Origin of the sequence: Oceanobacillus sojae, assembly GCF_007991515.1 — a bacterium.
Taxonomy (GTDB): Bacteria; Bacillota; Bacilli; order Bacillales; family Amphibacillaceae; genus Oceanobacillus; species Oceanobacillus sojae.
Map to the genome: position 1 here is coordinate 57,672 of NZ_BJYM01000015.1, position 89,261 is coordinate 146,932.

Sequence of the window (89,261 nt, forward strand, 5' to 3'; positions counted from 1 at the left end):
GTATTTAATTATAGAAAGATAAAAATCACATAAAAAAGCACCTAGTACAAAAGCTTATGCAGAAATATTGTATGACAATAGAAGATATTCAAAAAGCTTGGAATACTAAAATGTATTCCAAGCCCTTCGTTAAGATGCCTTCTTTTTTCTCTGAATAAATAATATCTGTGTAAACCAGACAATCCCTATCAAGAGAATAACCGTCAAAGCTAAAGCAACCCAGGTTGAATGGGTAAGTCCGACAGCAAAGAAGCCGATTAAAGCTGTAAATGCTGCAATGAAAGCATACGGCAGCTGCGTAAGAACATGATCAATATGATGTGCACCTGCTCCAGTTGCAGATAAAACTGTTGTATCGGAAATCGGTGAACAATGATCTCCAAATACTGCTCCAGCAAGCACAGCCGCTAAGGCAGGTAAAAATAATTCCATATCTGTATTCGCCATAATTTCTGCCGCGATCGGAAGCATAATACCAAAAGTTCCCCATGATGATCCAGTCGCTAAAGCCATTAATCCGGCAATAATAAATAAGATTGCCGGCAGATAATCTGCTGAAATAGACGAGTTATTTACTAGGCCTGCTAAATAACTTCCTGTCCCTAATTCACCAATAATAGAACCGATCATCCAGGCAAGAATAAGAATATTAATTGCTGGAATCATTGTTTTAAAGCCTTCTACAAAAATTCTTCTCATATCTGAGCGAGGTTTTCTCTGCTTCATATGAAAAATAACTGAAGTAAGAACTGCTGTGACACCGCCAATAATTAAGGAAAGATTGACATCTGTATTTGCAAAAGCGTCTATGATGGATGCACTGCCTTCTGTTTCCCTTACCCCTGTTCCAATCATAGCAATCACCGTAACAATAAATAATACAATAATAGGAATAATTAGATGAAAAACTTTCCCGTCCCTATGCGGATCAAATACATCGCCTAAATCTCCCGATACTTGATTTCTTTTCGGATCAAGCAATTCTCCTTCTTCTCTTGCTCTTTTTTCATGTGTATACATTGGACCTATATCAAAATGAAAATACGCTACAATGAATACTAAAATAATTGAAGCAATAGCATAAAAGTTCAAAGGTATCATTTGTATAAATGCTTCAATCGGCTGAATTGTTGTAATACCATTTACTGCAAATAAACTGCCTAAAATACCAATAATATAAGCTCCCCAGCTTGATATTGGTGCTATTACTGTAACCGGAGCAGAACTGGAATCGATATAGTATGCCAGTTTTGCACGGGAAATATTTTGTCTGTCCGTCACAGGTCTCGCAATTTGTCCAACTGCTAAGCTGTTAAAATAATCGTCTATAAAAATAATCAGTCCAATAACAGCAGTCATCAGCTCTGCACCGGTACGTGTCCTTACACGCTGCAGCATCCAGTCCCCAAAAGCTTTTGCTCCGCCGGATGCCTGCAAAAATGCAGTAAGCACCCCTAAGAAAAGGAGAAAACTAATTAATAATAGGTTCCCGGTTTCTATTGATCCATTTGCATAAAAAATAGTATAGAACACAGTCCATATTTCTTTTAATGTTGCCCCTATATGAAAATTACTTAATAATAATGCCCCTACTACAATCCCTGTTCCTATTGAGATAAGAACCTTTCTTGTTAACACCACTAATATCAGCATGACAATTGCAGGTATCAACGACCAAAATGTACCATCCATATTAAAACCTCCATCTATTTATTTCCCGGCTCAGGATAAATATCCCTGTGCTAGATTGACGACGCGCGGAGAATAAAAACAATTTAATAATCTCCTCCCGCGTTCACAACCGATTCGAAATAAGGAAACCAGACAAGGCAATTTCTGCAAAAAATGATGAAAATCTCCTTGTGAACGCAAAAAAACAATGATAGAAAATAACCTACCATTGTTTCACCAATTCACGTTATCCTCCATTTCGATCAGTAGTTCTCCATGTAAATTATTACATGACAGCATAGTACTTTTTCAGTAATATGCCAGCAATATAAAGTACGACCCCTTTATATACTTCGGCAAACTATCCTTTCTCCGGCAATCACAGTTGTCATTCTCCTGCCGGATACTTATATAATTTGCGCCTCTACCTCACCGATCTGATAAGGTTTTTATTCAACTAAACTGTACTATACTACATCTTTAATCCTTCTGCAAATCATCTTTCGGAATGGCAATATTCGGAACATTCCCATCTCCTCCATAAAAATCGGGTACTTTGCCCATAATTGCTCCTCCGTCCAAATAAAGTTCAGTATGTACTGTTCTTACTTCTGAAGTAAATGGCACAATAATCTGTACATCAGCTTCTACATTAATATACAAAGAGACCCAAGCTCCATTAATACCAAACTCTTCTTTTTTGTCTACAATATTCGTCCGTACAGCTCCGACAACCTCCATATTAATTGGGATTTTTGGGCCTAAATTAGCTAATACAGAATTCCCTGTTATTTGCCCTAAAGGAATCTCAATCAAAGTAGGATCTACTTGAGCCCTTCCTTCTGCACCACCCTCATAGTCATCTGGTTCATGCAGATTATGTTCAAATTCAAGCTGCTCTCCACGATTTACATAAGTAAAAAATTCTTCAACCCGGTCTGTAGCTACTCTGTTAACTTCACCGATGACTGCCGGGTTCCAGTTATATGTTACAAAATTTCCTTCATTATCATATGTGATTGTAACCATATCTTCAAATCCATAATCCTCTACATAATTAACAGCAGAATTAATCGCTCTTGTTGCAAATTCATCTGCTTTTCGTTTAGCAATATCAATAATAATCGGTTCAATTTTAACATTAATCAAGTAAAAGCTGAAACCAACCGCTGCAAAAAACAAGATAAATGTCAGCATCAGAATGGAGCGCCGGGATGGAGGCATTCTTCTTTTTCTTCTTGGCCGATATCGATACCGTTTTTTAAACCTCAACGAAACAACCCCCCTCCTTTATAATTTATGCATCTGTTGAAGTGAATTAGAACAATGTAAAGCGGATTAACATATACGCAATATTTTTTCTCATTCAGAATATTAGAAGAGGACACACAAACACCATTTCATGATATTGAAATATAAAAAACACTTCTTTCATTTCATACTAAAGCAGCATGAATAAAAGAAGTGTTTTCTTTGTCTTTAAACATATTATGATATTTTAAGCAGTGCTTCCTTTCCGGTCATTCCTACTTCCCAGCCATGCTCCTTAGAGGCATCTGTAATCTTTTGTAATGGCGCATTCAACAATTGATCAATGGTTCTTACTCCCATTGCGCGGCCGGCAATGACATTTCTTTCTTTCAGCTTAGGTATTTCATTGAAAATATCAACATCCAGTGCTGCACACATAATGTACCCTATATCATTACTAATCGTTAATAAGGTTGTTTTTGGCAGCTCAACACTTACTGCTGTAAAAATAATTCCATCCACCTCAAGAGGTTCTACCGTAATCATAAAAAAAGCCCCCCTCTGTTATTCTCTCGTGATAAGTGTATGCAGAGAAGGGGGATAACGTCACAAGTGGAAGTGACAGTGTCTAAGACTGCTTTACAGCATAGGCTAATAGATCACGTAAAAACTCTGGTACAAAATATTGTTTTTTCGCAGAACGGGCAATTTCCGGTAGCAGCTGGCCAAGGGTAAATACATCCGCAGTAGCAACATAGTAAGTTTTATCTGGATTAATCGGGTAACCATTTTCTGTATAAACCTGCTTTACATAAATATCACCATTACGATGAAAAGCTGTCTCTACCCTGATCCCAGAGAAAATCATTTTACCTAAAATTTCTCCCCGAAAGCCAAATCCTTTTAATTTCAGTTCTGTAAAAGAGGTAGAAAGCGATGCTCTGACTGTCTCTACAATTTCATCTCCTCTTAAATCAACAAGGACAGGATTAATCGGATGCGGACAAATCCGGTGAAGATCTCCTTTTGTAATTGCTCCAGCCGGCAGTGAATCTAATAATACCCCAGCATTCAGCATTGCGATATCTGCATTGGTCCATCTTTTGAGTACTTTTGTCAAAGATTGGATAATTGGCGTTTCTCCAAACCATTTTACCTCAAGAGGCTCTTCCACAACTGCTACTACCTGATCCAAATAATGATTTGCCTGCTGCAATAATTGCTGCAGATGCTCTTCAGTCTTCAAATCCTTTACGCTGTCTATTAAACTTACTGCATCCGCTTCTTTAGAGATAATCTGCTTCTTTTCATGATCCCAGATAACCTCTACTTCACCCATATAGTAACAATGCTTCCCAGCTGCAGTTATCAGGGTCTGATTTACCACTTCACCTTCTTCTAATAAGTGATGCGTATGTCCGCCAATAATAACATCAATATCCGGATATCTCCTCGAAATTTCCTGGTCCACTGAAATTCCTAAATGTGAAAGCAGAATAATCATATCTGTTTCTCTGGCTAATTCTTCTATATAGCTTTCAATAATGTCAAATTCATTTTCTACATTCCAGTCAAGCAGATTATAAAAAGCATTAAACGGAGCCGTTAAGCCTAATACTCCTATCCGTATACCGCTTTCTGTTGTAAATGTATGCGTACGTTTTAACCAAAATGGTGTAAACTCATCCATACTAAATAAATTACTGCACACAACTTGAAAATCCGCCTTATCATATAATTGATATAATTCTTGATGGGACAATGTGATACCCTCATTATTTCCAATCGTCACGATATCATAGCCTGCTTCATTTAATAACTCTACATTGGCCAGACCACTTGAGGCTTCTGTAATAGGATGGGACCGATCCACATGATCTCCTACATCCATCGTAAAGTAAGCTTCTTTATTTTGCTTTCTTAAGTCTTGCTTCTCTTTTAAAAATGCTGTTACTCTTGGCCACTGTTCAAAATTACTATGCAAATCGTTTGTATAGTAAAAATAAATTTTTTCTTCAGACATACTTCACCCGCCCCTAACCGATACCTTGTAAAATCATCCGAATTCCCATTATAATCAATAAGATTCTTAAAAACAGCTCCAATAACGAGCTTGAAATCTTTTGGTTTGTAAATGCACCCAGCTTACCGCCAATCCATGCTCCAGGAATGAAGAAAAGTACATAGGCCCACTCAATATTGCCGAGGGCAACATGCGTTATGCTTCCAAATAAGCTGACGAAAATAATCATAAACATAGAGGTAGCTGTTGCAATATGTGCAGGAAAACCAAATACAAGCAGCATAACTGGAACCATAATTGCTCCTCCGCCTATACCAAAAAAGCCTGACAGCATCCCGACAAAGAACGCAATGACAATAGCAGGTACTATTTGAATTTTATATGTATATATTTCTGCTCCTATTTTCGTCTGGCGTGATCCTTTTTCAGATTCATCTACTTTTCGCGGCTTAATTCCTTTTAACTGTCTGTAAAAAAGAATTGCGGCAATAATAATGATTAAAATACCAAAATAAATATAAAATGTATTTGCCTGAACAAATTGATTAAACCAGGCTCCGCACATACTCCCTGGAATACTGCCGATTAAAAACAGTCCGCCTGCTTTATAATCAATCCGTTTTGTCTTTGCAAAGGATAAAGCAGAAGATATACCTGTAAAAAACATAACCAGCAGCGACATTGCTACGACTGTTTGAGGTGTCACCCACTCAAAGCCTTCTATATTACCGCTGGCAAGGAATAGTAATGGAATTAATACGACTCCGCCTCCGAGTCCTGCCAGACTTCCAACAAACGCCGCCAGCATAGCGACAGCAAAACAAATAAGAATAACTAATACCACCAAGTACACCTTCTTTCTATATCTTTATAATATCATATTGTAGACTAGTTGAAAGTTAACAAACTTCATACTGGATGTATTGATTTTCATCCTGATAAAATAAACCATTTTTATGTAATTTTGGAAGTACACCTATTGCATCATTTATCTAATTTATGCTTATTCCCTATTGCCAAAGACGCCTTAAAAAGTTAGAATATTATCAATAAGTTAATTAATTAAATTAATTATTTTAGTTATTGTAATAAATTAGCTAAATAAATTGACGTTGCTTGTCGAAAAGAAGGTGAAAGCATGGACATACATGTAAAAGAAGTTGTCAATGGATGGAAAGAATTCACATTAACAAATAACATCATTGAAATCAGCATACTCAATTATGGTGGGATTATCACAAGGCTGTCTACACCAGACCGAAGTGGGAATGCAGAAAATATTGTTTGGACTTTTAAAGATTATCATAACTATGAAAAAAACCCGTTGTATTTAGGAGCTTTAATTGGAAGGGTTGCCGGACGAATACCTGATGGCCAGTTCAAGATAAATCAGCAAGCTTATCAGTTGGAACAAAATGAAGGTACAAGTCATTTACACGGCGGATCAGGCGGCTTTCATCAAATTCTGTGGGATACGCAAATAAAAAAAACAGAATCAACAGCAGTATTACAATTAACAACAAAAGATATAGCAACTGCAGGCAGCTATCCAGGCTGTCTAAATGTATCTATTACCTATCGCCTTACCAGTAAAAATGAATTTTCTATACATTATCATGCTATCCCAGATGCAGCAACCACACTTTCATTAACAAACCACACTTATTTTAATTTAACCGGAAATATGAAAAATTCTATTTACCAGCATCATATCACCATGCCTGGCAGCACCATTTTAGAATTGGATAACAACTTATTACCATCAGGTCATCTCATCGATGTAACTGATACAGCATTTGATTTCCGTTCCGGGGCTTTACTGGGGAAGGGATTAAAATCCTTACCTGACATAAAACAATTAGCTCTGGCTGACGGCTATGATCATTACTTTGTATTTGAAAATAAAAAAAGTTATATCGATGTTTATGAACAATCAAGTGGGAGAACCTTATCTATAGAAACGAACCAGCCGGGCATGGTTATGTACACTGCTAATCAAGGCTCCCAAGGATATGTATTGGAGCATGGATCTTTGCCTGCTCATTATGGTGTTTGTTTTGAAACGGCAAATACACCATTAGCACTTTATCAAGACCGTCTTCCCTCTATGATTCTGCAGGCAGGAGAGCGTTATGATAAAACAACTACCTTCAGATTTGGCACAAGCTAGTCTTCTTATAATATAAGAAACAGGACATCTTATCTATAGAAAGAATGTCCTGTTTTACATCTTCAGTCTATTTAATTGAAAATCTCTACTAAAACAAGAGCTGTTGCCCCTAACAGCGCAGCATCCTTGCCTAATTTACTGACAACTACCTTTGTTTCTTTAGCTTCTGGTGTTAAAGCATGTTGAGCAATGGTTTTATGTACTGTCGGAAGAAGCATTTCCTCAGCATTCATTACACCACCACCAAGCACAATCAGCTTTGGATTAACCACATGAATGAGATTGGTTATTCCTATGCCTATAAGCTTTCCAGTCTCTTCAAAAACCTCTTTTAAAGATGTATTCCCATTCTGTACTGCTTCATATACATCCTTTCCAGAATCATAATACTCTTCACTTAATTTATTTGCTCTTCTTGCTATAGATGATCCAGAAATAAATGTCTGCAGACAGCCTTTATTCCCGCATTCACAAACCTCCCCATGTATATCAATCATCATATGGCCAATCTCACCGGCTATATCCTGCGCTCCATGATAAAGGCTTCCATCAACCACAAGACCAGAGCCGACACCATTTCCGATATTAACAGTCATCATACTGTCCTGCTCCCCGTATTCTCCAAACCATGATTCTCCCAGAGCCATTGCCCTTGCATCATTTTCAACATATACTTCCAGATTAAATTCTTTCTCTAATGTTTCTTTAATTGGTATGTTTTCTAACCCTAACGAAGGGGCAATTAAAGAAGTTCCTGTCTCTACCTGTACAACACCATGCATGGCAACACCGATACCAAGCACCTTTTCAGGCTGATGTATCTTTGATAAAATATCACGGATTCCAGTGGATAGTATATCTAAAAACCGCTCTTTAGACATATCCTTTGGAAATAGCGTGCTGATACGTTCATAGATTGTTCCAGATAAATCTGATAATATTACATCAACTCTGCTTGAACCGGAATCTACACCAATTATATAGAAATGATGATAATTGATTTCCAGCATTGTTGGTTTACGTCCGCCATTAGATTTTCCTAAATCTTTTTCCTTTACCAGACCTTCTTCTAATAATTCCTTTACAAAGCTGCTCACAGTTGGGGGGGTTAATTTTGATTCTTTTGCAATTTGTGCTCTGGAAATAGGACCATCTTTGCGAATTTTATTAAGCACTAATGATTTATTTACGGACTTCATTAATTTAAAGGTTCCTCGCTGCATATAAATTCCTCCACCGTGAAATGAAACTTCTTTTCTTCCTTCTTTTGTAGTTTTTCGTAGAATCTTAATCCGTCTAACTATGATTACGAGATTTTAATTTGTTATATTTTTATTATACTGTAATTACTCCTTCCAGGAATAATCATTTTCATTTATTGTTCAACAAAAAATGTTAATAACATGCTAAGTTTATTTGCATTATAGCATATTGTATCTGTTTTACATCACGAAACGTTTGTTAGTGCTTATACTTTTTCCTAAAAGAGGGTATTTATCAGAAAAGGGAGCACCAAGCCCCCTGGAACGCTATTTATCGATTATTTTTTCTTTTCCCTTCCATATATCCGTAATTTCCGATTGCTGATAGACTGACAGCTTCAGCTTTAATGTAAAAGGTTCAAATGTACAGCGGTATTTTTTTAATTGATTTTGTCCGCAAGAATTAGAGCCCAGCCCATTTTGCTTATAATCCAGATGTAAATGAATATAGTCACTTTTTTGTAAATCAATGGTATGTTTAGCTGTTTCTAAATCTTCTATATCATAAAAGCTTGCTCCAAAATCAAATTTTTCTTCAACTGCTGATGCCATAAAGGCAGTTCCCTGCTTGTCGGATAACCTCATCCAGGTCGTGTCTGTATGATTTCCATTTTCCTGTGGCTTTACGTAATTTGTGAACATGTCGTCTACTGTTGATTGATACACGCCAAATAGATTTGCCTGTTTAGAGTCGACATAGCTTTCCCCTTCACCGCGGCCATACCATTTCACATGCTCCATTTCTTTATTCAGCTGTAATTCCACACCGATTCTCGGAATCATTTCCGGAGCATTTTCTATCATGCCGGCTGGGGTTCCCTGTACTTGGAAGAGAACATCTCCGTTCCCAAATATTTTATAGCTGTATTCACATTGATAATACCAGGCTGAATTGGTTGTACCATTAACCGTTAAAACGCGGATATGAACATAGTTTTCTTCTTTGCTATAAGAGACCTCATCCACCATTTCGTGCCAGAGATGCATAAAATATTTTTCTTTATAATCATGCAGCAGATACATATCATTATCAATCGGTGCCCGCCAAAACTGCAATACCGGTCCCGATTGAATCAGCGATTTATTATCCTTTTTCCAAGACAGCATTTTTCCATTCACACGATCAAAAATGATTTCAAAATCATCACCGCGAACAACGAGTTCAAAGCTCTTTTCTTCCATGGAAATTACTTCTTTCGGTGATTTTGGCTGCACTTCTTTTTTTAATGGCAGCAGAAACTGTGCATTTGCTAATTCATAACCTTCAGCAGCCCAAGATACATTTTTATCCGTTTTATAAGAAATATTTAGATAGTAATCAGAGCCAGGCTCTATATAAAAATCCAGATCATAATCTAATATAATATTTCTCTTCTGTCTGGCAGGAATGTCTGCTAATTGCTTACTTCCAGAGGTAATAATTTCATCTTCTTTTTGAATCGTATAATATAACACCAATTCCTGTAATGAAATAAAATCATATTTGTTTTCTACTTCCAGTATGCCTTTACCCAAATCGAGTGCTTGTGTATGAACGGGTTCAATAATCTTCTTATATTCTTTTAAAGCCGGAGATGGCCTCCGATCAGGCATAACAAGCCCATCGATACAAAAGTTCCCATTTGTCGGATCATCTTTAAAATCTCCGCCATAGCGATAGTAAACCGTTCCATTTTCATCCGTGCTTTCAATTCCATGATCACACCACTCCCAAATAAAGCCCCCTTGCAAATGATCATGTGCATAAATTAAGTCCTGATACTCTTTTAATCCCCCCGGGCCATTTCCCATCGCATGTCCATATTCACAGTGAATATGTGGTTTTTTCGTTGTTTCAATAATGTCTTCCATTGTTTTTCTCTTGCTATTTGGAGCTTCCAGCCAAGTATACATGGTGGAATAAACATCTGTTACTTCTGCTTCACGGTCCCCTTCATAATGAACCAGCCGCGTTGGGTCCTTTTCCCTGCAAACAGCTGCCAGCTTTCTAAAATTTTCACCAAAGCTGGATTCATTGCCAAGTGACCACATCAGGATACAAGGATGGTTTTTATCTCTTTCTATCATTCTGGCAACTCTATCCGCCATTACTTTTTGCCATACCGGGTCCTCAGCAATCCAATTATAACGATTTGTTAATTCAAACCCGTGGCACTCAATATCTGCTTCATCAATAACATACATTCCATACTTATCACATAGATCATAGAAATATGGTGCGTTTGGGTAATGAGCAGTGCGGACGGCATTAATATTGTGCTGCTTCATTAAAAGGATATCCTTTCTCATATCCTCCTCTGTAACAGCTCTGCCAGTTTTCGGGTGAAAGTCATGCCGGTTTACTCCTTTGAGTTTAATAGCCACCCCATTCACAGTAAACACATTCCCTTTTAATTCAATTTCACGAAAGCCTACTTGATTTGGGATAACCTCTATTAATTCTTCCCCTCGATAAACGAATAGAATAAGCTGGTACAGATAAGGATTCTCTGCGCTCCATAGAGTGATACCATCTATCGCTTCAGAAATGGAGAATGATTTCTCTGCCTCTTTTTCTCCCCGCAAAATTTGTTTTTTATTCCTGTCATATAATTCATAAACAAGCCTTAATTGACCTCTGTCTGTTCTTAATTCTCCTGAAAGCTTTAATTTGCCATCCTTATACTGGTTATTAAGATATGTATCTATCTTTATATCCTCTAATCCGCTGCAAGGCTGCGTATAAATTTCCACATCACGAAATATACCGCTCAACCACCACATATCCTGATCTTCTAAATATGTTCCATCAGACCATTGATAGACACGAACTGTAATATCGTTCTCTCCCTTATGCAGATAAGATGTAATATCAAATTCACTCGTTATTCTTGCCCCTTTACTATAGCCAACCTCTTTACCATTAACCCAAACATGAAAAGCCGAATCCACACCGTGAAAACGTAGAATAATATCTTGAGAAAACCATGCTTCCTCTATAATAAATTTCCGCTTATAAATCCCCGTTGGATTATCTGACGGTACATAAGGCGGTCTGATAGGGAAGTTATACCACAAATCAGAATAATGCATACTCCCATATCCGTTCATTTGCCAATTGCCCGGCACAACTAACTTCTCCCAGCTGCTGATATCATAATCTGGCTGCTCTATCCCCGTCTCTGCATATTCTGGTGCATTTAAAAATTGAAAATACCATGAGCCATTTAGACTTTTAAAATGATGGGTCCCTCTATTATTTCCTGCTATTGCAGCTTCCTTTGTCGGAAATGATTTAAAATAAGCTCTCGGCTTCCTGCGATTGATATCGGTTATTGATATATCTTCCCAAGTTTTATAATCGCGCATATTATTCTCTCCCTTACTTGTAATCGTAAGTTTCTTAACTATTTATTTTTAAACATATGCATTTGCTAAAATTAAAAAGACACTGGAGGTCCATGTAAAAGCCCTGTCTCTTAATCCTTCTCCTGTAATAGCATCAAAGTTTTCTGCCATTCCATTTTTATTCGCCATATTACAAAAGCGCTTAGAAAGCTCACTGGCAAAGCCCACTTCTCCAGCTCTATATAAGCCATCAATAATCAGCATCGTAGAAGGGGCCCAAATAGGTCCTCTCCAATAACCATCTGACTCATAATAAGTGCTTGATACACTTTCAGTAGCTAATCCATTATCTGTTAAAAACCTTGATTCATCCTTCAATCCCTCAACAAGGTTGTTTAAAATATCTTTTGGCAGCCGCTTTCCAAGTACAATTGGCATAAATAGCAATAAACTATCTCCAGTTTTCACCTGCTGATCAGCTACATATGCCGTAAAATAGTCTTCTTTCCAGAAGTAATCCAGAAATGCTTCTAACAAGCTTTCTTGTTTTTGCTTCCATACCTCAGCTTCATTATCTTTTTCGAGTCTGACAGCTATTTTTTCTAATGCTTCCATTTGTAAGACTAAGAAAGCACATAGATCCGGACTTTCTATAGGAATACCTTCACTAAAGACTGTACTATTATCCCAACCGCTATCGTTTCCATGATGATACTCAGGAAAACCATTCTTATTATAATCTCTGTATTTAAAATACCAGTTTGTCCATTTCGAAAGCGGGGTATAAATTTCTTCCAAATGATTATTTGATATACTTTCTGACCTATCCAGCATCCATAATACTGTCCAGCCGTGAATAGGCGGCTTTGTGCAATTCCAATAAGCGAATTCATCATTTATAAAATCTGGCAGCATCCCGGTGCTGTCTTGATTTTCAAAGAAAATCATCAGCTGATCCCAGGCTAATTCAGGCTGATGTTTTAACAATGCCATTGCATTAAAGCAATGATCCCAGCTCCAAATATTCGTCATCCAATTTTTCGACATATACATTGCAGGACGAATAAGCTTTCCTTCTTCTCTTACCATACTGGACCAGGTAATATATGCTGCTTGTTTTGTACCTTTCTCATATTCTTTAGGTGTTGACAATACCTTTTCTTGCCAAGATTGAAACGACTCTTTCACCTTTTTATGACAGACTTCAAAATCTTGTTTGAATTCTTTATTTTTATAAGTTATTGTAAATTCCTCTAAAATTCCATTCATTTTATTTGTTTTTGCCGATGGCAGGAAATCAATAATTACTTTTTCACAGCCATTTACATTCCATGGAGCATCAACTGTTAAATCCCCCTCCAAAACAGTCGTCATAAAGTTTATTTTCTTAGAGAAAACATTAATTTGCCAGCTCTTATCTGATCGTGAAAAAGCATTATCATAGGCATGTCTGACTAAAGTAAACCGAATACCTACATTTTCAGAGGAAAGACAAACATTATCTACATCCCCCATAACCAATTTTACCGAACCATGCTCGGAAACGAGCTCTAAGGAAGTTGGCTCCAGCACGCTTTCAAATGGAACAACCTCATTCTCTGCCAATACATCTATTTTAAAAACAGCTCCGTCATTATTGTCTCCACCTCGGATATTCCTTAAATATAATCCTTCCTCTAAACCTTTTCTCTTCTTTAAATATGATACAGATAAAAAAGATCCATATCTGCTAAAGGGAATGTTCTTTATATCAAAGGCCATTACCGTCCTCTCCTCCAATCATTTTGCTGATATCTAAACATTTTTGATTAGTAAGTAATAATAGAAAGACTTCACTTCCGGCTGATATAGGAAAATCAGTATTCTAATTACCGGTGAAAGCTTCTACCACTATTTCACAGAACCAGATATACCTTCAATAAAGTAGCGCTGCATCACAATAAATATTAAAATTACAGGTACTAAGGATATACTTGCTCCTGCTGCCATTCCAGTCCAATCCGTTTGGTATCTTCCCACAAATGAGAGCATTCCCACTGCAAGCGTTCTCAATTCTGGACTATTTAATGTTAGTACAAGCGGGACTAAGAATGAACTCCAAGTCCAGATAAATTGCATGATTGCTGCTGTAGCTATAACCGGCTTGGCAGTCGGCAGAACAATTTTTGCAAAGGTTCTAAAAAATCCAGCTCCATCAATAGCCGCAGAGTCTTCCACTTCTTGAGGCACCCTTGAGAAAAAGGCAGCAAATAATAATATAAATAAAATATGAGCACCACTTGATTCAGCTAATATTACACCTAATAAGGAATCGGATAGCCCAAGCATTTTCATTAATTCATAGAGTGGGATAATCGTATATCCGGATGGGATGAACATTAAAGCTACAACAACTGTAATAATAACTTTTCTTCCTGGGAACTTTACTCTACCAAGAGCATATCCGGTTAAACAGCTAAGCGTGATGACAATTAATACTGTTGATAGTGTGATAATGACTGAGTTCAAAAAGTATCCTGAAAAGTTAGCTACTTCCCAAGCACGGATATAGTTATCCCAATGTATATTCTCTGGAAGCGGGTTGATTCCCGAGGTCAGAAATGTACTATTTGTTTTGAATGACGATGAAATCATCCATATAAACGGATAAATCCAAATAATCCCAAAAACTATTAAAAGGGTATGTGTCATAAACATAGCAGTGCGATTTTTCATTTTATTTAATCCCCCCACCAAGCGGTTTTCTCTTCTGACCACTTACTTTATAAACAACCCATCCCAGAATTAAACTGATGATAAATACAGTCAGTCCTAAAATAACTCCTGCCGCAGATGCGAATCCTACCTGCGATGGGCCATCTGGTGCAAATGCAAAACGGTAAATGTATAATTCAAGTGTCTCCGTCGCAAAATATGGACCACCTTCTGTCAGTGTTTTTACTAAATCAAAAACTCTCATGCTGCTGACAACTGTCAAAAGTAAGATCGTGGCACCAATTGGTTTAAGCAATGGCAGTGTTATGTATCGCAATGTCTGCCAGGATCCGGCACCATCGATTTTTGCCGCTTCATACACTTCTCTTGGTATCATTTGTAAGCCAGTCAGCCAATAAATCATTGTTATTCCAATTTCCTTCCATGAACCAATAATAATCAAAAGAATCATAGCCAAGACTGGATTAGACAACCATGAAATAGATTGATCAATTAGACCAATTGCTTTAAGAAACTCATTAAAGAACCCCTGTGTTCCGAAGATATTCTGCATAACAATCCCGATAATCGCCATTGTAGTAACCACTGGCAGGAAATAAACTGTCCGATATATGCCTCTTCCTTTTAAATTTGGATTATTTAATACTAGTGCCAGTATTAAAGCAATGGAAATCGAAACAACTGTAAATCCAGCTGTATAAACAAAGGTATTTCCAAATGCATTCCAAAAGCTTGATTCAGTAAGTATTCTCGTATAATTCTTCAGCCCAACAAAATTGGTTAATGGGCCAATTCCTGACCAATCATAAAAGGAATACACATAGCTCATAACGATTGGATAAAGTGAGAAACCAAAAAACACTATGATTTGGGGAAGTATAAAAATATAAGCCCAAATATATTTATTTCTATTATATTTACTAATTCCATTACTGCTTTTTATTTTCTTTGCCATGGAAGATTCTCCTATCTCGAAAGATTAAATGAGGTAAGCCTCTACATTGTAATGTCTTTTTTTGTAGAAGCCTCCCTCATTATTTCCATACCTTAAGTTCAAAACCATTATGATAAAATGACAATCAGCTCTGCGCTTTCCTTCCATTCATTTCATCTAATAGAGGATGTTCACGCATTAATATATATCCATAATAGAAATTTGTTCAGAGTAAGGTTTATTTTACTGATGATCTTCCTCTGTATACGGCTCATAAGGTACCCAATCAGGGAATTGGAAAACTTCCCGTGTCACACTTTCATGTGCCTCTAATGCATCATCAAATGCTTTATTATAGGCAGATTCATAGGCCTCCAGCTCTCCTTCTAAATCAGATACCTGTCCTGTTAAATAACCCATTAGAATTTCTCCTGGCGATGAATCCGGTCCATTTTTCAGCACCTCTAATTGCACGTCCAGTGCCTCCGGGTTTACCGCGAGCGGATTAGGAACTTGAATACTCATTGTTGAAAAGATATCCTGAATATCCTCAATCTGTTCAAATGGAGCTTCTCCATCTACTAAATCAAATTCTTTAGCAATCGTTGCCTCTCCTACATTTACTAATTCTTCATACATATTATCCCTTAAAAATATTAAAAACTTCTCTACTTCATCCCAATGCTCGGTGTTATTAGATACAAACATACCATCATTACTGGACACGCCAAATTCACCATATTGCTTGCCGTCTGGATTTTTAGTAGGAAGCTGGACAACACCCCAGTCACTAAATTCATTCTCATCTTCCAGTAATTGACCAGTCCAGTTTCCGTCGATAAGGAATGCTGTTCTTCCTACTGCAAAATATTCTCTGGCAACTGTAGAATTTGTTTCTAATGTGAGCTGTGAGAGTGCATGTTCATCAAGCATTTCTTTAAGAAATTCAATTGTTTCAACATTACCTTCGTTATTAAAACTGTATTCGCCATTCACATAGTCCATTCTGCTCTCAGGAGAAAGCTCTGTAGCCATAAGCTGGACAAAAGCATCTACTAACCAGCCGGAAGTCCCACCGAATATCAAACCTTCTGTATTCCCGTCTGACTTTTCATATACTTCTTTTCCTACAGCAAGCAGTTCATCCCATGTTTCCGGAACAGTATCTATGCCTAAATCATCTAATACTGCTTTGTTGTAATACATCATATATGTTCCGCCTTTGAAAATCGGGAATAAGTAAATATTATCTCCAATTCTTGTATTTCCTTCGTCAAAAACACCTTCTGTATATTCTTCTTGTGCTTCCTCTGGAAATACACTGTTCAGCTCGTGAACCAAATCTAAATCTACCAGTTCATTCATTGAAAATGCATCCGTAATAAACATATCAGGTAAACTATTATCAGATATTGCCGCTTGATACTCTGCATCACTTGATTCTACATTTACATTATTCAATTCGATTTTAATATCTGGATTCTCTGCCTCAAATTCTTCAATTAATTTTGGAAAAAAAGTAGATCCAGACGCAAGATTATTCCATAATTCTAAAGTTACTTCATCGCGATCTCCATCAGCTTCCTCACTTTGACAAGCCGCTAATATCATCAATAAAAGAAAAGCGCTAAGCAGTACAACCAGCTTCCTTTTCATTTAAACCATCCTCTCATAAAATAGTTTCCTAATGAATGTCATACCTTTTTAAGTCTGTTTTTCTTTTGTATTCTTATACTTCTTCAAATAAGCCCTCCAGGTAATTGCCCAATGCTCCGGATCTTCAAAGTATTTATCGGTCGTAATTTTATGAATCGAACTGCAATGGGGTGCTGACTGTATAACCTCAGGAGATGTATACGCTTCATTGGATATATGAGTCAAGCTTCTAATATACTCGTCCAAATCCTCCTTTGAATAAGATTCTGTTGGTTCTAATGTAAATGGCTGCGGAACAACGTATGGATGATGACTTGTCCAATACTGATGGGCAAAGTCTGCCATTCTTCTTGAGATATCCTCTGTCGTAATGCCTGTATCCTGATACAATGGCTCCCAGCTGTAACGAACCTGTTCTAACCTGCCGCCTTCCGCATAAGGCACATCTACACCCTTTATTTCTTTTATTTTGCTGTATAAATAATTGTTATTAAGAACCGCTGTCTCAGAAACTGCTTTTAAACCATCAGGCCCCAGTGCACGAATCCATGCATATGCACGAATAATATTTTGAGCTACACCATAGTAAGAACGGACCTTGCCGATACTATGCTCTAAATTTGTGTTCAAAACATACTTTTCACCATGCTTCTCAATAATCGGCTTTGGTAAATATGGCTTCAACCTTTCGACGACACCGACAGCACCTGAGCCCGGCCCTCCACACGCATGCGGTGTAGAGAAGGTTTTATGAAGATTGAAGAAGCACATATCAAAACCTGCTTCCTTTGCCCGCGTAATCCCAAGCAGCCCATTTGCATTTGCCTGATCATAGTAGCAAATACCACCTGCATCATGGACAACCTTCGTAAATTTCTTGATTTTAGAATTATAGATTCCTGTATCCTCAGGATTTGCAACAACAAATCCGGCTGTTCTTTCAGAGACAGCATCTTTTAATTTTTCTAAATCCGGAAAGCCGTTTTCATCTGGATATAATGTGATTATCTTATATCCTTTTACTGTCGCAGTTGCCGCTTGTGAAGGATGCGAGAATATAGTGGTGATAATCTCATCCCTTTGTTCTCCTTCTCCATTTGCCTCATGGTATGCTCTTACCATGGATGCCATCATAAACAGTGCTTGGGTGCCCGACCCCGGCTGAAATGAAAAATAGTCCATTCCAGAAATTTCACGCAAATATAAATCTAGTTCATACGTTGCTTTCAAAGTGCCTTGAACTGTCTCTTCATCCTGCTTTGGATGAAGAGATCTTAACTTTTCCGAGGCAACAAGCTTTTCATTTACTACCGGGGAATACTTCATCGTACATGTTCCCTGACCAATTTCCACATTAAAAGCCGCTCCTAATGTTTCCTGTGACAGCCTAAGATAATGCCGAAGTACTCTGTTTTGAGAAATCTCCGGAAGCTCTGGTGCCCGGCTTCTCTTCAAATGACCTGGGAGCTTTGATACCCCGTCACCGATTGTAGATGCAATCTTCTCTTCTGTTCTTGGCGGTACAACGCCTCTTTCTCCTTTTTGATGAAGCTCGAATATGACTGGCTCATTCCACTTTGCCTGATGAAAATCTCTAACCTTCTTTTGGCTTTTAATCTCTTGCATATACTCACTTCCTTCCCTTTACAAAAATGAACGTAATTCCTTTGCTAATGCATCAATATCTGCTTTACTATGAACCTCTGTTACACAGAACAAGGCAGATTGCCCTAATTCCGGAAATTCTTCTGATAAATCAATACCTCCATAGATTCCTTTACTTAATAAATATTGATTAATTTCTGCCACTGTTTTTCCTGTCTCATTAAAATCGACAACAAATTCCTTAAAGCTTACATTGTTAAAGTAACTCGAGGTTATCTGTTCTATTTCATTAAGCTTCTTCATAGCATATTGGCTGCGCTGCATAATAGTCTGTCCCAGCTCGGCCATTCCCTCCGGCCCCATTAATGCAAGATAAACCCCAGCTGTAATAGCGCACATAGATGTTTGTGTTCCGACAGATTCTTTTCCTTTTTCCCGTTTTGCAAAAGAAGTTCTATCATAGAAAACATCTCCAAACCCGTATTCCCCTTCTTGACTCGTAGGAGTAATTCCAAATAATCTGGAAGGGAACTCTGAAATGTATTCAATCTCATCTCTTGTTGCAATAAAACCTGACTGTCCTCCGCCATAATTCATAGGGTTTCCTAAAGGCTGGAGCTCCCCGCAGATTATATCTGCACCATATTGAGCAGGCGATTCCAGTACACCTAATGAGATTGGATCAACACCAACAATCGTAATAACATCTGAGCTTTTAGCAATCCTGCTTATTTCTTCTCCTTGAGTTTCTAAAAATCCCAGATAACTTGGGTTTTCAAAATATATTGCTGCTGTCTGTCCTGAAATATTGTTCTTGAGATCGGTTAAATCTAATTCCCCTGTCGCTTCCTGATAGTCAATAAGCTTTATCTCTATATCCGGTGAACAGTAATTCCAAATAATTTTTAATCGCTCTGGTGCAATCGTTTTAGGTACAAGTGCTTCTCTCTTCTTTGTTAATCTGGACGCCATTCTGATAGCAGTTGCTGCTGCCTGTCCCCAGTCAAATGTCGGGACATTTACAACATCTACACAAAGTAATTCCGCCAGCAGGCTCTGGTATTCAAATAGCACCTGGAATCTTCCATGATCTTCATACTCATCTCCAGCGTATGCCGTTACAAATTCTGCTCTGGAAGCTATTTCATCACATACAGCCGGGATAAAATGCTGCCAGCATCCTCCTCCTAAAAAGCTGATTACTTCATTTGTTCCTTTGTTTTCCTGTAGTAAATTTCCGACTTCTCTTTTCAGCTCAAATTCGTTCAGAGCTTCCGGGATGTTTAATTTGCCGGTATATCTTAATTCATCCGGTATCGTCTGATACAATTCTTCAATACTTTCTATGCCAATTTCTTTAAGCATCTGCGTCTTTATTTCCGAGTTTGTATTTGGTAAATAAGGGTGTGTTATTGTTTTAGTCATTGTTTATCATCCTCCTTTATCACGCTAATCCTCCACCATCCACTACTAAAGTTGTTCCAGTAACCCATTCTGATAAATCACTTGCTAAAAATAAAACACCTTTTGCAATATCCTCCGGTGTACCAATTCTGCTCAATGGCCTGTCTTTACCTGAATCCTCTAAAAACTTTCCTTCTTCTTCATTCAGTTGTTTTGCCTCTCCTCTTAAAAGCGGTGTATCTGTATCCCCTGGGCAAATACTGTTTACTCTGATATTGTCACTGCCGTGGTCGATAGCCATTGCTTTTGTCAGGTTAACTACACCTGCCTTTGATGCACAATAAGAAACAGCGTTATCTCCTCCCTTTAGACCCCATCCAGAGCCTGTATTAATAATTGTGCCACCACCGCTCTCTTTCATAATCGGTATGACTTGTTTCGATAAAAGGAATATGCTCTTTAAAGAAACATCCATGACTAAATCCCATTCCTCTTCCGAATGCTCCAGCAAATTTTTACGCTTGATTACACCTGCATTATTAAAGAGAATATCTATTTTATTGAAATCGCTTACAACTTTTTGAATAACTTCTTTTATATTTGTTTCAGAAGTGACATCACAAGTGATAAATACTGCACTTCCTCCACTATGTATAATTTCTTCTTCTGCTGCCTTCCCATTTTGTGCATTAATATCTAACAGAATTACCTTACATCCTAATTGAGCGAATAATTTAGATGTGGCTAAACCAATTCCTGAGGCTGCTCCTGTAATAACTGCAACCTTGCCTTTCATTCCAATCAAGCTCTCGAAATTCATACTCTGTCCTCCTTCTAAAAGTTTCTTAATTAATTAAATTAACAATATAGTAGCATAGTAATTTATTTTATGTCAATAGAATTTCTGTTATTTTTTGAAAATTCCCATTTAATTAAAAACGTACTATTCTTATTAAATTAGTCCTTTTAACGATGGCTAGTGAAATAAAAAAAGATACCATCTAATTAAGATGATACCTCCATTTTCTGATTTTCCAGTTGTTGTTCGTCTTTAAACCAGCTTATACCCACAATTTCCGCAAAAATTCATTCCTTGTGTTTTACTTCCACAGTTCGGACAGAAATTTGGAATGGATCCACTTGATTCATTACCTGAGGATTCCTGTTGATTCTGAGGCTGCTGATTTTGCTGTTGACTCTGATTTTGATTTTGTTGACCGCTTTGATTTTGCTGCTGTTGTTGATTTGGTGTATTTTGTTCGTTAGCACCGCTCATCATTTCTTTCGCCATATTCATACCCATCATCATACCAGCCATGTCCGTTGCGGAATTACCGCCATTGGATTTGCCAGAAGAAATCGCATCTGTCATAGCTACATCTTTATAACGGCCCATATCGCCAATCATACCGTGTGATGCTGTTTTTGTAATCATATCCTGAATTTCTTTCGGATAATTAAAGCTGATTATATTGAAGCCATTAATCTCAAAACCGTCCTTGTTCACCTGCATATCCAAATCTTCTTTGATTCCCTCACCAATTTCAAAGGAATTTGCCTGAAGATTAAACATATCCTTACCTTCTTTGGTAATCCACTTCATCAGTAATTGATCCAGAATCGCTGTGATTCTTAGACGGATATCCTCGACAAGGTAGCTGTCCTTAACTCCTGCAATATTATCAATCAGTTTCACATAATCTTTTACAGTAAATTGAAAGGTTCCGTTGGCTCGGATCGGCATCCCGCCAGGCAGCTGCGGTGAAGGAATATTTATGGCATTTTTTGTACCCCATTTTACAGTAAACTGTTTCGTGTTTACAAACAGCACTTCCACACGCATTCCACTGTTAAATCCAAATTTAAATCCTTTCAATGTAGATAGAAAAGGAATGATATCTGACTCTATTTCGTATTCTCCCTCATCTTTAAAAACACCTTCAATTTTTCCCTGGTTAAAAAAGATAGCATCCTGACCGGGGTGAATAATTAATTTACTCCCTTTTTTAATTTCCCTGTTATTCCATTTCCAGAAAATCATATCATCTCGAAACTCTTCCCATTCTACAACATTTGCTAACTGACCTCTAAAAAAACCCATTATTTAGATCATCCTTTCTATATAGCCTTCTATAAGTTAAAATTTACCGCGTGCTCCAGAATGTGAATGACCTCCTCTTGTCATTCCACCTCCGCCACCTCCGCGGCCACCTCCAGTGTTTTTCTGAATTTTTGTTTTCGTAACGGTTTGACGCAAGTATCTATCTGACTTGTTTTTCACGCGTGAATTATTTGCATCAAGATACGTGCTTGCATTAGTTGTTACACGTCCACCCATATTAAAAATCATTGAGCCGACCACAGCTGCCCCAATTATAACAGCAACCAATAAATGAAACCATGTCTGAAGTAAAAAACCATCTGGATTTACTAATGGACTGACTCCCATATATTTATCTACTTTTTCAAAATATAATAAACTTGCATCATAATAATCATTTGCTGATAAATTTGGAATGATCTGATCTACGATTTGCTGTCCACGATCACTATCTATATATTTTTCCCCTTCATAAAAACCTGCTACATATAGGTCGCGATCTCCTGGCCCCTTAGAAAAATCAAGTCCCAAAATAACAGTATCTCCATGATTTCCATCATATCCGGGTCCCTGTTCATCATAGAAATCCTCAATGTAGGGTTCAATATCTATTCCATCCTGCTCGCCCTTCGTCAAAATAAGAATATCAATCTCATTCTCTTCACTATACTCAGCTGCTCTCTGCTCCAGGTCGGTCCTCTCATTATCGGTAAATATATTTGCATCATCGTAAATATACTGCTTCTCTGCAAAAACTCCAGGAATAATAAATAAAGATATTAGTAAAAGAAAACTGGCTGTGATTATATACTTTCTCATAAAATATCACCGCCCAGCATAATAGCTATTGTTTTGAATAAAACAAATGATCCGCCGGCAATGCCAGAAAACCAGAGTGCAGCCTTTGAATAGCTCAGCGGCGGCTTACCGACAATTTTCCCTGTCTGTCCGTTCATCGCAAATGTATGCTCCTGTTTATCAAAATCATAATAAACCATCCAAACCGGTAAGAGCACATAATAGCTATTTGCTTTCTTTGTACGGATATTCTTCTGTTCATAATTTACAGAGGTGTAGCCCCGTACAGTTGAACCTATATAAGTATCCAAAAATCCTCTGATTTTTGCTTTTACCCGATCAAACAGCTCATCATCGGTATAATTATATTTTTCTGCTAAATAACCAGCTAAATAAGGTGTTTTAAAGCCTTCCAGCTTGTTGTAGTCATAAGGCTCTAATTTATCCATCAGCTCATCATCCATTTTTTCTGATGCATCCACAGGAACCTTTAAATAACTGATATCAATATCCCGGTGTACCCGATAATACTTTGTCTCTGTATAACGGTAATCTCCGCGCCGGTATGTACGCACCTTGGTTCCTGTTGCCTTCACCTCTACATCATTATCCAGGTCATACATCCAAAACGGGACGTACATTCCGGTAATATTTTTGACGCGGTCAGCTGTCATAAAGCCCTTTGGTGTCAGCCTGCCATTTTTACACCATTTTTTAAATGCCTGCATCGCTTCCTCTTTGCTGATGGTAAATGGTATAACTTTAGCAGGGGCCAGCTCACCGGATAATCGATCAGCAAGAACCACTCCTGCACCGCAAAAGCTGCATGATGTCGCTGTTGTATCTGCATCTGTCAAGACAACAGCTCCACAGTTTTCACAATGATATTCTTTCGCCTCATCTTCTTCAAAAGACTGCGTAATATTTACATCATCAAATGTATCAATATGCTCCTCATGACCACAGCTATCGCAAGCCAAGTGACCAGATGCACTGTCAAATCCCATATCCGCCCCACAATTAGGACATTTATAATGTACTAACATCCGTCTTCACCTCATTTTTCTGATCGCAATTCAAGCAGTGCCTCTGCCTCAGCAAGCTCAAACTGAATTTTTTCTTCTTCTTTTGCAGTATATTTTATTATATCCGCTTCATTTTCTTTAGCCGTAGTTTCTCTCTGCATTGCGTCGAGCCGGTCAAAGGTTTCATTAAACGTCTGGCTCATCCGCTCATAGCTTTGCTTGAATGGAACCATCTGAGCTTCTAAATCATAGTTTTGCTTTTGCAATTTTTCAATCTCTTGGAGTGCCGCTTCTCTTTGTATTTGAAAACGGCTTTTTTCATTAGGTTGTTCTGTTCTTTCTTCATACTTTGCAAATTTATCTGCAAGGCTCTGTTTTTCTATAATTTCTTCATTTATTCTTGTTATATTTACTTGAATTGTATCTATTTTGGCACGCATTTCCCGCATTATCCTATCCATTTCTTTTTTACTTTTCTGTAAGTTTTGCCTGCTTTTCTTTGCTTCTCGTTCAGATGAATAAAAGCCTCTAAAAAAACCCATTCTGAATCATCCCTTTCTTCCGAGCTTATGTATTTGTACGTTTGAATATAATAAAAGGTTTCATCGGTATTTTCATTTTGCAGACCAGTTACCAGCAAATAACTCTTGTAATCTGGCTAATTACACCTTAAAGGATACCGTATTTTCTTCAGGATTTCTAATTATCTTTGAAAAAAGAGAGATTTATTTTACAGGATTGTAATAAAAATAGCTTTTCGACATGAAAATGAAATGAAAAAACAGTGAATTTCTCTGAAAATATTGATGTAGACAATATCGAAACGTGTCTAATCCTGTAATATATTTTAATAATTTGTTATCGTTCCTTAAAAATATGGACACCTTCTTGTGATATCTCTATGTTAACTTGTACATAGTGAAAAAAATAAACGCTCACCTAACAGCTTAATGAGCGGTCAAGATGTTCATGTCCATTACTCTAGTTATCAATCAATTCGTATTTCTCTCTGACTAGTAGCAGGAGTTTTACGGACAAGCACATCATGATGGAATGAAATCTTCTACATAGGTTTCTATTTTTCAACAAAATTATAGTAAAAATTTTAAGGAGGAATTCTTTTGGCACCATCGAATCTTAACGCAAAAAAGTATGTAATTTCTACTGCATTTGCAGCAACTCTAGCTCTTACTCCAGTGGTAGGATCCAGCGTATTAGCTAATGCAGGAGAAGGATCTTCTGAGGGAGATATCACCTACGAAGAAAGTAACCTCCCAAATATTAATGCAGAACAATCTTCTGAGACAGAAACTCCGTCTGCAACAGTTAATTCTTCTCTTATTCAACAAGGTGATTCAGGTTCAGGAGTAGAAGAATTACAAAGTTCATTACAAAATCTTGGTTACTCTTCCAGCAATGTAGATGGTATCTTTGGTGAACTTACTGCACAAGACGTAAGAAATTTCCAATCTGATCAAGGATTGCAGGTAGATGGTATTGTAGGACCAGCTACTTCTGAAGCATTAGGAAATCCTGTTGAGGCAGCTCCAGAAGCGCCAAGCTCTGAAGAAGCTTCTGAACCGGAAGCAGATGAAGGTGAGCTTGTAATTGAGGAAGTAGATAATTCTGACGACTCTAGTGAAACAGAAGCACCTGCTACAGCCAGCGGGGCAAATATTGTAGCTGCAGCAGAAAGTGCACTAGGAATTCCTTATCAATTCGGAGCATACACACCAGGAGACCCAAATCCTTCTGCATTAGACAGCAGTGGATTAATCAACTATACATTTGAACAAGTGGGTATCAGTGTTTCCCGTACACACGCTGGAATGTGGGCAAATGACGGAGTGCATGTAGATTCTCCAAGCCCTGGCGATGTTGTTTTCTTCGAAGGAACTTACGATACAGCCGGTGCATCTCATAGCGGAATCTACATTGGTAATAATCAAATGATTCACGCAAGCAGCGGAAGCGGTCAAATGGTTGTTGCAGATATGAGCATTGATTACTGGCAAGACCATTATCTTGGAGCTAAATCTTTTCAATAATAATTTTTAAAACAGGCGTAAGCAGTTACGCTTGTTTTTTTATGTCCACATTTCTAACCATTTTTTGTTATAATCAATGTAATTCAATCTAAAGGAGCTGATTTAAAATGAAACAGGTTATACAGGTGATTGGAAAGTAAAGATATTTTCCCTTTTCAATCATTTTTCATAGAAAAAATCAAACAAAAATGAAGTGAAAAGGAGATTCATCATTTGATGTATACAGATAATAACCTTACGATTCGCACTATTAAAAAAGAAGATTTACCACGTTTGTGGGAACTGATTTTTAAAAATGAAAAACCGGAATGGAAAAAATGGGACGCCCCTTATTTCCCACATCAGACAAAACCGTTAGAAGCCTATTTGTCAGAGCAAGAAGTTTGGTTAGCTTCCGAAAATTGCTGGATTGTAGAAGTTGACGGTCAGGTTCGGGGAACAGTTTCTTATTACTGGGAGCACGAGCCTTCATCCTGGCTGGAAATGGGTATTGTATTACATGAAGCAGAATCCTGGGGGAAGAGCATCGGCACACGAGCTTTGAGATTATGGATTAATCATCTCTTTAACCATTTACCCCTCGTACGTGTCGGTTTAACTACCTGGTCCGGCAACCAGCGGATGATTCGAGTAGCGGAAAAACTCGGGATGCAGATGGAAGCACGGATTCGGAAGGTCCGGTATTACAATGGAGAATATTATGATTCTATCCGTATGGGGATGCTGCGCGAGGAATGGGAACAGCAATATTACAGTAATTATTAATCTAAAAAAGACAGGTCTTTTACGAGACTTGTCTTTTTTAGATTAATAATAAACGGTTCTCCAATTCCTTTTTATCATGAAGTTTTATTTTATTTCTATTCCTTTTAATAAGTCCTTCTTTTTCCAGCCATTTTAATTTTCGGGAAACTGTTTCTGGTGTTGTTCCCAAGAAAGAAGCTAATTCTTTCATTTTCATTGGAATTTCTACTTGCGCTGATTCAGTGGTTTTATATAAATCAAGGAGATACGTCATTAAGCGTTCTTCCACTTTTTCCATCATTAAAAATCGGGTTTGCTGTTCTGCCTCCATCATTTTTTGGGCATTGATTTCTAACAGCTTCAAACTTAATTGCGGATACTGCAATAATATTTTTTGAAAATCCTCCTGTGTTAACAAGCAGACTTCTGTTTGTTGCAATGCTTCAGCAAATAGATTTTCATTTCGGGCTCCTAACAGCAAACCTTCCCCTTCATAGCCACTGGGTCCGACAACTCTTAATAATTGCTCGCGGCCAGCTGCTGAAAGTTGATATACCTTCATATTTCCACGTGCAACCACAACTAATTTCGGGTCTCCATCGGGTGTAATAATCTGCTCTCCTTTTTCAAAAATACGATGATTTACCAGCGGATTAATCAACCTTTGATCTTCTAAATTCAAATGATGAAAAAGTGGTACTGCGGCTACACATAAATGCTCTTGGTTCATCGTAAGCCCTCCGTTTCAAAATCCGGCTTTATTTAAGAAATTGAATAAAGCTGAGAATCTATCTTCTTTTCTCAATTATATGCCTGTACTTTTGTATTTTCTACTGTATAACCCAGATTTTCAATAACTCCTGTTAATTTGTCAGCACTTGTTTCCTTATTATCAATTTCCGCTTTTACCTTGCTGGCATTAAATAGTACATTAACCTTTTTAACACCCTGCTGCTTCCGAACAGCACTTTCAATTTTTTGGATACATGATGGACAAGTTAGGCTTTCTAATTGAATTATTACTTTTTCCATGAATAACCCCTTCTTTCTTTTATTTATATTTTTATTGTGCTTCTAATTTTTCATTTAGTACTTGATAGCTATCAAGTTTTTCAAATTTTGTACGATAACGTAATAGACGCATCCCATTGATAACAACTGCTAAGATGCTTAATTCATGTACCAGCATACCGCTGGCCATGTAAATATATCCGAAAACTAATCCGATAAGCAGAAAAATCACTGTACCCACGGCAATAATGATATTTTCTTTCATATTTGCTACTGTTTTCTTTGCTAAACCAAAAGCGTGAATTAATTTTTTAAAATCAGAATGTATTAAAACAATATCAGAGGTGTCCACCGCTACGTCCGTGCCATTTCCCATTGCAATTCCTACATCTGCTAAAGCGATAGAAGGACTATCATTCACACCATCACCGACAAAAGCTACCGTTCTTCCTTTATCTTGAAGCCGTTTCATAAAGCTGGATTTATCTTCTGGAAGGAAGTCACCATGGATCTCCGTTATTCCCAATTCATTTCCCACCATCTCTGCTGTTGTCTGATTATCTCCTGTCAACATTACAAAATACTTTATTCCCATTTGTTTTAATATCCGCAGCGTTCCTTTTGCATCTGGACGAACTTGGTCTTTAACACCAATTAACAATGCCAGCTGATTATTAATTGCTGCAAACACCGTAGAATTTCCTGATTGTTGGAGGCGGAGTAAGTCCTGTTCTGCTTGACTGTTTACTAAAACAGCATGATTCTCCATTAATGTTTGATTACCAATTATTATTTTCTGTGCATCGATTTGTGCAATAATTCCCTGTCCTTTCACAACTTCTGTTTTATTAATTTTTGCATATCTGGTTTCCCTCACATAGTCTAATATTGCTTGTCCCAACGGGTGCTCTGATTCTCTTTCCACACTGGCAGTCAGCCAAAGCGCTTCTTGTATATCATCCGTATACGCTTTCACTTCAGAAACTGCCGGCTTGCCATTGGTTAATGTCCCTGTTTTATCAAATATCATTGTATCTACTTTACTAACTGCGTTCATCAATTCACCGTTCTTTATTAAAATGCCATTCTTTGCTCCATTTCCAATTCCGGCAACGTTAGAAACAGGTACACCAATAACCAATGCTCCTGGACATCCTAAAATCAAAATCGTGATTGCCAAGTGGATATTCTGAAAAAGAAAACCGACGATAAACGCAAGCAGCAATACAATCGGCGTGTAGTACTTTGCAAAACGGTCAATAAATCGTTCCGCTTTAGATTTATTATCCTGTGCTTCTTCAACAAGTTCAATAATTTTTCCAAAAGTCGTGTCTTCCCCTATTTTCTCAGCTTCTATCTTCAACGTACCATTTTCTAAAATTGTACCGGCAAACACTTTCTCTCCGATTGCTTTGCCAGTTACCCTGGATTCTCCTGTCACGCTCGCTTCATTGATATAGCCATCCCCTTCTCGAATAGCACCATCTACAGGGATTTGTGCTCCCGTTTTAACAAGAAGCAAATCTCCTTTATTTACTTCCTCAATAGGAATTTCTTCTATGTCAGCTTTATCGATCCGTAAAGCACTGGCAGGTGCCATTTTTATGAGTTCCTGAATGGCTGAACGTGTTCTCTCTAGTGTCTTTTGTTCCAATAAACCTCCAAATAAAAACAGAAAGATAACAATAGCTGATTCACTGAACTCACCAATGATAAACGCTCCAGATACAGCAATAGATACCAACAATTCAATACTGATTATTTTTACTTTTAGTGCTTGATACGCTTGGATAAATATCGAAGGAATACCAATAACGGAAGCCATTATCATTGCAAGTGAATATCCTAAATCCCAATCAAATGAAAATTTAAAAATAAACCCTAGAACAATCAAAACACCGCCGATAAGTACAAAGGTATACTTATGTTTTATAAATAATTTCTGCAACTTCATTTTCTTTCCCTCCTCTCTGTTCACACTGTTATTTTATAATGAGGGAAAAAGAAAATAATTGATGACTATCAAGATATGAAAAAACACTCTCGAAAATGGTGATTTATTTCAAATAAAAAAAGTACCTCGAAAGGTACTTTTTATTCAATATATTCCAGAATAATTCTTAAACAAAAGCTTGTTCTTCGTTTTTTAATAACAGTTCCTTTTAGCTGATTAATATATACAGAAAAAAGAATTTGTATTAAAACAATACTACATTTTGCGGGAATTTTTGGTGAGATAAATAATCACAAATGTTTCCTGTAAGGCGAGTAATCGCAAAAGTACTTCGATGGGGCAAGTAATCGCAGCTCCAGCCCAACCTACCGAAAGATATCATAAATAGTTCATTAATCATCATATAGCTGCTTTTTGCGCGCCCTCTTATAAAACACCTTTTGTTACTCTTGCTAATACTTTGTTAAGCAAACCTAAACAACAAAATAGTACGGCAACTACAATTACAAAAAATATGGCAGAACGGAGAAAAGTAAATGGGATAAAGCTGACAAGCCAGTTTCCAACATAATAAATAAGTACAAATACAATCGCAACTGTTACCAAATACGAAATAAGCACGCCGAATACTTGAACATAATTAAGTTTTGAATACGTTTCTTTAAGTTCTTTTCTGTTTTTCCAAAAATTAAAAACTAATAAAACAGTACACAAAACAGAAAGTACACCAGCCAAGAATCTCCACCTCTATTTCTATGTTGTAAATCTTCTGCTGCTTATCAAACTATTCTAATAGCATCATTTATTACCGTCTTCTATTTGCCAATATTAGAAACAACAGCAGAATAATTCCAGCATAAATCATAATCCATAAAAATGGAAGATAGGATATACCGGACAAACTTTCTCCCTTCCATTGAATCAGTGGCCGTTGTGTAATTGTTGCTGGGGGTAAAAGCCAGACAATGTATTTAAACGATGCAGGTAAAATATTCTCAATACCGGGTGCAGCAATAGACAAAATAATAGTCAGCACTAAACCTCCATAAGCGTTGATAGCACTTTCCATCATCATCTTACTAAAAAATCCGGCAACACCAATTCCCAGAACAGCTAAGAGAAGATGATTTACAAAGGATATGAAACCAACGGCAGGAGATACAGAATCAGAAAACATATTAAAAATAATGGGATAGAGAAATGCAAATACAGTTAACAGAGCGGCAATCAGTGCAACAGTCAACAATTTTGCCAGATAATACCGATAGCTGCTTCCCAAATGCAAAATCATCAGCTGTCTTTGTACAGGTGAATCCAGGGATAGAACACTCAAACACAGCCAGGCGGAAATCACAAATAAAAATAATGCCGTAATCGCATAACTATCAATAATTGGATTTGGCTTGTATGTATAAAACACCAGGATTAACACAAAAAAAGTGGAAATTGGCGGAAAATATTTATGGGAACGTACATAGTCATGCAAACTATATTGAATTACATCTTTCAAAAAATCTCTCCTTAGTTATTAACATCTGTGCTGTTAACAGATTCGATACTTCCTCCAGATTTAAGAACTCTCATTAAAATTTGATTACTATTTTTAGAGCTTACATATAGTAATAATCTATCTTCTCTTTTTTCACTATATAATACTTCCTTCCATTCCTCTACATCGCTATCTATGAAGCCTTTTGTCTCAATCAGCTTCATACCTTGTTTTTCCGTCAGCATTTCTTCTGCCAGGCGGCCATCTCTTATGTAATAGGTTTGATCCACAATCCCCTCAAATATAGAAGCTTCATGATAGGTCAACAATACCGTTGTCTTCTGCTCCTTCAATTCGCTGATGATAGAAAGTAATTCCTGCTGCGCTGATATATCCAATCCAGATAACGGCTCATCCAGAATTAATAGTTCCGGCTGCTGAAGAATTGCTTGAATAATCCCGACTTTTTGGATATTCCCCTTGGATAACTCATTAATTCTTCGATTACTCCATTTATCTAATTGAAAACGACGCAATAATAATGAAATACGCTGTTCCAGAATAGCTTCTGGGATACCATTTATCTTTCCGATATAGTGCAAATACTCATCCGGTGTAAAACGGAGATATTTGGGAAACCTTTCCGGTACATAACCAGTCCGCATGTTCTTAAAAGCATATAAAATCTTCCCTGAATCCGGCCGTTCTATCCCTGCTGCAATCCGTAAAAAGGTGCTTTTACCGCTTCCATTCTCCCCCAGTATGGCAATAACCTGTTTTTCTTTTATGTGAAGGGAAACATCATATAAAACTTTCTTCTTTCCATATTTCTTGTTAATATTTTTTAGTTCTGCAAGCTGCTTCATGCAATACTCCTTGTTGTGTCATTTCATCATATCTCTGTATAACACTTGGAAAATATATTTTCATATACTAACGGAAGCTGGTTATACTTTTTGCTTCATCAAATAGCTGTTATAATCCTGAAAAGCCACAGCCAGATTTTCAACCTTAAAATCCGGCCAGAATGTTTTATCCGCCCATAAATAGGCATTATGTATCTGCCAAAGCAGGAAATTACTAATTCTGCGTTCTCCGGCAGTACGAATCAAAATATCAATATCAGACTGCTCCTGTGTATCTAAATAATGATTAAAATTTTCTACATTAAGCGACTGAATGATTGTATTATCTTCTTGTGACGCATCGTTAATTCTTTTTATAGCCCGAATAATTTCAGACCTTGCTCCATAATTTAGAGCTATATTACAAACCATACCATCATTATCTTTGGTCAACAAAATAGTTTTGTTTATTTCCTCTATTAATTTTTCCGGTAATCCATTCAAATCACCAATATGAAGGAAACGTATATTATTTTCTATCGCTTCCTGTCTCCACTCAAGCAAAAATTTCACAAATAACTGCATTAAATAATTTATTTCTTTGATTGGGCGCTTCCAATTTTCAGTGGAAAATCCATAGAGAGATAAATATTTTACGCCTGCTTTCTTACATTCAATAGTCATCTCCTTCACAGTATTCACACCTGCAAGATGACCGGCACTGCGCGGCAATCCCCGTTTTTTTGCCCATCGTCCATTTCCATCACAAATCATTGCTACATGCTTTGGTATATAGTCCAAATTCGTCCAATAATCTGTATTCATTGATCCGCATCTCCTTAAGTAAAACATTTATACATCTTTTTAAGCAAAATTATTTTATTTCCATTATAAACGATAGCTGTTAATAATTTCTATCCATTGGGCTGTATTCTCTGTTGACACTTGTTCTGATAACCTCGCTCCGGCAATTATTGGGGTCCACCGCAAAATCTCCTCTTTGGACAATCCGCTCTTCTCACAGTAAATCTGAAGATAGCTGTCAGCCAATTCAGTAAAATGCTGACTATATAAAAGATATGTCCTGCATACATCGGCCCGGATGTCTCCGGCACTGGAGTCAACCCAGTCAATGATATACATCTTTCCGTCTGCTGAAATCAAATTAAACAGATGAAAATCTCCGTGACAAAGTCTGTTTTCAAAAGTCATCGTGTCCAGTCTTCGCAATAGATCGTTTTTATATTTTTCTGTTAAACTGACAGCCGCCTTAATCTGCCGGCAAAGCTTATCATACATTAACTCCGAAGCATCTAAATTGGAAATCACCCGATGTATCTTTTGCTGGATATCCACGGAAACAGCCAGGTAATATTCTGCTTGTTCTTTATTACTTAAATACAAGTCTCCTAGAGTGCTTCCTTTAATATATTCCATCATAATAGCTTGTTTCCCCTGAAACTCACTAACATCGAAGACCTTCGGAACAGGAAGACCTGCTGAATTGGCAAACCTTTGTTTCCCCGCTTCCATCTCAGCTTCTGTATCAGGCAAATAATCATTGAAAACCTTTACAATTTTATTGTTATGAAGATATATTTCAGCAGTATTCCCTTTTGCTATTAGAGCATTTGTACTCATTTCTTTCTTCTCCCTTGCCGATTCTTTTATCGTTCAGTTTCTATGTTTGATGCAGGTCATTTCATCAAGATATCACGTTGTTGTTTTATTAAAATTTAAGTCCATATGATCAAAAAAACCGTAAAGCACGTTGCTAAACGGTTAGGTGACTTATTTATCTTGTTCTCGCCGCCATTTATTAAATTCCAGATATTCTTTAAATTGTTCTTTTGAAACTCCGGATTCCATTGCTTCTTTTACAATTTTCATCCACTCACTATCTAACTCCGTTTCAACTACCGTATTATTATCATTTATTAAATCGTTTACAGAAACATCCAACACTTGACTGATTTTCTCGATAAACTGGATGGAAGGGTTTGATTGAAGGTTTCGCTCAATTGAGCTTAAATAGGATTTCGCTACTCCTGCTTTTTCAGCAAGCTCAGAAAGTGACATCCTCTTTTCTTTTCGCAATTGTTTTATTTTTTCACCAATCAAGTTTTTCACCTCTTTCTCTGCGAATTATATCATAACTTTGGTGAAGAGTTCTATTATTATTTTGAGGATGTATAGAAAGTTAATTCTTAGTGAGGATTTAAGTATAATTATGGTATTTTACGCCTTCATAATTAGAAATAAAAGTATAATAATTAGACTGGAGAGAAATCAATTGTATATTTAAATTGTAATTTTACAAGAAAATGCACCTTGCAAATTGATATTCAATATTGCTTAGGTATCTTTATTTTACCACATTTTGCTAAAGGTGCATTTTTTAAAAGCTCTATAAATAAAATCCAAATCAAACGTTAGATTTTTCTCTTATATGATTCAGAAATTTGCGGACTTCCTCAAGTGACAGGCCTAATTTTTTTGCTTCTTTTATTAATGTAATCCATTCTCGATCAAATACAACATTTTCAATTTTCTTTTTCACAACCCCGCCCCCATCATTAATATAGATAATATGGTTACTACCAGTCATTCATGCTGCTTAAAGATTTTTCTACTTATCAAACAGGGTAAAAATATTAAAAATAATTAAAATGAAATATTCCGAAATTTTATTTTGAGTTATTATCACAAAGGCAACAAAGATATGAATGGTAGTTGCCACCCATATTAATGACTAATTTCAATTATTAATGAAATGATGAAGCATACGTCAAATGAATCTAACATTTCACCTCCCTTCTTCAAATTGATTAACATACCAGTTGATTTATTTTTAGAACAATGTGTCTGTAAATTTTAATTCTATTTATATCCCCTTATCATGCCATATAACAAGAATTGGACAATTTCCTTAGCAAGTGCTTCCGGTTCTTTTAATCCCGTAAATAATTGCGTTTTTGTCAGATGCTCTATCATACCTACCAGACTTTCCGAAACAAACTTCATATCAAGGTGAAGATGAAAATAGCCGATTTCTTGCTCATAAAGAAGGTTATCTTTTATTTGATTTGCCATTTTTTCTTTGATCTCATCAGCTTCTGCCGACATATAAAAACCAATGATTGTTAAGTACATATTTTCTGCAAAAAATTTTAAAATAGCACTTAATCCTTCTGCAATACGATCTTCTAAAGAATGTTCATCAATTCCAGGACTAAGCCTGCTTTTTGTTGTCAAATCGGTTAGCTTAATTCGAAATGAATCAAGTATTTCCTGGAAAATTGCCTGCTTACTTTGAAAATATAAATAAAAACTTGGCTGTGTTAGACCAGCTTTTTCAACGATTGTGCTTACCTTTGTTTCATGATAACCATTATTGGCAAATTCCTCTTTAGCAATAGTAAGAAATAATTCCCTGCTTTTTGTTCCATCTGCTCCTTTTTTTCTTCCTCTTTGATTCAAGAAAAACACCTGCTTCAGTCAATATTAAATATATTACTCATTAGTAATATTATTCATTAGTATTATAATAGAATGAAATTTATATAGTCAAGGGATAATGATCACAAAAAGCTTTTCATCCCTGTCATTACAAGTCTACAATTTTTTTAACAGATAACATAAAATAATAAGTGATATTGATAACTATATTTCCTCCACTCTTTTTGTTTTAAAAGGCGGAATAGAAACTCCCCAAGATTACCTATAAACATAAATACACAAGCCTATTTTACTATATATTTAGCGCGAATCGCTTGACTTGTTTTGTCTTTAGCACACTAGTTTTGTCATATAAGAAAATTCAAATTATGACATGTTTTTCACTTATTCAAACGACTTTTTGTGAAGTAAATGACTATAACCACAGCCCCATTCATCAAATTGGGCTTCATTTTACTATAAATCTGCATTATTCATTGAAACAGAATCTGTGAATAATAAAGAATAAAATCAAAAAGTAAGTCGAATTTCCAGCTGAATTTTTTACAATTAAATCCTTGCTTTATTGCCTATTAGCTGTCCCTTTCAAGATAACAAGATTAATTTCAGGAGTATTAAACAACCGGAATTTCATAAAAGATACCGCACCGCTGCTACCGAGACCTGCACTAACATATTGCTTGGTGTCAGCGTATTCCCATAACCCTTTTATACGATCTTGCGGTGGAAATAAGCTGTTTGGTTCATACCAGGGCTCTGGAATGAAGGGAGCACCAATAAAAGGTAAACGAATCTGTCCCCCATGATAATGTCCTGCCATAATCAAATCATAATCTGTCCATTTTAAATCAGGATTAGCTTGAATATGGTCGATTCGAATATCAGGAATCGGATAATGGTTCAATGCAATAAGAATGTCCGATTCACTTCGGTTATCGAGCACTGTTAACTCTTCCCACAGCTCTTCCTGTTGCAGAAGATAGCTTTCTTCATTAATGTAGTCCGGCTTTAAAATTCCTTGTACGCTTCCCATATATTGCGGATCTTTTAAGATAGATAATTCAAAATGAACAAAATGAACATTTTTCCCATTGGTCGAAATCGAGTGGATAGACTCTAATAAATGAACACCTCGTTTTTCCATTCCTTGGGTGAAATCACTCTTTTCTACTTTTCTTCCAACCTGATAATTTGCCGGATCTGTATTCCCTGGTACATATAATGCATTTTCTTTATTATCAATTCCTTCAATTAATGTGTAAAAGCTGTCGTAGTTGGTGCTTTCTACGTCATCAAGCATATCGCCTGTAAAAACAATGACGTCATAGGCTATTGAATTGATTGATTCTATCAGTTTTTTCTGGTTTTCACCAAATTGCTTTTCATGCAGATCACTAACCTGAAGAATACGAAATCCTTCCAGCTGCTTCGGTAGATGGTCAATTATGATTTCCTGTCTTGTGATGATAAACCGATTATTGTCCCAAATAGTATATATAAGAATTACAAGAAATATTAAAAATACGGACAGAAGAATCCTTTTTCTTATTTTTCTCACAGTTTATCGCTCTCCAATATATGGGCTCTCTCTTATCTCATTGCTTCTATCTGATTACTCAAAAGATGACTGAACATACTTTTCTTCTCTTTAGAAAGCTCGATAAAGCCTCCCTGTTGAATAATCTTTCCTTCTTCCAGTACAACGACCTGATCGGCATTTCGAATCGTTGATAGACGATGTGCAATAACGATAATCGTCATCTTACCTTTCAGCCTTTCCAGTGCAGCCTGAATTTTGGACTCATTCGCTGTATCTAAAGCGCTGGTTGCTTCATCTAAAACAAGAATGGATGGTTTTCTTAATATAGCCCGTGCTAATACGAGACGCTGTCGTTCACCGCCAGATAACTTAATTCCTCGATCACCAATAATGGTATCTAGTCCATCAGGAAGTTTCTTTACAAAATCTATAGCCGACGAGAATTCCAAGGCTTCCCATAGTTCTTCCTCTGTCACATTTGTTTTTACTATTTCCAGGTTTTCTCTAATACTTGTATTGAAAAGAAATGGCTCCTGTGGTACATAGCTGATAGATTTTCTCCAGGCTGAGATATTATCGTACGAAAGCGAAACGCCATCAATTAGAATTTTTCCATTCTCCGGCTGGTTCAGTCCCAATAACAAATCAATTAATGTGCTTTTTCCTGCTCCAGAGCGCCCTACAAATGCTGTCATTTTATTGGGCGGGATAACCAGATTAATATTGGTTAAAGCACAATCAGCATTTTCATTATAGCGAAAATAGATTTGATCACATTGAATAGCTTTTTTCATTTTAATTGAGGTATTTTTTAAACTTTCATCCGTATTAAACTCTTTGGCATTTCTACATTCATCCTGTAAAGTAATTACTGCTCTGAAAGAAGGAATTGTTGCTGCGATTTGTTCCATCGATGACTGGATTCCTGCAACTCCCGGCCACAGCCGTGAAAATATAATGATAATCAGCAGAAGCTGTGCAGCCTGTGCATGAAACATCATTATTGCAAAATAGATAAAAACAGCGATTAAAATAGCAGAAGCCATTTTATAATATAATTGTGATGTTGATTTTAATTTTATATACTCCACTTGTTCATTTTCCATTTCTTTTGTGATTAGCCCAAACCAGTCTAATCTTGATTTTTCCAATGTATTACTTTTGATATCTTTTATCCCATTCATATGATCAGTAATCCCGCTGATATATTCCTTAGATAATTCATAATTCCTGTTTCCTAAAGTCAATGACCTTTTTAGAAATTTACGGTTAAAAAGAATAAGAACAGATCCACATAGGAGTACAAATGTTGTAATTACAGGAGAAAGAATAAATGCCAGCCCTATCTGAATAAAAGTGAAGACAATAGATGATATAAATTGTAATACTGAATATACACCTACACTGGAACGTGCAATTTCTGATGTTAAAATATTAATAAAATCGGACTTTCTATTTCTAATGAAAACCTGCCAGTTAGAATACAGTAACAATTTATATGTTTCCACACGCATATATCTTAAAAATCCCTGCTGTAACCTGTTGTTTTTCACATTAAGCTGTCGCTTTACAATATTTTGTCCAACGGCAATCATGATAAAAATGGCTAATATAATCGGCAGACCAGCAGCTGCTGGAATATCTGCCATAAAATCAAATATACTTAATATCGGTATTCTTACTGCTCCCATATCAACAATGCCGCTCATACTGATCAATGGGACAAGTAATAGAATCGCTGCACTATCTAGTAAACCGATGCCGGCCATTGCAAATAAATTAATATAGACGATCTTCCCCGAATAACGATAGATTTGCTTCAAAAAATATATAATGGATTTCATCTCTATGTCTCCTTATGATAATACATGCTTCTTTCTTTTTCGCCATACCCAGAGAAATGGACGAAGCGGAAAATAGAGAAAATGGAGCGTTTTTGGTAACGGTAAGGTTTTCATATCATCCGGATATGGATACAGCAAACTTAAAGTAAAAAGAATCCTCTGCTCCGTCGACATTAAGCCCGTTAAATACTTTTTATGATACTTCACTACATTTTCAGGTAATGGTAACGTATATATATTAATCATGGATTCCAAATAAAAAATTGATTTTGCTGCTAGTCTTTTCGAACGGCTGTTCACTAAATATTGCTGCATCTCATTAGAAAGCTTTCTATTAAATAATTCAGACACAAGTATCATACCTTGTCCTCCCACCTGAAGATAACCAAAGCGTTTTAGCCGATTATATATCCTGTTCCAGTTTAATTCTTTATCCATTAATTGATGAATATCAAATAACCATCGTAAGCGCGACCATCCATGCTGTGCCCCATGCATATTAAGATATAAATAGAGATCCTCATTGCTTAGCATATAGACCTCATTACCCGGAATTGTGCTCTGCTTTCTTCTTTCCCATAATTCATTAAAATTCGGCTCTTTCGCCGGACCGGTATTCAATCTCCAATGAATTTCTATCGTGATTTTCTTTTGCGGATGATAATAGTTAACATGACGATGTCTCCACTTCCATTCATTTAATTCTTTATTTATTTCATATTCCTTTTCATAGCCTTGAGCTAATAGCAGATGCTCCGCCTCATCAAGTTTTTCTATCGGAATAAGAACATCCAGATCCCTGGACGTACGAAGGGAGATATCACCGTACAACGCTTGAGCAAGTACTGGCCCTTTTAAAAAAAGAAGCCGAATGTGATTGTCTGAAAACAGCTTACTGATCTTTTGCATCTCTGAGCCTAAGAAAAGCATTTTCATTGTATTTCTTCTATAAAGCCAGGAAAACCTTTCTAAAACGAAGGGAGGAACAATACCTTCCTTTACCTTTTTCAATTTCGGATAAAGTACCGGATAAATACGGTGATGAATTGCCAAATCAATGAAAGTTTCCCAATTAATATCTGTGAAAGTTTCCCATTCTTCCAGATGATTATTCCTTAATAATTCGATCATTAGCTGTAATTCTTCAGGTATATTACGAAGGTCCAATTGATGTCTATTTTCCATTTATTTCACCTTTTATCCTTTGTATCTATTTTCTTTGCAAACTTGCTGACAACCGTAAACCGTTCTGCTCCTTCTAATCCCGTTACAAAGAATGGACCACTGCGCAACCATGCATGAGCAATTAATTTTCCATCCTCATCTTTTGCTATTCCTAAGTAAAGTGTACTTTCTATGTCCCGCTTTTCTAACATTTTCAATGCAGCTATGCCCTTGACAAGACACTCACTCTCCCAAAATGTATACTTGCTCATAATATGGATAGCCTGCGATATCCCCATCAATGTCTTTTTATATTCTGGGTTTAAATCTGTTGAGGTTTCTTTCATTTTTTCCCCTAATGAAGGTGCTATTTTCGAAAAGGACATTGCTTTAATAAGACGGGCAAAAGCAAGATAAATATATGCTTCAAATAGAAGGTGCCTCATTTTCTTATTTAAAGATAGAAATAATATCATCCTTCTCATCCCGCTCCCCCTTTTTTAAGCAAACTCTATTTTTACCAAACCTTCTTCTGATAAACGGTCTATAAATCTGAGTACCTGCTCCCTGCATTCATGCTCTCCCACATCATATTCCTTAACTAATGATTGAATCAGGTCTTGTATAGAAATAGGCTTTTTCATACAATCCCAAATCACTCCACCTGTTTCACCAAGATTGTAGTACTTTCCATTTTCAATACTTAACATGACCTTTTCCCCGTCCATATCGCTGACAATAAGTCCCTCTAATTGACTTACAATATCACTGTTTGAAATCGTTTTATTCATATTACTATCTCTCCCTTTCAATAGATTGTTGCTGCTTTTTCATTATTTACATTCCTATCCTTCGCAATTAAGCTTAAAATGTTATCTACTAATTCATTGACTGTGAATCGGGAGACAGGACGTATGATTCGATAAAAATCAAGGTTGTTCGCCAGATTAGCAGAAAATGCGAAGTGCCAATCCATTAATCCGGAACGATTTATCATAAAATTACGGTAGGTATTATGAAACAGGACAGGGAAACGTGCTAATTTTTGGATGGATACTATTTCAATATCATTTTGATTAGCTTTGCTTAAAACAAAAATTCCGGCTAAAGGTATTGATCTATCAACAAAATGGTCATTAACCGGTATATTAAATTTTGTTTCTCTATTATAGATTGGTTTAAATTGATCTGATTCTATGCCAAATCGATCTAAGCTCTCCTGCCATAACTTTTGCTGTGGATATGAAGGTATAGCGAGCGGAATATTATCTTCAGATAGTGTCACCGCCATGATATCGTCTGTCAGTAAATGAAAGCCGCGGCTTAAAAATGCGGAAGCAAGCGTTGATTTCCCTGCACCAGAATCGCCCACAATAGCATAGGCTTTTCCATTTATGACAATGCAACTTCCATGTATCGGCATTATTTTTCTTTGCATGAGCAGAACACCTAAACATGTTCCAAGCAAGTAAAGCCTGATTTGATTATTGTTTGAACCCTCAATCGGTGAGACTGAAATAGCTCTTCCATCTTCAATCATATAAATGGCCGCACCTGGAACTTTAATCATACAAAGTTTCTTTTTTATGTAGTAATAAGCATCTGGTTCGGCAAGCTTTGACCATAAGGAAGATAAATTGGTTTCTATTATAGTTAAATCAGCTTCATCAAAATTCTTGCGACTGACAGGTATTAATTCTGGTAATGGGAAATCACTTAAAATATTTAATCCAAATGCTTTATAGGAATGAATTTTTGGGATTTCAAACATCTATTAATCACCCTCTTTTTATAATAAACAGACTATTTCAGACAAGTGGAGTACATGAACTAAGAAAAAATGAGCCCTTATACAAACGGGACGGTATAAGGGCAATAATCTACCGACTTCAACTATTCGAAGAGCACTGCGATTCAGGTTTAAGTATCTATCTTTGGTTGAAGACCATATTGATCTTGTAAAATTCTCTCATTTGGAATGTGCAGCTTAACTTATGTCTTCTCCCGGATTAGGATCCGGTTTGTTATATCTGCCAATAAAAAATCCATCCCAGGAATCGCCTTTAAAGCTTGCCATTGTCTCTTTAATATCCAATAATTCCAATTTGGGCTCTTTCCATTGCTTTTTCATTTGTATCACCTCCTTCAAGGTAAAATGTTTTCAGAAATCGATAAACGATGATACTGCGCATTAGCATCCTCAGCTCAGGCTTAAAAGCAAGATCACCCTTTGGCTTTTCCATAGCAGATGACAGGGCATTTCTAATAGAATCTGTATTCAAATATTGTGCTGTATCCTTGTCTTTTAACAGCTCTTTCACCTCATTAATAAAGTCTGTCCAGCAGGGTATCATGCGGTGAAGCCAATCTGCTGCCTGGACACCGTACTTTGTCTGGTTTAACCGCACTTTATCAGGCAAATATCCTTTTGTTGCATTTCTGATTAATGCCCGATCCATTCCGTTATTAATAAATTGTTCTAACGGCAGGGACATACAATAATTAATCACCCGGATATCATTTGTCGGATCACGCATTAGTGTCCCATATTGCAGGGATAGCTTTGAAAATGCTATTCCATTTGAATTCCATATAAATTCATTATCAATAAGATAGTTTCTTTGATTTAAAATGTTGAGATCAGTAAGTCCATCTGCTCCCATTCCATATCTCTGAAGTTTTTCAAACACATTCATTTTATTAGCAAAATCAGGATTCACAAGCATTGGAAAAGAATTATCATCTTCCCTGTTTAAAAACGGAAATGCCTGTTTACTTATAAGTGATAACAGCTTTTTTCTGCCTATCCCGATGTTTCTGCTATAAGGCTTAAGCTCACGGGCAAAATGAAACCACTTCATTCTCTTTAATAAGTGTCCATAATATTCCATTGCCGGTCCCCAGGATATTGTAAAATTCCCTCTGGCACCGCTTAACAAAACTCCGACATTATCCTTGGCTGCCTGTTCAAAAATCCCCTTCATCCAGAATGAATTCTCAAAGAATTTATAAGGCGATTCGATAATTTCCAGCCATTCATCCATATCATTGTATGGATTCTTACTTTCCAGGCTTAAATAATGATCTTCAATATTCCCTACATAATCAATCGTAGCATGGATGTATGGACGTTCATCCGGGTAATAGTTTCCTGGTGTATAGTCAATAAAATCTGCTGCCGGGATTGAGCTGTAGGTATGTAATTTTTTGTTCTGGCTTTGTAATGTTTTTGCAGCAAAACTGACAACGGAGCCTGAATCAAGTCCGCCGCTCAGATGTGAACCAACAGATTTAAATGTCCGCAATCTCGAGTCAACTGCTTTCTGAAATACATCACGGAAACCCTCTACATATTCATCCCCTTTCTTGAATCTGATTTTGTCGTTAAATGACAGCACCTGAAATTTAGAAAGCTTCACCTTTCCTTCTATCACAGTAATCGTATGTGATGGGGGGACTTGCAGGATATTTCTAATAACCGTTTTTGATACATCAATTGCATCTATAAATGTCGAAATCGCTAAATATTCAGCCAGCCATTCCTCATTTAATTGTCTGTTAACATATGGCAGCTTTAACAGTGGCTCCATGGTTGTACAAAATGCAAAGCGCTGGTCATCAGAGAAATAGTAGAGTGACCTTGAACCGGAAAAATCTCTCGCTCCAAACAGCTTTTGGTTTTTTTCATCCCAAATCATAAAAGCAAAGTCGCCAACCAAATATTTTGAAGACTCCTCGCCCCATTTCGCGTAAGCAATCAATATTAATTGGCTATCCGGCATTCCTTTTCTTTCTTCACGCTGAACTCCTAATTTATCAAATAATTCTTCCCGATTATCGATGATTGCGTCTGATGTAATTGCCAGTTGTCTTGTCTTATCATAAAAAGGAAGCTGTTCATTAATTGATTCAGATGTAATCCACTGCGCATGGCAACCTAAAAGTACATTTTTCTTGCTCCATATTTGTATATCATCAGCCGGAAACTTCCTTAATGCCAGCATCATCTGCCGCCCAAATTGATGCGGAACAGCACTATTCACGTGATAAATTCCAGCAATTGCACTCATCATATCTTCTCCAATATATAGGATTAACTTATTGTTCTTATTAAAGAACAATAAAATTTTAAAAAAAACTAAATTCCACTTTTGAATTAAAGCAGTTTATTTAGTTAGTCATTTAAAAAGGGATAATAAATTTTCGTTCTATATAAAGAACATATACTATTTTACATAATAATTCAATACTTATTTCTAATTTTTTGATAATTAGTTACCTCTAATAGACTTCTTCCTAATAAAGTCCTGTAAAAATGAAGTAGAGGGAATACTCATCTATTGATAAAGTGACTGTATTTTTTTACCTTAACGAGTCCATCACAAACAGAGATAGTATGTGACGGGGGAACTTGTATTATATTTTTATAAATTGTTGACGAAGGATTAATAGAATCACTCCCATCCGGGCTGCCCAGGAAGAAGTCTGCAATCCAAACTTCATTGAAGCTCTTATCTACAAATGGCAATAATAGCAGCGGCTGTATTAATGTGCAAAAGGCAAAATGCTTTTGGTCATGAAAGTAATAAATGGGTCTGGTGCCCGAATAATCTCTCGCGCCAAAAAGTTTTTGTTCTTTACCATCCCAAATCATAAAAGCAAAATCACCAACTAAATATCTCGGTAATTCTTCTCCCCATTTTTGATAGGCAAGTAAGATTAACTCGCTGTCCCGCAGACTTGCTCTCTTGAGACGATTAATTTCTAAGCTGTCAAATAGTTCATTACGATTAGCTACTTCTGTATCTGCAGTAATTGCCAGTAATCTCGCGTTATAACAATTAGGTAAATCTTCTTCAACCGACTCGCAGATCATCCGCGTAGAGTGACAACCGAGAAAAATATTTTTCTGCTGCCATAGCACAGCATCATCTACAAGGAATTTTTGTAATTCCTTCATCATTATATATATATGATTTCCTTGTACCGATTCATTATTAAACTGATAGATTCCAACGATAGCGCCCAGAGAAATCACCTCCCATTCATCAATTTTTTCATTTTAGTTTTTGATTGATAAAGCTTGCCGTGAACAGAGGACTCATTAATTTGTAAATGATTTATAAACCTAAAGAACTGGGTAATTAATGGCCGGATGTTTGCTTCCTGGAAATTGGAGTACGCTAATAATTCTTTTTCTAAATCATCCAAGTCCGCTTTCCGGATGGCTTCTCCCATTAAATAATATTTAGCAACATCCTGAGATTTATGACATGCCAGCATTTGCTTTTTTAGCTTGTACTGAGCATCTGAGAGCTTCATTAGAGTTTCTTCTGTCTCCGTTGATTTACAATTTCTAAAACGAATATCCTCCGTACCAAGAGGCTGCAGCTGATTATATTCCGCCCACTCATAAACATTAGAAAAGTCCAGCTTCTTACAAACTGATTTTACAACATAGCTTGTTATGTCATGATCATTGTGTCCACCCTCCATACAGTGAACATATACTTTTTTAGGCTGATATTTTTCCATTAAAAAAAGAACATCCTTCGCTATTTCATTTAAGTAGCGATGTGTTCCTGCATCGGGAAATCCAAGACAATACACATTTTCTTCTGGGATATTTAATAATGATAGCCCCTGTAAACCCTCTCTATATCTTTCCTCCGCTTTATCCTTTGAAAACGCCTCAGGCATCCGCCAGCTTTCACCAATTAACCCGGAACCATTGGTCACATACGTTACGACAGTGTTCTCTCTCTTTTTCTGATGACTATATAAAATTGAAGACAAACCCAAAACCTCATCATCCGGATGCGCAGCAAAAACAAGTATATCTGCTTCCTGTTTTATATTATCCTGGAATTCTCTTCCCAGCATTTTTTTGGGATATCTGTACAGTCCCCGTGTGTATTCGATAAGCTTAATCATTCTTTCTTCGCCAATGGTCCGCTTCATTCCCTGAAAAACCAGGCTCTTCAACCTAACAGCAGCCAAAATAATCTTCATCCTCTCTCTAATCTTTATTGATGTACACCTTATGAATCTGCTCTGATTAAAATCCTTTCAGCGCTTTTCCGTAGATACATATGAAAAAAACGGGATTTATTAATTTGAAACAAGAAAGTGAAAAATCCTGATCTTAAAGTCGTATTTGTGAAGGTGTATTCTACATTATGTTTATTGACCGCCCCCCAATTGTACTTATAGGCTTCTTCCCCTTTTAAAAAATCGAAATACTGACATCCTTCTTTACTTGCATCAAGAATAAGATGATATATTAACAACTGACCTATCGAGTACTTTCCAAATTCCGTATCAAAGCTTGGAATATAAAAATAGAATCTGTTTCCATCGTTCATGCCGAAGTGTACTGCAATAATTTGCTTATTTATTTCTAAATAGGAAAGATGTAATAACTCATTTTGAAAGAGTTTTTTTGCTGTTAACAGTGCATATTCCTTCTCTTTCTGATTATTGTATTTGCTGGGAGTTTTCGTACCATTCCATCTTCTCTTATGCAGCTCAAATAGCGTATTCATCACAGGTTCTACATCTATTTCTCTTAATACTTTCTTATAAAGGTATTCTCCTTTTTGCCTGATTAATTTTCTTTGTTTAAAAAGGATTTTCTTTACGTACTTTTGATTTACCCCGGACTTCGTCTGGTCCATATTACGTTCAAGCATGATGTAAGGGGAATCTACCGTTTTTATTTTTTCTATCATTTTAAAACCATCCGGTAACTGAGTAGAAAAGACTTTATTATAAATAGAATCCCCGGGTAAGTCCGACCATACTATACAATTCCAATTTTTCCTGTCCTCTGTAAGCTTTTTCATCACCAGGTTAGTGATTTCCCTCATATCATATTTGCTAGAAATAATCGGCACTAAATAATCAGCCATTCCTAATCCAATCGGCCGGATTACAGTAAAGCCCCAGGTTGCTTTATAACTGTAAAGAGGGATAATCGCAATAGTATTCATTCCTTCCTTTACTTCTATAATATAAGGATCTACCATTTGGCAGCTTTTTTTATATCTCCACCAGTTTTTCATCCATGCTCTATCCTGGAAAATATTATATTCATGAATTCCCTCACTAAAATTACTACATGCAGAAAATAATCTTTCAACTGCATCCTCATCTTTATGCAGAATAACATCCACTTTGCTATCCTCCTTCTAAAGGTTCTACGTTACATAATGGATTGGTTCAGCTTATTATTTACTGATACTAATCTGCCATTATTTATCCTGTAGACAATGTCACAATTTTCAATAGTACTTAATCTGTGTGCTATGATAATTAGCGTCTTATTCCCCTTCAGTTTATTAAAAGCACTCATAATTTCTTTCTCCGTTTTGTTGTCTAATGCAGAGGTTGCTTCGTCCATAAACAATATCTCGGGATTATGATATAACGATCTGGCAATGCCAACTCGCTGGCGCTGTCCGCCCGACAGCATGACACCCCTTTCTCCAACCGGTGTATCAAGCTTATTGGGAAGCTCTTCAACAAACTGTTTTAACTGTGCCTGCTCCAAAGCACGCCAAACCTCTTCATCTTTAATCTGATCATCATTTAACCCAAAAGCAACATTCCTGCGGATAGAATCATCGGAAAGAAAAATAGCCTGCGGAATATATCCGATTTTCTTCTGCCATAAAGACCGCTGTTCAAATAAATTTACACCATCAACCAGAATGCTTCCCTTTTCGGGCGGGAACAAGCCTAGTATAATATCAACAATCGTTGTTTTACCGGCTCCTGATTCTCCGACAAAGGCAACTGATTTACCGATGGGAATCGATAAAGTAACATCCTGTACAGCGTATTTATTTTGATTGGGATACTTGAAAGACACCTCATCCATCTGGATTGAATTGTGAAATATTTTTTCTCCACGTATTATTTCCGTACTGTTCTTACCAGATGCCAAAACGTCTTTATCCATAAATAAATCATCGTAAACGACATGCAAGGCCGGCATACTATACCGCATAATTGTAATCAATGAAACAACACGGTTGATGGAAGGCATCAGCCGAAATGCGGCCATAGCAAATAATGCCATGGTTGAGATAAAATGAGATAGATTCGCTCCCTGGAGAATAATGATTAGTGCTGTGATCAGAACAATCGCGACAAGCATCGTTTCGATAAAATATCTAGGAACCACTTCCAGCATTTTTAAGTACTTCGTATTATTGGCTTGAATTTGACTCTGATTTGTATACTCTCTGATAAAAAAACGCTCTTTCCCAGAAACCTTTACTTCTTTACTGGCACCCAGTCCCTGATTGACCCATTGTATCATTTTCCCGGTTACTTCCTGATGCTCTTCCCCAAGCTGGCTGATTTTTTTCCGGTAGCTTATAAAAAAAAGGCAAACACTCCCGCCTAGTAAAACAGCTGCGGCTAAAGTTGCCAAAGGGGCTGTTACTACTAATAATACTGCAATAAACAGGATGACCAGCACCTCTGTCAGTAATTGAAAGCCGGAAATCATGATTCCATTAAAGATTTTTGCTACTTCTTCATTGACATTTCTCAATAGATCAGCTGTGTTTCTCTGTAAGTGAAAGGTATAGGGCTTTGTTAAATATGCCTGAAATAAATCCCTGGACAACCTTACTTTTTGATTCAATGTCACCTTAATTTGAGTGTAATTAAAAAATAGTAAGTATACATTTTTAATCACAAATACTGCTAATAATATAATTACAGCAAATATGATAAAAGCATTTACCGTCTGGAAGTTAAGCCAGCCGTATACATTTGCAAGGACAGGCTGCTCCTGAATCACATTTGGATTTACTACCATACCGACAAAGGGAACAATTACTCCTATGCTGATTGTTTCAAATACTGCTGCTGCAATCATCATAAAAAGCAGCACAATAAGCTTCTGTTTCTCTTTTCTTGAAAAAAGTCGCAGTAATTTATGGACGCTATTCACCAATTTACTCACCTTTTATTTTAGAAGTTTTTTTGAGACATATGAAAGAATTTATGGAGCATTCTCCACCATTTTATAGAGCCTTTCCATCTCTTTTGTTGTATCCACTACCTGCTGTGACAGGTTGCTGCTGAATTTTTCTCTTAATCTTTTATCATTTAATAGTCGCAGGATAGCATGATAAATCTCTTCCTTCTCGAAATTTACGATTAACCCTGTTTCTCCTTGGCTTATTTGTTCAGCTGCACCAGTATTTGTTGTAATAATGGGTTTTCGTAATATCCTTGCTTCTGCCACAGTGAGGGCATAGGATTCATGCCGGGATGGTTGTATATAAATATCACAATCCTTTATATACGGATAGGGATTTTTTACCGTACCAAGTAACAGGAGGTTATTTTCTAGTTGGTATTCCTTTATCATTGTCTCGATTTTCTCTCTTAGAATCCCTTCGCCTATTAAGTACCAGCGGACATGATATCCTTTTAACAATAATTTTGATAAAATTTCCGGAATCATATCCTGCCCTTTTTCTACTGACAGCCTGCCCACTGTCAGAATGCGAATGCCTTTAAACCTATCGCTATAACTTTCTTCCGCTTTTGATAAAGTCTCCAGTTTATCTCTTTCGATAACATTATAAAATGGAAATGTTTTATCTTTCAGATTCGGAAATATATCAATAAATTTCGTCATAGCATATTTAGAAACACAGAAGATACAATCGAACCTACTATAGAACCTCTCTCCCTGTTTTCGCAAAGCTTCTTCAAAATAGGAAACATCACAATGAATCCAGACAGCCTTCTGTTTTGCTTTTATATTATTCATGACATAAACGTCGGGAAATGTTACCGGACTATGGTAAGCTATAGCAATGTCGTACACTGTTTCATCTCTTGGCACCATCCTGGAGTAGTACCTGTTTTGCTTATAATTAGACACTGTGTGCTGTATCAATTTCGTATAAAATCCTGTTTTAACCGCTGTAATAATGTCCCCTTTTTTTGTATATTTCCACATTTTCTCCAATGCTGTTTCCCTTGCTCCAAATATATTTTCTACATGCACAAACTCCGGGATTTCCTCATAAAGCTCACCCTCCTCCGACATCAGCTTTACAGTCACATCGTAATCTTTCAGCTGCATGCTATTCAGCATAGCAATTAAAGCCTTTTCGATTCCACCCATTATCATTCTTTGTGTTACAAATAATACTTTTTTGCGCACTTTTTTCTCACCTCACTAAAAAGCCTTTTCGAAGGGCTATATGCTAATTTCAATTTTGTTTCTTAATTTTTTGCTCATTACATGAATGATTTCCTGATATATCTCCCATGCATCAGCTTCTACAACAACACCCATTTTCAATCCCTCCATTTGTTCATGAGCACCTGTAAAATTAGTCGTAATAATCGGCTTGTTAAAGACCTTCGCCTCTCCTAAAGTGATACAGAATCCTTCATGCCGGGATGGCTGAACATAAATATCACATTGTTTTAAAAAGGGGTAAGGATTTGGATGTGCTCCTAATAAGATAAATTCTCTTTCAACTTGATACTTTTTAATAAGAAATTCATATGCAGACCTGCTGTTACCTTCTCCAACACAGTACCATCTGACTTTATATCCCTTTTCTCTCAGCTTTGCTAATACTGGAATAACAAGATCCTGTCCTTTTTCTTTACTTAATCGTCCGATAGTTAATATTCTTATGCCATCAAACTCATCATTAAAGCCATCCCCTTCATCCGCCATTTGTAAAATTAACTCAGAAGAGATTTTATTAGGACAGGAATCTATGTTACTTTGTAATTCAGGCAGTATATGAACTAAACGGTCTTTTCCCTCATTTGACACCGTATAGATTCTGTCAAACTCAGGATACAATCTTTTGGCAAATGGCAGATCAAACCCGACCTTCGTCACATCAAAATGAATCCATTGCAGTTTTTTTTCAGCACTTATTTTATGAATAACAAAATAGCTTATGAGATCCATCGGACCTGCATAAGCTATAGCTACATCATATTTATTTTTTATATCCGCAGTATTCCTTAATATATATTTAAAGAAAATACTTTTATTTTTCAGGATTCGGGACAATCCATATGTCAGCGAGAAATTTATTACCCTGATAAGCCGGCCTTTTTTTATAAGATTCCATATAGTCCATCTGGGGGGATTCGTCACCATTCCTTTTATCTCAGGATATTCATGCACGTATTCCACGTTGACATGATCTGGAATTGCATTCAAAAATCCCCCATATTTCTCCAGCATTAGAATCGTAATATCATATTTATGTTCAGGTATTTCTGCTATCCTATTAAGCAGTGCCTTTTCTGTGCCGCCAATATTCATATTGATCAGCATAAATAGCATTTTCTTCTTCATACTGCTACCCTCTTTCTACAGGCGCATATTATGTTATCCAATAAATTGATAGAACTTCTCGATTTCCTCAGTATTCCCCTTCTTTTCCTGCTTCAGATAATGTATGATACTTTGTCTAAGCTCCGGCTCATTGATTAATCTTAATATCCCTTCTGCAACAGCTTCCGGATTCATATCAACAACAAGCCCATTTTTTTCATGAATCATTTGATTATAGACTGCATCAAACTTTGTTGTTACAACAGGCGTATTTAGCATTCTTGCTTCAGCAATAGCAAGACCGAATCCTTCAAATCTGGAGGTCTGCACATACATATCAGCATGCTCAATAAACGGATACGGATTTGCCTCAACCCCTAATAAAATAAAGTGCTGTTCTAGTTGGTGTCTTTTTATATCCTCCTTTATTTTTTCTTTTAGAGGTCCTTTTCCTAAAACATACCACTTAAAATGAATTCTTTTTTCTTTCAGTATTTTGCATACCTGAAGAGCAATATCATAACCTTTTTGAGCAGATAATCGACCGATGGTTAAAATCCTGATTCCATGAAAAGAATCCTGATAATTATTTCCTGCCTCCGCCATTTGGAAAATAAGCCGAGGATTATTGATATCGTACATTACCTCTATTTTATCTGCATAATAAGGAAAGCGTTCTAATAAATCTTTTTCAGCTGTTCTTGATACAGCTATCATTTTGTGATAGTGATTATAATATTTCTTTTGGAATGCTATATCTTCCTCATCTATTATGTATGTAGCATTAACCCAGGCAAGCTTTTTCTCTGCTTTCACTTTTTCTGCTACATAATAAGTAGGAACCCCTTGCGCATAGCTGATGGCTACATCGTACTTTTTATTATTGTTTTCGATTACTTTTGATGCGCTTTTCCAGTAAAGAATAGCCCGTTTCGTATTATGATAGTCCTTTTTGTATATTGCGATAGAGTATCTGATTCTTGAAAAAAACATTTGAACTGCTTTTTTTGACAGGACATGTTGCATAGAATGTTTTATAGTTCGATTTGTAAAGGTTGTATAGCTCAATGGTGGAAGTACATTTACTTGTTTTGGCACTATTTTTTCTAAAATATTTCCAAAAGAAAAAAGTTGTAAATCTACATTGAATTTTGAATAATCCAGCATGGATAATAGAGATACTAAGCTCTTCTCTGCCCCGGCAATATCTAATGAGTCAATCACAAATAAAATATCCTTTTTCATTATTATTTTCACCCCCTGCTTTGTTTCTGCATGTCACTTCATTTTATCTATTCCCGCTTAACGGCTCTCTCACTTCTCTAGGATGTAAAACATTCTCTAAATACAGTTTAGATTGCGCAATTTTCCCGTTAAGAATGAATTCACTTTCCTTATAGTCTATTGGATTTAATAAATCTTTCATTTTATAATGTGGATGTATTAGCCTTGATTCTAAATTCAAATCCTCCAGAAAATCCCTCATTCTCGTGTTGATAGATTCTTTTCTGTTCACAATGGCAAAATTTTTCTGATACAGTACTGAAAATACTGCCGCATGAAATGAGTTGGAAATAATAAAGGCTGCATCTCTCACAAGTGAAATAAATACCTCCGGGCCCACGTGTCGAAAATATTTATCAGCATAATTTATCTTTCCTGGATTAATGCTGTATATTTTCAAGTTCTTCTCTTTTGAAATCTTTACTGCAATCTCTTTTATCAGCTGATTATTATCAAAATCATAGACCAGTATATACTTATTGTGAAATTGTTTCTTGCCTATTTCATTCCATTCACCCCTGCTTAATAAAAGCACGGGATCAACAACTTTTTTTCCGTTATAAATCCCCATTTTATTCAGGATGTTAACACCGCTTTTTTCCCTGACACTTATTCCGTCCAACCTTTTTATCCATTTTTGGACAACTGGAACCAAATACGGCGCAATCTCTTCTGTAGCAAAGCTGGCAGCAAAAGAAGCTTTTGTCCTTCCTCCTGGTACAAAATCTAAATAAAAGGCTGGGTCTTTTCCATTTTGATAAAGACTATTCCAAATCTGATCACTTCCACATAAATATACATCTCTTTCAGGCAGTTTATTCTTTAATTCCTCATTAGAGCGGTACTGACGTTTTGTTAATGTTAAATAAGTGGTTGTAAATTGATCAAAGGCTCTTTTTCTTTTTAACCCTGGTATTCTTAATGGAACTTTAATTCCTAAATAAACTAGCTTTGTCAGCAAATTCTTCTCCCATTTCGGATTATCGATTCGGAACAATTTATAATGGTTGCTTAAATACGCTGGCTTATAATCAATGATTTCAACATCATGACCACATTGGGTTAAATATCTTAATAATGCAAATGCCTGCAAGGAGGCTCCATGATTGTAGGCATCATGACATGTTATTGTGTAAATTTTCATATTACACCCCGTTTTTTCTATCCGTACGTGTTTCCTTACGCCTCTTTGAATTGTCTTTAACACGACGATATAATTAAATCATACAGCTTACTTAATTCGCGGGTAGAATTATTAAAATTGGACCTGGAACAATGATGAGCTAATTTCTTCCTTAATTTTAAATTATGATACAGTTCCTCTATACCATCCGCTAAACCATCAACAGATAATTCACAAATCATCCCATCATATCCCTCCAGAATTTGACTTTTAGCAGTAGAATAATTTGTTATCAGCACCGGCTTTGCAAGAATTTGCGCTTCACTGACCGTTACTGCCTTACCTTCATAGCGGGAGGGCTGAACATAAAGGTCTGCTTCCTTCATATATGGATATGGATTGATTTTTTTTCCTAACAAATAAAAGTTATCCTGAAGTTTATAATCAGATATAAGACTTCGAATCATTTTCTCGTCTCCACCATAGCCGACAGCATACCAAGCAAGGTTGTGATAGCCTCTTTCTTTTAAAAGTTTCAGTGCCCGGACTGCATTATCAATACCCTTTGCATGAGATAATCTGGCTACGGTAATGATTTTAAAACGATTATCGTAAATCATTGGATTTTCAAGCTTTTCTGCTGCTAATGCTTGGATAAGATCAGGTGAAGTAATATTTTCGATAACAGTAACTTTCTTCTTTAAAATAGGATATTTATTTATAAATGCCTTTTTACATTCTTCGGAAACTGCAATAATGTAATCGAATTTCATCCACATGCTTATATCGACTGTTTCATCGGTTTCCACTACAGAAAAGTCTGTATGTATCCACGCAATTTTCATCTTAGCCTCAACCTTTTCTGCCACAAAATAATGCGGCCATAAATAGCTTATTGCCACATCATATGCTGCATCCAGCTTCGGTAAAAATGGCAATGCATACTTCCACATATATTGCATTTGTTTATAGCCCTTTTCTGAGCCTTGATTCTTTGCAGCTTTATACTTCGCCAGTAAACGGGCAAACCCGATAGTTAAATATCCCGCTTTAAATGTATCCTTGATAGACATCCGAAACGTTTTATAGCTATCTGACTCTTTCAGAAGATTGGGCTGTGCTGGTAATTGATTCATAAAATCGCCAGTATGGCTGTACAGCATAACATCAACGTGATAGTCTGTATAATTAAAATTATTTAACATGCTTATCAGGCTGCGCTCGACTCCTCCTACCTCCAAATCAAAGGAAGCTATCAATATATTTTCCACGTTTATCGACCTCATTATATTGATAAATTTTCTGTAATTGATGAACTGCCTGCTCTATAGAATAACCGTTATTTTCAAATCCATTTCTGATTTCAGCCTGATTCCGTTCTTTTTGCCCTGCTTTTGCAATAATCGTATCTGCCCATACATCCGGTTGATCCGATAGAGGCAATTTGGTAAGCAGACCGATATGAAGATCCGCTTCCGGCTGAATGGCCTCTGAAACAATGCAAGGAACCCCGCTTGCCTGCGCCTCTAGCAGGACCATCCCTAAGCCTTCATAAATAGATGGAAATACAAATACATCCATACTATGCAGCATTGTAGGAATATCTTCTCTTAAGCCGGCAAAGCGGATATTTTCTTCCAGTCCTTCTACTGATACAGTGGCTTCTATCTCACCGCGTAAATCTCCATCTCCTACGAATAATAGTTTCATCTGCTTATCTCTTTGAATGACTTTTTTCATCACCTCTATTAAGAATATGTGATTTTTTGCTTCTATAAATCTGCCGATATGTCCAATGATGATACTCTTCCCCAGCTTCTGTTGGAGCAGAAATTCATTTACTTTGTTTTCTGGCCTTTTCAAATATGGGTAATAGTCGATGGCATTGGGAAAATATGTGTACTTTGAACCTGCACTTCTTTTTTCTCCAAATAAATATTTCCCAGCTGCCTCACTGCATGCCAACAGATCTGTTGAATATTGAGAAATAAAAAAACGCATCGACTTAAGGTAGAGCTTTCTAAGCAGCCCTTCACTGTCATCCAGCGTTGTATGTGCATGGGAAATTCTTACCTTTATACCTGCCAATCGTGCTGCAATCATGGAGAGTCCACAATGAAATAAGGTATGTGCATGAACAGCGTCATAAGGTCCATACTTCTTTATTACATGATAGAGTTCGAGAACGGAATTCGTTTTTTTTAGCCGGATAATCCTCCCTCCCAATTCTCTTATTTCCTGATCATAATGTGCTTCTTCCTGATTGTAGGAGATAAAATCAAATTGGATTTTTTCACTATCTATATTCCGGTATAAATTCATTAACATCGTTTCTGTCCCAGCCCGGTTCATAGCACCAACAATTTGTAATACTTTCATTTTCTCAGGATTTTTCATCTTCATCCCCTGCTTTATCGTTTTTATCCAAATTCTCCTGCTGCCATTTTGCAAATTCAATTACTGTCTTAAACGCTTGTAAGTCATTTGTTTTTACACCTGACTGCTTAAGATCCTTTACAAATTGCAGCCATTTTGTTTCTGGTATTTGTCCTATTCGTGATTCTTCTGAGATGAACGTATTGACCTCCACATTCAATACACCTGCCAGTCTTTCGATAATTTGCAGGGATGGATTTTGGTTTAAATTTCGTTCAATATTACTTAAATAAGATTTTGATATATTTGCACGCTTTGCACATTCTGATAAAGTCAGCCCTCTGGACTTTCGTATTTTTTTGATTTTCTCTCCAATCATGACTTATACCTCATATTCTTGTAATTTCATCTCAACCCTTTTACGAATGGTGCTGTCAAATATATTTCTTATACATCTTATTACCCGGTGCTGTTCCACCTCTGTTAAACTGGAGCCTGATGGAAGGCATATTCCGGTTTCAAACAATTTATCTGAAACAGATCCTCCTTCATCATGCATAAAGTATTTTGCCCTTTTAAAAAGCGGCTGCAAATGGAGCGGCTTCCAAACTGGACGGGCTTCTATATTTTGCTTATTCAGTGCATCTAAAATTTGCTTTGCTGTAATTCCCGCTTTTCTGTCATCAATCGTCAGTGTTGTTAACCAGCGGTTGCTTTGTGTATCTTCCAGCTCTTTCATAAACTTTACTCCCGGCAGATCTGATAAAGCTTGAAAATACATATTAAATACCTTTCTTCTTAACCTCACTCTGTCATCCAAAACCTTCAATTGTGACCTGCCGACACCCGCCAGCAGATTGCTCATACGATAATTAAAGCCAGCTACACTGTGCTGATAGTGTGGAGCAGGATCTTTTGCCTGTGTTGCAAGATACTTTGCTCTTACCAACGCTTTCATATTATTTGAAATAAGCATTCCGCCGCCGGAGGTTGTAATAATCTTATTGCCATTAAAGGAGTAGATACCATAATCACCAAATGTACCGCTGGCCTTTCCTTTATAAAGTGAACCTAATGATTCCGCTGCATCCTCAATAATGGGAATGCCATATTCATTACATAAGTAGACAATTTCGTTCATTCTTGCACTTTGTCCATATAAATCAACAACAATGACTGCTTTCGGGAGTTTACCTTCAAAAGCCGAAACTCTCAATGCCTTTTCTAAAGCATTTGGAGACATATTCCAGGATTCTGGATCAGAATCAATAAAAACTGGATTTGCTCCCTGGTACAAAATAGGATTTGCGCTTGCAACAAAGGTTAATGTAGAGCAGAATACTGTATCGCCTTCTGTTACACCTAATAAAGAAAGAGCCAAATGGATTGCTGCAGTCCCTGAGCTTACTGCAACAGCTCCTTTTGCCCCTGTTTTTTCCGCTATTTCCTTTTCAAATGCGTCTACATTCGGCCCTAATGGCGCAATCCAATTTGATTCGAAGGCGCTTTTTATATATTGAAGTTCGTTTCCGCTCATATGCGGCGGGGACAAATAGATTCTAGATTGGGTCAATAAAAACAGCTCCCTTTAAAAAAAATAAAAAAGTATAGATATAAGATGAAGAATAGCCGCTCCAACGGTTTTGATGGGGTGAGTAATCGCAACCCCAGAAATATACTACGCTTTCCGTGGGCTTGAGCTCAGCCTCCTCGAAAAAAAGAAGTACACTTTGGAGGCATACAGGATGTATGTCAGTTCGGTGCCTGAGACAGGACGTTGCGACGAACTTAACCGAACTTCCTTTTCCGTTTTGCGCACTCCCACAGGAGTCTCCGTATATTTCTTCTGGGACTGCGATTACTCGTCCCATCAAAAACCTTCGCTAGAATCAGCTTCTTTTCTTTGAAAGAAAGCAAATGAAACATATTTCTTCATAGATGGGAGCGAAGGGAAGTCGACTCCTGCGGGAAAAGCAACAGGTGAAGACCCCGCAGGAAGTGGTCTTCTTCCGAGGAGACTGAGGCGTTGCCCGCGGAAAGCGACTTCCTGGGACTGCGATTACTCGTCCCATCGAAAACCGTCGTAGCGGACATCTCCTTGGCAAGAACACCAATGTTTTAAAGATCAAGTGATTTTCTTGGTTTTTCTTACAACCTTTATTAATTCTTTACAAGATTTCTTTCGGAAGTTACAACATTTGCGGTGCTATCTTTGTTCATTAGCTGTTTCAGGATAAAATCGTTAATTAACGTATATTTTTTTCCTTCTACTTCAATAAAGGCGCCATTGTATGGCGGGAACCAAAAGGCTCTGATTTTTAAATCTATATCATCCTTGATTAAATCAATTTCTTTCATTTCCTCCATTTCAACTCTGGTAATATATCTTCCCTGTTTAGCATTCTGTTTGACTGAGGCCAGCCGTCCTTGGGATATAGCATCTAAAAGTACACTTTTATATAGTTCTACCTGAATTTCCTGTGTCTTCTTTTCTAAGCTTGCTGCTGTCTCCATTCGATAATCAAAATTAAATTTAAAAGTACGTATAATACTGCCAGTATCTATTCCACTATCTACGTAATGTGCAGTAGCACCCCACCTTGGAAGTTTATTTAAGATTGCCATATTATACCCGGCTGTTCCCCGCCATTCAGGTAATAAAGCTGGATGAAAATTAATGCAGCCATATGACGGCCCGCTGATTAACGGTTCCTTTATCTTTTTCCAAAACAGATAAGAAATAATCAAATCAATTTGGTGATCTGGCTCATATAGGATATTTTCTGCCTCTTCCATTGAAATAATAGGAATTCTTAATTCAGAAGCTTTTTGAGCAGTTGGTGAATTAGGAAAATGTGAATCGGTAACAACTGCTGCAATTTCCACCCCTTGGCTTAACGTCCACTCTATGAGCTCTGCTGCATATTTTTTTCTTCCCATAAAAATTATTTTCATTTATACATCCTCCGAATCTCCTGTGAAATATTGAACAGTTGCTTGTTCTTCCTGATGAATACCTTCTTTTATGAGGATTTTATTTATCGTTATCAGAATAATTTTCCAATCCCCTAAAAAGCTGATATTATCTATATACTCCACATCGAGTTGAAATTTATCCTCCCAGCTGATTGCATTTCTTCCATTGATTTGAGCCAAGCCGGACAATCCCGGCCGTACTTCATGGCGTCGTTTCTGGTGTGGGTTATACAAAGGTAAATACTGCACCAATAAAGGCCTTGGACCGATAATCGACATATCGCCTTTTACGATATTAAAAAGCTCCGGCAGTTCATCAAGAGATGTAGATCTGAGTAATCTGCCAAACCTGGGCAGTCTGTCATGATCAGGAAGCAGATTCCCATTTCCATCCTTCTCCTCCGTCATCGTTCTGAACTTATACATCCAAAAGATTTCTTCATGAAGTCCAGGTCTTTTTTGCTTAAACAAAACTGGACTGCCAAGTTTCGCTTTAACTAGAACAGCTATTATTAATAACAGCGGACTGAGAATAATAATAGCTATTGAAGCTAATATGACATCCATCGGTCTCTTTACATATTTTCTGTACATACCATCCCTGCGAATTTTCATTTTATTCACCATAATCTATCCATAAAAAACACCGATGTCTGCCTCCACCGGTGTTTTATGATTACTTATAAAGCTGTATCCATCAGGATTATTTTTCTGCCATCGCCATGTATCCGCACACATTTTTTCTATTCCCCTCATCGCCACCCAATTTAAATGATTCTGTGCTTTCGCCGGATCCGCATAACAGGTACTGATATCACCCGGTCTGCGATGTACAAATTTATAAGGAATCCGGATTCCGGAAACTTTTTCAAAAGCTTTTATTACCTCAAGAACACTGTGTCCTTTCCCTGTTCCTAAATTATAAGCTTCTGCTCTTATTCCTTTTTGAACTTGTTCTAATGCCCGTAAATGCCCGACTGCCAGATCAACTACGTGAATATAATCTCTGATACCTGTGCCATCTTCTGTAGAATAGTTATTTCCGAATACTTCGAGCTGCTCTCTTTTCCCGACTGCAATTTGTGAAATATACGGCATCAGATTATTGGGCACCCCACCCGGATCCTCACCAATAAGACCGCTGGCATGTGCTCCAATCGGATTAAAGTATCGCAATAAGGCAATACTCCAGAGCGGATCGGAATAAGCCATATCTTTTAATATTTCTTCTATCATTTGTTTTGTACGGCCGTATGGATTTGTTGCTTCCAGTTTCATATCCTCCGTTACAGGAACTTTTTCAGGGTTACCATACACTGTTGCCGAGGAGCTGAATACAAGATTTTTCACGGAAAATTGCTGCATCACTTCAAATAATAGGAGACTGCCCAGGACATTATTTTGATAATATTGCAATGGAACAGATATGGATTCCCCTACCGCTTTTAAACCTGCAAGATGAATAACAGCATCTATTTGATTCTCAGAGAATACCTTCTCCACATTCTCTTTATCCAAAAGGTCTATTTGATATATTTTAAGCTCTCTTCCTGTTATTTCTTTTATTCTTTGTAATGCTATTGGGCTGCTATTTGAGAAATTATCCAGAACAATAACGTCATAACCTTCGTTTATCAGCTCTACACATGTATGGCTTCCAATATAACCGGCACCGCCAGTCACAAGAACTTCCATTTGTTTCCCTCCCTCGTCACAAGGTTAAAAAATCGCTTACATAATTTATTTTTAACGTAATGACAGCTTCATAATAGTAGAATGCAAAATAACTGATGATCAGAATCAAATAAATAATTTTCTGATCTTTCTCTCTAAATAGCTTAGGCAGCCAGGAAATAAGAATAAGCTGATAAAGCTGAAAATAGATTGATACCCTGGCAAAAATCCACTCTTGTGTTGAAAAAACCATAAACACCAATCCGACCAGAGACATATTTACAATAAAATCACTATCAGAAAAGATCTTTTGAAGCTTCTTTCTTCCTAAAAACGCAACAAAAAGAGGGCTTGCTTCCACTACAACCCTGATAATATTAGCCCCGCCTTCCGCAAATTCATCGTAGGCGCTATACTGTGAATCCTCCAATGCTGTAAATAATAAAGCCGTAAATTGTTCATATCCAAGTACCACAATTACTGAAAATGAAATAAAGACAATTGCCGTTTTAGACCAAGCTTTAAATCTTACCAGAAAGTACATTGGAAGCAGTATTAACGCACTTTGGTGAAAGAATGAAGCAAAAATAACAATAAGTGCATACCTAAAAAAACTGCCGTCGATTAAAAATTTAATTGCCGTAAATGCAATTGCTGCGGCCAGCAGTTGTCTCATACCATTCATCGAAACTAAAAATAGTCCTCCTGTTATATATACATATAAACTTAATTCCACCAGCCTGGAATATTTGTATAAAACAAGGACAATAAGAAGATTGGTTATCAGCGCTGTAATCAAAATCAGCATCTGTGAATCAGCTGATATATAGTTTTTTATAATCATTTGCAGGATACCAAACCCAATATCTTTTTCAGAGGTAATATACTCCCAGGTAAAATCGTTCTTTTCAAATATATTTCGATAATTAAATGTATCCCCTATTCCGGCACGAAGGCCTGAAACCAGTATAAGTGACAGAAGAGCTCCAAATACGAGCAGTTTATTGGGTTTTATATGAATAGTTAAACCTGAATTTGTTATCGGCACGAGTTTTGCAAAATATCTTGCAGATAAAGCACAGAGAAAAACAATAGCAAGATTGATCCAGAGTAAAGTCATTTGCTATATCCTTTCCGCTAAAATTACACGTTCACTCTCCTGTTTTTTGATAAAACATATAAATATAATAAAAATCCTAAAGGAAAAGCCAAGGCTGTAAGTATTTTTTCCGGCGTTTCTTTGATAAATGCTCCGTTTTTGCTGATTAAATTACTGGATACATAATGGATTGCCTGTCTGAATTTAAATGCTGTATCAGCAAAGGGCAGCTTCATCAGCTCCTTACGGTAGAAGGAAAAGCCTAGCGGGTTATTATGATATTGTTTCAGCATATTTCTCGATGAGCCATCTGCAAGATACTCCACATGACAGATGGCTTCATTCATTAATAGCAATTCATAATCTTTATCGAGCATATAGTATTTATATGCCAGTCCTACATATTTCTCACTTTCAAAAATAGGGTACGGATATTTTTTAGTTAATGCTGTGCGGTAAACCAGCTTTTTATCTCCTGTTACTCCATGCTTATAATATAAATCAAATAAGGTAGCCTGCTTGAGATGCTTTGGAAGTGTTGTTCCAAGGATTTGATTATCCTTATCAGCATCTAGTCCGACCAGTCCACTGATTTTTTCATTACCATGAGCCGCCCAAAAGGCGAGGATTTTTTCTACTGCATCGTCTGGCATATAATCATCGGAATCAATACACACATTTAATTCTGTATCTATTTTTTCATATGCTGTATTATGCGCTCCGTGCATTCCCTGATTTTTCTGCCAGCAGTAATTTATTTCCACTTTCTCTTCCTCCTGCCATGTCTCAATCAGTTCCTTCGTATTATCTGTTGAGCCGTCATCGATCACTAACCAGATAAAATCTTTACACGTTTGTCTTTTTAAACTCTCATAGCAATGATGCAGACAGTAGGCTCTGTTAAAAGCAGGAGTAAAAATAGTAAGCTTCTTCATATTACCTCCCTCCCACCGATAAATACTTTGCTTGGAGGTCTGCAGCTGTATACTTGATATCATACCCTTTCGTTACCAGGTGTTCCTTTACAATTTCTCTGGAAGGAGGTTCTTTTTTTAATTCCTTGACCTTTCGTATCCACAAATCTTTATCGGATATGGATAATCGATGGATCAGCCCTAAGTTCATATCCACTTCCTCTGTAATAGAATCAGATATAATACATGGCAGTCCGGAGGCTTGAGCCTCAACAAGTGTAACTGGTAATCCTTCAAAAAAAGATGGAAATATAAAGAGATCAAACATCTGCAGCAAGTCGGAAATATCATCTCTTACCCCGAGAAATTTTATTTTTTTATCCAGTTTCAGCTCTTTAACTTTTCTCTCCATTTCCTTTCTGGAAGGGCCGTCCCCAACGAATACAAGATGCAAATTTTCCATTTCTTTATTTAAAATATAAAATAGATTGATGATAAATTTATGATTCTTTTGTTCATGAAACCTGCCAACATGACCAAGAACGAATGCCTCTTCCGTAATATTGAATGCATCCCTTAATAAGCTTCCTTTTATATTTGAATATTTAAATTTATCTATCTCAATACCATTGTTCAAAATAAATGTCTGCTTCGCTTCAGATATAAACATCCATTCTGCTGCTGCTTGTGAACATGCATATAGGTGTGTCGCATTTGGTCTGATAAATGTTCCGGCATACCACTTATACATTTTTATAAATAAATGCCCTTCACTTTGTGTGTTATGACTATGTGCAATCCGGACTGGAATACCGGCTTTTTTTGCTGCCCGTATAACAAATCCGCTCATTTTATCCATATGGGAATGAATAATCTTATACGTTTTATGCTCCGTAAAGAATGTATTTAATGCCTGCAGATAACCGAAGTGTCCTGCTTCTGTAAGATAGGGGATTCGATAAATTTTTCCGCCCATCGCTTCAATTTCTTTATCAAACAGTCCTGCTTTACAGGTAAGGAAATCAAATTGAACTTTTTCTCTGTTTATATTTCTGTACAGATTCATAATGAGGGTTTCTGCACCGCCATGGTTCATGTTAACCACTGCATGTAATACTCTTAATGGACTGCCCAATGAACTTCCCCCCATTTCTCCATATGTTTTTCATAAATTTTTCTTTTTTCCATAAGTATTTTATCTACTGTATAGGATGATACAATCTTTTCCCTGGCGCACTTTCCAAGCGTAAGTCCAGGTTCAGTCATATTGGAGACTTGTATTAATTTGTTGGCAAACTTAACAGCATTTGGATTTGAGATAATCCAGCCATGCTTTTCATTTTCGATAAGTTCCCGGTGCCCCCGGTTATCTACTGCTACAACCGGTAAACCACAAGCCATTGCCTCCATCATATTAACTGGCAATCCTTCCCTTAAGCTGGATGCCACTCCTATATCACACATCGGGAGAATTTGCTCAATATCTTTTCGAAATCCGAGAAAATCAACCATCCCACTGACGCCCAATTGATGTGCCAGCTGCTGACAGCTTTTTAATAATGCCCCTTTCCCGGCAAGTAAAAGCTTTGTATTTGGAACTTTATCCTTTAACAAAGCTAAAGCATGCAATAGTAATTGCTGGTTTTTATTTTTATTAAATTCTGCTGCATAAAATAATAAAAAGTCATCGGCTTTATAACCAAATGACTTTCTTAATTCTCTCTTTTTCTGTTCATGTACAGGCTTATATTTCTCTATATCTATGCCGACCCCGTGTACATGTTCAATAGACCCCGCTTTAAAATTATGTGTTCTTGCTAAATGATAATCCTCCTGATTAATCAGTATCAGTGTATCCGTATACCTTGACAGCATCCTTTCTATTGGATAATAAAACAGCCAATTTTGTAAGGGTGCCCCTTTGCAAAAATGAAAGCCATGCGCTGTATAGATAACCTTTGTTCCCCTTTTCCTTGTTTCCTTGGCAGCCAGCCTGGCAAGTACCCCTCCAAATGGTGTGTGACAGTGAATTATTGAATAGCTATTTTGATTAATGATTCTTTTTAGTTGTTTATATGCTTTCATATTTGATGGATGAAAAGGGGAACGCTGAATCAAAATTTTAAATTGTTTATCTGTATATGGTAAATTAATATTTCCCGCTGCAGCCACATGAACTTCCCAGCCCTGTTTTTGAAACCAATTCATATATGGTAAATGGAAAGCTTTAAAATGATAATCTACTGTAGCACAAAATAGTATCTTCTTAGACAATTAAAGCTCACCCCTTTCGTTTTTTAGCCCATCTTCTTCTATGTTCAAACAAATATCCTCTTAATACTTTATTTTTTATATACTCACTGCCTGCAGTTCCTTCATGACTACATTATTTGCTACGTTCAATAACCGCTCTCTCAGTGCATCAGAATCTATGTCTTCAAATATTGTAATAATCTCATCGATTTCATTTATATAGATATTTGTTGGCTTACCTACATATATTTTGGGGTATACCTGGTTGTTATGCACTTCATTCTCCTGAAGTAATTCTTCATAAAGCTTTTCACCAGGACGAATCCCCGTGTATTTAATCTCTATATCATCTAGAGAATAGCCGGACAGCTTGATAAGATTTTTGGCAAGATCGATTATTTTTATCGGATCTCCCATATCCAGAACGAATATCTCTCCGCCATTTGCTAAAGCTCCTGCTTGAATAACAAGTCGGGATGCTTCTGGAATCGTCATAAAATAACGGACCATTTCCGGGTGTGTTACCGTCACTGGTCCACCATTTTTGATTTGCTTTTTAAATAAGGGGATCACACTTCCACGGCTGCCCAGAACATTTCCAAACCGGACTGCTGCGAACTTTGTATTACTCTGCCTGTCCATAGCTTGAACAATCATTTCAGCTAATCGTTTGGATGCGCCCATTACGCTGGTCGGGTTTACTGCTTTATCCGTCGATATCATGACAAAAATACCAACATTGTTTTTACTAGCTGCTTCAGCAACATTTCTTGTCCCGATAATATTATTTTTCACAGCCTCTTCCGGATTACGCTCCATTAACGGCACATGTTTATGAGCAGCAGCATGATAGACAACATCAGGCTTATACTTGTGCATAATATACAGCATTTTTTTTGCGTCTTGGATATCTGCTATTTCCGTTATAAACTCCATTTCACTACCGTGATATACATCCCTGAGCTCCATTTCTATAGAGTAAATACTATTTTCACCATGTCCCAGTAAAATTAACTGAGCTGGTTTGAAATTTGCAACCTGTCTCGAAATTTCAGAGCCAATCGATCCTCCTGCACCAGTAACCAAGACAATCTTATTTGAAATATAATCTGAAATACTTTCCATGTCCATTTCTACCTGGTCTCTGCCAAGTAAATCCTTTACTTGAACATCTCTGAATTCATTAATAGAAATTTTCCCGGTGATTAAGTCTTCCAAGTGAGGCAAAGCCTGTGTTTTTGCCTTTGTTTTTGCACATTCCTGGAATATTGTATTTAATTCTTTCCTGCTTAAAGACGGTATAGAGATAATAATATGTTCAATTTTATATTTCTCCACGATACTTTCTATTTGATTTACACCGCCGACAACAGGCAGCCCTAAAATATCAAGATGTTGTTTTTTGGGGCTATCATCAATAAAAGCAACTGCCCGTAAACTTCCTTCATTCTTCTTTAACAGCTGTCTGGCAACCATTGTTCCAGCTGAACCAGCTCCAACTATCAATGTACGGATTTTGTTTTCTGATTTATTCAGGATAGTATCGCGGTATATCCTCCAGACTAAACGGGAGCCGCCAATGAAGAATAGATGAAGAAGCCCGGCTACAACAAATAATTTCCAGGACAGTTCCTGTATAAATATATAATGAACAAGGATTGCCGTCAGTATAGAATAAGTAACTATTTTTAAAATAATTAATAACTCCTGAATACTCGTATATTCCCAATGCTTTTTATAAAGTTTATATTTTATTGAGAACAAGTGATGTGATAATAATATAGCAAGACTGCCTATTAACATTGAGATATTTAGCTGAGGAGTTGAAGAACTTAATAGAGACATACCAAAGTAAATTGCTGATAGCACAATGCAGGAATCAACAATAATAAATAAGGATATTCGCTGTCGATGTGTCATTATCTGCTCCTCCTTTCTTTTGTATATACATGATGACTATTTATTCCAAAAACAGTTGTAAAACTCCCGCTAAATCAAGTTTCATTATATGTAGTAATACATCGGGCATCTAACCCGTCCTCACACTATACTATTGACAACGAACGCGTCTAAGGTTGAATCAACCCACAGCATAGCCGAGTGTCTACATTGATAACGGTAAGTATGACATCACCGATATAATTCCAATCAAAAAATTCTTTATAACGAACAAAAGATTAAAAAAAATAGAATTAGTTTAAAATCGCACCAATTAAATTTGCATTTGCTAAATCGAGTACCCGTTTTGTCTTTACAGCTTTTTCAGTTTCCGTTTTTCCCCGCTTTAATACAAGAACAACCCCTTCACACTGATTGGCAATTACTCTTGTTTCGGTTGTCTGTAACACCGAAGGCGAATCAATCAGTACCATATCATATTGGCTGTCCAGTTTACTTAATAATTTTTTCATAGCGTTGCTTTCAAGAACTTCTGCTGGATTGAAAACTTCAGGACCTGCTGTGATGATATCTAAATGTGGAACGTCAGTACGGTAAATGGTTTCTTCTAATTTTGACAGTCCTTTAAGAATATTGGATAAACCATTTGAATTTGGCATTCTAAAAGTTGTGTGCAAAATAGGACTTCTTAAATTTGCATCAATGAGCAGAACTTTTTCATTCTGCCTGGCCATCGACACTGCTAAATTAGCAGTAGCTGTTGATTTCCCTTCTCCATCCTCGGGCGAGGTAATTAGTAAAATAGAATTTTTCTTTTTCTCCCGCAAAAATTGTATATTTGATCGTATTGCCCGGAATTGATCCGATATGGTGGAATCTGGATTGGAATAAGCCAGTAAATGCAGTTTATTTATGTTATGGTTATGTATTTTGTTTAACACCAACTTTTCTCCCCTTTATCAGCTTTATTTTCCGACTTTTTTTCTTGGCTGCAAATTTTCTTTTATTCATATTGGATATCGTACCTAAAACTGGAACTCCTAATAACGCCTCGACATCGCTTTCCTTTCTTATTTTTACATCCAGTGAATCTAAGAGAAAAACAAATCCGGTTCCAATGATAAGTCCGAATACAAAAGTGATGATTGTTAAATTGCTGGATGTTTGATTAATTGGAGCGGCACCGGGTTTTGCCTCTGATAACAGCTGTACTTCATTAAACCCTAATATATTCCCCATTTCCTTTTTATACGTTGTGGCTGTTGCATTTGCAATTTGAGCTGCTATCTCTGGATTTGAATCCGTTACGGTTATTTGTACTACCTGTGATTCATCCACTTGAGAAACGGTAATTTGATCTGCCATTGCATTAACTGATCTTTCTAATTGTAATTGTTCGCCAACTCCTTCCATGACAATCGGGTCCTTTATCATAACCATGAGTGTATTCATATCCTCACTGCCGGACCCCAGAATCATTCTGGTAGATGTCTCGTAAATAGGTGCTTTATCATGGTTACTGAAATAGTAGCCGGTCAGTGTGCTGATAATCGTAATAATGATAATAATCCAAAATCTTTTTTTTATTAAAATAAAATACTGTTTCAGATCAATCTCTTTTATATTATTTTGTTCATCATAGCTATGAAAATTATTATTCATTGGAATCACCCCTAACCTTTTTTCATATTATAATTTAATGTTCTTTATAAAGAACGTAATGTCCAAAAAAATTTATCTGCTTGTATAATTTATATATTAGTTCTTTATAAAGAACATGTCAACAGGAAATACAAATAAATTATCTTTTTTAGCTCATACTAATCAAAAAGGAGGTATTTTAATGAGTGTAGATAAAGGTAAAAAGAAAAAGAAGAAAAGTAAAGAAGAATTAAATGCCATGAAGGGCGGCAAAGAAAGACATCGCAGAAATCGTTCTTAGGTTCGGTTATAAATCACTGATATAGCTGTTGACGCCCGGCGGTTAAAAGTGAAAACCCCGGGCGTTTCACATTATTATAGTTAGATTTCCAGCATTAAAAATATAAAGACAGGTTCTGAAAAGGCAGCAAATTATTGTTCACTTAAAATGAACGCTACAACTAAGAGGAAATATTTTTAATCCATTTATAAAGAAGTTTCATATGCCTGGCGACAAGGTGAAACCCTTTATCAGCTTCACTCGCTCACATTACCCCCTCTGATTCTCTCTGATAAATTTCAAAATATACTCAGAAACAGGCTCCGGTTGCTCTTCTGGAACATAGTGTCCGCAATTTCCGAGCTGCTTTCCCTGAACATCAAGAGCTGCTTCTTTCCATATATCAAGCACTGGCTGGCCGGCAAGGTTGCCATTTTCTCCCCATAATAAAAAGGTGGGTGTTTTTAATAGCTTGCCAGCGGCATTCTCTGCTCTATATTGCGGTAAATCAACCTCGTGTGTGGCCCGGTAATCACTCAGTGCAGCCCGGTACGTTTCTGGCTGTTTCCATACACGCAGGTAATCTTCCCACGAACCATCTGATTTAAGAAGGGATAGGAGCCCTGGAGCACGTCTGAACAGAAATTCAAGATATATTTCCTCTTTTCCCTGTATAAGTGCTTCCGGCAGATCAGGAACAAGGTGAAATGTCCAGTGCCAATATTTCTTAGCCGCTTCTGAGGCTGTTAATTTATCATAAAGATATTCCATTGGAAGAATATCAATGAGTCCGATACCAGCAACCTTATCAGGATAGTCTAACGCAAATCTCCTCGCAACCCTGGCACCACGATCATGCCCCACTAAAGTTACATTTTCCAGGTTAAGATGTTTGATTAATTCATGGATATCAGAAGCCATTGTTGACTTATCATAGCCTTTTGTTCCAGCCGGCTTATCTGAGTCACCATAGCCGCGCAAATCAACAGCTATAACGAGATGTTCCTTCATAAGATGGGGTATCACATAACGCCAGGTTAACCAGCTTTGAGGAAACCCATGCAATAAAATAACAGGCTTGGACGAATTTGTTCCTGCCTCTACATAATGCAGATTGATATTATTAACCTTTGCCCATCCATGTTTGAATTCTGATGAATTAAGTTCTGATTTATCACCCATTATTTAGCCTCCTGTTTAGAACTTAGTACGTATATGATAAAAGCAACAGTATGTTTTTATCCTTTTTTATCAATCTTTTTCAGCTCGTTAATAATTTCATCTGTAACTTCTTTTGTGCTATGCTTCCCGCCAAGGTCAGCTGTTAAGAAGCCATCACCTGTTACACTTTCAATTACATCTAATAATGTATTTCCAAGCTCTTCTTCTCCAAAATGATCTAACATCATTTTGGCAGTCCATATTTGACCAATTGGGTTAGCGATTCCTTTTCCGACAATATCTGGTGCTGAACCATGAACCGGTTCAAACATCGATGGATATTTCCCATTCACATTAATATTTGCGGATGGTGCGATGCCAATACTGCCCATAATTCCAGCGCCCAGATCCGACAAAATATCTCCAAATAAATTGCTTGCTACAATAACGTCAAACCTTTCAGGGTGTGTCACAAAGAATGCCGATAATGCATCAATATGCTGCGAATCAGTACTAATTTCAGGATGCCCCTTTGATACATCTTCAAATACACTATCCCAAAATGGCATAGAATAAGTAATTCCGTTTGATTTTGTCGCACTTGTTACTCGTTTTTTCCGTTTAGAAGCCAAATGAAAGGCATGCTGCATTGCTCTTTCCGTCCCTTTTCTTGAAAAAACAGCATTTTGGATTGCTAATTCATCTTCTCCTCTGTAAATTTTTCCTCCAATCTCGCTATATTCCCCTTCACTATTCTCACGAACGATAATCAAATCAAAGTCTTTCGCGTTCGCAAGTGGAGATTTTACTCCTTTCATGACTTTTGCAGGACGAATATTAATCACTTGTTCAAATTCACGACGGATTTTAATAAGAAGTCCCCATAAAGACACATGGTCAGGAACAAGTTTTATATTTCCAACAGCCCCCAGAAAAATGCCGTCAAAATCCTGCAGTCTTTCCATACCGTCATCAGGCATCATTTGATTATGTTCCAGGTAATATTCACAGCTCCAGGGGAATTCGGTAAATTCAAATTTTAATCCGCCATGAATAGCGGCTATCGTGTTCAAGACCTCTGTTGCTGCAGGGACAACTTCCTTCCCAATGCCGTCTCCGGGTATATTGGCAATCGTTATCTTTTTCATCATGAATCTCCTCACAATTACAAATTTTTATTTAACGCTGCAGGTTGCACATCTTAAAAACACTTATTTTAGTAAAAATCGCACCCACTCGTCTTTTGAATGAATGCGTTTTTTTAAGTGTTCCTTAAACTGTCAGCTCTTAAGGATATTTCCAACTTATTTTACTGAATTTCTTTTTCTTATCTACTTCATCTACTTAAATTCTCCGGGAAGAATAGATAAATTAATTCCCCAAACTATTGGAACAAGGTAATAGACAGCTAATACAATAATCATTGTTGCTACCACATTGATCCAGAACCCAGCTTTAACCATCTCGATAATCTTCAGCTTACCTGTACCAAAAATAATGGCATTTGGTGGTGTTCCGACCGGGAGCATAAATGCACAATTTGCTGCCATTGCACAAGGAATCATCAATGCAAATGGATGAATATTTAAAGCAACTGCTAATGCACCTACTACCGGTAAAATCATCGTCGCTGTTGCCGTATTTGATGTAATTTCAGTTAATGCCATAATCAGCAGGGTAGCTGCCGAAATAATGATAAGTAAATGTAATCCATCCAGAACGGTCAGCTGCTGCCCCAGCCAGTCAGATAAACCTGTCTGTGTAAATCCTACCGCAATCGCCAGACCGCCTCCAAAAAGTAATAGTACACCCCAGGGTATATCACGCGAATCTTTCCATGACAGGACACGGGGTTCTCTTTTAGCTGGAATACCAAATAACATTACTGCCGCAATTACTGCAATCATTCCGTCCGAAATTCCTGGAATATAAAAAATTAAACCGTCTTCTGACCAAAAAAATTCTCTGGAAATCCACATAAATGCTGCAAAAAGAAAGACAAATGCTACTATTTTCTCTTCATAAGCCACCTTACCCAGCTTATGTCTCTCATTCTGAATTAACTCTTTCCCGCCGGGCAGCTCCTTGATCGTTGTCTTAAACGCAATTCTTCCTAAGTATAACCAAGTAAAGAAAAGCATAAATATAACCACAGGAACTGCAAAAAGCATCCATGTTGCAAAAGAAAGATTCACGTCAAATAATGTCTTAAGCTGTCCTGCCAGAATAATATTTGGAGGTGTACCAATCAATGTCCCTAAACCGCCAATGGTTCCAGCATATCCAATACCAAAAATAAGGGACTTTTCAAACTTTGGCAATTCCTTTTCCTCTGGTGTTCCCTTTAAAACACTTGCTACCTGAGCAATAATTGCTAATCCCATTGGTATCATCATCATAACTGCAGCTGTATTTGACACCCACATGGAGATAAAGCCGGTCGCTAACATAAATCCAAGTAAAATTCGCTGTACACTTGTTCCAATTACTGAAATAATAAAAAGGGCCACACGCTTATGCAAGTTCCATTTTTCCATAGCTGTTGCAATAAAAAAACCGCCTAAGAATAGAAAAATGATATCATCACCATATGCTGAAGCTACATCTCCACCTTCCAATGCGCCTGTCATTGGCAGCAGTATCAACGGCAGAAGTGAAGTAGCCGGAATCGGCAGCGCTTCTGTAACCCACCATGTTGCAATCCATAATGTCGAAGCAAGAACAGCTTTTCCTTCAGGTGACAGTCCCTCCGGATGGAAAAAAAACATTGTCAACACAAATAATAATGGTCCTAAAATCAAACCTATAAGCTGTGGTTTCGCATAAGGCGCTTTAGGCGGCTCGTTTCCTGATTTTCCAGATTGTCCCTGGCCTGCGCTATTTGTTGCAGAAGCTTGCCTACGTTTATCCACATCTTTTTCTTTTTCAGCAACATTTTTATGAATGGCAAAAATGTTTAATAAATTCTTTGTACGTTTATGCTGCTTCCAAAGTTCCTGCCATGCCGAAGTTACATAGTTCATGAATCAAACTCCCTCCCGTTTTGAAAACGCTTACTAAAAACTCACTCCTATTTTCGACTATTTTATTTTGTTTGTATATATTTTTTAACTAATCGAAACTAAAATTGTTGGAGATTGTCTTTTCCTGCCCGGGAGAGTTTATATTGCTGCAGCGGACGTCCGAAACTATGATACATCACATTTTTTTCAAGCAGCTTCTTTTCCTCAAAAAAACGTAAATATTTACGTAAAGAAACATGTGAAATTTTTGCATAGGAGCTCAAATCTGCCGCCGACAGCCAATCCTCATGCTCCACCATTACCGCTAGAATATTTCGGCATGTTTCTTTTGTAATTCCTTTTGGCAAGTCCTCCGGCTTTAAAACAGGCTTTTCACGCGGATGAAATAAACGATCTACCTCTGCCTGATGGACATTTCCTTCTGCCAATCGTACTGTTTGCTTATAACGTAAGAGGGATTCTTGGAAACGCTCAAAGGTAAATGGTTTCAAAAGATAGTCCACCACACCATATCGATAGCCTGTTTTTAATGATTGCTGGTCATTGGCGGAGGTGATTAAAATAACATCTACATTTATTTCTTCCAAGCGGATTTGCTTTAATAAATCCAGCCCATTTTTTTGCTGTAAGTAGACATCAAGTAAAATTAAATCAATATCGGGCTGTCTCGCCAGCCTAATACCTTCTTCAATTGTTTCCACACTTCCAACACAGCAAAAACCATCTATTTTTTCAATATACTTCTGATGAAATTTAGAAATAAGCGGCTCATCTTCAATAATAGCTATACGTATCATTTTGAATTATTCCTCTCTTCATCATTATGTTCATATGGCACCTTAATTTGTAAACATGTACCTGCACCGATTTTAGATTGAATATGATAGGTTCCGTTTCCTGCTTTAATCGCATTAATCATAATCGTCATCCCATATCCACGATTCAATCCTTTTGTCGAATAACCTTTCTCTAGTATAGAGGGTAAGTTCTCAACATTAAAACCCGCTCCATTATCACGAATTTCATAGAATAACGCTTCACCAAAAACATCAAAAACCAGCGTAATCTTTTTTTCCTTCTGTCCAACCATTGCATCGACTGCGTTTTCCAGACTGTTTCCTATAATCGTAATCCAACGGTCAACAGCAGTTGGATCAGAAAGACTTGGCCATTTGTTCTCCCCCTGGATATCTACATCAATTTGAAGCTGTTCCAGCCGTTCTAATTTAGTTAAAAGATACCCGGCAATAGCAACATCATCGATATGAGCGGAAATCATTCCAGTCTCCCGCTGATAAATCTGCGAAAGGCTGTCCACATATTCCGCAAGCTCCTCATAGGACTCTGTATAAACCATTGCACCGATAATATGAAGCTTATTCATAAACTCATGCGTCTGCATCCGCAGCGTATGTGCATAGGACTCCACTCCGGACAGCTTCTTCATAATGGCATCCAGTTCATTTCGATCTCTAAAAGTAACAAGCGCGCCGACACCATTTTTATCCACTTTAAAGGAAACACTATTCGTAATCATTTCTGCATTACCAAAGCGGACAGATTTATCATAGACTGCTTTTTCACCGTTTAATAATACCTCCAGCGAAAGCTCCGGCCAGACATCTATTATCTTTTCACCAATAATATTTCCATGATAGCCTGCCCGTTCCAGCATAAATCCTGACGATGGATTAGCAATAATAATTTGATGATCTGCATTAATGGCAATAACTCCTTCACTCACGCTGTCCAGCATTGCTTCCCGTTCTTCTATCATATAGGCAATTTCCTGAGGCTCCAGGTCAAACAATGTTTTCTTCAGCCTTCTTGCTAGAAAATAGGAACCTGTCAAACCGAGACCAAGGCTTAAAACAGTTCCTAAAATAGTGATTTTCAAGCTATCCCACACAGCCTGATTAATTACCTTGGTTGAAATTCCTACAGAAATCGCACCAATCTGCGTTCCCTCTTGATTATAAACTGGTTCAAAAGCCCGCATGGATGGGCCCAGCGTACCAACAGCCTCAGAGGTATAGCGCTGTCCTTCAAGCACCGCGTCTACATCTCCTCCAACAAAATGTTCTCCAATCCGTTCAGGAACAGGGTGCATCAGGCGGATTCCTTTCATATCCATCAGCACAATATATTGTAAATCATTACTCTCACGTACTTCAGCGGCGATGGAACGGAGACTCTCACCAGCTTCCCCTTTTTCAAGTGCATCAACAACAATAGGCATACGGGCAAAATGACTTGCACTTAAACTCGCTTTATCCGCAAGCGCTTCCTTTGTTTCTGACGCCTGATTATATCCAATAAGTATTCCTGTAACAAGCAGCGTAAAGCAGATTAATCCACTGGTGAACAGCATCATTTGGAGCATTAGTGGCAGGTCTTTTTTTCGCATGTCTGTTCACCCTCCTCCCAGTCAGACAAAAGCTGCTTCCTTGCAGAAATTCTATCCATATTAAAGAGCCAAACCTTCAAATCACTCTTAAATAACTGTTCGTAATATTTAGTATGTATGGAAAAATAATAACATAGAATCGGAGGGTAATGCATAAACTGCTGAAGTTTGCTGTTCTTTTTGGTAAAATTTCATACTCTATCAAAGATTGAGTAAGGTATAATTCTTTTTTATGTTAATATAGCAGCGAAACTGTCATTATTATATTTTCATCGTTTGCATCTGCTAGTAGTTTATCTCATATACATACCATGAGATTTTTGCTTCATTCGTATCTTTTGATCCCGTTGAAAGTTTTCTGGTTTCTTCCCTTATAATAATTCGCAGGTCATAATCCACAAAAAGATCTCCATAGCTCTCTTTATCAGAGCCTTCTATTTCTTGCGTCTCGCTAATCTCAATACTTACCATTTCAGCAAAATTCTTTCCCAGCTCCTCAATTTCTTCTATAGAATCAGCCCGTTCTACTGCAAAATGTAAGGTAATCCGCTTCGGCTTCTCTTCTATTTTAATAACCGCATATTCGACCACATCATATACTGCTTCAAATTCCTGTTCAACAGGATAGACCTCTGCTTCAGATACTTCCACCTCTTTATGGAATAGCTCTTCCGAATATTCCAGGATAAGTGCTGCCGAAAACATGACGATAAATGCTAATACGCTTTCTATTTTCTTATTATTAATAAATATTTCGATTAATCTCATGAGAATTAAACTAAAAGCAAAAATCATCGTGACATAGATATCTTGAATTAAATAGTGCATCCCAGCTATAAATAGGAGAAATAAGATAGGGTTCACCCATGCATTTGATAAAAATTTGCTTAACAGCTTACCGGCTGCAACTATCCCAGCAATCAGCAGAAAATATTTCCATCCTCCTATTAATATAAATCCCACAAGTAAAATCAGTACTATTGGGATGACTGTTCCATATAAAGAAATTTTCCCCATCATTACTTTTTTCTCCTTACTGCTTGTTCGAAATGATTTAAAAAGATAACTATTTGATTGTGTATGTAATTTAATTTTTCTTATTGTTTAAATTCTACTGATTCCATAATTTCCAGTACTTCTTTCTCTAACGCATCTAAGTCAAGATTATTTTCATAGTCTGTAACAATGTTATAATTATAAGCAACGGCTTGAACTGCGTTATTTGATTGAATAATCCCTATATAACGATACGCTATTCCTTCTCCATCTCGTGTAACATATTCTGTTGTGGCATAATGAATGGTTTTATCTTCGTATTCCATCACTTCATATTCACCATCGTAGTGCGTATGACCTCTCATAATATTTTTGAATCTATTTACATCTCCGCCTAAATCTCCATAATCATAGATTAAACGTACATGATATAAATATTCTTTCTCCTTAGAATCTCCTCCATAACTAATCCTTTCAATAGCTCCTATATCTGTGGTTGTCATATCATACCGTATTTTACTTAACTCTGCATCCTCTGGATATAAAATCTTATATTCTCCTGTTTTTGACTGCATTAAATAATACCCTTCCTTTACCGGTTCCGTCTATACCATAAATTCCCGAGTAAATTCATCCTGAAATGACGTTACATCTGGTAAATCTTTTGGATTCATTTCAGAAATTTCTTTTTTATTACAGCCTGCCAATACCAGACTAGTAAAGAACAAAAATATCTGTGACAGCATAGTCCCTGCTTCTCGAAGCTGGAGAGTTTAATTCCATACTCATATATTTTGCTATCTAAATCATAATTGTTCAAAATGGATTGCTCTAACCCATATCCCTCTCTTCTTTTCTAAATAAGATATTATCCCGAATTCTCAATGGGAAGCACTACTGAATCTTAAAAATTCAAGTAATGATTATATATAATAGTTTTATCTCTATATTTCCTTGTTTCAGATGAATGCATTACTTATAATTAAAGAGAGGCTAATCAACGGCATTTCTTATAAGGGGGTAAATTTACATATGACAAGTAAATTAAGCAAGACAGTAATCATTTTATTTGGGCTTATTCTATTAGCAAGCTGTAAACCATCAGATAAGTACGCCGGTGATTGGTATGCGCTTTCTGATACAGGCGAAAATGTAATGCTTCACTTTTCCGAAGAAAAAATCTTAACAATTACTGATGAAAGCGGCAATGAAGAAACATTTGAAATCAATCAAAATGTAGCTGGAGTTATGAATTCTACCAGATACTATCGAGTGGAAGTTGATGGAGCCAACCATTATGTTATTTTTGAGGATAAAGATGATGAAAGCAACGCTAATTTTGTTAAACAAACTAACTATGCAGACGATTTTGAAGATATGGCAGGAGAAATCATATATACAATGAATCGTGATGACTACCCAAGGGAATTTGGCTTGTAATGAAATTTAGACTGGTAAGGAGAGATTGAACATCTTTACCAGTCTATAAAAATACCAATTATTAAATGTACTAGTGATAAGTATAAAACAGAATGTGATATTTAACCGGATTTACTTAAACTATCAAAATCAATGATCACGTAATATCAAATAGTCTAACAGCTGATAAAAGAAGGGAATGTCCGGAAGCTTTGCTAATTCTTTTCTCGCTTCCAGGTAGTGTTTCCACATTTCCTTCTGCGCCTCTTCTTTTCCCAGAATAGAAACAAAGGTCGAGCTATTGTTCCGTTGATCCTGGCCTGGATGTTTACCTAACAGCTTCGCATCACCTGTTATATCCAATAAATCATCCTTAATTTGAAAGGCAATCCCCGCGTGATAAGCTAACTCCTTAACGGCCTGCTTACGCTCATCGGACTCTCCGGCAATAATAAGCGGCATCATCAGCGCTGCTTCAAATCCGAGGCTGGTCTTATAAACCGATAATTGCCTTAACTCGCTGAGTGCTAAGGAGCTTCCTTTAGCATGCAGATCAAAGAATTGGCCCTGACACATTTTTTGCGTTGTCCGGGTGGAGTAAGCAATAAGCTCCAAAAGCCGATTGGGATCTTGATGCTTGATAACAGCCTGTTCCTCTACTGCACGCTGTGTTAACCAGAGCCCGGTCAGTTCAGCTGTTGCATGGTTATACTTTTCATGTAATGTCTGCTTGCCCCTTCTTGCAGAAGCATTATCCTGGGATGGCAAATCATCAAAAATTAGGGAGGCTGTATGCATAAATTCTACTGATTTTGCTAATGGCAAGATTAAATTATCGGGAAGCTGAAGCCCTTCCTTTGCCATGATCCATGTCATAATCGGGCGTAAACGCTTGGCATTGCCTGACAGGCTGTAGTTTGCTGCTTCTTTTAATGCATTTCCCTTCGATTCAAAGGTAAGGTGCTCTTCAAGTTGTTCTTTTATATCTTTCATTTTAGATACGAACTGTATCTTTAATTGCTTATTTTGTTTTAATGTATCTAAAAATTGATCGCGAATCCATTTATCAAAGAATGCCACATTGTGACTGCGGTTTACTATTTTTTCTAAAGCTTTGTCAAAATCCGCATCAAAGGAAAATTGCTCTTTGAAAGCCTGATAACATTCTTTTCCTAATCTTGCCTTCAGACGCTTCAGACCATTAATCGCCCGGTCCAAAATAATATCTCTTATCTCTGTCTTTCCCGGATAAAGCGTATGGATAAAGTAATAAATAACGGACCAATACATGGCAAAGGGATTTATTAAGCCTGTATCCTGTTTACTATACGTAACAAAATACGTGTATGGCGTTACATTATTATTTGCAAGATCTTCCTCTAAATCTGTTAAATCATCAGCAAGCTGGTTATATATCCCATAATAAAACATATTTGTTTCTATATTTTCGACCTCTGAAAAAGGTTTAAAAGAACGGATAATCAGCCTTGAGGAAGCTGATTTTAAAATAACGGATGTATACAGTTCTTCATTTGTATAATTGTTATTATCTAACCGCTTTTGCCGGTCCAGTTCCTGTGCTTCGAAAAATAAATAAGCATTTTCCAGGAAAATCTGTCTATTTTCTTCCGGCTGACATGACTTTAAATAATGAAATGCTTCTGACAGTTCCTCGTGCACTGTAGAAATGAAATCCCAATGCTTATTCTGCCAGTCATCCGCTTTTACTGGAAGCACTTCCCCTGTTAATAATGTTTGCCGGATAAAATAAGCAAAGGACTTCTTCTCAGCTGCTGTTAACATATCCGCATCGAGAACATCATCAATCAATGGATATGTCAAACCATAATAATAGCCTGTACAAACAGCCTGATCTAACAGCTTCCTTCTTGTTTCTTTGGACAGCTCGTCATCCAATTCTTCAAATTCATGCATGACGATCCCGGCTATAATTTTCATTATTTTTCTTTTCGCTTCATTTTTATCTAATCCATCAGGAAGTATTGCTGAAACATGCTTCAGTTTATCGGATACCCAAAAGAAAACCTCTTCCAATGATTCTTTTTCTGCCATTTGATACAGCTCTGTAACATGGAAAGGTACTTGCTGTTCCTTACTATTCAAATAATTTTTAACACCTTCTGTAACAACAGCTATTCTTTTCTGCATTGCTTCCGAAGTAATATCTCTGCCAAGGTCGCGAAAATAGATATATGAAATACTACGCTCCAAATAGGAATCAAGCTGACCCGTTTTTGTAAGCTGGGAAATAAATGTTTTGCCCGGCTGATGCTTCCAATTATCGATATTTATCCAGTTTCTCTTTTTCGTCTGTTGATAATTATGAAGCGTCTCTATCAAGTTTGAAGCAAAGTCCTCTTGCTGTATTTGAGCTTGCAAGGCTTGAAAATACCCTTTTGCCTGCTCCTGCTTTATCTGAAAATAATCTTTATCCATTAACATGCTCCGCCCTCATTTTTTTCTAAGTAATTAAGTATATCATGAAGCCGGACTTTTAATTACTGATTGCGCAAAAAATTAACGGGAACTTTACATTAGCACGAAAAACAAACTAGTTTTCACCTGAAAAAATTATTCACTTTCCGCTTACTGTTCATCCTCTTTCTCTAGCTGAACAGCCTTTGGAACAGATAATTTAAATGCCAGATAAACAGAAAGGAAAGCTGCCACAATTTTCCCCAGCATAATCGGCAAAATTAAATTGGGCTGGAAATTGGCTGTAAATGATAAATGATCACCAAATACAGTAGCGATACAGACAGAGAATGCAATATTTATTACCTTATCCTTGGCAGGCATGTCCTTCACCATATGGAACATCGCCAATGTATTTGCTACGGATGCTACCAGACCCATGCTTCCGATTTCCTGCATCCCCAAAGCTTTTGCCAGCTTTTGAAGCGGTTTTGCAAATAGATTTCTGAACAAATAAATAAACGGGAATGAGCCGGCAAGCATGATGCCGATATAGCCGGCGACCTCTAGAGCTCTAAAGGTATCCTCTGAATCTGCGATGATAGGATCGAATCCCCAGCCGCCAAACACAAAGCTGAAAAAGCCTGTAAAGTGCTCCACAATGGAAAACACCAAAACTAATTTAATACCTGTATCTAAAAGTTTCCCGTAAATTAAAAAGCCTTTGATCATCTTATCTGGATACAGTCTTAAGCCTATTGCCAAAAGAAGAACAAAGATAATCAGCGGAACCATTGTAATTAGAATTTCCGAAAAGCTTAACAATAACGGGTATAAAGACGGTGCATTCGTTGAAACAGCCTCTCTGATTTCCGGTTTGGAAATGGCAATAAATAAACAAGATACCAGAATTCCTGCCGGGATGGTTAAAATTCCAGCCATCACACCCAAGGCCATATATTTATAATCCTTTTTGTTAACAAGGGCTAGTCCGACCGGTATCAAAAACGTAAGCGTCGGTCCTAAAAAATAACCGATAACCATGGCGATAATCCATGATTCCCTTGTTTCAGCCAATACGTCCGCTAATTGATAGCCTCCCATATCCACAGCAATCATGGAGGTTGCTGCAATGGCAGAGTCAATTCCAAATTGATTAAGAAAAGGGCCGATTACCGTGGAAATAAACTGCGATAAGTAGGGGATGGAAGCCATAATTCCAGCGCATGGAACAAATATCTGGCCAATCACATAAAAACCTTCCATAAACTCTCTTCCAAGCCCTGTCTCCGCATTTTTTATCGCTGCAAATGCACCTATAACGGCACATGCCATAATTATATAAATAATGAAGTCACTAATAAACGCCATGCTTTATGTATGCCCCTTTCTTTCTATTACCACTATTTCTTATTCATTATATCTGCGGTTCATTTCTCCTCCCACTGGCAGTTTTCAATTATCAAATATGTAATTTTTTCTTAGTTTATTTTAAGCAGCTGATTTATTAATATTATTTACTATACCTGTAAATTGCTTGTTTTCCAATTCCTTTTTGATATATTTCCATTCTGTAAAACGGATTCATACCAGCCTTCATAATTATAAAGACCTTCTACCCCGCATTAAAACGGTATAATGTAGAAGGTCTTTATCATCTATTCAGCTTTTGAAGGTTTTTTAAAAAACACTTTCGCAATTTCCATACAAATTACTCCGGCTACAGCTAAACCAGTAGCGATTCCCCATTCTGTTAAACCAAATTCAGGAGGGATATTAAATACCTCTCTGGCAAATGGCAGCAGGGTAATGCAGTATAAAACAAACCCTAATACTACAGCTCCAATTACATATTTATTCGAGAAAAAGCCTAATTTAACCGATGTCTGCGTATTCGAACGTGCTGCAAAGGTCTGCAGCGTACGTGACATAATTAATGTAGTAAATGCCATCGCTACGCCTATTTCATTTGAATGAGACAGGCCAATATAGAAGGAAATAATAACAGCAGTTGCAATTAAAATCCCCCTTGTCAAAACAGTCTGCAGGGTACCACCGGCAAAGATCCCTTCATTAACCGGACGCGGCTTCCGCTTCATAACACCTGCTTCAGATTTCTCTACTCCGAGTGCAATCGCAGGCAGTGAATCATTTACTAAGTTTATAAACAAGAGCTGTAAGGCAGTAAATGGATTTGGCAGATTAAAGATAACAGCATACAGAATAGCAATGATTGCGCCTAAGTTTCCTGCAAATAAATAGCCGATTGCTTTTTTTATATTATCAAATACGGTCCTTCCAACCTGAACAGCATTAACAATAGAAACAAAATTATCATCGGTCAGAATCATTGCAGAGGAATCTTTGGATACATCTGTACCGCTTCCCATGGCAATGCCGATATCTGCCTGTTTTAAAGCAGGAGCATCATTCACTCCATCACCTGTCATTGCCGTTACCGCACCTCTTTGCTGCCAGGCGCGTACAATTCTTATTTTATTTTCAGGTGATACCCGGGCATAAACAGAAATTTGCTCAAGCTTGGCCTCTAATTCCTTATCTGACATCTTATCGAGCTCTCTTCCTGTAATGGCAATATCATTATCTCCCATCAGACCGATATCTCTGCCGATTGCCTGTGCTGTCGTTTTATGGTCTCCTGTAATCATGATTGTCCGGATTCCTGCTGATTTGGCTTCTTCAATAGATCCATATACAGCCTCTCTTGGCGGATCCATCATTGCCGTTAAACCGACTAATACAAAATCCTTCTCATCTTCATAAGCAATCTCCGTCTGATCTTCTGACAAACGTTTATAACCATAAGCAAGTACACGCAATGCCTGATTGGAGAAGTCTTCATTTGCTCCCTCAAAGCGCTCAAGCAAATCATCTGTCAACGGCTGTTCTTCTTCATCCAACAGCACATAACCGGCTCTATGGAACATGACATCCGGCCCGCCCTTAACAAATAACAGTCTTTCCCCATCAATATGATGTACAGTGGACATTAGCTTACGGTCTGAATCAAACGGGAGCTCTGCTTCTCTTGGATATTTTTTTCGTAATTCCTGATAGCTGTGAGCATGTTTATCCGCAAATTGAATTAAAGCAACTTCTGTCGGATCTCCAATCTCCTGCTCATCCTGATTAATATAGGAATCATTACAAAGTGCTGCAATATAGACAAGTAATTTCTCAGATTTCCCCCAATCATTGGGGTTTTCAGGTAAACGCTCATTTTTATGAAACGGTAAAAAATCATCCGTGACTGTCATCTTATTTTGTGTTAATGTGCCTGTTTTGTCCGTACAGATAATACGTGTCGAACCAAGTGTCTCCACAGCCGGAAGCTTACGAATAATTGCATGCTGTTTTGCCATTTTATTCGTACCAACGGATAAAACAATGGTAACAATAGATTGTAGTGCCTCGGGAATAGCTGCAACAGCAATTGCAACGGAGAACATCAAGGCATTTAATAATGCCGTTGTTGTATCAGCATCGCTGTCACCGAACCAGATGCGTGCTGCCTGAACAGCAAAAATGGCAATACATAAAATAAGGATACCGACACCAAGCTTCTTACTGAAGCTGTTTAATTTCTGCTGCAATGGTGTTTCCTTTTGCTCTGCTGTGGAAAGCATATCGGCGATTTTACCAACCTCTGTTTTACTTCCTGTTCCGGTAACAACAAAAGTACCCCGTCCATAAACAACTAAGGAGCTGCTGTACACCATATTCAGGCGGTCTCCTAAAGCAGCTTCTTCTCCAATCACTTCGGTATGCTTTTCTACAGCCTCCGATTCGCCGGTAAGCATTCCCTCATTTACCCGTAAAGAACCGCTCTCTATCACACGTCCATCAGCAGGAACATAATCTCCTGCCTCCAGGTAGACGATATCTCCGGGAACAAGCTCCTTTGCAGCAATCGTTTTTTCTGTACCATCCCGCATAATTTTGGCTTCCGGTGCGGACATATCCCGCAATGCTTCCAGTGAGCTTTCTGCTTTTCTCGTCTGTACTACGCTGATCACAGAATTGATTAACAGTACAAGAAAAATAATAAGAGACTCTACCCATTCTCCAATTAGAATTTGTACTACGGCAGCCGCTAACAGAACAATAACCATTGGATCTTTAAAGGTCTCCAGGAAAAGCTTCCATGTCGGAACTTTTTCTTTATCCTCTATTTCATTATATCCATATTTTTCAAGCCTTGCTTTTGCTTCTTTGTTTGATAAACCCTTCTGCGAAGAATCGACTGATTCGAGAACGTCTGCTGTCTTTTTCTGATATGCTTCCATCTCCATAGCTCCCTGCCTGTTCGTTTTTTAGTTATCTGATGCTGTTATTGCTAATTCTACATGCATCATCAAATCTCATCCCTATTTTTAACGTATTTTAGCAAATTAAACTATTTTTCTCTATTTTGAGCTATTACCTTTTTTTTATTAGATTGAAACCTGTTCACTGCAGGTAAGATGGATTCTTTACAATATCTTCACATTCTTTTGGACTCTCAAAATAAATCAACTTACTTACTCTGCTGCTATGAAAGTAATTATATACTTATTTTTTCTTTAAAGCTTGTAAAATTACACAAAAGGAAACATCGCAACTTTAGAAAACCTATGTAGGTTTTCATTGTATCCAGTTGGGCTTATCATTTTCAGCCAATTAAAAACTGATCTGGACGTTATTTATCTCAGATCAGTTTTTTCTTGCTATATCACTCTAATATATTCTTCATTTCAATAATCCGCTGATTCCGACTCCCGCGAAACGATAGGGTTAAATCCCGTTCAGCTAAAATAAATGGACCATCCACCAGTACATCTACATATTTGAGAAGCTCCAGCTGATGCGAATTTTTATTTTCAAGCAGTTGTTCTATTGTCCAGCCCGTATATGCCCATATGTTTTTACCATGTGCTTTCAATTGTCTGGCAACATTTGCCGCAGCTTCCGCCTGGTAAAATGGATCTCCGCCGCTTAATGTAATATCTGTTAAAGGGTTCAAAGCTTCCTCAACAATCTGCTGTACACTTATTTCATTGCCATTTCGCAAATTCCATGACCTTGGATTATGACATCCTTTGCAGTAATGAGGGCAGCCAGCAAAGAATATAACCGTACGCAGTCCTTCCCCATCGACAACAGAATCATGATAGATAGACAATACTCTCGCCGTTTCCATTAGACATGCCTCACTCTGTCATGCTCTTCAGATGCCTTAGCAGTATTCCATTTATCCATTGTTCCTACCAGATAGCCGGTAATACGCCGAATCCGGTCAAATTGCCTTTCATCGGTTATCCCGCAAGCTGGACATTCATTATCAATCATTCCTGTATAGCCACAGCTTTTGCAGCGATCGACTGGATGATTGATACTGCCATACCCGATTCCGCTCTCAGCCATCGTTTTTACAAGTGTATCGATTGCTTTTACATTTTTGCTGATATCTCCATCCACTTCGATATAAGTGATATGGCCGGCATTTGTATATGGGTGATATACTGCTTCCCGTTTTATTTTCTCCACAGCACGGATTGGGTAGTATACAGGAATATGGAAAGAGTTCGTATAATAATCTCTGTCTGTAACTCCTTCTATTCTTCCAAAATCCTTTTGATCCTGTTTCGTAAAACGGCCGCTTAAGCCTTCTGCAGGTGTTGCAATCAGCGAATAATTCAAATCATAACATTCCGAAGCCTCATCACATTTCTTCCGTAAGAAGGAAACAATCTCTTCCCCCAGCTCCTGTGCCTGCTCTGATTCTCCATGATGCTTGCCTATCAATACTTTTAAACACTCTGCCAGACCAATAAAACCAACGCTCAAGCTTCCCTGCTTCAGCACTTTTTCTAATCTATCTCCAGAGTTAAGCTCATCACTGCCTGTCCAGACGCCTTCTCCATGCAAGAAAGTGAAATTATTCACAAGTTTATTCGTCTGAAATAAATACCGTTCATATAATTGGCGAATGACGATTTCTGCATAATCCTCTAATTTCTGCATAAATGCTTCCATGGTTGAAGTTGTAAGAGCTATTTTTACTAGATTAATACTGGTGAACGAAATATTTCCACGTCCTACACTGTTTTCCTCTCCATGCCGATTTGCCATAATACGTGTACGGCAGCCCATATAAGCTACTTCTGAATCAGGATTTCCTTCTTCATAATAAGCTAAGTTAAACGGTGCATCAATAAAGCTGAAATTTGGGAAAAGCCGTTTTGCCGTTGTTTCGAGAGCTAACTGATACAAGTCATGATTTGGATCGCCTTTGTAAAAATTAACCCCTTTTTTCATTTTAAAAATTTGAATTGGAAAAATAGGGGTCTCTCCTTTTCCCAATCCTGATTGTGTAGCTAAAAGCAGATTTTTTATAATCAGTCTTCCCTCCCTGCTTGTATCTGTCCCGTAATTAATAGACGTGAATGGAACCTGACCGCCGCTTCTGGAATGGAGGCTATTCAAATTATGTATGAATGCTTCACACGCCTGATAACATTCCTGATCTGTTTCATTCCAAGCTAATTTCTCCAGTTCCTTTTGATCAAGGGGAAGCTGATATTGCTGTAATTTATGAAGCCGTTTTTCATAGGATTTCTTCACATAGGGAGCCAAATCATAATCAAATGCTTGAAAACTCTGACCACCATGCTGCTGATTTTGGTTGCTTTGAAAAACAATTGCCGCCAATGCCATCGCACTCATAATGCTTTGCGGGGATCGCATATGTCCATGCCCTGTGTTAAATCCTTTTTTCAATAATTTTCCCAAAGGGATTTGACAGCAGGTCGCTGTTCCTGTAGGCATGTAATCTAAATCATGAATATGAATATAGTTATCCTCCATTGCCTGCCTTGCTTCCGGACGCAGCATATTTTGTTTTGCATAAAATTTAGCGCTCTCACCGGCAAATTTGTTCATTTGTCCGCACGGTGATTTTCCGTCAACATTTGCATTTTCCTGGATTAAATCCTGATTAGAGCTGGATACAATATCCTTAAAATCCTGCATTAAATCTATATTTGTGCTTGCAGGGGCTTCTTTTATTTCTACCATTTTCTATGCCTCCCTATTCTTCTCCATCCATTCATTTCTTCATGTTTTCGATGTATTTCTATTTAACTTACCCAAAACTATATATAGTATAACAAGATAAAAACATTACTATATATAGTTAAATATTAAATGAAGATGCAAGGGAGTTCAAATGTACATTTTATGACTTTTTAAAATATCTCTATAATTTTTTGCTTTATCATTTCCGCTTCAGTTAAAAACGTTCTATAATTTCGTTTTATTATAGAAAAACCTCGTAAGTCTGCGAATACTTACGAGATTTTTGAATATTTTAGATCTGATTTAATAAACATGCTCTACTTCATAGCCTTTGTCTTCAAGCTCCGTTATAATACTTGGATCAACGGTGAAATGAGCCGTCCCCACAAAGACAAAATAAACCTGACCGCTGTCTTCCTGTAAAATTTCATCCAAGCTGTTTGCCATATCAATATTCCGTTTATCATTCAACTCTTCCATATATTCATCATTAATGCCTGCTTCTTCATAACCATCGGACATCGTTTCCATTGCTTCGATATTTCCCTCAAGCCATGCATCAGCCAGCCCTTCCATCTCTTCAGCAGCCTCATCATAACTCTCAACTGCTAGTTCCAATGTCTGTATTTGGGTTTCCATGGAATAACCGCTAAGCACCTCAAATTGTTCTTCCGCACTTTCTAAAGAAACAATTTCTTTCCCTTCCTCTGTTGCTTTTTCAAGAAAATATAGATCGACAGCAGATTGTGAGTCGACGTCACTCGTCATGGTCACAAGTTCAAGCAGCATCATCTCCACGAACCATGGCTGAAAATCGTTCATTGTTTCTAAATCCAATCCATTCTCTTCAAAAATAGATGCAAGCTCCTCATATGTTTCTTCCGGCAGTTCTTCTTCCAGTGTACTGTCATCTACATATGTAGCATATTCTAATATTTCTTGCTGTGAAGGCGTTTCCTCCAGTAAATTAAATTCAGGCAGAACAACATCTGCACTATCAAACGCTTCTTCAATAGCCGGATCTAATGGATAGAAATCATCGTTTCCTAAGTGAATCGTTCCCTGCAAATACATTTCTGTATCACCAGATTCCACCTTCCATAAGAAACCGCCTTTTCCTTCGCCGCTCTCTTCTTCATTATCGGTTTCGCCCGCTGTCTCTTCTTCTGTTGCAGCTTCATCTGCTGTATCTTCAGTTTCTGCTGCATCTTCATCTCCACCGCATGCGGTCAACACACCTGCAAATAAAAATATGAATAGTGCTAATAAAATTTTTTTCATTCCTAGATTCCTCCTGTTATTTTCCTGACTCTATCATAAGGTCTTTTAATTAGCCTATCATTATTTATGCTGCAAATGGAAGAAAAAAGAGGTTGAATACTGCATTATTTGGTATGAATGAAGCTTATATGTATTTCAAACAACTAATAAATGATAATAATAGATAATTAAAATACTGAATACTATGTTATTTTTTATATTTTACAAAATAGATTATGTGTCTAAAATGTATAAATATCATTTTATTTTATTTGTTTGGTAATAAAAAATGACTGCCGCATATAACCTGGCAGTCATTTTTTATTTTAGCTTTTACAATTTTTTATCCGATGGAACCTTCCATTTCGAAGCTGATCAATCTGTTCATTTCAACAGCATATTCCATTGGAAGTTCTTTTGTAAATGGTTCAATGAAGCCCATAACAATCATTTCTGTCGCTTCTTCCTCTGATAAACCGCGGCTCATCAGATAGAAAAGCTGTTCCTCAGATACTTTGGAAACTTTTGCTTCGTGCTCTAAAGAAATATTGTCGTTAAGAATTTCATTGTATGGAATGG

General features: G+C 37.1%; 77 protein-coding genes, 1 pseudogene and 1 riboswitch. Of the genes and pseudogenes, 4 read left to right on the plus strand and 74 right to left on the minus strand.

Annotation, left to right across the window (positions count from 1 at the left end; genetic code table 11):
• Nucleotides 1-129: 129 nt before the first annotated feature.
• The 5 genes from OSO01_RS16895 to OSO01_RS16915 all read right to left on the minus strand — a co-directional run bounded on the left by OSO01_RS16895 (nucleotide 130) and on the right by OSO01_RS16915 (nucleotide 5,789).
• Nucleotides 130-1,692 (minus strand): Na+/H+ antiporter NhaC family protein, encoded by a 1,563-nt coding sequence (locus OSO01_RS16895; protein ID WP_147211622.1) that lies wholly within the window; start codon nucleotides 1,690-1,692, stop codon nucleotides 130-132.
• A 238-nt stretch (nucleotides 1,693-1,930) separates the two neighbouring features.
• A riboswitch (Lysine riboswitch) is annotated at nucleotides 1,931-2,106 on the minus strand.
• 45 nt (nucleotides 2,107-2,151) lie between these two features.
• A complete protein-coding gene (gene yunB / locus OSO01_RS16900) occupies nucleotides 2,152-2,943 on the minus strand; it encodes a sporulation protein YunB (RefSeq protein ID WP_246145195.1) in 792 nt (263 codons plus the stop codon).
• A 216-nt stretch (nucleotides 2,944-3,159) separates the two neighbouring features.
• Entirely contained in the window at nucleotides 3,160-3,468 is a 309-nt protein-coding gene (locus OSO01_RS16905; RefSeq protein ID WP_077602119.1) for a YunC family protein, read from the minus strand.
• A gap of 82 nt (nucleotides 3,469-3,550) precedes the next feature.
• On the minus strand, nucleotides 3,551-4,945 hold the full coding sequence (locus OSO01_RS16910) for a bifunctional metallophosphatase/5'-nucleotidase (protein ID WP_147211623.1): 1,395 nt from the start codon (nucleotides 4,943-4,945) through the stop codon (nucleotides 3,551-3,553).
• A 13-nt stretch (nucleotides 4,946-4,958) separates the two neighbouring features.
• The gene (locus OSO01_RS16915; protein WP_246145196.1) at nucleotides 4,959-5,789 is read right to left on the minus strand and encodes a sulfite exporter TauE/SafE family protein; all 831 of its coding nucleotides are present in this window, start codon (nucleotides 5,787-5,789) and stop codon (nucleotides 4,959-4,961) included.
• Nucleotides 5,790-6,083: 294 nt separating this feature from the next.
• Here OSO01_RS16915 and OSO01_RS16920 point away from each other — a divergent pair, with 294 nt between their 5' ends.
• Complete coding sequence (locus tag OSO01_RS16920; RefSeq protein WP_147211624.1) at nucleotides 6,084-7,115, plus strand: aldose epimerase family protein; 1,032 nt, start codon at nucleotides 6,084-6,086, stop codon at nucleotides 7,113-7,115.
• A 71-nt stretch (nucleotides 7,116-7,186) separates the two neighbouring features.
• Here the strand turns inward: OSO01_RS16920 and OSO01_RS16925 are convergent, their stop codons facing one another.
• The 13 genes from OSO01_RS16925 to OSO01_RS16980 form a co-directional block, all read right to left on the minus strand.
• The gene (locus OSO01_RS16925) at nucleotides 7,187-8,338 is read right to left on the minus strand and encodes an ROK family transcriptional regulator (protein ID WP_147211625.1); all 1,152 of its coding nucleotides are present in this window, start codon (nucleotides 8,336-8,338) and stop codon (nucleotides 7,187-7,189) included.
• Nucleotides 8,339-8,644: 306 nt separating this feature from the next.
• A complete protein-coding gene (ebgA, locus tag OSO01_RS16930) occupies nucleotides 8,645-11,725 on the minus strand; it encodes a beta-galactosidase subunit alpha (RefSeq protein WP_147211626.1) in 3,081 nt (1,026 codons plus the stop codon).
• Between the two features lie 48 nt (nucleotides 11,726-11,773).
• Entirely contained in the window at nucleotides 11,774-13,465 is a 1,692-nt protein-coding gene (locus OSO01_RS16935; RefSeq protein WP_147211627.1) for an amylo-alpha-1,6-glucosidase, read from the minus strand.
• 129 nt (nucleotides 13,466-13,594) lie between these two features.
• The gene (locus OSO01_RS16940; RefSeq protein WP_147211628.1) at nucleotides 13,595-14,419 is read right to left on the minus strand and encodes a carbohydrate ABC transporter permease; all 825 of its coding nucleotides are present in this window, start codon (nucleotides 14,417-14,419) and stop codon (nucleotides 13,595-13,597) included.
• A gap of 1 nt (nucleotide 14,420) precedes the next feature.
• A complete protein-coding gene (locus OSO01_RS16945; RefSeq protein WP_147211629.1) occupies nucleotides 14,421-15,374 on the minus strand; it encodes a carbohydrate ABC transporter permease in 954 nt (317 codons plus the stop codon).
• A 222-nt stretch (nucleotides 15,375-15,596) separates the two neighbouring features.
• Nucleotides 15,597-17,009 carry an ABC transporter substrate-binding protein gene (locus OSO01_RS16950; RefSeq protein WP_147211630.1) on the minus strand — a complete coding sequence of 471 codons (1,413 nt, stop codon included), beginning with the start codon at nucleotides 17,007-17,009 and terminating at the stop codon, nucleotides 15,597-15,599.
• Between the two features lie 48 nt (nucleotides 17,010-17,057).
• Entirely contained in the window at nucleotides 17,058-18,635 is a 1,578-nt protein-coding gene (gcvPB, locus tag OSO01_RS23440; protein ID WP_186813688.1) for an aminomethyl-transferring glycine dehydrogenase subunit GcvPB, read from the minus strand.
• An 18-nt stretch (nucleotides 18,636-18,653) separates the two neighbouring features.
• Nucleotides 18,654-20,039, minus strand: coding sequence for an aminomethyl-transferring glycine dehydrogenase subunit GcvPA (gcvPA, locus tag OSO01_RS23445; RefSeq protein ID WP_186813689.1), 1,386 nt, complete (start codon nucleotides 20,037-20,039; stop codon nucleotides 18,654-18,656).
• A 19-nt stretch (nucleotides 20,040-20,058) separates the two neighbouring features.
• Nucleotides 20,059-20,838 carry an SDR family NAD(P)-dependent oxidoreductase gene (locus tag OSO01_RS16960; RefSeq protein WP_147211631.1) on the minus strand — a complete coding sequence of 260 codons (780 nt, stop codon included), beginning with the start codon at nucleotides 20,836-20,838 and terminating at the stop codon, nucleotides 20,059-20,061.
• A 231-nt stretch (nucleotides 20,839-21,069) separates the two neighbouring features.
• Nucleotides 21,070-22,119, minus strand: coding sequence for an SPFH domain-containing protein (locus tag OSO01_RS16965; protein WP_147211632.1), 1,050 nt, complete (start codon nucleotides 22,117-22,119; stop codon nucleotides 21,070-21,072).
• Between the two features lie 36 nt (nucleotides 22,120-22,155).
• Entirely contained in the window at nucleotides 22,156-22,938 is a 783-nt protein-coding gene (locus OSO01_RS16970; protein ID WP_147211633.1) for a TPM domain-containing protein, read from the minus strand.
• Entirely contained in the window at nucleotides 22,935-23,963 is a 1,029-nt protein-coding gene (locus OSO01_RS16975) for a TFIIB-type zinc ribbon-containing protein (protein ID WP_147211634.1), read from the minus strand. Before OSO01_RS16975 ends, OSO01_RS16970 begins: the two co-directional genes overlap by 4 nt.
• An 11-nt stretch (nucleotides 23,964-23,974) precedes the next feature.
• Entirely contained in the window at nucleotides 23,975-24,484 is a 510-nt protein-coding gene (locus OSO01_RS16980) for a hypothetical protein (protein ID WP_147211635.1), read from the minus strand.
• Nucleotides 24,485-25,063: 579 nt separating this feature from the next.
• Here OSO01_RS16980 and OSO01_RS16985 point away from each other — a divergent pair.
• Together OSO01_RS16985 and OSO01_RS16990 are read left to right on the plus strand one after the other, a co-directional pair.
• Nucleotides 25,064-25,990 (plus strand): C40 family peptidase, encoded by a 927-nt coding sequence (locus OSO01_RS16985; RefSeq protein ID WP_147211636.1) that lies wholly within the window; start codon nucleotides 25,064-25,066, stop codon nucleotides 25,988-25,990.
• A 216-nt stretch (nucleotides 25,991-26,206) separates the two neighbouring features.
• Entirely contained in the window at nucleotides 26,207-26,755 is a 549-nt protein-coding gene (locus tag OSO01_RS16990; protein WP_147211693.1) for a GNAT family N-acetyltransferase, read from the plus strand.
• Nucleotides 26,756-26,792: 37 nt separating this feature from the next.
• Here the strand turns inward: OSO01_RS16990 and OSO01_RS16995 are convergent, their stop codons facing one another.
• The 49 genes and pseudogenes from OSO01_RS16995 to OSO01_RS23450 form a co-directional block, all read right to left on the minus strand.
• Nucleotides 26,793-27,464: a Crp/Fnr family transcriptional regulator gene (locus tag OSO01_RS16995; protein WP_147211637.1), complete on the minus strand. Its 672-nt coding sequence runs from the start codon at nucleotides 27,462-27,464 to the stop codon at nucleotides 26,793-26,795.
• A 71-nt stretch (nucleotides 27,465-27,535) separates the two neighbouring features.
• The gene (locus tag OSO01_RS17000; RefSeq protein WP_147211638.1) at nucleotides 27,536-27,766 is read right to left on the minus strand and encodes a heavy-metal-associated domain-containing protein; all 231 of its coding nucleotides are present in this window, start codon (nucleotides 27,764-27,766) and stop codon (nucleotides 27,536-27,538) included.
• Nucleotides 27,767-27,797: 31 nt separating this feature from the next.
• Nucleotides 27,798-29,699, minus strand: coding sequence for a heavy metal translocating P-type ATPase (locus OSO01_RS17005; protein WP_147211639.1), 1,902 nt, complete (start codon nucleotides 29,697-29,699; stop codon nucleotides 27,798-27,800).
• 426 nt (nucleotides 29,700-30,125) lie between these two features.
• A complete protein-coding gene (locus OSO01_RS17010; RefSeq protein WP_147211640.1) occupies nucleotides 30,126-30,434 on the minus strand; it encodes a hypothetical protein in 309 nt (102 codons plus the stop codon).
• 70 nt (nucleotides 30,435-30,504) lie between these two features.
• Entirely contained in the window at nucleotides 30,505-31,209 is a 705-nt protein-coding gene (locus OSO01_RS17015; RefSeq protein ID WP_147211641.1) for a hypothetical protein, read from the minus strand.
• Nucleotides 31,210-31,220: 11 nt separating this feature from the next.
• A complete protein-coding gene (locus tag OSO01_RS17020; RefSeq protein WP_147211642.1) occupies nucleotides 31,221-32,054 on the minus strand; it encodes an ABC transporter ATP-binding protein in 834 nt (277 codons plus the stop codon).
• 81 nt (nucleotides 32,055-32,135) lie between these two features.
• The gene (gene uppS, locus OSO01_RS17025) at nucleotides 32,136-32,858 is read right to left on the minus strand and encodes a polyprenyl diphosphate synthase (protein WP_147211643.1); all 723 of its coding nucleotides are present in this window, start codon (nucleotides 32,856-32,858) and stop codon (nucleotides 32,136-32,138) included.
• Nucleotides 32,859-32,921: 63 nt separating this feature from the next.
• Nucleotides 32,922-33,674 carry a phosphotransferase family protein gene (locus OSO01_RS17030; protein WP_147211644.1) on the minus strand — a complete coding sequence of 251 codons (753 nt, stop codon included), beginning with the start codon at nucleotides 33,672-33,674 and terminating at the stop codon, nucleotides 32,922-32,924.
• 150 nt (nucleotides 33,675-33,824) lie between these two features.
• Nucleotides 33,825-34,154, minus strand: a complete 330-nt coding sequence (locus OSO01_RS17035; RefSeq protein WP_147211645.1) for a helix-turn-helix domain-containing protein — start codon at nucleotides 34,152-34,154, stop codon at nucleotides 33,825-33,827.
• Nucleotides 34,155-34,458: 304 nt separating this feature from the next.
• On the minus strand, nucleotides 34,459-34,641 hold the full coding sequence (locus OSO01_RS17040) for an anti-repressor SinI family protein (RefSeq protein ID WP_186813690.1): 183 nt from the start codon (nucleotides 34,639-34,641) through the stop codon (nucleotides 34,459-34,461).
• A 272-nt stretch (nucleotides 34,642-34,913) separates the two neighbouring features.
• Nucleotides 34,914-35,522, minus strand: a complete 609-nt coding sequence (locus tag OSO01_RS17045) for a TetR/AcrR family transcriptional regulator (protein ID WP_371863308.1) — start codon at nucleotides 35,520-35,522, stop codon at nucleotides 34,914-34,916.
• Between the two features lie 532 nt (nucleotides 35,523-36,054).
• Entirely contained in the window at nucleotides 36,055-37,050 is a 996-nt protein-coding gene (locus OSO01_RS17050; RefSeq protein WP_147211647.1) for a metallophosphoesterase, read from the minus strand.
• Between the two features lie 32 nt (nucleotides 37,051-37,082).
• Nucleotides 37,083-38,876 carry an ABC transporter ATP-binding protein gene (locus OSO01_RS17055; protein ID WP_147211648.1) on the minus strand — a complete coding sequence of 598 codons (1,794 nt, stop codon included), beginning with the start codon at nucleotides 38,874-38,876 and terminating at the stop codon, nucleotides 37,083-37,085.
• Between the two features lie 12 nt (nucleotides 38,877-38,888).
• Nucleotides 38,889-40,061, minus strand: a complete 1,173-nt coding sequence (locus OSO01_RS17060) for a nucleotidyltransferase domain-containing protein (protein WP_147211649.1) — start codon at nucleotides 40,059-40,061, stop codon at nucleotides 38,889-38,891.
• A 5-nt stretch (nucleotides 40,062-40,066) separates the two neighbouring features.
• Nucleotides 40,067-40,525 carry a lasso peptide biosynthesis B2 protein gene (locus OSO01_RS17065; protein WP_147211650.1) on the minus strand — a complete coding sequence of 153 codons (459 nt, stop codon included), beginning with the start codon at nucleotides 40,523-40,525 and terminating at the stop codon, nucleotides 40,067-40,069.
• 15 nt (nucleotides 40,526-40,540) lie between these two features.
• Complete coding sequence (locus OSO01_RS17070) at nucleotides 40,541-40,831, minus strand: lasso peptide biosynthesis PqqD family chaperone (RefSeq protein ID WP_147211651.1); 291 nt, start codon at nucleotides 40,829-40,831, stop codon at nucleotides 40,541-40,543.
• Nucleotides 40,832-40,848: 17 nt separating this feature from the next.
• On the minus strand, nucleotides 40,849-41,811 hold the full coding sequence (locus OSO01_RS17075; protein ID WP_147211652.1) for a phosphoenolpyruvate carboxykinase (ATP): 963 nt from the start codon (nucleotides 41,809-41,811) through the stop codon (nucleotides 40,849-40,851).
• A 216-nt stretch (nucleotides 41,812-42,027) separates the two neighbouring features.
• Complete coding sequence (locus OSO01_RS17080; protein ID WP_147211653.1) at nucleotides 42,028-42,171, minus strand: paeninodin family lasso peptide; 144 nt, start codon at nucleotides 42,169-42,171, stop codon at nucleotides 42,028-42,030.
• The gene (locus OSO01_RS17085) at nucleotides 42,125-44,110 is read right to left on the minus strand and encodes an asparagine synthase-related protein (protein WP_147211654.1); all 1,986 of its coding nucleotides are present in this window, start codon (nucleotides 44,108-44,110) and stop codon (nucleotides 42,125-42,127) included. Before OSO01_RS17085 ends, OSO01_RS17080 begins: the two co-directional genes overlap by 47 nt.
• Before the next feature lie 263 nt (nucleotides 44,111-44,373).
• Entirely contained in the window at nucleotides 44,374-45,078 is a 705-nt protein-coding gene (locus tag OSO01_RS17090; protein WP_503826206.1) for a hypothetical protein, read from the minus strand.
• Complete coding sequence (locus OSO01_RS17095) at nucleotides 45,075-46,040, minus strand: PIG-L deacetylase family protein (RefSeq protein ID WP_186813691.1); 966 nt, start codon at nucleotides 46,038-46,040, stop codon at nucleotides 45,075-45,077. The genes OSO01_RS17090 and OSO01_RS17095 overlap by 4 nt, the downstream gene beginning before the upstream one ends.
• A 41-nt stretch (nucleotides 46,041-46,081) precedes the next feature.
• Nucleotides 46,082-47,215, minus strand: a complete 1,134-nt coding sequence (locus tag OSO01_RS17100; RefSeq protein WP_147211657.1) for a GNAT family N-acetyltransferase — start codon at nucleotides 47,213-47,215, stop codon at nucleotides 46,082-46,084.
• A gap of 29 nt (nucleotides 47,216-47,244) precedes the next feature.
• On the minus strand, nucleotides 47,245-49,008 hold the full coding sequence (locus OSO01_RS17105) for an ABC transporter ATP-binding protein (RefSeq protein ID WP_246145197.1): 1,764 nt from the start codon (nucleotides 49,006-49,008) through the stop codon (nucleotides 47,245-47,247).
• A gap of 51 nt (nucleotides 49,009-49,059) precedes the next feature.
• Nucleotides 49,060-50,238, minus strand: a complete 1,179-nt coding sequence (locus OSO01_RS17110) for a glycosyltransferase (RefSeq protein WP_147211659.1) — start codon at nucleotides 50,236-50,238, stop codon at nucleotides 49,060-49,062.
• A gap of 36 nt (nucleotides 50,239-50,274) precedes the next feature.
• Entirely contained in the window at nucleotides 50,275-51,405 is a 1,131-nt protein-coding gene (locus OSO01_RS17115) for a glycosyltransferase (protein ID WP_147211660.1), read from the minus strand.
• 33 nt (nucleotides 51,406-51,438) lie between these two features.
• Entirely contained in the window at nucleotides 51,439-52,629 is a 1,191-nt protein-coding gene (locus OSO01_RS17120) for a glycosyltransferase (RefSeq protein ID WP_147211661.1), read from the minus strand.
• A 43-nt stretch (nucleotides 52,630-52,672) separates the two neighbouring features.
• Complete coding sequence (locus OSO01_RS17125; protein WP_147211662.1) at nucleotides 52,673-53,812, minus strand: polysaccharide pyruvyl transferase family protein; 1,140 nt, start codon at nucleotides 53,810-53,812, stop codon at nucleotides 52,673-52,675.
• Between the two features lie 56 nt (nucleotides 53,813-53,868).
• On the minus strand, nucleotides 53,869-55,062 hold the full coding sequence (locus tag OSO01_RS17130; RefSeq protein WP_147211663.1) for a glycosyltransferase: 1,194 nt from the start codon (nucleotides 55,060-55,062) through the stop codon (nucleotides 53,869-53,871).
• Nucleotides 55,034-56,188, minus strand: coding sequence for a glycosyltransferase family 1 protein (locus OSO01_RS17135; protein WP_147211664.1), 1,155 nt, complete (start codon nucleotides 56,186-56,188; stop codon nucleotides 55,034-55,036). Before OSO01_RS17135 ends, OSO01_RS17130 begins: the two co-directional genes overlap by 29 nt.
• Nucleotides 56,175-56,546, minus strand: coding sequence for a helix-turn-helix domain-containing protein (locus tag OSO01_RS17140; RefSeq protein WP_147211665.1), 372 nt, complete (start codon nucleotides 56,544-56,546; stop codon nucleotides 56,175-56,177). Before OSO01_RS17140 ends, OSO01_RS17135 begins: the two co-directional genes overlap by 14 nt.
• Nucleotides 56,547-56,549: 3 nt before the next feature.
• The gene (locus OSO01_RS17145; RefSeq protein WP_147211695.1) at nucleotides 56,550-57,704 is read right to left on the minus strand and encodes a DegT/DnrJ/EryC1/StrS family aminotransferase; all 1,155 of its coding nucleotides are present in this window, start codon (nucleotides 57,702-57,704) and stop codon (nucleotides 56,550-56,552) included.
• 623 nt (nucleotides 57,705-58,327) lie between these two features.
• Complete coding sequence (locus OSO01_RS17150) at nucleotides 58,328-59,122, minus strand: methionyl-tRNA formyltransferase (protein ID WP_147211666.1); 795 nt, start codon at nucleotides 59,120-59,122, stop codon at nucleotides 58,328-58,330.
• Complete coding sequence (locus OSO01_RS17155; protein ID WP_281289858.1) at nucleotides 59,123-59,758, minus strand: sugar transferase; 636 nt, start codon at nucleotides 59,756-59,758, stop codon at nucleotides 59,123-59,125.
• A 15-nt stretch (nucleotides 59,759-59,773) separates the two neighbouring features.
• Nucleotides 59,774-60,838: a UDP-glucose 4-epimerase GalE gene (gene galE, locus OSO01_RS17160; RefSeq protein ID WP_147211667.1), complete on the minus strand. Its 1,065-nt coding sequence runs from the start codon at nucleotides 60,836-60,838 to the stop codon at nucleotides 59,774-59,776.
• 16 nt (nucleotides 60,839-60,854) lie between these two features.
• Nucleotides 60,855-61,937: an EpsG family protein gene (locus tag OSO01_RS17165; RefSeq protein WP_147211668.1), complete on the minus strand. Its 1,083-nt coding sequence runs from the start codon at nucleotides 61,935-61,937 to the stop codon at nucleotides 60,855-60,857.
• Nucleotides 61,938-61,960: 23 nt separating this feature from the next.
• Nucleotides 61,961-62,851 carry a glycosyltransferase family 2 protein gene (locus OSO01_RS17170; protein WP_147211669.1) on the minus strand — a complete coding sequence of 297 codons (891 nt, stop codon included), beginning with the start codon at nucleotides 62,849-62,851 and terminating at the stop codon, nucleotides 61,961-61,963.
• Between the two features lies 1 nt (nucleotide 62,852).
• Nucleotides 62,853-63,965: a glycosyltransferase family 1 protein gene (locus tag OSO01_RS17175; RefSeq protein WP_147211670.1), complete on the minus strand. Its 1,113-nt coding sequence runs from the start codon at nucleotides 63,963-63,965 to the stop codon at nucleotides 62,853-62,855.
• On the minus strand, nucleotides 63,950-65,104 hold the full coding sequence (locus OSO01_RS17180; RefSeq protein WP_147211671.1) for a glycosyltransferase family 4 protein: 1,155 nt from the start codon (nucleotides 65,102-65,104) through the stop codon (nucleotides 63,950-63,952). The genes OSO01_RS17175 and OSO01_RS17180 overlap by 16 nt, the downstream gene beginning before the upstream one ends.
• A gap of 75 nt (nucleotides 65,105-65,179) precedes the next feature.
• On the minus strand, nucleotides 65,180-67,003 hold the full coding sequence (locus OSO01_RS17185; protein ID WP_147211672.1) for a polysaccharide biosynthesis protein: 1,824 nt from the start codon (nucleotides 67,001-67,003) through the stop codon (nucleotides 65,180-65,182).
• A gap of 272 nt (nucleotides 67,004-67,275) precedes the next feature.
• On the minus strand, nucleotides 67,276-67,923 hold the full coding sequence (locus tag OSO01_RS17190) for a CpsD/CapB family tyrosine-protein kinase (protein ID WP_246145198.1): 648 nt from the start codon (nucleotides 67,921-67,923) through the stop codon (nucleotides 67,276-67,278).
• Nucleotides 67,904-68,644 carry a YveK family protein gene (locus OSO01_RS17195; RefSeq protein WP_147211674.1) on the minus strand — a complete coding sequence of 247 codons (741 nt, stop codon included), beginning with the start codon at nucleotides 68,642-68,644 and terminating at the stop codon, nucleotides 67,904-67,906. The genes OSO01_RS17190 and OSO01_RS17195 overlap by 20 nt, the downstream gene beginning before the upstream one ends.
• A gap of 529 nt (nucleotides 68,645-69,173) precedes the next feature.
• Nucleotides 69,174-70,085 (minus strand): alpha/beta fold hydrolase, encoded by a 912-nt coding sequence (locus OSO01_RS17200; RefSeq protein WP_147211675.1) that lies wholly within the window; start codon nucleotides 70,083-70,085, stop codon nucleotides 69,174-69,176.
• A 56-nt stretch (nucleotides 70,086-70,141) separates the two neighbouring features.
• On the minus strand, nucleotides 70,142-71,212 hold the full coding sequence (locus OSO01_RS17205; RefSeq protein WP_147211697.1) for a tartrate dehydrogenase: 1,071 nt from the start codon (nucleotides 71,210-71,212) through the stop codon (nucleotides 70,142-70,144).
• Nucleotides 71,213-71,404: 192 nt separating this feature from the next.
• The gene (locus OSO01_RS17210; protein WP_147211676.1) at nucleotides 71,405-73,087 is read right to left on the minus strand and encodes an SLC13 family permease; all 1,683 of its coding nucleotides are present in this window, start codon (nucleotides 73,085-73,087) and stop codon (nucleotides 71,405-71,407) included.
• Between the two features lie 98 nt (nucleotides 73,088-73,185).
• Nucleotides 73,186-73,884: a response regulator gene (locus tag OSO01_RS17215; protein WP_147211677.1), complete on the minus strand. Its 699-nt coding sequence runs from the start codon at nucleotides 73,882-73,884 to the stop codon at nucleotides 73,186-73,188.
• Nucleotides 73,881-75,494, minus strand: a complete 1,614-nt coding sequence (locus OSO01_RS17220; RefSeq protein WP_147211678.1) for an ATP-binding protein — start codon at nucleotides 75,492-75,494, stop codon at nucleotides 73,881-73,883. Before OSO01_RS17220 ends, OSO01_RS17215 begins: the two co-directional genes overlap by 4 nt.
• A gap of 285 nt (nucleotides 75,495-75,779) precedes the next feature.
• Nucleotides 75,780-76,514, minus strand: coding sequence for a hypothetical protein (locus tag OSO01_RS17225; protein ID WP_147211679.1), 735 nt, complete (start codon nucleotides 76,512-76,514; stop codon nucleotides 75,780-75,782).
• A gap of 77 nt (nucleotides 76,515-76,591) precedes the next feature.
• A pseudogene (locus OSO01_RS17230) lies at nucleotides 76,592-77,083 on the minus strand (YvcA-related protein); the annotation flags it as partial.
• A gap of 12 nt (nucleotides 77,084-77,095) precedes the next feature.
• Nucleotides 77,096-77,236, minus strand: a complete 141-nt coding sequence (locus OSO01_RS23450) for a hypothetical protein (RefSeq protein ID WP_156988494.1) — start codon at nucleotides 77,234-77,236, stop codon at nucleotides 77,096-77,098.
• Nucleotides 77,237-77,522: 286 nt separating this feature from the next.
• Here OSO01_RS23450 and OSO01_RS17235 point away from each other — a divergent pair, with 286 nt between their 5' ends.
• Nucleotides 77,523-77,930, plus strand: coding sequence for a hypothetical protein (locus tag OSO01_RS17235; RefSeq protein WP_147211681.1), 408 nt, complete (start codon nucleotides 77,523-77,525; stop codon nucleotides 77,928-77,930).
• Nucleotides 77,931-78,059: 129 nt separating this feature from the next.
• On the opposite strand, the gene OSO01_RS17240 is transcribed toward OSO01_RS17235, so the two are convergent.
• The 7 genes from OSO01_RS17240 to OSO01_RS17270 all read right to left on the minus strand — a co-directional run.
• Entirely contained in the window at nucleotides 78,060-80,372 is a 2,313-nt protein-coding gene (locus tag OSO01_RS17240) for a polyprenyl synthetase family protein (protein ID WP_246145200.1), read from the minus strand.
• 144 nt (nucleotides 80,373-80,516) lie between these two features.
• The gene (gene eutH, locus OSO01_RS17245) at nucleotides 80,517-81,716 is read right to left on the minus strand and encodes an ethanolamine utilization protein EutH (RefSeq protein ID WP_147211682.1); all 1,200 of its coding nucleotides are present in this window, start codon (nucleotides 81,714-81,716) and stop codon (nucleotides 80,517-80,519) included.
• A 287-nt stretch (nucleotides 81,717-82,003) separates the two neighbouring features.
• A complete protein-coding gene (locus tag OSO01_RS17250) occupies nucleotides 82,004-84,652 on the minus strand; it encodes a cation-translocating P-type ATPase (protein WP_147211683.1) in 2,649 nt (882 codons plus the stop codon).
• A gap of 425 nt (nucleotides 84,653-85,077) precedes the next feature.
• Entirely contained in the window at nucleotides 85,078-85,545 is a 468-nt protein-coding gene (nrdG, locus tag OSO01_RS17255; protein ID WP_147211684.1) for an anaerobic ribonucleoside-triphosphate reductase activating protein, read from the minus strand.
• Nucleotides 85,545-87,422 carry an anaerobic ribonucleoside triphosphate reductase gene (locus tag OSO01_RS17260; protein WP_147211685.1) on the minus strand — a complete coding sequence of 626 codons (1,878 nt, stop codon included), beginning with the start codon at nucleotides 87,420-87,422 and terminating at the stop codon, nucleotides 85,545-85,547. Before OSO01_RS17260 ends, nrdG begins: the two co-directional genes overlap by 1 nt.
• A 303-nt stretch (nucleotides 87,423-87,725) precedes the next feature.
• On the minus strand, nucleotides 87,726-88,703 hold the full coding sequence (locus tag OSO01_RS17265) for a TraB/GumN family protein (protein WP_147211686.1): 978 nt from the start codon (nucleotides 88,701-88,703) through the stop codon (nucleotides 87,726-87,728).
• A 322-nt stretch (nucleotides 88,704-89,025) separates the two neighbouring features.
• On the minus strand, nucleotides 89,026-89,261 hold a 236-nt coding region (locus tag OSO01_RS17270; RefSeq protein WP_186813692.1), incomplete at its 5' end, for a SufD family Fe-S cluster assembly protein.

What these genes read in the sequence shown, in the direction of transcription:
- OSO01_RS17070 (WP_147211651.1), bottom strand. Translation starts at nt 40,831, where the DNA reads ATGAATAAAACGATTTCAAACAGTGATATTGTAAGTCAATTAGAGGGA.
- OSO01_RS17055 (WP_147211648.1), bottom strand. Translation starts at nt 38,876, where the DNA reads ATGAAATCCATTATATATTTTTTGAAGCAAATCTATCGTTATTCGGGG.
- OSO01_RS17020 (WP_147211642.1), bottom strand. Translation starts at nt 32,054, where the DNA reads ATGAAGCAGCTTGCAGAACTAAAAAATATTAACAAGAAATATGGAAAG.
- OSO01_RS16980 (WP_147211635.1), bottom strand. Translation starts at nt 24,484, where the DNA reads ATGGGTTTTTTTAGAGGCTTTTATTCATCTGAACGAGAAGCAAAGAAA.
- OSO01_RS17220 (WP_147211678.1), bottom strand. Translation starts at nt 75,494, where the DNA reads ATGCGAAAAAAAGACCTGCCACTAATGCTCCAAATGATGCTGTTCACC.
- nrdG (WP_147211684.1), bottom strand. Translation starts at nt 85,545, where the DNA reads ATGGAAACGGCGAGAGTATTGTCTATCTATCATGATTCTGTTGTCGAT.
- OSO01_RS17135 (WP_147211664.1), bottom strand. Translation starts at nt 56,188, where the DNA reads ATGAAAAATCCTGAGAAAATGAAAGTATTACAAATTGTTGGTGCTATG.
- OSO01_RS17235 (WP_147211681.1), top strand. Translation starts at nt 77,523, where the DNA reads ATGACAAGTAAATTAAGCAAGACAGTAATCATTTTATTTGGGCTTATT.
- OSO01_RS17260 (WP_147211685.1), bottom strand. Translation starts at nt 87,422, where the DNA reads ATGGTAGAAATAAAAGAAGCCCCTGCAAGCACAAATATAGATTTAATG.
- OSO01_RS17240 (WP_246145200.1), bottom strand. Translation starts at nt 80,372, where the DNA reads ATGTTAATGGATAAAGATTATTTTCAGATAAAGCAGGAGCAGGCAAAA.
- OSO01_RS17215 (WP_147211677.1), bottom strand. Translation starts at nt 73,884, where the DNA reads ATGATACGTATAGCTATTATTGAAGATGAGCCGCTTATTTCTAAATTT.
- OSO01_RS16910 (WP_147211623.1), bottom strand. Translation starts at nt 4,945, where the DNA reads ATGTCTGAAGAAAAAATTTATTTTTACTATACAAACGATTTGCATAGT.
- OSO01_RS17145 (WP_147211695.1), bottom strand. Translation starts at nt 57,704, where the DNA reads ATGAGCGGAAACGAACTTCAATATATAAAAAGCGCCTTCGAATCAAAT.
- OSO01_RS17265 (WP_147211686.1), bottom strand. Translation starts at nt 88,703, where the DNA reads ATGAAAAAAATTTTATTAGCACTATTCATATTTTTATTTGCAGGTGTG.
- OSO01_RS17250 (WP_147211683.1), bottom strand. Translation starts at nt 84,652, where the DNA reads ATGGAAGCATATCAGAAAAAGACAGCAGACGTTCTCGAATCAGTCGAT.
- OSO01_RS17155 (WP_281289858.1), bottom strand. Translation starts at nt 59,758, where the DNA reads ATGAAAATTCGCAGGGATGGTATGTACAGAAAATATGTAAAGAGACCG.
- OSO01_RS17065 (WP_147211650.1), bottom strand. Translation starts at nt 40,525, where the DNA reads ATGAGAAGGATGATATTATTTCTATCTTTAAATAAGAAAATGAGGCAC.
- OSO01_RS17080 (WP_147211653.1), bottom strand. Translation starts at nt 42,171, where the DNA reads ATGAAAAAGCAATGGAAAGAGCCCAAATTGGAATTATTGGATATTAAA.
- OSO01_RS17140 (WP_147211665.1), bottom strand. Translation starts at nt 56,546, where the DNA reads ATGATTGGAGAGAAAATCAAAAAAATACGAAAGTCCAGAGGGCTGACT.
- OSO01_RS16945 (WP_147211629.1), bottom strand. Translation starts at nt 15,374, where the DNA reads ATGGCAAAGAAAATAAAAAGCAGTAATGGAATTAGTAAATATAATAGA.
- OSO01_RS17150 (WP_147211666.1), bottom strand. Translation starts at nt 59,122, where the DNA reads ATGAAAATAATTTTTATGGGAAGAAAAAAATATGCAGCAGAGCTCATA.
- OSO01_RS17210 (WP_147211676.1), bottom strand. Translation starts at nt 73,087, where the DNA reads ATGAACTATGTAACTTCGGCATGGCAGGAACTTTGGAAGCAGCATAAA.
- OSO01_RS17005 (WP_147211639.1), bottom strand. Translation starts at nt 29,699, where the DNA reads ATGAAGTTGCAGAAATTATTTATAAAACATAAGTATACCTTTGTACTT.
- OSO01_RS17115 (WP_147211660.1), bottom strand. Translation starts at nt 51,405, where the DNA reads ATGAAGAAGAAAATGCTATTTATGCTGATCAATATGAATATTGGCGGC.
- OSO01_RS16995 (WP_147211637.1), bottom strand. Translation starts at nt 27,464, where the DNA reads ATGAACCAAGAGCATTTATGTGTAGCCGCAGTACCACTTTTTCATCAT.
- OSO01_RS16925 (WP_147211625.1), bottom strand. Translation starts at nt 8,338, where the DNA reads ATGCAGCGAGGAACCTTTAAATTAATGAAGTCCGTAAATAAATCATTA.
- gcvPB (WP_186813688.1), bottom strand. Translation starts at nt 18,635, where the DNA reads ATGCAAGAGATTAAAAGCCAAAAGAAGGTTAGAGATTTTCATCAGGCA.
- OSO01_RS17075 (WP_147211652.1), bottom strand. Translation starts at nt 41,811, where the DNA reads ATGTTTGAAATCCCAAAAATTCATTCCTATAAAGCATTTGGATTAAAT.
- eutH (WP_147211682.1), bottom strand. Translation starts at nt 81,716, where the DNA reads ATGGCGTTTATTAGTGACTTCATTATTTATATAATTATGGCATGTGCC.
- OSO01_RS17165 (WP_147211668.1), bottom strand. Translation starts at nt 61,937, where the DNA reads ATGACTTTACTCTGGATCAATCTTGCTATTGTTTTTCTCTGTGCTTTA.
- OSO01_RS23450 (WP_156988494.1), bottom strand. Translation starts at nt 77,236, where the DNA reads ATGCTGTCACAGATATTTTTGTTCTTTACTAGTCTGGTATTGGCAGGC.
- OSO01_RS17195 (WP_147211674.1), bottom strand. Translation starts at nt 68,644, where the DNA reads ATGAATAATAATTTTCATAGCTATGATGAACAAAATAATATAAAAGAG.
- OSO01_RS16950 (WP_147211630.1), bottom strand. Translation starts at nt 17,009, where the DNA reads ATGAAAAGGAAGCTGGTTGTACTGCTTAGCGCTTTTCTTTTATTGATG.
- OSO01_RS17040 (WP_186813690.1), bottom strand. Translation starts at nt 34,641, where the DNA reads ATGACTGGTAGTAACCATATTATCTATATTAATGATGGGGGCGGGGTT.
- OSO01_RS17125 (WP_147211662.1), bottom strand. Translation starts at nt 53,812, where the DNA reads ATGAAAATTTACACAATAACATGTCATGATGCCTACAATCATGGAGCC.
- OSO01_RS17200 (WP_147211675.1), bottom strand. Translation starts at nt 70,085, where the DNA reads ATGGGTGATAAATCAGAACTTAATTCATCAGAATTCAAACATGGATGG.
- OSO01_RS16975 (WP_147211634.1), bottom strand. Translation starts at nt 23,963, where the DNA reads ATGTTAGTACATTATAAATGTCCTAATTGTGGGGCGGATATGGGATTT.
- OSO01_RS17170 (WP_147211669.1), bottom strand. Translation starts at nt 62,851, where the DNA reads ATGAAGAAGCTTACTATTTTTACTCCTGCTTTTAACAGAGCCTACTGT.
- OSO01_RS17185 (WP_147211672.1), bottom strand. Translation starts at nt 67,003, where the DNA reads ATGACACATCGACAGCGAATATCCTTATTTATTATTGTTGATTCCTGC.
- OSO01_RS17225 (WP_147211679.1), bottom strand. Translation starts at nt 76,514, where the DNA reads ATGATGGGGAAAATTTCTTTATATGGAACAGTCATCCCAATAGTACTG.
- OSO01_RS16940 (WP_147211628.1), bottom strand. Translation starts at nt 14,419, where the DNA reads ATGAAAAATCGCACTGCTATGTTTATGACACATACCCTTTTAATAGTT.
- galE (WP_147211667.1), bottom strand. Translation starts at nt 60,838, where the DNA reads ATGGAAGTTCTTGTGACTGGCGGTGCCGGTTATATTGGAAGCCATACA.
- OSO01_RS16965 (WP_147211632.1), bottom strand. Translation starts at nt 22,119, where the DNA reads ATGGGTTTTTTTAGAGGTCAGTTAGCAAATGTTGTAGAATGGGAAGAG.
- OSO01_RS16895 (WP_147211622.1), bottom strand. Translation starts at nt 1,692, where the DNA reads ATGGATGGTACATTTTGGTCGTTGATACCTGCAATTGTCATGCTGATA.
- OSO01_RS16935 (WP_147211627.1), bottom strand. Translation starts at nt 13,465, where the DNA reads ATGGCCTTTGATATAAAGAACATTCCCTTTAGCAGATATGGATCTTTT.
- OSO01_RS16990 (WP_147211693.1), top strand. Translation starts at nt 26,207, where the DNA reads ATGTATACAGATAATAACCTTACGATTCGCACTATTAAAAAAGAAGAT.
- OSO01_RS17060 (WP_147211649.1), bottom strand. Translation starts at nt 40,061, where the DNA reads ATGGAAAATAGACATCAATTGGACCTTCGTAATATACCTGAAGAATTA.
- OSO01_RS16905 (WP_077602119.1), bottom strand. Translation starts at nt 3,468, where the DNA reads ATGATTACGGTAGAACCTCTTGAGGTGGATGGAATTATTTTTACAGCA.
- OSO01_RS17085 (WP_147211654.1), bottom strand. Translation starts at nt 44,110, where the DNA reads ATGAGTGCAATTGCTGGAATTTATCACGTGAATAGTGCTGTTCCGCAT.
- OSO01_RS17030 (WP_147211644.1), bottom strand. Translation starts at nt 33,674, where the DNA reads ATGAGTACAAATGCTCTAATAGCAAAAGGGAATACTGCTGAAATATAT.
- OSO01_RS16970 (WP_147211633.1), bottom strand. Translation starts at nt 22,938, where the DNA reads ATGAGAAAGTATATAATCACAGCCAGTTTTCTTTTACTAATATCTTTA.
- ebgA (WP_147211626.1), bottom strand. Translation starts at nt 11,725, where the DNA reads ATGCGCGATTATAAAACTTGGGAAGATATATCAATAACCGATATCAAT.
- OSO01_RS17120 (WP_147211661.1), bottom strand. Translation starts at nt 52,629, where the DNA reads ATGAAAAAGGATATTTTATTTGTGATTGACTCATTAGATATTGCCGGG.
- OSO01_RS16920 (WP_147211624.1), top strand. Translation starts at nt 6,084, where the DNA reads ATGGACATACATGTAAAAGAAGTTGTCAATGGATGGAAAGAATTCACA.
- OSO01_RS16960 (WP_147211631.1), bottom strand. Translation starts at nt 20,838, where the DNA reads ATGAATTTCGAGAGCTTGATTGGAATGAAAGGCAAGGTTGCAGTTATT.
- OSO01_RS17000 (WP_147211638.1), bottom strand. Translation starts at nt 27,766, where the DNA reads ATGGAAAAAGTAATAATTCAATTAGAAAGCCTAACTTGTCCATCATGT.
- gcvPA (WP_186813689.1), bottom strand. Translation starts at nt 20,039, where the DNA reads ATGACTAAAACAATAACACACCCTTATTTACCAAATACAAACTCGGAA.
- OSO01_RS17205 (WP_147211697.1), bottom strand. Translation starts at nt 71,212, where the DNA reads ATGAAAAAGATAACGATTGCCAATATACCCGGAGACGGCATTGGGAAG.
- uppS (WP_147211643.1), bottom strand. Translation starts at nt 32,858, where the DNA reads ATGAATACAGATTATTGGACGAATTTGGACTATATACCAAAGCATGTA.